Here is a 111,726-nt window from a genome sequence, read left to right as displayed (position 1 = left end):
TGAACACCAGGCCCAGCATCACGCCCCACTCCACCATGCGCCGCGTGGCGTCGCGGGTGCCCCGGACGTCCGCGGCGCCCAGGTAGCGGCCCACGATCGACTGCCCGGCGATGGCGATCGCGTCCATGGCGAACACCAGCAGGGCCCAGATGTTGTAGCTCACCTGGTGCGCGGCGATCGAGGCGTCGCCGAGCCGGGCCGCCACCGCCGTGGTCACCAGCGCCACCACGCGCATTGACACGCTGCGCAGGAACAGCGCGAACCCCGCCGAGGCCGAGGCGCGCAACCCCGCCGCGGTGGGCGCGAGGGACACGCCCTCACGGCGGGCGGCGCGGACGACCATCGCCGCGTACCAGAACGCGCCCGCGCCCTGGGCGATCACCGTCGACCAGGCCGAACCCGCGATGCCCCAGTCCAGGACCAGCACGAACACCGCGCACAGCGCCGCGTTGCCGACGTAGGAGGCGACCGCCACCAGCAGCGGCGTACGCGCGTCCTGCAGTCCGCGCAGCACGCCGGTGCCCGCCATGACGACGAGGAGGAACGGCGTGCTGAGCAGGCTGATCCGCAGGTAGGTCAGGGCGTGTGGAGCCACGTCCGCGGAGGCGCCCAGCGCGTCCACCAGCAGCGGGCCCAGCGGCCAGCCGATCGCGACGGCGGCGGCGCCCAGCAAGGCCGCGAGCCACATGCCGTCCACGCCGTCGCGGACCCCGCCGGGGATGTCACCCGCGCCGAACTTGCGGGCGACCGCCGCGGTGGTGCCGTAGGCGAGGAAGACGCAGACGGCCACCAGCGTGAGAAGGACCTGTCCGGCCACACCGAGGCCGCCCAGAGCCTGGGTGCCCAGGGTGCCGACGATCGCGGAGTCGGTGAGCAGGAACAGGGGTTCGCTGATGAGGGCGAAGAACGTCGGGATCGCCAGGGCGAAGATCTCGCGGTCGTGGCGGTGCCGGAAGGGGACGGCCGAAAGGAGTTGTGGCATGGCACAGTCACAGTATCGGACACGCGTTCTACGCGGATGTGGAGTTTTCCACACCCCCGCCGAAGCCTGTGGATAACTTGTGGAAACACGTCCTGTGAGGCATCTTGCACACCCTGCCCACGTGCCATGTTTCCCCAGGTCAGTGGCCTTATGTGAGGGTCGCGGCAAAGTTATCCACAGGTGATGTGCACAACCTATGTTCGCAATGCCCTGCGAGGCACCGGACATGGTGGTAAGGGACGTGTCCACAACCTCCGGGGAAGGCGTCCCCGACGTCGGGCATGGGGCATCCTGGAGGGGTCGGCCCGTGCCCGGGCCCGTCCGAACACCGTCCTGGGGAGAGCGTTCGTGAGTGTCGCTGAGCAGCCACCTGAAGAAGGCGGGTACGGCGGATACGATCGCACCCCACCCCACGACATCCAGGCCGAGCAGAGCGTGCTCGGCGGCATGCTCCTGTCCAAGGACGCCATCACCCAGGTCGTGGAGATCATCCGATCGGCGGACTTCTACCGGCCCGCGCACCAGATCATCTACGACAGCATCGTCGACCTCTTCTCCCGCGGCGAGCCCGTGGACGCCATCTCGGTCAACGCCGAGCTGACCAAGCGCGGCGAGGCCGCGCGGGCGGGCGGCGCCCTCTACCTGCACACCCTCACCGAGGCCATCCCGACCGCCGCCAACGCGGGCTACTACGCCAAGATCGTCTCCGACCGCGCGATCCTGCGCCGCCTGGTCGAGGTGGGCACCCGCATCGCGCAGATCGGCTACGCCGGCGACGGCGAGGTGGACGACCTGGTCGACCACGCCCAGGCCGAGATCTACAAGGTCGCGGAGAAGCGCACCGGTGAGGACTACCTCGCGCTGGCCGACATCATGCCCGGCGCCCTGGACGAGATCGAGGCGATCGGCGCCCACGACGGCACCCTGACCGGCGTGCCCACCGGCTTCGCCGACTTCGACGCCCTCACCAACGGCCTCCACCCCGGTCAGATGGTCATCATCGCCGCCCGTCCCGCGGTGGGCAAAAGTACGCTGGCCCTGGACTTCGCGCGTGCGGCGTCCATCAAGAACGACATGACCTCGGTCTTCTTCAGCCTGGAGATGGGGCGCAACGAGATCGTCATGCGCCTGCTCTCGGCGGAGGCGCGCGTGCCCCTGCACACCATGCGCTCGGGCCTCATGACCGACGAGGACTGGACACGCCTGGCCAGACGCATGGGCGAGGTGGCCAACGCACCCCTGTTCATCGACGACTCCCCGAACATGTCGATGATGGAGATCCGGGCCAAGTGCCGAAGGCTCAAGCAGCAGCACGACCTCAAGCTGGTCATCGTCGACTACCTCCAGCTGATGAGCTCACCCGGCCGGGTGGAGAGCCGCCAGCAGGAGGTCTCGGAGATGTCCCGTTCCCTCAAGCTCCTGGCCAAGGAGCTGGAGGTCCCCGTGGTGGCGCTCTCCCAGCTCAACCGCGGTCCCGAGCAGCGCACCGACAAACGCCCGCAGGTGTCCGACCTCCGTGAGAGCGGTTCGATCGAGCAGGACGCGGACATGGTCATCCTGCTCTACCGCGAGGACGTGCACGACAAGGAGTCGCCGCGCGCCGGCGAGGCCGACATCATCGTGGCCAAGCACCGCAACGGCCCCACGGCGGACGTGACCGTGGCCTTCCAGGGCCACTACAGCCGCTTCGTCGACATGGCGCCCGGGTAGGCGGTCCGCGCGGCGGGGCCCGCCGTGGCGAACACGACGGGCCCCAATATCGGTCAGGGGATTTTGCTGTTTATGGTCAAGCCGATTTGTCGACAAATCGCTATGGACACGTCACGCCGAGTCGCCGACGACGGTCCCCTCCCGTAGCTCCAGGCGGCGCCCGGTGAAGCGCTCGCGCGTCCTGCGGTCGTGGCTGACGATCACCAGGGCCCCCTCGTAGCGCGCCAACGCCTCCTCCAACTCCTCCACCAGGCCGGGGGAGAGGTGGTTGGTCGGCTCGTCGAGCAGTAACAGGTCGTACACGCCCGAGGCCAGCCGGGCGACCTCGATCCTGCGGCGCTGGCCGACCGAGAGCGACTCCACCGGCTGGTCCAGCTCACGGAGCCGGAACAGGCCGAGCGAGGCCAGTTCGCCGCGGTGGTCCTCCGCGGCGCCGGGGCGTCCCGACGCGTAGGCCTGGAGCACGGTCCGGCCGGGGGCGACGGGAGCCTCCTCCTGGCGCAGGCAGCCGACCCGGCCGGATACGGACACCCGTCCCGCGTCGGGGACCGTGTCCCCGGACAGCACCCGGAGCAGGGTGGTCTTACCGGCTCCGTTCGGGCCGGTGACCAGTACGCGCGCGCCCCGTGCCAGCTCCAGGGAGGGGACGTCGAGCCGGCGGCCGACCCGGACCCCCTCCAGCGAGGCGACCGGGCCGGTCTCCTCGCCGGGTGAGCCGGTGAACTCCGCGCTCATCCGCAGCGGCACCGGCGGCGGTGGCACCGGGTTCGCCGTCAGCCGCGCCACCCTCTCCTTGGCCTGGCGGATACGGCTCATGGAGCCGTGCGCGGCTCCCCGCATCCTGAACGCCCCGTGGCCGAACGCGGCCTTCTCCATCCTGCGCGGGATGGCCTGCAGGGCCGCGACGGTGTTCTCGGCCAGCCGCCGCTGTCTGGCCAGGTCGTTCCTCCACTCCTCGTACTCGCGGATCCACCGGGCCCGCGCCGCGGCCCTCGCGGCCAGGAACCCGTCGTATCCGTTGCCGTACCGGTGGATCCGGTGCAGGTCGTGGTCGACCTCCAGGACGGTGTCGGTCACGTTGGCCAGGAAGGCCCGGTCGTGGGTGACGGCGACGACCGTGCCCCGGTGGCGGCGGAGCCGGTGCTCCAGCCAGGCGACCGCGCGGTCGTCGAGGTCGTTGGTGGGCTCGTCGAGCAGGAGCAGCTCGGGCGAGGCCGCCAGCACCGCGGCCAGGGCCAGACGTGAGCGCTCCCCTCCGGAGAGGGTGCTCAGCGGGCGGGCGCGGTCCAGCCCGGGAAGGCCCAGCCCGTGCAGCCCGGCGTCGACGCGCGCGTCGGCGTCGTAGCCGCCGCGGGCCTCGAACTCGGCGAGCAGGTCGCCGTAGGCGTCCAGCTCCTTCGGCGAGGCCGAGGCGAGCGCGGACTCCGCCTCGCGCAGGCGCGCCTCCATGCCGCGCAGCACCGCCAGGGCGGAGTCGATCGCGTCGCCGACGGTGCCGGTACCGACCCCGGCCTCCTCGAGGGTCTGGGGCAGGTAGCCGACGCCGCCCGGTGCCCGGACGGTGAGTTCCCCGTTGGAGGGTTCCTCCTCACCGGCGAGCATGCGCAGCAGCGTGCTCTTGCCCGAGCCGTTGTCGCCGATGACCCCGACGCGCTCGCCGGGACTGATGGTGAGGGTGACGCCGTCGAGAACGGTGTGGTCGTCGTAGCGTTTGGTGATCTCGTTGAGGGTGAGCTGGGAGTGTGCTCGTACCCGGGCGGTGAGCATGCGCGCCTCCGGTCTGCGGTGTGGTCGGGCAGGGACCGCGAATCGACGGTGGGGCGCATGCGTCACGGGTTTCGGACAGGAGCGCATCGGTGGCGCCGACCTGGGAAACGGGACGGTGAGGCCGTGTCGACCGCGGTGAGGGGACACGCGGAGCGGTGCCGTGCGGCGCGAAGGCGCCGCCGGCGGCTCGAACGCGGTGTCCGGCGCGGGTCTACAGGAAGAAGTACAGCCTCATGTGCAAGACGGTACGTATCGTCTCGGGAAAACGCAAGTGGATTCCCCGTGAGACGGACATCACGTTCCCGCGGGCGTGAGGTGCTCAGTAAAGGATGGCCATATTGCTCTTTATGTCCAAGCCGATTTGTCGACAAAGCGAGGAGGAGAGATGTCGGCGCGTCCGGGCCGCGGAGAGGGCGAAGCCTTCGGGAGGGCGGGCCCCCAGGGTCGGAGCCACCGGGACCGGAGTCGCCGGGACCGGAGTCGCCGGACTCGGAGTCGCCTGGGCGCGGTGCCGCCGGTGTGAGGAGGAGGGCGCGTCGCTCGCGGGCCGACGCGGGGACGCCCGTACGGCCGGACGCCCTCCGCCACGGGTGGCGAAGGGCGTCCGGGGGCCGCCTGGCTAGAGCCAGCGGGCCTGGGGGCAGTTCCGACCGTTCTCGTCGGTGACCATCACCCAGTGCATGATCGGGTGTCCTGAAGTAACGGTGTCGGCGTCCTCACGCGGTCGGGGGACGTGCACAGGCTCGGCCGCGAGGCCGGCGAGGCGGCGGGTCCCGGCTGAGGAGCGGGTACGCCGACGGGGCGTGATGGAGCGAGCGGGCTGTGGTGCACGATCCGTTCTACGCGCCATGGGACCCTCCTCGTTTCCGTGTCAGATGAACCAAGTTAACCTTACGTTCACCTTGAAGTCAATTCGCTTGTCTCGCGGCACGGTTCCACCGGGTGCCCGGGTCCCATCGCGCACTCGGTGCGGATTCCCGCGGGTCAGGTGTTCCCACGTCCTTCTGTTCCGATGCCCTTCGTGAGGGAGGGCAAACGGATTGTGGGAAAGGGGAGTGTCACTCCGCAGCAAGGTGAACGGAAGGTGAACGATATGCGAACCGGTGTCCGCGCGGAGGGAGGGTGCGCCGCCGCGGCCCCGGGCCGCGTGCGGGAGGGGCCCGGGGAAACGAGAGGGCACCCGCCGTCCCGACGGGTGCCCGGATGTCCTGTGCCGGATGCCTTGCGCGGTCACTCCTTGAAGATGAGCCCCACGACCTCCAGGTAGAGCTGCTCCGGGTACGGAATGAACATGATCTTGCTCAGCGCCTGGTCCTGACCGGCGGACTCCATCACGAAGGTCCCGTAACCGAGGAAGCGGCCCAGCAGGCTCCGCTCGAACCTCATGTCGGTGACCTTGCCCAGCGGCATCATGTTCACCTGCCGCGTGATCAGGCCCTGGGTCAGCAACAACCGCGCCGACGTGATGACGAAGTAGTCCACCGACCACTCCGCGACCTGCCAGACGAACCACACCAGCACCAGCAGCCACAGCCACCAGATGATCGCCAGCGCGGCCGCGGTGTCCGCGATCGAGGTGTTGCTCAGGATCCCGGCGATGATCAGCGCACCGAGGACCGCTCCGACCGGTCCGATCAGCACCGCGGGGTGCCGACGGATGGTCACCACGTCCTGCTCGTGTGGCAGGAGGTAGCGGTTGACCGACGCTGGAGCGCTGTTACTCGACGCTACGAGCCGCATGGCACCCGACCATCCCCACTACGGCAGCAGTGCGTTGACGAAGCGGGACATCGACTCCGCGCCACCCATCAGACCGCCCAGTGCGCTCTGGATCACCCCTGCGGCGCTTTCCGGTTGCGTGAGCAGATAGAACGCTACGAAACCGATGAGCGCGTATCCGCCCCATTTCTTCAACTTCGCCACGACTGACTCCCCTTGGAATCCACCTGACCCACCAACCCAGCAGCGATTGTCGCACTCACCATCATGCCCGTAAAGCCTGGGGCGCACCCTCGGCGTGGCGGTATGTCGGACCTTCCGCGCTTGCGGGCTGTGTCCGGTTCCGGTGGGGTCGGTAACCCAGTGATTGGTGGTCCGGAATGTGATTCAGCTTTGCTGCAGGTCAGGGCATTTAGGACATAGGCAGGTATAAGCGGAGAATTCGCTGACCAGAACTCTGCCGCTGGAGTCGGCCAGCCGAAAACTCCGCTCGGTGCCGCCTGTATCCGCTACCTCTGCTCCGCGAAGGCCAGCGCGAGCACCTGGAGGTGCTGGCGGGCGATCCGCTCCACGAGCTCGGGTGTGGCCCTGCCGGTGACGTCCTCCGCGCCGTGCCGCGCGGCGTCGACGCACCGGGTGACGGTGGAGGTGTGGTGTACGCCGGAGAACTCCTCGGCCAGCCGGTACATGACCGGGCCGAAGCGGGAGTCACGGGTGGTCGAGGGGGAGGGCGTCTCGGGCATCTCACTCCTTGGGGGCTACGGCGGTTGCATGGGGTGTTCGTTCAGGGTCTTTCAGTAGCCGCTGGAGGGTGCGGGAGCGTCACGTCGGAAAGGGGCGGACGTGCGTTGTCAGCGGGCTGAACCCCAGGGGGGCGGTTTCGGTCCGACAGGTCTTCCCGGTTACGGGTGGTCAGGAACCATCATCACTTCTATCTGTTACGTTCTCGTCTCAAAATGAATTCGGCTGGCGCAAAGCCGTGTCCTGGTTCACATCGGGCTCTGACGCCACCTGGGCTGACGCGGGGACCGCGAGGGGTATGCCCGATTTTCGGTCGTTCATTCACTCTGTGCCCGAAAGAGCCGAAAAAAGCGCCCGACCGGTGCTCCGGCGGGCGCTGGGGGCGATACGGGGCTCAGGAGCAGCCGTACAGGCGGTCGCCCGCGTCGCCCAGGCCCGGAAGGATGAAGCCGTGCTCGTTCAGCCGCTCGTCCTCCGCGGCCGTCACCACGCGCAGGGTGGCCCCGTGGTCGGGGTCCAGGGTCTGGGTCAGCTTCTGCTCGACGGCGGCCAGGCCCTCGGGCGCGGCGAGCAGGCAGATCGCGGTGATGTGGTCGGCGCCCCGATCCACCAGGAGCTTGAGCGCGGCGGCCAGGGTGCCGCCGGTGGCCAGCATCGGGTCGAGCACGTAGCACTGGCGGCCGGACAGGTCCTGCGGCAGCCGGTCGGCGTAGGTGGCGGGCTGGAGCGTGGTCTCGTCACGGGCCATGCCCAGGAAGCCGACCTCGGCCGTGGGCAGGAGGCGGGTCATCCCGTCGAGCATGCCCAGCCCCGCACGCAGGATCGGTACGACGAGGGGGGTCGGACGCGTCAGCTGCGTTCCGGTGGTCTCCACGAGCGGGGTCTCGATGGTGACGTCTGTCACTCGGACGTCCCTGGTCGCCTCGTAGGCGAGCAGGGTCACCAACTCGTCGGTCAGGCGCCGGAAGGTCGGGGAGTCGGTCCGCACGTCGCGCAGGGTGGTCAGCTTGTGCGCGACCAGGGGATGGTCGACGACCAGGGTTTCCAAAGCGTTCTCCGGGTGAGCTGGGATAACGGGACGGTGGCTGGGGAGGTGGCCAGCCCGAGTCTAACCGCGCCCGCCAACCGGACCCGGGCCTGCGCCGGTGCCGTCCGCCCTGTTCCGGACCCGCGGCGCGGGCCGGGCCGCGCCCTCCGCGGTGCCGCGGGATTACAGGAGGGGAGGCGGGGAAGCGGTTCTCGTGAGAGCGTGGTCCGGACTGACGCGGACCAAGGGCCACGGTGGTACCGGAGTGATCGTTACCATGGCACTCGCACGGACGATCCGGGGTACCTTCGTCCGCACCGATACACCGGCCGGGTTGGGGTGACGATGACAGTGCTCGATCATGGTGACGACGACTCGGGCGACTTCGCGGCTGTCGCGTACAGGGAAGAGGAGTACTGGGACGTCGACCTGCTCCCCGCGAAGCTGACGCACGATCTCAAGGGCCTGGTCCACGCACTGCGCCAGCAGCCGAGCATCAGCGGCTCCCTCGGGCTGGTCTCGGTCGGCGACGACTTCTTCATCATCGTGCGGGTCTACGGCGAGGAGGTCTCCCTGTTCCTCTCTGACGTGACCGCCTCGGTGGACTGGCAGGTGGCCCGCGACGTCCTGGACTACCTGGACATCGACCTGCCGGACGACGACGACCTCGACCAGGTGCTGCCCGCGGGCGACCTGTCCATCGTGGCCGACCTCGGCCTGGACGAGATGGAGCTGGGCGCCCTGGCGGGGGACCTGGACCTGTATCCGGACGAGGTGCTGGCCAGCGTGTCCGAACGGCTGGGATTCGCCCAGTCCTTTCAGCGTGTCCTGGACGGTATGGGGTAAGGACTGCTGGAGTACAGAGCATCCCGGTGAACAGGAGAGCACGCGGTGTCGATCTTCGCAGCTGTCTTCGCTCCCAACGGGAAGACGTGGCGGGGAACCGAGGTCGACCTCGGGGACGTGGACGTCATCGACGACGTCACCGACCTGATGCTCGACTTCGCGGCCGAGCGGGGGGGCGACCTCGCGCTCCTGCTGCTGGAGGCCGATGACGAGTGGTTCGCGCTCGTGCGCGCCGATGACGACGGCACAGAGCCGCGCGTGTACCTCTCCGACGCGAGGGTGGTGCACGACCACCCGCTCGCCTCCGTGCTGTCCGAGGCCGGAGGACTGGGCGCGCCACCGCCCTCCGAGAGCGCCGGGGCCCGGCCCAACCCCGTGCCCGACGGAGACGACGACCTGCTCACCGACCTGGGGGTGACCGAGGACGAGCTGCGCTCGCTGTCGGTCGGCGGGGGCGTCCTGCCCGGCGACGTCCTCGCGGTGGTGGCCGAACGCGCGGGATTCGGCGAGATCCTCGACGGCATGAGGCTGTGACCGACCGGGAGGTCCTCGACGCCGCCCTGCGTACGGCGATCGCCGAGGGCGAACGCGCCCTGGATACGGGTGACGTACCGGTGGGCGCGGTGGTGGTGGACGCCGACGGCGCCGTCCTGGGAACGGGGCGCAACGAGCGCGAGGCGGCCGGCGACCCCACCGCCCACGCCGAGGTGCTGGCGCTGCGGGCCGCCGCCCGCACGCGCGGCGAGTGGCGGCTGGGCGGCTGCACGCTGGTGGTGACCCTCGAACCCTGCACGATGTGCGCGGGCGCGACGGTGCTCTCCCGCGTGGACCGGCTGGTCTACGGTGCCCGGGACGCCAAGGCGGGAGCGGTCGGGTCGGTGTGGGACGCGGTCCGCGACCCCCGGCTCAACCACCGTCCGGAGGTCCTTCCGCCCGACCTCGTGGACGGGGATCTCGCCGACCGGTGCGCCGATCTCCTCATCCGGTTTTTCGCACAGCGTCGTATCCGGTAGAGTTCCTCTCGGTGGAGTCGCCTAGTGGCCGATGGCGCCCGCCTCGAAAGCGGGTAAGGGGCAACCCTTCGAGGGTTCAAATCCCTCCTCCACCGCGCAGGGCCGGTGCTCACCCAGATGGGCACGGGGCCGTAGAGGTAGCGAGGGCCGGTTGACCCGGGCCGGTGCACACAGTGCACACGGTTCGGGGAGACCGGCCCTTTCGCGTGTTCGGGGTCTGGTCCCGTGGACCCGGTCGCGCGGCGGTGCGGCGAGGACCGGGAGGCCGGTTCGTCCACCGCCCCATCCCGGGTGGAAGGCTCCCGGCTTGTCGATATGTCGACATATACCCCTGGAACCTCCTTCCGTCCGGGCTCCGTGCACGGGCCGGGTGGCGCGGTTCCAGCGTGGACCCGGGCGGGGACGTCGGCGGTCCGTGTTTGACCGGTGGCTGTGTCGGTACCCCTGAGGGAGGACGGCCGTACGCACACCCCCTCGTCGATGGCGATCCGTTCGGCGATCCCGTGCCGGGGTCGGGCCGGTTGCTCGGCCCGGGCGCTTCCGCCCGCGGGAGCCGGCAGCGGATCCTCCTCCGACAGCGACCCCCGGAAGGCCAGGTGAGAACCATCGCGGACCAGCCACAGGCCCAGGTGCGCTGGCAGACGTTGATCGGCGCGACCTTCCTCATGGTGGGCATGCTCCTCACCGGAACCGCCGCCTACATGGGTGAGAACCACGGTCTTCTCGCCGCGGCCGCGGTGCTCTTCCTGGTCGCTGTCGGCCTCCAGGCGGCATGGGCGGTGATGCGGTACCGGCAACGGCGCCATGGTCGCGCTCGACCGCCCGAAGAACCATAGGTCCACGGCGCCACGCGGAGCACCCGAACGGCCGACTGGCGGGCCGGGGGCGCGGTCCGTTCGGCCCGGGTGCTCCCGCCTGCGGGAGCCGGCGGTGGATCCTCCCCGACAGCGACGAAAGGGCGAGCCGATGAAGCGGTTCCGGGTGTGGGGCAACGTGGTCGCGGGCGCGATCCGTGGTCCGTCTCGTGTCCGGCACCGAACCGGTGCGGGTCTCCTGGTTCACCCTCGTACCCGCGCTGCTTTTCGCCGGTACGGGTACCGGTTACTACCGCCGGTTCAAGAACCACCATCGGCATGCCGCGTCCCGGGATGAGGACACGGGCGAGTCCGACCCGTAGCCGTCGGCCATGGCGGGAAGGGCGGGGTGACCGTACGCCTCGGCTCCGCGTCCGTGTGCCTCTCCACCGCCGCCGACCGCCTTCGGGTGCTCCCCGGATGGCCTCCCGTGTGCGCCGACATGTCGGTTCCGCGCCCTGTCGACATACCGACAGGGCGCGGAACCGATACGGCTACCTTCCGACGGACGCCGGGCCCGTGCTGCCTCGCTGCACCAGGTGCGCCGTGGGCGCCCACCGCTCCGCCACGGGCATGCCCGCGACGCACTCCAGCACCGACTCGGCCACCGAGACCCCGTACTGGTACACGTCCACGCTCATGGTGGTCAGCGCCGGCGTGGCCAGGCGGCACAGGGTCGAGTCGTCCCAGGCCACCATGCTCAGCCGGTCCGGCACCGGGACGCCGAGGGCGCGGGCGGCCTCCAGCCCGGCCACCGCCATCACGTCGTTGTCGTACAGGATCGCCGTCGGCGGATCCACCCGCCCGAGCAGCTCACCGGTGAGCCGGGAGCCCGCCTCGGAGGAGTAGTCGCCCTCGACGAGCACCGGGTCGGCCAGCCCGGCCGCCCGGCACCCGTCGAGGAGGGCCCGCGTGCGTGCACGGGTGTGCACCAGCTCCTCCGGCCCCGTCACCCTGGCGATGTCCCGGTGTCCCAGGTCCAGCAGGCGGGCCAGCGCCTCCCGGACCGGGGACGCCTGGTCGGCGCGCACGGTGGGCGCGCCGGGATCCGGATCGGGGGTCCCCGCGACCACGGCGGGCAGGCCGAGCCCGCGCAGCGCCGCGGGACGCTCGTCGTCCGCGGCCGGGTTGACGACCACGACCGCGTCCACCAGGCGCCGCTCCGCCCACCTGCGGTAGGCGGCCAGTTCGGCCTCCCGTCCGGTCACCAGGTGCAGCAGGACCGACATGTCGTCCTCGGCCAGGCGCTCCTCGATCCCGGCGATGAACTCCATGAAGAAGGGCTCGGCGCCCAGCAGGCGGCGCTGCCTGGCCAGGACCAGCCCGACCGCGCCCGCGGCCCCGCGTCCTTCCATCACGCCCGCCGCGCGTGCAGTGAGTTGGCCGAGCGCAGGACGGGCGCCTCCGTCAGCGCGGCCGGGTCCACCTCCGCCTTGGTCCGCACCGTGAAGCTGTGCGACTCCCCGGCCAGCAGGTCCACGAGCATGTCGTCCACCTCGGCGTCGGGGGCCAGGCGGTCGGCCAGCAGGGAGACGTCCCTGGCGAAGGAGGTGGCGCGCACCTCCACCCGGTAGCCGCCCTCCACGGGCTCGGCGACGGCGGTCAGGGCGGCCGGGTCGTAGGACAGGCGGACGTCCTCGCGGAAGGGCCGCACGGCGCGGACGTCCCCGGCCGTGGCCACGAGCACCTCCTCCTTCGCGTTCCGGGCCGCGAACAGCTCCCGTGCCAGGTCGAGCTCCGCGGTGGACCGGGGCGGCACGTCCAGCCCGAACTCCTCTGTGTGGAGCACCTCGCCCCCGAAGGTCTGCCGCTCGGCCCTCACCGGAGCGGACCAGGCCTCGTCGGTGTCGTTGACGGCGACCAGGACCAGGCGGCCGTCCCTGGGCTGGACGGTCAGCAGGCGCGGCGCGTAGGCGCGGCGGATCCCGTACCAGAGCGGCTTGGGCCGCTCGTCGCCGTCCACGGCCGCCCAGGAGGTGACCGGCCAGCAGTCGTTGATCTGCCAGACCAGGGATCCGGCGGTACGCGGCCACCAGGACCGGAAGTGCTCGACCCCGAAGGCGATCGCGCGGGCCTGGTTGAGCTGGGTGGCCCAGTGCCAGTCCTCGAAGGTCCGGGGTGTGGGCAGGTGGGCGGACAGGCCCCGGTCGAGCTTGCCGTTGCCGTCCTCGGCCTTCTGGTGCAGCAGGAACGCCTCGCCGGTGGGGGTGAGCGGCTCGTCGTGCACCCAGTCGGTGAGCGTGGCCCACGTCGGCGGGCCCTGGAAGCCGAACTCGGAGCAGAACCGGGGCACCTGGTCCTGGTAGGCCCTGTAGTCGGTCTGGTTCCACACGGTCCACTCGTGGCGGGTGCCGTGGCTCTCGTCGTTGGGGTGGACCTCGTCCAGGGCGAACCGCGGGGTGTAGGGGCTCCCGTCGGCGTAGAACCGGGTGGGGTCGAGTTCGGCGACGATCCGGGGGAAGAGGTCGGTGTAGTAGCCGTGGCCCCACGTGCGGCCCCTCAGCTCCTCCTGCCACCCCCAGTCCATGAAGCCCCAGAGGTTCTCGTTGCCGCCGTTCCACAGGGCGAGGGAGGCGTGCGAGGTGAGGCGGGCGACGTTCTCCCTGGCCTCGGCCTCGAACTCGCTCCACAGCGGCTCCTCCTCCGGGTAGGAGGCGCAGGCCAGGAGGAAGTCCTGCCACACGAGGACGCCGCGCTCGTCGCAGACGTCGTAGAAGTCCTCGCTCTCGTAGATGCCGCCGCCCCACACGCGGAGCATGTTCATGTGCGCGCCGACGGCCTGGTCCACGCGCCTGGCCAGGCGCTCGCGCGTGATCCGGGTGAGGAAGTGGTCGTCGGGGATCCAGTTGGCGCCCTTGACGAAGATCGGCTTGCCGTTGACCACGACGGTGAAGGGGGTGCCGTGCTCGTCGGGCTCGGTGTCCACGGTGATGGTCCGGAAGCCGACGCGGCGGGCCGCGGAGTCCAGCGGCCCGGAGCCCCCGTCCGCGGTCAGGGTGAGCTCCAGGTCGTAGAGGGGCTGGTCGCCGTGGCCGACCGGCCACCACAGGCGGGCGTCGGGCACCTCGACGACGACCACGCCGCTTCCGGAGCCGGGCGCCACGGTCGCGGTGGCACGCCGCCCGGCGACCTCGGCGGCCAGGACGAGGCCGGTGTCCTCCCCGGTCCCGGCCCACTCGACGTCGGCGTGTACCTCGACCCGGCCGGTGCCCCCCTCGTCGACGGTGACCAGCGGGCGCACCCGCGCCAGGCGCGCGCTCTTCCACCGCTCCAGGCGCACGGGCTTCCAGATCCCGGCGGTCTGCAGGTCCGGCCCCCAGTCCCAGCCGAAGGAGCAGGCCATCTTGCGGACCATGTTGAACGGGTGGGCGTTGACGTGCGGGCGCGCGCCGAGCTCCTCGCGGACCTCCTCGGCGTACTCCAGGGCGGACCGGAAGGAGACCGAGAGCTCGTTGGATCCGGCGCGCAGCACCTCGCGCACGTCGAAGCGGTGGCCCCGGTGCATGTTGGCGGTGGTGCCGAGCACGACGCCGTTGAGCTCCACGGTCGCCACGGTGTCCAGGCCGTCGAAGGCCAGGTCGACGCGCTCGCCGGGCCCGGGGGCCTCGGCCTCGAACGTGAGTGAGTACCGCCAGCCGACACGGTGCATCCAGGCCAGCTCGGTCTCGTTGGTGTCCAGGTAGGGCTCGGGGATCAGCCCGGCGGCCAGCAGGTCGAGGTGGGTGCTTCCCGGGACCTGGGCGGGCACGGAGCGGTCCGCGAGCTCCTCCGGGACGGGCCCGGTGGTCGCGGACAGCTGCCAGCCGTCGTGAAGGGTGTGACGGATCATCTGTGCTTCTCCGGCTCTGGGGGTCGGGGAACCGCTCGGGGGTCGGGGCGGTCCTTCGTCGGGCGCCGATCCCCTCCTGCGCGAACCGGCCACCTTGAGGATTCTTACTTTGATGAACAAAGTAAGTCAACAGTACGGGGATCCCGGTTGTGGAGGGGCGACCACGGGAGCGCGTGCCACGTCGAAGGGGAGCGTGCGCCCCCCGAACACGCCGACGGCCGCGGAGGGAAGCCGGTCCCCGATGAGGCGGGAGCGGTTTTCCGATCCGCCGCGAGCCGCGAGTACGCTGATACGCGCCTTCCGGGGGCACTGTGGCGCGGCGCCCGGCGTGCACCGCGAGGCTTCCCCGCGCCACGCCACGGAAGCGGTGGAGGTTGCATGGGCGGGCCAGCACGGGCCATTCCGCACACGACGAGCAGGGCGGCGGTCCTCGACGTCATCCGGGCGGCGGGCACGATCAGCCGTGTCGGTCTGGTCGAGGCCACCGGGTTCACCGGGGGCACGATCTCCACCATCGTCCGCGGGCTCATCGACGACGGCCTGGTCCTGGAGACCGGGCGCGCCGAGTCCACCGGCGGCAAGCCCCGCGTGCTGCTCCGGCTCAACCAGGAGTCCCGCTACGCCGTGGGCGTGCACATCGATCCCATCGGCATCACCTACGCCCTCACCGACCTCACCGGCGCCGTCGTGTCCCGGATGACCCGCGCCGGTGTGCGCGACGAGGCTCCCGCCGAGATCACCGCCCGCATGTCCCGGCAGGTGGACGCGCTCGTTGAGGGCGCCGGCGTGGAACGCGGCCGGGTGCTCGGCGTGGGCCTGGTGACCCCGACCGGAGGGCTCCACCAGCAGCCGTCGCTGCGCCACTGGGCCGAGTACTCCGTGGCCGAGGAGCTGGAGGAGGCGATCGGCCTGCCGGTGGTCCCGGGCAACGACGCGACCGCCGCCGCCCTCGGCGAGTACTGGTCCGGCGGGGTCGGCGGGTCGTCGATCTTCGCGGCCGTGTACATGGGCACCGGAGTCGGCGCCGGGGTGCTGGTCAACGGCATCCCCTACCAGGGGGCCAGCGGGAACGCCGGGGAGATCGGGCACGTGTGCCTGGACGTGGACGGACCGCCGTGCTGGTGCGGCGGGAGGGGGTGTGCCGAGGCGATCGCCGGGCCCGCCGCCGTCGTGGCGGCCGCCCGTGCCGACGAGGCGCTGGCCCGCGGCGCCGACCTGACCCGCGAGGGCGGACGGACCTGGCCGTCGGTGGCGGCGGAGTTCACCGCCGTGGTCCGGGCCGCGCGCAGGGGAGAGCCCACCGCGCGAGCCCTGCTGGACCGCTCCGCGCGCCACCTGGCCGTGGCGGTCCGCGGCCTGGCCAACCTGATGGACCTGGACCTGCTGGTGCTGACCGGCGCGAGCCTGGCCGTGGCGGGGTCGGTCTACCTGCCCGTCATCCAGGAGGAGCTGGACCGGGCGTTCTTCGCCCGCGCGGTGCACCCGGTCGAGGTGCGCCTGTCCACCTCGGCGGCGACCGCTCCGGCGATCGGCGCGGCCACCATGGTGCTCCAGTCCCAGCTGGTGCCGCTGCGCCCCGGGATGCGACTGCCGGAGAACCTGTCGGAGTCCGGGGCCGCCCAGGACTGAGGAGCGCGGCCGGAGCCCCGTCCCCGCCCGGCCCCGAAATCATTTCACCCGTGCCCGCCCCGTCCGGTACGGTCGCGGGGTTGTCTCCCCGCCGGGAGCCCACGGGGCCGCGTGTGTTCTCCCCGGCGGTTCCCAGACTGAGAGTAGGTTGCGTTCATGGCATGTCGTATCAGTGAGCTCGTGCTCGGTTGCCGCGACCCTGAGGTGCTGGCACGGTTCTGGTGCGAGGTCCTGGACTTCGTCGTGCTCGATCGCGAGGGCAACGACATGGTGGAGATCGGGCCGCGCGAGGGGTTCGGCGGTCCGCAGCCGACGATCATCCTCAGCCGCAGGGACGAGCCGGAGAAGGGGAAGTCCCGGCTGCACATCGACGTCAACGCCACCGACCGCGACCAGGACGCCGAGCTCGAACGCCTTCTCGGGCTCGGTGCGCGCCCGGCCGACATCGGTCAGACGGGGCAGGAGCAGTGGCATGTCCTGGCCGACCCCGAAGGCAACGAGTTCTGCCTGCTCAAGGCCCGCCTCAACCCGCTCTGACACCTCATCGGTCGCGCCTCGGCGCCAGGTCCGGGGCCTGGCGCGAAGTCCGGCCCGGGGCCGGACCGGACGGCCACCGAGCCCGGCGCGCGGGGACCGGTCACCCCGCGCCCTCAAGCTCCTCGATGGCGCGGGTCAGCCACGACACCCACCCGGCCTCCACGTCGATGCCGCCGAGCAGCACCAGACGCTGGACGCGCTCCTGCTCGTCGGCGGGCCCGTCCGGGTAGTCGCGCCGCTCGAAGGCGCGGTACTCCTCCAGCCGGAGCAGGTGCAGGTCGCGGTGGCGGCGCAGCTCCGGCACCAGGCCGCGCACACCCACCACCCCGGCGGCGCGCAGCCGCACGGGCAGCGGGTCCCGGCCGACCCTGGGGTCCTCGCGCACGTCCACCCAGCGTTCGAGCTCCTCCCGGCCCGCGGGCAGCACCTCGTACTCCTTCTTCCGGCCGCGGGCCGGAGCCTTCGCCGGCAGCGCCCGGATCAGCCCCTCCCGCTCCAGCTTCCCCAGCTCCCGGTAGATCTGCTGGTGGGTGGCCGACCAGAAGTACCCGATCGAGCGGTCGAAGCGCCGGGCCAGCTCCAGGCCGGAGGACGGCTTCTCCATCAGGGCGGTCAGGATGGCGTGGGGCAGGGACATGAGCGCATTCTAGGAACCCGGGCCACTACTCGGGATCGCGCAGGCGGACCATCACCCGGCCCTCCACGACCGACGCGTCCATGGTCTCCACCGCGGCGGTCGCGGGCCCGCGCGCGACGGTTCCGTCGTCCAGCCGGAACTCGCTGCCGTGCCAGGGGCAGCGCAGGCACCCGTCCACCCGCTCGCCCTCCGCCAGGGGAGCGCCCATGTGGGGGCACGTTCCCAGCACCGCGGACACGGAGTTCCCCGTGCGCGCCACCGCGACCGGGACGCCGTCCACGTCGCCCCCGCCGATCCCGCCGTCGGGGAAGCCGTCCAGCGGACCCAGGTCGTGCCATCCCTCGGGGACCAGGTCGATCAGGTAGTCCGCGCTGTTGACGCCCGCCGCGCGGTAGTAGGCGATGTGTCCGCCCAGGGATCCGCTGAACCCGACGACGCCCATACCGGCCAGGGCCAGGAACCTCCCCCAGCCACCGCGGCCGCGCGCACGGGCCAGGGAGGAGGCGCCGAACAGCAGGGTGCCCACGCCGTTGGCCGCCGCGTGCACCACACCCACGCGCTGCTGGCGCTCGTGCTGCTGCGACCAGTCCGCCAGGCCGCTCACCACCGCGGGCAGGGTGGTGAGCAGGCCGGCGTTGACCAGCGCGTGCGCGCTGCGCCGATGGTCTCCGGGCAGCATGTCCAGCAGGACCGCCGCCGTCCACGTGCCGATGGGCAGCTGCACCAGGATGGGATGGGCGGCGTGGCCGAGCTGCACGCCGTGCAGTACGTCGCGGACCCTGCCTGCCGGGATGCGCCCGGCCAGGCGCTTCAGGCGGGAGACCGCCGGGTCGAGGCGCTCGTCCCGTTCGATCGCGCGGATGTCTTCACCGAGTCTCATGCTGGGGCGGCTACCCCGTGCAGCCGGATATCACTCATGTGTCACCTGGCCGTGCGCAACCTTGAACAGGCCTTTCCCGGACCTTCCCGAAGGGGAGGCGCCGGCCGGGGGGCGGCCTCGGGCGGGAAGGGCGGTCGGTCCCATGGTCCCCCTCCTGCGGCGGTCCGGGCCGGTGCCGGGGAGCTGGTCGGGGAGAGGCCGGGAGAGGGGGAGCCGACGTTCCCGACCCTGGAGCCCGGGCCGACCGGCGAAGGCCTTCCGGTGCGGCCGGAGCGCGAGGCCCCCGCGGTCGCGGCCGCACCGGAGGGGGTCACAGGGCAGCGGCCAGACGGGTGCCCTGGTCGATCGCCCTCTTGGCGTCCAGCTCGGCGGCCTCGTCGGCACCGCCGATGAGGTGGGCGCCGCGACCCGCGGCGGACAGTTCGTCGGCCAGGTCGCGGCGCGGGTCCTGCCCGGTGCACAGCACGACCGTGTCCACGTCGAGCACGCGCTTCTCCCCGTCGACGGTCAGGTGCAGGCCCTCGTCGTCGATCCGGTCGTAGTCGGCCCCCGCGACCATCTCCACGCCGCGGTGGCGCAGTTCCAGCCGGTGGATCCACCCGGTGGTCTTGCCCAGCCCCGCGCCGACCTTGGTGCTCTTGCGCTGGAGCAGGTGCACGGTGCGCGGCACGGCCGGGCGCTCGGGCTCGCGGAGTCCTCCCGGCGAGTCGGGGCCGGTGTCCACACCCCACCTGCGGAGGAACTCCTCGGTGCCCTCCGCGCCACCGCCGTCGGTGAGGTACACGGCGACGTCGAAGCCGATGCCTCCCGCGCCGACGACGGCCACCCGCTCGCCGACCTCCGCCCTTCCGCTCAGGACGTCGACGTAGCCGACCACCTTGGGGTGGTCCACGCCCGTGATGGCGGGCACGCGCGGGGTCACGCCCGTGGCGAGGACGACCTCGTCATAGCCCTCCAGGTCGGCGGCGCCCACCCGGGTCCCCAGGCGCACGTCCACGCCGTGCTTGTCGAGCTGGACCCGGTAGTAGCGCAGGGTCTCGTCGAACTCCTGCTTGCCCGGAACGCGGCGGGCCAGGTTCAGCTGTCCGCCGATCTCTCCGGCGGCGTCGAACAGGGTGACGGCGTGCCCGCGTTCGGCGGCGGACACGGAGAAAGCGAGTCCGGCGGGTCCGGCGCCGACGACGGCCACGCTCTTGCGGACGCGGGTGGGGGAGAGCACGAGTTCGGTCTCGTGGCAGGCGCGCGGGTTCACCAGGCAGGAGGTGACCTTGAGGCTGAACGTGTGGTCCAGGCAGGCCTGGTTGCAGCCGATGCAGGTGTTGATCTCCTCGGGGGTCCCCGCGGCGGCCTTGGCGACGAAGTCCGGGTCGGCCAGGAAGGGGCGGGCCATGGAGACCATGTCCGCGTCGCCCCCGGCCAGGACCGCCTCGGCGACCTCGGGGGTGTTGATGCGGTTGACCGCCACGAGCGGAACGGACACCCTGCCCCTGAGCCTGCGGGTCACCCAGCTGTAGGCGCCGCGCGGCACGGACGTGGCGATGGTGGGGACGCGCGCCTCGTGCCAGCCGATACCGGTGTTGATGATGGTCGCCCCGGCCTCCTCGACGGCCTCGGCCAGCCGGACCACCTCGTCGAACGTGGAGCCGCCGGGCACCAGGTCGAGCATGGACAGGCGGTAGATCAGGACGAAGTCGTCGCCGACGCGCTCGCGCACGCGGCGCACGATCTCCACGGGGAAGCGCATGCGGTTCTCGAAGGAGCCGCCCCAGCGGTCCTCGCGCTTGTTGGTGGCCGAGGCGATGAACTGGTTGATCAGGTAGCCCTCGGAGCCCATGACCTCCACACCGTCGTATCCGGCGTGCCTGGCCAGTTCGGCGGCACGGGCGAAGTCCCCGATGGTCTGCTCGACCTCGTCGTCGGTGAGCGCGCGGGGGGTGAAGGCGCTGATGGGGGCCCGGACGGCGCTGGGCGCGACCGCGTTCTCGTTGAAGGCGTACCGGCCGGTGTGCAGGATCTGCATGGCGATGCGGCCGCCTTCGCGGTGCACGGCGTCGGTGACCACGCGGTGCTCCTCGGCCTCGGCCTCGGTGGTCATCTTCGCCGCGCCCTCGTACGTGGCGCCCTCGGGGCTGGGGGCGATGCCGCCGGTGACGATGAGGCCGACGCCGCCCCTGGCGCGCTCGGCGTAGAAGGCGGCCATCCGCTCGAAGCCGCCGGGCACCTCCTCCAGGCCGACGTGCATGGAGCCCATGAGCACGCGGTTGGGAAGGGTGGTGAAGCCCAGGTCCAGCGGTTCCAGCAGGTGGGGGTACTCGCCCATGTCGTCTCCTCGCGCGGTGCCTCGGGCCGGTGTCCGGCCGACCCGAGATCCATTATGCAACAAGTTGCAAAACGCCGAGGGTGGCGACGGTCACACCCGCGCGCGGGTCCGGGCGCGGACATGGAGGCGCCCTTCACCGGCCGCACCCGCGCGGGCGGGGTGCGGGGAGGCGAAAGGGCGCGGAGCGCGAGGAGGCGCGGGGGCGGGGTGCGGGGAGGCGAAAGGGCGCGGAGCGCGAGGAGGCGCGGGGGCGGGGTCCGGGGACACGAAGCGGCGGGCCGGGGTGGCGGGCCGGGGCGGTCCCCGGCGGCCGTCCTCCTCAGGCGTCGCTGGGACTCTCCTTCGCCTCCACCGGCAGGAGTGCGGGGCGCTTGGCCACGCGGCCGTCCCCCGAGGACCGCCCGCGCAGGCGCCGCAGCATCCACGGGCCGAGGAAGGCCCCCAGCCAGCGGATCTCGTCCACCACCGTGCGCAGGGCGCCGGGCCGGGGCAGCCGGGGCAGGGGGTGGCTCCACGAGTCGTCGGCGCCGGGCAGGGTGAGCGCCGACGCCAGCGCGCCCGCGATCCTCTCGTGTCCCAGCGGGGTGCAGTGCAGCCGGTCCTGCGCCCACAGGCGCCGGTCGGTGGAGATCTCGTGCGCGGCGACGTCGGCCACCACCACGCCGTGCCGGGCGGCCGCCGCGCGCACGCGCTCGTTGAAGTCCAGCACCCGCGGCAGCAGAGGCTTGGTCAGCGGCGCGACCTTCGCGATGTCGGGGAAGGTCAGGGTCGCCACGCGGGCGCCGGAGGCGGTCAGCTCGGCGAACATCGCCTCCAGGTGGCCGATCACCTCGTCGGCGTCGTACCCGGAGCGGATGACGTCGTTGACCCCGGCGAACACGGTGGCCACGTCGGGGCGCATCTCCAGAGCGGGAGCCAGTTGCTCCTCGCGTACCTGCCGGGCGAGCCGGCCCCGGACGGCGAGGTTGGCGTACTCCACCCGCGCACCCGTGGCGGCGAGGTGGACGGCCAGGCGGTCGGCCCAGCCCCGGACCCCGGTGCTGTCGTCACCGTCTCCGACACCCTCGGTGTGGCTGTCGCCCAGAGCCACGTAACGCAGGTCCCCGTCGAACCGCATGCCCTCTCCTCACCCTCGCGAACACCCGAATGGTACTCGGCGAAGTGACTATTCAACTTGGGGAGTAGGGAGGCCGAGGGCTCCGGCCGTCACCGGCGCCCGGGCCCGGACGTCGCGCCGCTCGTGGGTCAGATCCTGGCCCGGAGCGTCTCCGCCCCCGGCCCGGACAGGGAGTCCAGCGCCGCCGTGCGGCCGGTGAGGAACAGCAGCAGGTCCTGGATCGGGCCGCGTATCTCCGTGCCCTCTCCCACCTGCCAGTCGGTGTCGGTGGCCGTCAACCGGAAACCGTCCAGCCGCCGCCGTGCGTGGAAGGGAAAACCGATCGTCCAGACCTGCGTCGCGCCCGCGCGCGCGGCCTCGACGGGCATCACGCGTGGGATGCCCAGGGGGACGGCGATGTCCTGGCCGTGGACGAGGACGTCGAAGAGGGTGTTGCGGTAGTTGGTGACCGCGGGCAGCCGGCGCGAGGCCGCCAGCGCCCGCAACTCGTCCGCCAGGCGGGGGCCCAGCCGGTCGGCGTTGCGTACCGCCGAGTCCCGGTTCATCCGGTGGAAGCCGCCCCCGGCGCGTACGGCGTCCAGGAGCATCCGGCCGGGGGAGGGCGGATCGGCCACGCCGGCCAGGTGCCCGGCCACGTCGCGGACCCGCCAGCCCTCGCACAGCGAGGGGGTGTCCAACCGGGCCTCGTCCAGTTCGCCGAGGAGGTCGGCCAGTTCGAGCCGCTCCTTCTCGATAACACGCCAGCACTCCTCGGGACCCACCAGGGACCTCCTCGTAAGGCTTCGGTTTTCTTACAAAAGACCAGAGGGCCCACCCAGCGTCAAGGGAGTCGCCATGATTGAGCATGATCGCGACAGCGGCGTCCCTCCGGGGAGCGGGGGGTTGGGGGACACGGGTTCGGCCGACCGCTCGGCCCGAACACCGAGACCACCACGCGTGGAAGGCCCTTCGTCCTGGGAGTGCCGGAGCGGGCCGTCACGCGGGTCATGGGGTGGTCCTCCTCCGCGATGGCGGGGCGCTACCAGCACGTGGTGGACGAGGTCCGCACCGACGTGGCCGACCGGGTCGGCGGGCTGGTCTGGGAGGCTCCCCAGTCGGAGGAGGGCGGCCCGGAAACGGCCGACTGAGACTGAAACCGAGACCGGAGACGACGAAGGCCCCGACCGGTGTCCGGTCGGGGCCTTTCGTTTCGGCTGCTAGCCGCCGCGGAGGATAGGGGATTCGAACCCCTGAGGCGTTGCCACCAACACGCTTTCCAAGCGTGCGCCCTAGGCCACTAGGCGAATCCTCCGCGCACAACTCTACATGCCGTCACGGGGTGCTTCGAACGGTTTCCCCCGACCCGGCGATCCGCCGGGTCGGGGGCCGCTCCAGGGGCCGGATCAGGAGAGGCGGCTGGACCTCACGCCGCGGATGGCGTTGTTGCGGAAGGCGTCCACGAACAGCGAGTGGTCGACCCTCGCCTGGGCCGCGTACCGGTGTGCGAAGTCCACACACCAGCGGGTGAACTCCTCCTCACGGCCGTCGAGCACCCCGATGATCGCGTCCTCGGTCTGGCCGCTCACCACGGTGGCGTCCGCGTGCGAGTCGGAGACGCAGTGCGCCTTGGCGGTGGCGCGGCCCAGGTAGTCCAGTACGGGGGCGATCTCCGCGGGCTCGGTGAGGTCGTCCCAGTCCAGGTCGTTGGTGTAGGGGGAGACCTCGCTCACCACGAAGCCCACGCCGCCGATCTCGGTGTGGCCGAGCAGCGGGTCGGTGTGCGCCTGCAGCGCGCGCTGGGACACGGCGGTGCGGTGCCCGTGGTGCTTGAACGACTCCATGATGCCCTGGTCGGTCACCACCCGCGAGGGCGCCGCCACGTTGCCCTGCTTCACGGACAGCACGACGTCGTTGTCCCACGCCTCGGACTGGCCCTCGATGAGCAGGGTGTAGGCGGGCAGCCCGGCCGAGCCGATCCCGAAGCCGCCGCTGCCCACCACGTCCTTGACCCCGTAGCTCATCGACGCGAACCGCTGGTCCTCGGGGATGGTCTCCAGGTAGGCGTCGTAGGCGGCCAGGACGGTCTCCCGCTCCTCGTCCCCCAGGCGGCGCGCCCTGGGGCCCTCGCGGAACCGCCGGGTGTACCCGTCGCGGGCGGTCATGGACGTCAGCATCTCGGCGCGGCTGTTGAGCCGGGCCTGCTGGAGCACGTCGTGCACCGTGCCGTCGGTGTTGTCCAGCTTGAGGGAGAACTCCGAGTCGCCGCCCCTCGTCGCGAAGTCGCGCACCTGGGAGACGTAGGCGTCGACGTAGTGCGGCACGAGCATGCCGATGTCGTCGTCGGACAGGGCCTTCTGCCACCCCATGAGGGCGATGCTGGCCACGAACCTGAGGACGTCCCAGGTGAAGTGGCCGAGATAGGCCTCGTCGAAGTCGTTGACGTCGAACACCAGGCGCCCGGTGGAGTCCATGTAGGTGCCGAAGTTCTCCGCGTGCAGGTCGCCCTGGATCCACACCCGGGAGGTGCGGTCATCGGCCCAGGGGTCGTCCATGGTCGAGACGTCGGTGTAGAAGAGCGCGGCGCTGCCCCGGTAGAAGGCGAACGGGTTGGCCGCCATCTTGCGGAACTTGACGCGGAAGGCGGGCGGGTCGGCGGCCATCAGGTCGGAGAAGGCGTTCTCCAGGGTGTCCACGATGAGGTCGCGGCGGGCGGGGGAGCTGTCGGTGTGATGCAGGGGGTTGGGCATGGCTCTCATGATGTCCGCGGACGCGCCGCTCATCCAAACAGGGGCGTGTGGTCCTGGACCGGAGGGATCACGCACAGGGGCGCGGACAGGTTGCCAGAGCAGTCCGGGTGTCGGATAGACTCGGGGCAGACCCCTCGTGCGGCGTCATCCTATGAACCTCCCCAGGGCCGGAAGGCAGCAAGGATAAGTAGGCTCTGGCGGGTGCGCGGGGGGTCCTTTCTCTTTCTCCGGCCCGGTCGAACCCCTCCCGGTCTGCGCCAACCGGCGCGAGTTGTCACTGCTCGCGGGTTGAATGGACACGTGGCAGGGACCAGGGGAGTGATCACACCGTGAGCATCGCGCTGTACCGCAAGTACCGGCCCGCGACGTTCGGCGAGGTCCGCGGACAGGAACACGTGACGGACCCGCTGCGCCAGGCACTGCGCAGCGGACGGATCAACCACGCCTACCTGTTCAGCGGCCCGCGCGGCTGTGGCAAGACCACCAGCGCCCGCATCCTGGCCCGCTCCCTCAACTGCGCCGACGGTCCCACCCCGGACCCGTGCGGCACCTGCGACTCCTGCGTGGCGCTGGCCCCCGACGGCGGCGGCAGCATCGACGTCATCGAGATCGACGCCGCCTCCCACGGCGGTGTGGACGACGCCCGCGACCTGCGCGAGCGCGCCTTCTTCTCCCCGGTCAACTCGCGCTACAAGATCTACATCATCGACGAGGCGCACATGGTGACCCGGGAGGGTTTCAACGCCCTCCTCAAGCTGGTGGAGGAGCCCCCGCCGCACCTGAAGTTCGTGTTCGCGACCACCGAGCCCGAGAAGGTCATCGGCACGATCCGCTCGCGGACCCACCACTACCCCTTCCGCCTCATCCCGCCGAGCACCCTCAAGGAGCTCATGGAGGACCTGCTCAAGCAGGAGGACATCTCCTACGACCCGGCCGTGCTGCCGCTGGTCGTGCGTGCGGGCGCGGGCTCGGCGCGTGACACGCTCTCGGTGCTGGACCAGCTCATCGCCGGTTCGGACGAGGGCGGCATCACCCGCGAGGGCGCCGTCTCCCTGCTGGGCTACACCGACTCCAGCCTGCTCGGCGAGATGGTCGACGCCCTCGGCGCCCGCGACGGCGCGGCCGTGTTCGGCCTGATCGACCGCGTGGTGGAGGGCGGCCACGACCCGCGCCGCTTCACCACGGACCTGCTGGAGCGCTTCCGCGACCTGGTCGTGCTGGCCGCCGTACCCGACGCCCTGGACAAGGGCCTGATCAACGTCGCCCCGGAGGCGGTCGAGCAGATGAAGGACCAGGCCTCGCGCCTGGGCCCGGCCGAGCTCACCCGCGCCGCCGACATCCTCAACCAGGGGCTGACCGAGATGCGCGGGGCCACCGCGCCCCGGCTGCTGCTGGAACTCATGTGCTCGCGGGTGCTGCTGCCGGGCACCGACGGCGACCAGGGCGTGGCCCTGCTGGCCCGCCTGGAGCAGATGGAGCGCCGGATCGCCTCCGGTGCCGTCGCTCCCGCCGCTCCCGCGGCCCAGGTCCAGCCCGCGCCGGCGCCGACCACTCCGGCTCCGCAGCCCTCCCAGCCCTCTCCGCCCTCCCCGGCGGCCGCGCCCGAGCCCGCGCGGGCCGCCGGGACACCGGCTCCCGCGGCCCGGCCGGACCCCGCCCCGGCCCCGGCTCCCGCGGAACGGCGCTCCGAGCCCGCGGGCTGGGACGCCCCGGTCCGGCAGAGCACGCCCGGCCAGGGGCAGGCGCCCGCGCCGTCCGGCGGCCCACTGGACCTGGGACGGTTGCAGGGCGCCTGGAACCAGGTCCTGGAGGCGGTCAAGGGCCGCCGCCGGTTCACCTGGATGGTGCTGAGCGGAAGCGACGTCCGCCCGGTCGGGGTGGAGGGCGGCACCGTCCTGCTCGGCTTCTCCCGGCCCAACGAGGCCAAGGGCTTCAGCAACAGCGGCAGCGACCAGGTGGTCGCCGCCGCGATCCAGCAGGTCCTCGGAGCGGAGGTGCGCGTGGCCGCCGCGGGCAGTGCCGCGGCTCCCCCCGCCCCCGCGCGCAGGGCCGAGCCCGCACGTCCGGCCGAGCCCGCACGTCCGGCCGAGCCCGCGGGATGGGACGCGCCCGCTCCCGAACCCGCGCGCCCCGCCGCACCCTCCGCAGAACCCGCCCCCGAGCCCGCGTCCGCTCCCAGGGCCGCGTCCGGGCCCGCCGGACCGCCGCCGGACCGGATCGTCACCGGGCTCCAGGAGCCGCCGCCCGACCCCTATGAGGACGCGGCCGCGGCGCCTCCGCCGGAGTACGCCGACCCGGCGCCCTCCTCACCGGAGCCCTCGTCGGCGCCCGCGCCGAAGCAGCCCGAACCCCGGGCCCAGGACCAGGCCCCCTCCGGGGGGAAGGCCTCCCCGAGCGCTCCGATGCCCCCGGGCGCCGGAACCTCGCTCATCGAGTCCGAGCTCGGCGGCCGGGTCATCGAGGAGATCGAGCACGAGGCCCCGGACGCGTCCTTCTAGGGCGCCGGTCCGGGGCGACGGCCGGGGGAGCCCGCCGGAGCGGGCCCGCCCGCGGCGCCGTACCGACCGAGAAGGTCCGCCGGGCCGACCCTGACCGGCGACCGGCATGGAACCGCTCGCCCCACACCTGCGACATCTCCGGTCGCTAGCGCTGCCCGGGACGCAGGGCGCGCAGCACCGTGTCCACCAACTCGTCCACGTACGCGTGGGTGAGCGGCGCGGTGCGCAGCAGCCAGCGGTGGTGGACCGGCCCGTTGAGCAGTTCCGCGGCCAGTTCCAAGTCGGCCCCAGGGTCCACCTCTCCCGTGTCGACGGCGGAGCGCAGCCGGTCCTTGAGCGCTTCCGTGTTCGGACGGACCAGGCGCTCGTTGACGGCCTCGGCGAGGGCCGGGTCGCTCTGCATCTCCGCGGTGAACGCCCGGGTGGTCCGGTCCATCTCCGGTACGTGGAACTCGTCCACGGTGGCGCGGAGCACCGTCCTCAGGTCGGCGGCCAGGTCGCCGGTGTCGGGCAGCGGATCCCCGGCGCTCCCGCCGGTCAGCGCAGTGAACACGTCGAAGACCACGGCCGCCTTGGAGGGCCACCACCGGTAGATGGTCTGCTTGCCCACCCCGGCCCTGGCCGCGATGGCCTCCATGGTCAGCTTCGCGTAGCCGACCTCGCCCAGCAGTTCGGTGGCGGCGTCCAGGATGGCGCGCCGTGAGCGTTCGCTGCGGCGCCGGGGGTCGGGGCGGCGGGCCCGGGTCTCTTCCTGTGCGGTGCTCTCTGCCATATCTGCCACGGTAGCGGCTGAAAAAGGACGAGACGTATCGTCTTGGTGGGGATACTCTTCGGGGGTCGGGATCGATTCCGGCCGGACCTCGTGTGTCCGGCCTGAGGGAAAGGAGATCCGCATGGCCAGGAACAGCGACAACCTTCTCGGTATGGGCGGCCAGCGCACCACCGTCTCCCGCTCCGCGCTCCGCGGGGACAAGGGCGGCAGCAAGGGCGGGCCCAGCACCGACGCCGTGGAGCGCAGGCAGGAACTCCTGCGCAGGCTCCAGGAGAAGAACGCCTCCCGCGGTTCCGAGGGATCCGAGAAGGCGGGGGACGCCGAAGGAACGGCGTGAGCGCACGGTGACGGCCCCCTGCTCAGGGGGCCGTCGGCGTTCACAGCGGCCAGCTCCGGCCGTCCGGCGAGTCCAGCCACACCCGGTGCGCGCCGTCGGTGTCCACCGACAGCCCGAACCGGTCCGGTCCGGGCTCTCCCAGCTCCTCCCACAGCTCCAGGGCCTCCTCGAACTCGTCCCAGATGCTCCTCGGACCGCCCTGTTCGACCATCCACGAGGTGCCGTAGGGGTAGACCCGCACCCACGAGGAGCCCTCCTGGTCGCACACCCACACACCCGATCCGGTGCCGATCCACCGGCGCCGCATCCGCCAGCCCGGCACCATCACCGACAGCGCGAACGCCGACGGGAACGCCATCAGCGGCGCCACCGGATCGGTCTGGGTGAGCCGGTACTCGTCGGGCTGCTGTCCCGCGTCCCGTACCGGCCGAAGCGGGGGCTCGGGGGTGCGCAGCGGCACGAACCCCACCCCGCCGTGGAAGCTTCCCCGGGCCGACCCGTCCCCGGGGCACTCGATCCGCGCGAGCACCCCGGCCCCCTCCAGCAGCCCCCACGGGCAGACCGCCAGGCCGCCCGGGCGCAGCTGCTCCAGCCACGCGGGCGGCAGCCGACGCACGCCGCAGGTCGAGGTGAGGCGGTCGTAGGGCGCGCCGGGCGGATACCCCCCGTACCCGTCGGCCAGGTGGACGGCGGGGGAGTAGCCCTCCGCGCGAAGCGCCTCCCGGGCCGCTCTGGCCAGCCGGGGGTCGATCTCCAGTGAGGTGACGGCGCTGTCGCCCAGCCGGTGCGCCAGCAGCGCCGTGTTCCAGGCGGTCCCGGTGCCCACCTCCAGCACCCTCTGCCCGTTGGCCAGGTCGGCCAGCTCCAGCAGGCGCGCGAGGACCGTGGGCGCCGAGCTGGACGAGGTCGAGGCCTCCTCCCCGCGCCGGGGGGCCGGTTCGCGGGGCGCGGGCGCCTCCCTGCGCTCGGGGACGAAGGGGTCGTCGACCTGGGTGACGATGGCGTTGTCGGCGTAGACGGCCGCGAGCCACCGTTCGGGGTTGCTGTTGGCGTTGAGGGCGGTCCCGTGCGCGGTCAGTGCCCCCGTCCCGGGAATGAAGCGGTGGCGGGGCACCGACCGGAACGCGGCGATGAGGGAGGCGTCGGTCAGCGTGCCGTCCGCGACCATCGCCTCGACCAGCGCCGAGTGGCGCTCCCTGGCGGTCAACACGTCCTCAGTCCCCCGTGGCTTCCCGTGGCTGCCGGCGGTGCCCGAGACACCACCGGAACTTTTGTGCCCCGCGAGGCACCTTTTCAACCGAGGGTGATGTCAGCGGCACCCTTCGTTCTCTTCGCTGGTGAGAGTCCCGTCCGAGTGAGTCGTTCCCGTGTCGTGGCGCGGATAGTCCACATATCCCCCGGGGCCGGACGAATAGTGGAAGTCCTTCTCCCTGATCGGCGCCCACGGGACACCGGCGGCGATCCGCTCGACCGCGTCCGGGTTGGCGATGTAGGGGCGCCCGACCGAGACCAGGTCGGCGCGCCCGTGGGCCCTCAGGCGTGCGGCGCTCTCGGGGGTGGTCTCCTCGTGCTCGCCGGTGTTGCCCACGAGGGTCCCGCTCCAGCGCGGGCGCAGGTCGTCCAGCGCCGGGTACACCGGATCGTCCGTGAGGTGCAGGTACGCCAGTCCGAGCGGATCCAGGGCCGCCAGCAGCTCCCGGTAGACGGGGGCCGGGTCGCGCTCGACCATCCCGCCCTCGGGGTTGCCCGGAGAGATCCGCAACCCCACCCTGTGCGCGCCGACCGCGTCGGCCACCGCCTCGATCGCCTCCACGGCGAACCGGATCCGTCCGACCACGTCCCCGCCGTACCGGTCCGTGCGCAGGTTGGTGTTGTCGGCGAGGAACTGGTGCGGCAGGTAGCTGTTGGCGCCGTGGACCTCCACCCCGTCGAAGCCGGCCCGGACCGCGGCGCGCGCCGCCTCGGCGTGGTCGGTGACGGCCCGGCGCACCTCGGCGGCGGTCATCGCGCGCGGGACCACGGTGTCCACCTTGCCGTCGAGCGTGTGCAGCGGTCCGGGGGCGCGGACCGCGGAGGGCGCCAGGGGGGCGCCGCCGTCATGCCGGTTGGCCGGGTGGCCGTTGCGTCCGGCGTGCATGACCTGGGCGAAGATGCGGCCGCCCGCGCCGTGCACGGCGTCGGTGACCCGGCGCCAGGCCTGCTCCTGCTCCTCGGTGAACAGCCCCGGCTGGGTGAGGTACAGCTGTCCGGTCAGGCTCGGGGCGATGCCCTCGGAGACGATCAGCCCGGCTCCGGCGCGCTGCGCGTAGTACTCGGCCATCACCGGCCGGGGTACCGACCGGCGGTCGGCGCGCAGGCGGGTCATGGGCGCCATGACCACCCGGTTGGGCAGGGTGAGGCCGGCGAGATCGTACGCGCTGAGCAGCGGGTTCTCGGTGTTCTCGGTGGTCGCTTCGGTCGTGTGGAGGGCGGTGTCCGCCGTGCCCGTCGTGTTCATGGGAAGAGCGTAGAATCTGACATGGATGTCAGTTTCAAGCCCTTGTGCGGCACGTCACAGGAGGACCGGTGCGTATCGGTGAGCTGTCGCGGCGGACCGGGGTCAGCCCCAGGTCGCTGCGCTACTACGAGGAACAGGGGCTGCTCGCCTCCACCCGGACCCCGGGCGGGCACCGCGAGTACGGTGCGGACGCCCTCGAACGGGTCGACCGCATCCAGTGCCTGTTCGCGGCGGGCCTCAACAGCGACACCGTGCGCGAGCTCATGCCGTGCATGTACGCCCGCGAACGCGGCGAGCCCGCCCCCGACCTGCTGGACGGGCTCCGGGCCGAGCGGGCGCGGGTCGACGACGCCATCCGCCGGATGGAGAGGACCAGGGACTCGCTGGACAGGGTGATCGGTAACGCCACCGGAGCCCGCGAAGGGGCGGACACCGGGCTGGCTCCGCACGGCGCCGCCGACGACGCCCGCATGTTCGCCGATGACCGGTTACGCTCACAGCAACAGCGACATGACAGCGAGACCCAGCACTGAGAGTGCGGCGAGGAGACGGCCGTGAACCCTGGCGGAATGGACATGCAGGCCCTGCTCCAGCAGGCCCAGCAGATGCAGCAGCAGCTCGTGGAGGCCCAGGAGGCACTGGAGGAGGCTGAGGTCGAGGGCACCTCCGGCGGAGGCCTGGTCAAGGTCAAGCTGAGCGGGCGCGGACAGGTCGAGGACATCACCGTCGACGCCCAGGCGATCGACACCTCCGACGCGGAGGAGAGCGCGCAGACCGTGGCGGACCTGGTCCTGGCGGCCATCCGCGACGCCGAGGCGCAGGTGGAGCAGCTCCAGCAGGAGAAGATGGGCCCGCTCGCCCAGGGCCTGGGCGGTGGCGGGATGCCCGGCGGAATGCCCGGCCTCCCCGGCTTCTGACGGACCGGCCGGAACCGTTGCCGGTGTGATCCGGGGGCTCCCGTCGAAACCCTGCCCGACACCACCGTGGTGAACCGGTAGATCTTGTACCTGTGGCGCACCTGGGGGCCCGACCTCGCCATGAGTACAGGATCACACTGGTCACCGCGCCAGGCGGGCCCGGGCCGACGGTCGCGGAAGGTCTTCCGGGGCCGGTCCGCGTGCCTGCCCGGGCGGCCGGACCCGTCCGGTGGGCAGGTGGGGTCCGCCGTGTCCCCGGAAGGTCCTCACGGCGGATACGGTGGGAGGAGGGGAGACGGACCGCCCCGAAAGATCCGGTCCGACCTGGTGGGTAGGCGATGTACGAAGGCGCGGTACAGAATCTGATCGACGAGCTCGGGCGGCTGCCCGGCGTCGGTCCGAAAAGCGCGCAGCGCATCGCCTTCCACCTGCTGTCCGCCGAGCACGCGGACGTCAAGCGCCTCGTCAACGCGCTTGTCGAGGTCAAGGAGAAGGTGCGCTTCTGCGAGGTCTGCGGCAACGTCGCCGAAGAGGCCCAGTGCCGCATCTGCCGCGACGCCCGCCGCGACCCCGCGATCATCTGCGTGGTCGAGGAGTCCAAGGACGTCGTCGCCATCGAGCGCACCCGCGAGTTCCGGGGCCGCTACCACGTCCTGGGCGGCGCCATCAGCCCCATCGAGGGCGTGGGCCCCGACGACCTGCGCGTCAAGGAGCTCATGACCCGCCTGGCCGACGGCCAGGTGACGGAGCTGATCCTGGCCACGGATCCCAACCTGGAAGGGGAGGCCACCGCGACCTATCTGGCGCGGTTGGTCAAACCCATGGGGTTGAAGGTGACCCGTCTGGCCAGTGGCCTGCCTGTGGGCGGGGACCTGGAGTACGCCGACGAGGTCACCCTCGGACGCGCCTTCGAGGGCCGTCGCAGCCTGGAGTTCTAGCTCACACTTGACCGTAATTTCCACGAAATGTGAGTAACCTCCGCCAGACCGGGTAAGCCCGAGCGCTGGTGTGTCAAGACGCCACGCCCTCCGCCGCAGGTCGGACGGGGTCGACGAGGACGTCGCTGGCTACACTCCATTTCATTGTCTTGATCCCAACTCCTCAGGAGCATCGATCGTGGCCCTAATCGTGCAGAAGTACGGTGGGTCTTCCGTGGCCGACGCGGAAGCCATCAAGCGAGTAGCCCAAAGGATCGTGGCTCAGAAAAAGGCGGGACATGACGTCGTGGTCGTCGTCTCGGCCATGGGCGACACGACCGACGAACTGCTGGACCTCGCCGAGAAGGTCTCCCCGATGCCGCCGGCCCGCGAGCTGGACATGCTCGTGACGGCGGGTGAGCGCATGTCCATGGCACTCGTGGCGATGGCCATCGAGAACCTCGGTTACGAGGCACGCTCCTTCACCGGTTCCCAGGCCGGTGTCATCACCACGTCGTTGCACGGCAACGCCAAGATCATCGATGTCACGCCCGGTCGTATCCGGGAGGCCGTGGACGAGGGGGCGATCTGCATCGTCGCCGGTTTCCAGGGCGTCTCCCAGGACACCAAGGACATCACCTCGCTGGGCCGCGGCGGTTCCGACACGACCGCCGTCGCGCTCGCCGGCGCCCTGCAGGCCGATGTCTGCGAGATCTACAGCGACGTCGACGGTGTGTTCACCGCAGACCCGCGTGTCGTGCCCACGGCACGGCGCATCCCCCAGATCTCCTACGAGGAGATGCTGGAGATGGCGGCGTGCGGCACCAAGATCCTGCACCTGCGCTGCGTCGAGTACGCGCGGCAGTACAACATCCCGCTGCACGTCCGCTCGTCGTTCAGCCAGAAGCCCGGGACCTGGATCGTTTCGGAAGTCGAGGAAAGCGAAGGCATGGAACAGCCGATCATCTCCGGAGTCTCCCACGACCGGAGCGAAGCCAAGATCACCGTCGTCGGCGTCCCTGACAGGGTCGGGGAGGCGGCGACCCTCTTCAAGGCGCTCGCGGACGCCGAGATCAACATCGACATGATCGTGCAGAACGTGTCGGCGGTCTCCACCTCGCGCACCGACATCTCCTTCACGGTCCCCAAGGACTTCGGCAAGGAGGCGGTCGCCGCGCTGAAGAAGGTGCAGGACAAGGTCGGCTTCGAGTCCCTGCGCTATGACGACAAGATCGGCAAGGTGTCGCTGATCGGCGCGGGCATGCGCTCCTACCCGGGTGTGACCGCCCGCTTCTTCGACTCCATCGCCTCCTCCGGCACCAACGTCGAGATGATCTCCACCTCGGAGATCCGTATCTCGGTGATCGTCGAGGAGGACCAGATCGACGCGGCCGTCCGCGCCGCCCACAGTGAGTTCCAGCTCGACGCCGAACAGGTCGAGGCTGTCGTGTACGGAGGTACCGGCCGATGAGCAACCGTCTTCCCACCCTGGCCATCGTCGGCGCCACCGGCGCCGTCGGCACCGTGATGCTGGACATCCTGACCCAGCGCGAGAACGTCTGGGGCGAGATCCGCCTCGTCGCCTCCCCGCGCAGCGCGGGCAAGGTCCTGAGCGTGCGCGGCGAGGACGTCGTGGTCCAGGCCCTGGCCCCCGAGGTCTTCGACGGCGTGGACGTCGCCATGTTCGACGTTCCCGACGAGGTCTCCAAGGAGTGGGCGCCGATCGCCGCCGCCCGCGGCGCGGTCGCCGTCGACAACTCCGGCGCGTTCCGCATGGACCCCGACGTCCCGCTCGTGGTGCCCGAGGTCAACGCGGACCAGGTCCGCAACCGTCCGCGCGGCATCATCAGCAACCCCAACTGCACCACCCTGTCGATGATCGTGGCGATCGGCGCCCTGCACCGCGCCCACGGCCTCACCGACCTGGTGGTCTCCTCCTACCAGGCCGCCTCCGGCGCCGGCCAGGAGGGCATCGACGTCCTGCGCGACCAGATGGCCAAGGCCGGTGCCGACCGCAGCCTCGGCGAGAAGGCGGGCGACGTCCGCGCCGCCGTCGGCGAGCTGGGCCCGTTCCCCGCGCCGCTGGCCTACAACGTCGTGCCGTGGGCGGGTTCGCTCAAGGACGAGGGCTGGTCCTCGGAGGAGCTGAAGGTACGCAACGAGTCCCGCAAGATCCTGGGCCTGCCGGACCTGCGCGTCTCCGCCACCTGTGTCCGCGTCCCGGTGATCACCACGCACGCGCTGGTCGTGCACGCGACCTTCGCCGACGAGGTGACCGCCGACGCCGCCCGTCAGCTGCTCGGCTCCGCCGAGGGCGTCGTGGTCCAGGACGACCCGGCCAACGGTGAGTTCCCGACCCCGGCCGACGTCGTGGGCACCGACCCGACCTGGGTCGGCCGCATCCGCCAGTCGCTGGACGACCCGAAGTCGCTGGACCTGTTCCTGTGCGGGGACAACCTGCGCAAGGGCGCCGCGCTGAACACCGCGCAGATCGCCGAGGTCGTGGCCCGGGAGTTCACCCAGGCCTGACCCGGGGACGAGGAGTCCCGAGGGCGAACGACGGGGGCGGTGACCGGTGATGACCGGTCGCCGCCCCCGCGCGTGTATGGACCGTGAGTTCGGGGTCAGTGCCGCCGCGGATCGCCGGCCCGGCGGGGCCGGGCCAGCGTCAGTTTGTAGAGGAGTCGACACTGCTCGACCGATCCGATGAGGTCGGAGGTCTCCACCGGCCGGTTCCCGCTGTAGTGGGTGCGCTCCACCACCAGCGCGGGTATCCCGGGGGTCGAACCGAGCAGGGAGGCCTCGGAGTCGTGCAGGGCGCGCACCCCGACCTCCTCCACCACGTGGTCGACGGGGTGTCCCGCGGATCTGAGCCGTTCGAGAAGCCCGGAGTCGGGCGCGCTGTCGAACGGGGCGCGCAGGGTTCCCGCGGTGAGGGCCGCGGGCTCCCAGGACCGGTGCAGGGTGATGGGTGTCCGCGAGGACAGCCCTCGCGAGGTGGTGCGGTACACCGGGTCGCCCTCGCGCAGTCGCAGCCGTGTGCTCAGCGGCGGGGAGCACCGCTCCTGCTCGGTGCCGACCGCCTCGCGGCTGAGCCGCCCCAGGCCGGAGCCGGAGGAGGCGTCGGTCCTGCAGATCCGGAAGATCTCGGGGACGGTGCGTACGAAGTATCCGGATCCGGGCCGGGACTCCACCAGGCCCTCGGTGACCAGGAGCCGGAGCGCGGTGCGGGAGATCTGCTCGCTGACGCGGTAGGAGCGCGCCAGCCGTGTCCGGGAGGGGAGCCGCGTACCGGGCGGCAACTCCCCGTTCAGGATCGGTGCGCGCAGCTGTTCCGCCAGCCAGAGGTACCGGGGTTGCCTGGCCATGGTCACGGGGCCCCGGCCGTGGTGCCTCCCGCCCGTCGTCGGCCTCTGTGCTCTGGGCGGGGGGTGGTGGTGCGTGCGGACGGGTGGTCGCGGGTGCCGGTGCCGTCACCGTCGCCGGTGGGGAGGAGGGGAGTGAACCTGCCAGATCGCCGAAGCTCGCCCATGGTTCCCAGTAAAGCAGCGGGAAGGCCTGGTAGTGGGGCTTACCCGAAAGTAGGTGCCTCCGTTCTGTGCACGCCAGCGAATCGGAAGTCCGCTCGGCGGCTGATGGAAACGCCCGAAAACCCTGAAATAGGCGGGACGGGATACCCCGGCAGTTACTCTGCGTAACAACATGGGTACGCCTTGCTTGGGGGAAGTATGATCACGAGTCTTGCGGACCGTGCGGAGACGGCGGTCGCCTGGGTGGGCGGGATCACGGGGCTGGTCCTGCTGCTCGCCGCCGTGTCCCTGGTGGTGCTGGTGCTCGCGGCGGTCGTCTCGGCGCTGACCGACCGGGACACGTCCGGGGGAGGCAAGCTGCTGTGGATCGCCCTCGTCCTCTGGTTCCCGGTGCTCGGGGCGATCGCCTGGTTCGTGGTGGGCAGGAAGGGCCACCTCAACCGCTTCCTCGGCATCGACAAGGGGAGGGCGCGCCACACGGTTCCGGTCAGTGTCGGACAGCACAGCGACGTGCTGTCCCAGAGGAACGGGCTGCGCCACGCCTGAACCCGGCGGCGTCGGCCGGTGGAGGCAGAGCCCCGCAGCCGGGGAGGGGCCCGGCCGCGGGGCTCCCGCGCGCCGGGGCCCGCGCAGCCCTGTGGACGGCCGCGTCGGCGCCGGTCGGACGGGTACCAGACCCCCGAAGGAAGCTCCGACCACGTCTGGAGGGGACCGGGAGATGGCCGAGCACGCCGACACCGCCCGCGCGGTGGTGGACGAGGCGGGGACGACCCTCGCCGCCGAGGCCGGGATCAGGATGGCGGACAAGCCCGCCGCGCTGTGGCAGCTGCTGGTTCTGGTGAACCTGGTGTCCGCGCGCATCTCGGCGGGGATCGCGGTCGCCGCCGCCCGCGAGCTCAACGGGGCGGGCGGCACGACCCCCGACGGGATGGCCGCGCTGAGCTGGCAGGACCGCGTGGACGCGCTGGGCCGGGGGCACTACGTCCGCTACGACGAGAGCACCGCCACCAGGCTCGGCGAGTGCGCCGACCGGGTCCGTGACGAGTACGCGGGGGACCTGCGCCGCCTCGGGGAGCGCTCCGGGCACCGGGCCGGGCCTGTGGAGTCCGGACTGCGGGAGTTCCCCGGGATCGGGCCGACGGGCGCCGCGATGTTCTGCCGCGAGGCGCAGGCGGTGTGGCCCTGGCTGCGGCCCTACGCCGACGGGCTCGTCCTCACCGGTGCGGAGAGGGTCGGGCTGCCCAAGGACGCGGGCAGGCTCGGAGAACTGGTGGGGGGCGGGGACATGGCACCCCTCGCGGCGGGGCTCGCCCGCATCGCGCGCGACGGGCGCCTGGCCGACCGGGTCCGCGAGAGGGCCGGCTGAGCTCAGTCCCCGAAGCGCTCGGCGACCAGGCGGTCGGCCCACCGGGTCAGGGAGGGCCACACCGGGGGGTGCTCCAGCCCCGCCGCCCGGGCGAGGGCGTCGGCGGAGGCGGTGTCGTAGCGGTCCTCGCTCAGGAACGACAGGGTCTCGGGCTCGACCCCGGTCAGCGCGCGGGGCAGCCGGCGCAGCAGCCAGAGGGGCACGGTCGCGCGGGGGGCACGTACGCCGAGGTGGTCGGCCAGGCCCCGCAGGAGCGGGTGCAGGCGGGGAGTGCGGTCGTCGAGCACCCAGTGCGACCTCGGGCCACCGGTGTCGTGCTCGGGGACCGCGGCGAGGAAGCGGGCGAGGTGGTCGACCGTCACCACGGGAACGAAGGTCGCGGCGCTCCCCGGCAGCGCGGGCAGGCGGCCGCGCCACAGGTCCCTGACGCTCTCGGCCAGCCCGATGTACTGGCCGGCCTCCCCCGTGGCCGAGTCGCCGATCACCGATCCGGGGTTGACGATGCTCAGCGCGACGCCCTCCCGCTCCGCGAGGGCGCGCACGGCCGCGTTCCCCTCCCGTTTGGAGGCCTCGTAGGGGCCGTGCTCGCGGTAGGAGCGTTCGGTGCCGGATCCCCCGGCCCCCGCCGCGGCGCCGGGGATGCCGTCCACCCGGTAGCCGCTGATGTGGACCGCGCGGCGCAGGCGTTCGCGTCCCGCGGCCCAGCGGAGGGCGTTCAGCGCGCCGTCGACATTGGCGGCCCTGGCCTTCTCGCGGCTGAGTCCGAAGCGGAAGAGCGCGGCGCAGTTGTACACGTCCCGGACGTCGGCCAGCGCCTGGGCGGCGCCGGCGTCGAGGCCGAGGCCGGGAAGGGTGATGTCGGTGCGCACGGGGACGAGCCGGCCGGTGGGGACGGCGTGCCCGTGCAGCCAGTCGAGCAGTCCCCGCTCGCCGGAGCCGCTCCGGGTGCCGGCGGCGACGCTCCTGCCCGAGCCGAGCAGTTCGGCCGTGAGCCGGCGGCCGATGAATCCGTTCGCGCCGAGGACGAGGGTGTCCGGTCGGGGGTCGGGCGTGGGGGGCATGCGAACTCCTCTATAGACTGATCTACATATTTTTTGGGCGCGGGTGGGGCCCGGGCGGGCCGCTCCGCCGCTCAGGGTCCGGTCAGCAGGCGGGTGACCGCCTCGCGGGCGTGGTGCAGCGGTGCGAGGGTGCGGGTCGAGCGGGACAGCAGGAGGGCGCCCTCGACGAGGGAGAGCACGGACCAGGCGTCCGCCTCCGCGGTCGCCCGGCCCTCCGCGGCCAGCAGCCGTGCCAGGGCCCGCTGCCAGGACGTGTAGACCCTCCGGCAGCTCTCGCGCACCGTGTCGTCGGCCGCCGCGGAGTCCAGCGCCGTCGCGGCGAGCGGGCACCCCCGGGTGAAGTCCGACTCCTCCAGCCTGGCGGCGAAGGCGTCGAGCAGGCCGAGGACGGCCCCGCGCGCGTCCGGGGCTCGGTCCGCGGCCTCCTCGATCAGGGCGCCGACCTCGGCGCCCGACTCCTCGATCGCAGCCGCGACGAGCTCGTCCTTGCCCCCGGGGAAGTGGAAGTACAGGGATCCCCGGGGTGCGCCGCTCACGGCGAGGACCTGGTTGAGGCCGGTGCCGGAGTAGCCGTGCGTCTCGATCAGCTCGCGCGCTCCGATGATGAGCCGGGACCGCGTCGCCTCTCCCTTGCTTCCCATGGTCGAATAGTAGACCGATCTACATATTCCTGGCAACAGGGGGCCGGGGGAGGGCCCCGCGCCGGTCAGAGGGCCTCGAAGTCGGCGAAGTCGAAGCCCGGGGACACGAAGCAGCTGACCAGGACCTCCTCGCCGGCCAGCGGCCGCGCGGCCTGCCAGGAGCCGGCCGGGACCACCGCCTGGAGGCGTTCGCCCCGCTCGATCCCCGAGCCCAGGGTCACCTGTCCGTCGGGCTCGGGTGATCCTCCCGTTCCGCCGTACTCCAGCACCAGGGGCCCGCCCCGGTTGAACACCCACACCTCGTCCGAGCGCACCCGGTGCCAGCGCGACTCCTCGCCGGGGGTCAGCAGGAAGTGGATACCGGTGGCGGTGGGCCGCGGCCCGGGGTAGCCGTCGGGGCGGACGGTCACCCCGCTGTGCCAGGTCTGCCGGTACCAGCCGCCCTCGGGGTGCGGCAGCAGGTCCAGCGCCTCGGCCGTCGCGGAGCGCTCCTCGGCCCCGGTGTAGCGGCCCGAGGGGTCGCGGCGCAGGTAGCGCACGCCCGTCACGGACTCGCGGGGGATCGGCCCGTAGACGTGCGGGAAGAGGACGTCGTGCCCCACACCCGGCGGAGGGGCGGGGTCGGCCGCCTCCCAGCGCACCTCGCAGCCGACCGCGTCGGTGTCCACGACGAGGGCGACCAGTTGGTCCGCGGCATCGGCGTACAGCGCGTTCGCCACGGCCAGCAGCGTGGGCTCGTCCGGGGAGGCGTGCACGAACCCCTGGGTGCGCAGGGAGTCGGCCTCGACGTCGCCGCCGGAGGTCCAGCGTTCGAGTTCGGTCATGTGCAGTACGCGGGACATGCGGCCGACCGTACACCGGACCGGGGCGCCAGGGGGCGCGCTCCCCTCCGGCGGATTCGTCGCCATGTCGACTCGGAGACTCGTCGGCCTGTCCGTCTGTCCATCTGTCCGCTTGTCCACGCGGTCGGCGCCCGTCGGCGTCCCGTGCTCGTGGCGGGGCCGGGCCCCCGAGGCGCGACACAGCCCAGGACCACCGCGCAGGAGGTCTCCTGGCACGCCGACGCCGTTCTCGGTCAGTCCGCTGAGTGCGTCCGCCAGGAGGTGCCGGCTTTGGACGGGCCGGAAACGTCGCTGATGTGGAGCGAGGACCCTGACCTGCGGTGATCTTGTACCTAGAGCGAGGTTGGGCGCCCGATCTCGCTCTAGGTACAAGATCAACGGCGAACGGGGACGCCGCCACCGCACGGAGGGTCCTGAGCCCGAAACGAACACCTGCCGGCGGACGCTCTACGTGCGCCTGAGGTGCACGGCGTACACCGCCGCCAGGATCACCGCGGACACCACCACCAGAGCGGTGATCGTCGGATTGACCCAGAGCGGGACGAGCTCCAGGCCGGCGGACCCGTGCGGGGAGGAGGGGCACACGGTACTGAGCGGGAACGCGTCGTGGGAGACCGGGGCTTCCTGGATGCACGCGCGGGCGAAGCAGGTGTCCTCCGGGAAGAGGCTGGGGGCGTAGAGCACCCACGAGTGGACGTAGACGGCGAACGCGTCGAGAGCGCGACCACCGAGAGGCGGATCAGGGGTCCGATCGCCACCGCCTCCGACCAGTGCTGCCCCTCTCCCACGAGGCGCCCGGCGCGTACGAGGGAACGGAGAGCGGATACCGGGAACACCACGGACATCAGGCACAGGGCCAGGGCGGGGAGGAAGACGAAGAGAAGGGTGAACACGGGAGATCTTCGCACATCCGCCTGAAGGCCGGGCCGCCGGCGGGTGCGAGCCCTCTCTGCCGATTCGTCGCCGTGTCGACTCGGCGACCCGTCGATCCGTCCACTCGTCCACAGGCTGTGGACGGCGCCCGCCGAGACCGCCGCCGCGCAGTGGCCCCGCACAGGACGAACGCCCCGGCCGTTCCCGGCCGGGGCGTCACGTGTGCTGAGCGCGGAGCCCTCCCGTTACAGGATGATCCGCATGGGCTCCTCCAGGATCTCGGCGAGGTCCTTGAGGAACGCGGCGCCCACGGCGCCGTCCACCGCGCGGTGGTCCACAGACAGCTCCAGGGAGATCCGGTTGCGCACGGCCACCTCGCCGTCCACGACCACCGGCTCCTGGCGCATCGCGCCGACCGCGAGGATGGCCGCCTCCGGCGGGTTGATCACCGCGGAGAAGCTGTCCACGCCGAACATGCCCAGGTTGGACACGCTGAACGTGCCGCCGCTCATCTCCTGCGGCTTCAGCTTGCCGTCACGGGCCTTGCCCGCCAGCTCGCGCGTGCGCGTGGAGATCTCCGACAGGGTCGCCTTGTCCGTGTCGTGCAGCACCGGCACGACCAGTCCGGCGTCCACGGCCACGGCCACGCCGACGTTGACCCGGCCGTGCTGGAGCAGCTTGTCGTCCACCCACGAGGTGTTCACCGCCGGGTGCAGCTTCAGCGTCGTCGCGCAGGCCTTGACGATCAGGTCGTTGAAGCTGACCTTCACGCCCGTGCTGGACAGCTGCTCGTTGATCTGCGCGCGGAAGGCCTTGAGGGCCTCGGCGTCGATCGTGCGGCGCAGGTAGAAGTGCGGCACCGTCTGCTTGCTCTCGGTCAGGCGGCGCGCGATCACCTTGCGCACGTTGCTGACCTTGAGCTCCTCGGAGTCGCGGCCGTCGTCGAAGGAGGGGGCGGTCACGGCCTTCTCCGCAGCGGGCTTGGCCTCCTCCTTGGCCTCCACGGTGTGCGGGGTCTCCTGGGCGGCGCCGCCCTCACGCGCGGCCTCGATGTCGGCGCGCACGATCCGGCCCTTGGGGCCCGAACCCCTGATCTTCGTGATGTCCAGGCCGTACTCCCTGGCCAGCCTGCGGGCCAGCGGGGAGGTGCGCGGACGCGGAGCCTCGTCGTCGCCGGACGGGGCGGGCGCCCCGGCGGGCTCGGCGGGCTTCCCGGCCTCGGCCTCGGTCCCCTCGGCCGCCTCCTTCAGGTCCTCGGCCTTCTCCGCCTGCTCCTCCTTGGGAGGCGCGGCGTGCTTCTCCTCGCCGCCGTCGCCGGAGTCCTCGGGCACCGCGTCCGGGGAGTCGGCGATCACACCGATGACCGCGCCGATCGGCACAGTGTCCCCTTCGGAGACGGACTGCTTGACCAGGTAGCCGTCCTCGTAGGCCTCGTACTCCATGACGGCCTTGTCGGTCTCGATCTCGACCAGGACGTCACCGGAGGCGACCTTGTCGCCCACGTTCTTGACCCACGTGCTGATGACGCCTTCCTCCATGGTGTCGGAGAGGCGCGGCATCTGGATCTCGCTCATGCTTGGAATCTCCCTCTACCCGACCCGTTTGCCGACGGCGCTCAGGGTCTCCTTGATGGCGGTGCTGATCGATTCGACCGACGGCAGGGCCGCCGTCTCCAGCGGCTTGGCGTAGGGCATGGGGACCTCCGCCATCGCCACCCGGCGGACGGGGGCGTCGAGGTAGTCGAAGGCGCCCTCCTGGATCGAGGCGGCGATCTCCGCGCCGATCCCGTAGGTCAGCCAGTCGTCCTCGCAGATCACCGCGGCACCGGTCTTCTTGACCGAGTCCACGAAGGTCTGGCGGTCCAGCGGGCGCAGGCAGCGCAGGTCGACGACCTCGACGTCGATGTCCTCCTCGGCCAGCTTCTCGGCGACCTGGCCCGCCACCATCGCCATCCGGGAGTAGCCGATGAGGGTGATGTCGCTGCCCTCGCGCGTGACCTTGGCGCGGCCGATCGTGGCGACGGAGTCGTTGTCCGGCTCGGCGTAGTCGTCGGCGACCTCGCCCTTGGAGTTGTACAGGCCCAGGTTCTCCAGGAACAGGACCGGGTCGTCGTCGCGGATGGCCGCGCGCAGCATCTCCGAGGCCTCGGCCGGGGTGCTGGGGGCGAGCACCTTCAGTCCGGGGATGAAGGAGTAGAACAGCTCGATGTTCTGCGAGTGCGTGGCACCGAGCTGCTGGCCGCCGCCACCGGGGGTGCGGATGACCATGGGCACGCTCGACTGGCCGCCGAACATGCCGTAGATCTTGGCGGCGTGGTTGATGATCTGGTCGATGGCGATCAGGGAGAAGTTGATCGTCATCAGCTCGACGACCGGGCGCAGGCCCAGCATGGCCGCGCCGACGGCGGCGCCGACGAAGCCCTCCTCGGCGATCGGGGTGTCCTTGACCCGCCGGGGGCCGAACTCCTTGAGCAGGCCCTCGGTGATCTTGTAGGAGCCCTCGAAGACGCCGATCTCCTCGCCCATGACGAGGACGTTCTCGTCGCGGACCATCTCGGCGCGAAGGGTGTCCCGCAGAGCCTGGCGGTAAGTGATCACAGACATGTGGGTTCCTTCCCTACTCCGCGAACACCGGGTCGGCGGGCATGCGGGTGGACTCGTTGGGCACCGGGGTGGCGTAGGTGTAGTCGAAGAGCGTGGACACCTCCGGGTGCGGGCTGTTCTCGGCGAACTCCGCGGCCTCGGCGACCTCGGCCTTGACGGAGGCGGCGATCTCGTCGCGCAGCTCGTCGGTGAGGATGCCCTCCCGGGTGAGCTTCTCGCCGAACAGGGCGATCGGATCGTTCTCCTCCGAACGCGCCTCGTCCTTTTGCTCGTCGGTGCGGTACTTGGCCGGGTCGACCACGGAGTGGCCCTTCATCCGGTAGCTCCACGCCTCCAGCAGGAACGGGGTCTGCTCCTCGCGGGCGCGCTCGACCAGCCGTGCGGCGGTGTCGCGGACCGCGAGCACGTCGCGGCCGTCCACGCGCTCACCCTCGATGCGGAAGGCGGCGCCGCGCTTGTACAGGTCGGGCTCGGCGGAGGACCTCTCGACCGTGGTGCCCATGCCGGTGAAGTTGTTGACCACCACGAAGACGATCGGCAGGTCCCACAGCTTGGCGATGTTGAGGGTCTCGTGCCAGGCGCCGATGTTGGTGGTGCCGTCGCCCATCTGGCACATGACGACCTCGTCGCCGCCCCGGTAGGAGATGGCGAGTGCGGCCCCGGCGGCCAGCGGAAGCTGCCCGCCGACGATGCCGTAGCCGCCGAGCATGCGGGTCTCGGTGTCGAACATGTGCATGGAGCCGCCCCAGCCCTTGGACACGCCGTCGGTGCGCCCATAGAGCTCGGCCATGACCCGCTTGGGGTCCATGCCCTTGCCGATCGCGTACCCGTGGTCACGGTAGTTCGTGAACAGGTAGTCGCTCTCGCGCAGAGCGGTCATGAGGCCGACGACGGTGGCCTCCTCGCCGAGGTTGAGGTGGCAGTAGCCGCCGATCCTCGCCTGGGTGTAGGCCTGGGCGGTGCGCTCCTCGAACCGCCGGACGAACACCATCTGGCGGTAGTAGTCGAGGAGGGTGTCGGGTTTCTCGTCGGCGAGGCCGGGGGAGGTGTCCTTGCGGCCGCGTCGGCGGGTCCCTGAGGACCTGGCGGCGGTGCGGCCCTTCGGCTTGGCCGTGTCAGCCATGGTGTGCCTTTCTACGTGCGAGAAGGCCGGTCGGCCCGGTCTGTGGACCGGGGTACCAGGCCCGCCGCGGCCCCGCTGTCGGGCGTGGTCGCGGCGTGCGCCTCGGCCCGGCTCATGGGCGTCGGCGCTCTGTGGCTGTTGCGGGGCGCGTCCCGGGGAGCGTGGCTCGTCCTCCCCGGACACGAAGCGCTGATGGGGTCTCGTGTGCAGTTGTCCGCCGGATCCCTGACCGATTGCTTCCCGGTCTGCATCGGCCTATGCATGCGGGCCCGGCGTGGCGGTGCCGGGCACCCGGGTTCGTCCACCGGCCGGATGAACGACTCCGTGCGCCCGGGAAGGGGCTCGCGCGCGTGTGTGACGTGCGTCGCGCACACTCTACGGTCTGATCGATGATCGATCAATACAACTGTACGTGAAAGGGACCGGAAAGGGTGTGTCGGGGCAGGTCACGCGCGAAGCGGGTTCTGTCAGTGCACTCCCTGGTGGGACTGCAGCGCCGCCTCCACGTAGTTGAGCACGTGGTCGCTGAGCATCTGCCCCACCGAGGGGTCGCCCTCGCGGAAGGCCTGGGTGATCTGGGCGTGGTCGGCGGCCTTGGCGTGCAGCTCCATGTTCAGCCAGCGCACCGACAGGGCGGTCCACACCTCCACGCCCAGCGACTCCCAGGTGTGCAGCAGCACGCTGTTGTCGGCGGCGCGCACGACCTCGCGGTGGAACTCCACGCTGTGGCGGATCTGCTCGGACACGTCGCCCTGCGCGGTCGCCCGCCGAAGGGCCTCCACCTCCCGCTCCAGCGGGGAGGGGTCGGCCGCCAGCCGGGGCGCCGCCAGCTGCGCGGCGACCAGCTCCAGCCCGGCGCGGACGGGGTAGATCTCGGCCATGTCCTGGACCCCGAAGGCCCTGACCCGGGCTCCCTTGTTGGGAACCGTCTCGATCAGGCGCAGGGTCTCCAGCTCGCGCAGGGCCTCGCGGACCGGCGCCTGGCTCACCCTCAGCTCCGTGGCGACGCGGCGCTCCACGATCCGCTCCCCGGGCTGCCAGCGCCCGGACAGCAGGCCCTCGACCAGTACCTGCCGGATCTGCTCCCTCAGAGGCTCACGGGCCAGTTTCGAGGGATCATCCGGCAGCTGTGGCAGGTCGACCATCCAGGGCCCTTCCGTTCCACGGCCAGCGCACGGCCTGTGCGCGGACCGGTTCGCTCAGCGTCGTACAAGCTTCTTGAAGAGTGCCACACGAGCGCGGGTCGCCCGGACAGCAGGCCTCGAACCGCTAACGGAAGGCTCACGAACGTGTCGCATGGCGGTGAACCGCCGCCATCCAGTATCGGGGTTTCGGGCAAAGTCCGAGGTGGAGGAGAAGGCGACGTGTGCCACCACACCCCCGATTCGGGGGAGTGGCCAGGTAGGCTCATCTGTCGGCAATATTCACACAAAGCCGTACGGAGCGTGACTCACGTAACGGCGAGGAGATCGATGGGAGCGCCCTGACCTGCGCTGACCACATTCTGGAGGTGCGCAGCACGACGTAGACGTCACTGTGGGCCCCCTGTGCCTCGGACGCCGACCCCGCCGTCGGCCGGTCACGACGTAGTAGTGAACCAGCCCCAGGGCTCGGCCGTCGAACGGGAGTGGGCGGAAGGTACGCATCCTCCCCGGTCCGCTCCGGTTCGACCCTGAGGACGTCAGATCAGTTCCAGTAACCACGGCTAGCCCATCCCCCCACGCTTCACGAGTGCCGCAGGCAAGCCCACGACACGTGAGACAGCGCTGAGCACATGACGCACTCTTCGAGGACCCGACGACATCCACGGGCCAGGCAGTTGACCAAGCCATACGACAGGCAGACGCGGCCGAGCCCGGCCGCGGGACCGTACAGCGGACCCATCCCCGTGGTGCGTACCACCGAGTACGACCCCGGGCCGCCCGTCGTGCGCGCGGTCAGGTGGCCGAGTGTGAGCGAGATCGCGTGGGGCCTGGCCTCGGACCGCGTCGCCATCATGCTCGCCGTCGCGCTGATCGTCATGACGATGCTCGCCGCGGGGCCGCTGCACCCGGTGGACAACTTCCTGAACGAGCTGCCCCGGCCCCACTGGGACCTGCTCCGGGAACCGCTCATCCACTGGCTGGACACGGTCGCCTCCCGTGCGGTCGCGCTGCCGGTCCTGGGCGTCACCGCGCTCCAGCTGGCCTACTGGCACCGCAGTTGGCGCCCGATCGTACTGAGCGCGGTCGGGGTCGTGGGGATGATGTCCATGGTCTCGGTGATGAAGCTGGGCATCAACCGGGGCCACGCCAAGAACTACGACCCGGACTTCTTCGTGGGACCGGGCAACGTGGCCTTCCCCTCGGGGCACGGGGCGAACGCGATCCTCATCTACGGCCTGGTGCTGTTCCTCATCATCCGCTTCGGCGCGGCCCGGCCGCACATCATCCGGCGCCTGGCGTACTGCATCGTCGGTATCGCCGTGCTCCAGTCCACGGTCTCGATCTACCTGCACTTCCACTGGTTCACCGACCTGGTGGCGGGGATGTTCGCGGGCGGTTTCGCGCTGCGGATGACCATCCGCCTGGACCGGATGTTCCCGCACGGGCGCACCGTCGAGTGGTGGCCCTGGTACGGCAGGCGGGAGGGGCCGCTCCCCGCGAGGGAGTGAGCTCCCCGCCCGCCCGAGCAGCACAGCGCCCGCCGGAACGATCCGGCGGGCGCTGCGCGTCCTCCGGTCCCCGCCCGGCCCCGTGGAGGGGGCGGTGTCAGTGCCCGTCCTCCAGGAGCTCCCGCATCCTGGCCAGACGTGTGAGGAACATTCGGTTCATCACAAACCGCAGGACCGTCCTGTCCACAACAGGGCCGAAGCGGCTGGCGAACTCCACCCGGTCGGTGTAGGCGGTCGCGGTCCCCGCCGGTTCGACCGCATGGGTGTGCCGAAAGTACCGGAACAGGCCGCGCAGCTGTAGGTCGGTGAAGCCGACCCCGTCCTCGAAGGAGTCGATGACGCCGACCCAGCGCACGGGGAGCACGCCGGCCAGGCGCCAGCGCAGCACCATCGTCTCGCCCTCGGCGAACCCCCGTTCGGGCCAGCGCAGGACCCTCACGCCCTCGGGCATGGAGTCCTCGAAGCCCGACCTGCTCGTGCAGAACGAGAACACCCGGTCGGGCGGCGCGGCGAAGCGCGCCGTGTAGACCGCCGTGCTCGTGGAGCGGGGGCGCTCGGTGGTGTGCGGTCCGCTCAGGAACCCGCGTTCGTCGGTCCCGTGTCCGGCCATGGTCTCCTCCGCGCCGTGTCCGGAGTGGGCCTACCCCGGCGCCGCCCCGCGGGAACTCGCGACGGGGGGCCGGGCGGTGCCGGGGAATCTCCTCCACCGCGAGTGGCGGTGCCGGACCCGGGGAACACCAGTAGACCGTGAGGTCCCTCTGGTAGCGGGAGGGACGTCGCGACAGGCCACCGCCCCGATCGGATACGGCGGCGGTGGCCGCCGCTTTCCCCCTCCTCAGCGGGCCCGCGTGGAGTACCGCGCGTGCGGGCCCCGGTGCGCGTCAGCCGAAGAGGTCCTCGGCGTGCTCGACCGTGGCGGCGCGGCGGACCCACGCTCGCAGGGTCCTGAGGTCGGTGCAGGACTCGACGCGTCGGCGGACCTGGTCGGACACGGCCAGACCGCGCGCGTCGAGGAGGAGCAGGACGTTGTCCGCGGCCTCGGCCGCCCGGCCCTCCTCGCGGCCCTCCTCACGGCCCATGCCGACGTACTCGCGGGCGAAGTCGCTCTGCCATTCGTAGGTGTCCACGGACATCAAGCCCTCCAGCTCCTTCCGGGCGGCCTCGTTGAGACCGGCCAGTACGTAGTCATAGTAGAACGGACGGTTCCTCGGGGCGGTGGCGTCGAGCGCCTCCACCACGGCTTTCAGCGTGAGCGGATGGGCGTCCCCGTGGGTGTGGGCCGACAGCACCGCCAGCTCGGGCATCTCCCGCGCCCGGTCCACATCGGTGATGACGGGTGTGTTGCCCGGGCCGACCACCAGCGGGGTCAGGTCGAAGCCGGGGTGGCCGACACTGATGGGCTTGGCGCACCAGCGCGCCATCGCCTCGTCGGGGCACAGGACGACGAGCACCGCGGGGCATTCCAGGCGCACGTGCAGGTTGACCAGGTAGGCGGGCCAGCTCGCCCGCTTGCCCCGGTCAGGGCTGTTCTGGCGCTCCACGACGATGGCCAGCACGTTGCGGTCGCCGTCCCGGAGCAGGGTGGCGCCGTCGCTGTTGAGCTCCTTCGGGTCGCAGTTGGTCAGGACCGAGGTGGTCGACAGGGCCTCGGTGTGGTGGGGTACGTCCAACCCCAGGGACTCATGCAGCAGTACCGCCGCGAGCGCGGGTTGGTTCTGGATGATCCGCAGCGGGATCTCGTGTTCTCGGCTGGGCATACGGCTCCTTGACCGGGGGTGGGAGGGAAGGGGGCCGTGGGAACCGGTCCCACGGCCCGGAGCGCTCGGGCTCACGAGGTGAAGACGTACGGGCGCAGGCCCCGGGGAGACCGTTCCGGAGCCACGTCGAAGACCGCCCACACGTGGGTGCCCAGGTCCGCCCAGGGGGCCAGCCGGAAGTGGCCCCACGCGCGGGACAGGTTCTCCACGAGCAGCAGTCCGCGCTGGCCCTCGGCCCAGTCCCACTCGTCGCCGTCGCGCTCGACCGGAACGCGGGGGACGCCCCCGCCGCCCCCGCAGTCGCTCACCGAGAAGCGCAGGGTGCGCCGGTCCGGCATCGACAGCGCGCGCAGCACCTCGCCGCCCTCGCGGCCGGAGCCGGTGTACTTGACGCAGTTGGCGAACAGTTCGCTGGCGCACAGCCGTACGGTCTCCACCAGGTCGGCGTCGAACCCGGCCAGGTCCCGGGACAGGTCCTCGCGGACCCGTGACAGCAGCGCCAGGTCGCCCGGGTAGAGGCGGTGTTCCCAGAACACGAACGGGCGGGGCTCCCCGGCCGGGGTCCCGGTCAGCGGATTCACGCCGGAACCTCCTGCCGCTGCCGCTGGTCGAGCCAGGTGCGCGTGAGGGAGGTGAGTTCGTCCCACTCCGAGGGCCCGGCGGGCCTGGCGGGCTCGGCGGGCTTGACGTGCTCGGCGGGCCGGAAGACCCCGAACCGGGGCGCGGGGCCGGAGAGCAGGTCGCCCTCCGGGGCGGCCGACCACTGCCTCAGGAGGGCGGCGGCGCGTTCCTGGACACGGGCGAACTCGCGCCGCACGTCGTCGGACGCGGGGACGGAGGCGGGGGCGGAGGCGGGGGCGGGTCCGGGGTCGCGTGGCCCGGGGATCCGGGCTCGGGCCGTGCGGAGGCGCTCGTGCGCGGCGAAGTAGGGACGGACCAGGGCGATGTCCTCGGCCCGGCTGGTCTGGCTCGGCGGTGCCAGACGCGGTGCGCGGGGGAGGGGCTTCGCGGCCTCGCGGGCCGTGGGAGCCGGGGGAGGGCCGACGTAGCGGCGCACGCGCGTGGAGCGGCGGCGGCGACCGGCCACGGTGGAGTGGCGTCCGCGGGGGGAGGAGAAGAGCGCGATCAGCGGGCCGAGGGCACGGCTGAGAAGCGCAGCGCTAAACTGGAGCACGCTGGCAATCCTTGGTGTTAAAGAGTGAACGTTGCTGGCCACGGCCCCGGGCGGCACTAACCGTCGCGGGGTCATCGTGTGTATTGAGTTGTGTGGACGCTGCCAGATTAGAGCACGGATGTTCGGGCGGGGCCGTTTTCGGCGAAGCAGTCGGAAAAAGTTGGCCTGGCGGAGCGTTATGCCAGCTCAGAGGGCGTGAAAAAGGGACGGCTGTATTCGCTAGCCCTGCCCAAAGAATCCCTCATGTCGGAATTGATGGCATTTATTATTAGGGTGCTCTGGACCTCTGTTCGGCCTCGGCCATCCTGTGCCAGGGCTCCATCGCCGTCGGTGGGGGAGTGGTCGGGACGGAGGCCGTGGACGACCTGGGAGCCGCTCCGGCCGCGCTCATCGACGTGGCCGGAGCAAGGTCAGGGGGTAGCGCCTCCAGAGAAGGCGTCGCCCCGGAGCCTTCGGTTCAGCCGTGGTCCGTGGCGGAACGCAGGAGGGCCGTCCACTCGTCGGCGGCGAATGACAGGTGTCCCAGTTCCCGGTTCTGCGTGTCCCGCATGAGGACTGCGTCCGGGGTCTCGTTGACCTCCACGCAGCTCTGTTCGCCTGCGCTGTAGCTCGACTTGTGCCAGCCGTTCACAGTGCCTGCCTCATCTCTTTCAGTCTCTGGGCCGTTGCGTCCGGGGGCAACGCCCAGGCCTGGAGTTTGCTGAACCTTGTTTCCTGGTTGCGGATCTCATGCTCGTCGTCAGTGAGGTGCTCACCGATGGAGTACTCAGTGCACAGGAGAGGTCGCTCGCCTTCGATGTATATCAACCTGAACGATCCGCTGAGCCAGGCAAGGTCCTTCACCCCCAGAGGGAGCAGTTGGAGGGTGACCGTGGGTTCTGCTGCCTCCTGGATCAGTCGGTCAAGCTGTGACCGCATGAGCTCAGGTGCAATCGGCTGGGTGAGAGCCAGTTCGGTCACGATCACATTGAGGAGCAGCCCTTCGTCTGTGTTCAGGTCCTTACGCCAGGACCCACGGGCGTTGATGATGTTCTGGACACGCTTTTCCGATGCGCTGGGTACCGCATGAGTGATGATGGTCCGCGCGTACTCGGGTGTCTGGAAGAACCCCGGAACCACGAGCGGATGGAAGAAGCGGAGCTCATGGGCCCGCTTCTCGTACCCGCGCGACTGCTCGTACCAGTCGAGGGCCGACTGCGCCCGCACCACATCGTTCCAGACACGGAGTAGAGCGCCGTTCGTACGCAGCTCCCGGTCCAGGTCCCGCACCACGTCCGCATTCGGGGCTGGTTTGGCGTTCTCCAGCTTCCCCAGATAGGTCGCCGACCACTCGATTCTCGCCGCGAGTTTGTTGAGCGAAAGCCCCTGCTGGGTGCGCAGTCGCTTCAGATGCAGTCCGAACTTGGTCCACTCCGGTTTCCGGGGCTCGTCCATGCGTACAGCTTGTCACTGAGTACATACGCGCGTATACGGAATCGGCCAGTTCGCGGCCATCCCGTACAACCGCTTTTCTGGCGTTGTCGCAGGTGGAAGGGTCAAGGAAGGAAACCCGCCGCACCAGTCCGATACGTCCTTCCCGGTCCGGACGGCGAAATGTCCCGGCGGCTGTGATTCCAGCCCCGGGACATGGTCCACACCCGGCTTCTCACGACAGCAGGCGCGAACATGAACGAGATTACTTCAGGCCCCTTTGCCCCGGCAGTCCCGCACGGCCATCGGTCCGCGGCCATCGCGCCCCCGTGGCGGCTGCGGTTCTCCGATCCCGACCGGTGCGGCATCGTCCTCGGGGCCGATCCCGGCCACGTCCGCCTCGCCCGCGACTGGGCCCGCCGCAAGGCCCGCGCCACCCATCGCCAGGCCTGCGACCTCATCCTGGCCGTGAGCATCCTGACCACCAACGCCCTCCAGCACACCCGCTCCGGAGACCCCGGCGGCACCGTCCAGGTGGTGCTCCACCGCCGCCCGGCCACCTACACCCTCTCGGTCACCGACAACGGCCCCAGGTCGGGACCGACCATCCCCTTCCCCCGCGTGGAGGCGGCCACCAACCCCCTGAGCCCCACCGGCAACGGGCTGCGTCTGCTCGACGCCCTCTGCGCCTACTGGGACTGGACCGGTACCGCCGGAGAACCCCTGACCGTGCGCGCCGTCCTCGACCGCGCCGCGGCCCCCGTTCCACCCGGCACCGCCACGGGTCTGCGCGCCTGAGGGCCGCCGTGGTCGGTGGGGAGGGAGCGGAGAGGTGGCGCTGCGAGGTTCGGCGGCCGCAGCGCCCGCCCCCGTGACCGGTGGCGAAGCCGTGGAGGAACGGGCCCCGGGCCTGCACCAGGTCAGGAAGGTTTCACGTGAAACCTTCCTGACCTGGGAGGACACGGGGGCCTTCCGGTGGGAATCGACTCCGGTACCGATCCCCGCAGGACGGACGGGCAAACCGGGGCGGGTGCACGCGTTAGTCCACCACATCGGCCAGGCCGCGCGGAGGTCGGGCCGAAGGGCGGCGCCGGGTCCCCGGTTCGGGGGAACGCCCCCCCGGAGACGCGCTCCCGCGACACGCGCACGACCTGACCGGGAACCGGACCTCCGCCGTCCGTTCCCCCCGGTGGTCAGCGGCCCACCCGCGCGTGGTCGCTGTCCGCCTTCGCCCGCGGCTCGCGACGCCCCGCGTGTGGTGCCGCCCTCGACGACCGCCGCCACGTCCGGCAGGTACTCGCCCCGCCGCGCTCAGCGTCCCGACCGGGTGCCACGAGAATGTCGGAGGCCGGAGTGATAATCCCGGTGTCCGCCCACAACCACAGGGGCGGGGCGAGGGCCCGCCCCCGAGGAGCGTCCGATGACACCACCAGCCCCCTGCCCGTGCCGTGGAACCCCTCGATGAGCGGCCGCGCGGACCTGTGGCCGCTCATCCACCAGGAGCGGGAGGCGTTGGCCGACGACCTGTCCGGGATGACCGAGGAGCAGTGGGCGACACCGTCGCTGTGCGAGGGCCTGACCGTGCGCGAGGTACTCGCGCACCTGACCTCGGCGGCGACCCTCAACGGCCTTCGGTGGATGGCCGGGGTCATCCGCTGCCGGTTCGACTTCGACGCCCAGGTCGCGATGCGCCTGGCGGAGCAGATGGGCGACTCCGGCGCCGAGACCCTCGCACGCTTCCGAGGGGTCACGAGGAGCACGACGTCACCGCCCCTGCCCAAGCCCGCCATCCTGGGGGAGGCGGTCGTGCACGGAGAGGACATCAGGCGGCCCTTGGGCATCGCAGGCGCCCGCCCGGTCGCCGTGCTGACCCGCGTGGCGGACTACTACCAGGGCTCGGACCAGGTCGTCGTCGCCAAGAGCCGGGTCCAGGGGTTGAGGCTCCAGGCCACCGACGGTCCGTTCGCCTCCGGCGCCGGACCGCTCGTCTCCGGGAGCACACTCGCTCTGATCATGGCGATGACCGGCCGCTCCGCGCACCTGGACGATCTCACCGGCGACGGTGTCGAGATCCTGCGCGAACGCGTGGACGGCTGACCCGGCACCGGCCATGGAGCGGGGGACGGCGGCCGGAGCGCCGGGCCAGGCCGTGTTCTCCGCATCATCGCGGGCTCGCGCCCACCAGCCGGCGCCAGGGCCCACCGCGCTGTCGCTCAGCACCGGGCGCGCTCCAGGGTGCACGGTGACGGACGGTCCAGGCACGCGCCCATCGCCCGGTGCCACCGGTTGCCCCGCAGCCGGGGCTCCAGCGCGGCCACCGTCGCCCCGTACTTGGTGAACCGGACCTCCCGGATCCCGAGCCCGTGCAGCCCGCGCTCGGTCGGCGTGAGCCCGCCCCGGGTCTTGACCTCCAGCAGCACCACGTCCGGGCGCATCCGCACCGACCACCCGCCCCGGTACCCGACCAGGCCGGTGTCCACCGTCACCCGCTCCCCGCCGTCGAGGGCCACGACGGTCGTGCGCCGGTAGTCGGTCACCGCGCTGGCCTCCAGCACGTCCGGCGGCTCCACGCCGTAGGCGGTCAGGGCGTCGTCCAGGAACCGCCGGGTGGCGGGGACCAGCCGGTCCGGCGGCCCCGCGTACTCCGTCCGCGTCTTGTCGGTGACCCCGCGCGCGCCCTTGAGCTTGACCTCGAACACGCGCGTCCCCGTGTCCACGTACGTGCGCGTGCGGACCTTGAAGCGCACCCGCCGTCCCCGGCGGTGGTCGTGGAAGCTCCGCAGGCCGGGGGTGTCCAGGTAGGTGGACGAGTACCGGAAGCTTCTCCGGCCGTCGATCGTCAGTACCCCGAACCGGTCCCCGGCCCCGGCGAACAGGGGCTCCAGCAGCTCCGCGGGCACCAGGTACTTGCGGCAGGTCCGGGTGACCAGGGCGGCGCGCTCGTTGGTCTCGGCGAGCGACACCGGGCGCAGCGCCGCCAGGGGCGGGGCGTCCTGGTACGGGGGAGGGTCCGTGTCCACGGGGGAGGTCGTCTCCACGGGTGCGAGGGTGTCGGGGCTCAACGTCCGCTCATCCACTCCGTCAGGGGGGCGAGGCCGAGGCCCCGCTGGTACCCGCGCCCGTCGGCCGGCGCGGACACGGGCCCGGGCACCCGGAACCGCACGTCCACGACCATCAGGTCGCGCACGTAGTCGACCTCGGTGACCTCGACCCTCCTCACCCGGGCGCGCAGCCGCGCCTCCAGGTCCTGGCGCAGCGCCACGGGGTCCTCGTGCACCACGTCCAGGGTGAGGACGCGGCGCCCGTGCCGCGCGAGCAGGCGCGGATGGTCGGCCGCGTACATGCAGGTGAGCAGCAGCGCGTCCAGACCCAGCAGCACCCACGGCATCGGCGCGGCCACGGCGTTGACCAGGCCCAGGGCGATCGCGGTGAAGTAGTAGCCGATCTCCCCCTGGCTGATGAGGTCCGACCGCAGCCGCAGGATCGACAGCACGCCGAACAGGCCGAAGCCGACGGCCAGGCCCACCTCCTGGCTGGTCAGCATGGACACCACGGCGAAGATGCCGGTGTTGAGCGCCACGTAGGCCAGCAGCAGGTCGCGCCGGCCGTGGCGGCGGAAGTAGAGGACGTACGACAGGACCGTGATCGCGATCGTGTTGACCGCCAGGGCGAACCAGAACATGGTGACCATCCTCCGGACGCCCCGTGAGGGGCCGATGAGGGCCGGATGAGGGAACCCTCATCCTCGTCATGCGAAGGTCACGGGTCCCTGACACGACGGGGGCGGGGGCGTCACCGACACCCCGCCCCGTCGTCACCGGAACGCTTCCCGCCCCGCCCGGAGCCGCTCCCGCCCCGCTCCGGGACGACGCCTCCCGTGCCCTTTCGGGCCCGCCCTCACCCGGTCAGCCGGTAGCCCATCCCCCGCACGGTCACGATCCGGTCCGCGCCCACCTTGCGGCGCAGTGCCCGCACGAACACGTCCACCACGTTCGACCCGGGATCGTGGTCGTAGCCCCACACGTGCGACAGCATCTGCTGCCGGGTGAGCACCTGCCCCGGGTGCCGCATCAGCAGCTCCAGCAGCGAGAACTCGCGCGCGGTCAGGTCCACGGAGATCCCCTCCACCGCCACACGCCGTGTGCGCAGGTCCAGGGCGAGGCCGCCCGCGCGCAGCACCGTCAGGTCGGCGGGCCGCTCCGCGCGCATCCGCAGCCGCACACGGGCCAGCAGCTCCTCGAAACGGAAGGGCTTGGTCACGTAGTCGTCGGCCCCGGTCTCCAGCCCGGTCACCGTGTCCCGCACGCCGTCGCGCGCGGTCAGGATGATCACGGGGACGTCCACGCCCAGCGAGCGCACGCGCCGCAGCACGTCGAACCCGTCGGTGTCCGGCAGGCCCAGGTCCAGCAGCACCAGGTCGAAGCCGCCGGTCACCGCGTAGTCCACGGCCTCCGCCCCCGTGCCCACCACGGTGGTGGTGAACCCGCTGGCGTCCAGGCCCTTGCGGACGAACGAGGCGATCCGCTCCTCGTCCTCGACGATGAGGATGCGACTCACACGTGCCCCTTTCCGGTCGGGATGACGAGGGTGAACGTGGAACCGGCGCCCGGCGCGGAGCGCAGGTCCACACGTCCGTGGTGGGCCTCGGCGATGGCGCGGACGATGGCCAGGCCCAGACCGGCGCCCCGGTCCCCCCGGGACGCGCCCCCGCCCCGGGAGAAGCGCTCGAAGATCCGGCCGTGCTCCTCGACCGGGATGCCCGGCCCCTGGTCGGCGACCCAGAACAGCACGTCCCCGCCGCTGAGGGCGGAGCCCACACGCAGCCGGGAACCCGGCCCGGTGTGCCGCACCGCGTTGGCGGCCAGCTGCACCACGGCCTGGGTGACGCGCTGCGGGTCCAGTCGGCAGGCCCCCTCGGCCATCGACTCCAGCCGCCAGTCCCGGTCGCCGAGCCTGCGCACCTTGGCGTCGATGTCGCTGGTCAGCTCGGCCAGGGACACCTCCTCCTCGCGGAGGAAGTCGGGCTGCTGGGCCTTGGCCAGCAGTAGGAGGTCCTCCACGATCCGGCCCATCCGGTCCAGTTCGTCGGTGACCAGGCGCACGACCTCGCGCCGCTCCCCGGGGTCGTCGCCCATCAGCTCCAGATGTCCGCGCACGATGGTGATGGGCGTGCGCAACTCGTGCCCGGCGTCGTCGACGAACCGGCGCTGGGCCGTGAAGGCGCCCTCCAACCGGTCCAGCATGCTGTTGAACTGCTCGGCGAGGGCGGCGATGTCGTCGCGCCCGGACACGTCGATGCGCCGGGTGAGGTCCTCCTCGGTGATGTGGGCGGCGGTCTGCCGGACCAGGCGCACGGGTGCGAGGATGCGCCCCGCCACCCACCAGGCGGCCGTGCTCGCGACGAGCAGGCCGACCAGGCTGACCAGCGCGATCGTCTGCATGGTGGACACCACCGTGTCCTCGTCGGCCTCGGTGAAGTAGCCGATGACGAACCAGCCCGAGGCGCCTCCCCCCGGCGGCCGCGCGCGGATCTTCTCCCACCGCATGGGGCCGGCGGGGGTGTCCAGGGTTCCCCGGGCGTCGGGCGACTCCAGGACGGAGGCGACCATGCCGGGGTCGGCGGACACGTCGAAGGGCGGCTCCTGGCCCTGGCGGATGCGCACGGCCTCGGAGGCGGTCCCGGGGGCGCTGCCCGCGCCCCCGCCGGGAGCGGCCGGCTCCTCCACCCAGCCGAACAGGATCTCGGCCCGGTCGGGGTACTGGTGCCTCAGGTGCACCTGGATGAGGGTGGAGACGTCGGTGAAGCTCTCGCCCGTTTCGGGGTCCGCGCCCTCGGCGGTGAACTCCCGGAACTCCCTGGTCTCCTGGGACAGCGCGCGGTCGACGCGCTCGTCGTTCTTGCTGGTGAGCGCGCTCCAGGTGACGATGTTCACCAGGGCGAGGACGGCGGCCATGAGCAGGACGACCCAGCCCATGATGAGGAGCCGGGCGGGAACGCGGCGCCGCTGGGGGACCTCGGGCTGGGGACCCTCCAGGACCATCGTGGGATGGACGGCCGTGTGCCCGGACCCGCTCCGGGCTCCCCCTCCGGGCAGGCCGCCGAGGTCCACCGTCGGAGACTCCCCGTCGAAGCGGTCAGTCGTCATCGTCGTCCCCGTCGTCGTCTTCGCCGCAGTCGTCATCATCATCGCCGTCGTCGTCCCCGCAGGAGACGGTGGGGGGATGACCAGGGGTTTCGGAGGGGGGTACCGATGGGGTCTCCGAGGGTCCGGTGTGGTCGGGGTCGTCCTCGTCCGGGGTTCCGTCGCCGTCGTGGTCGGTGACCGGCGGCGGGGGAGCGACGATCCCCGCGTCGGAGGGAGGGAGGGGGCCGGCGGCGGGGGACTCCCCGACCACGACCTCGCCCGGGGGGTCGTGGTCGGAGGGCCGGCCGGTCACCGCCCACAGCAGGACCGAGCCCGCGACCAGGACGGCCGCCGCGGCACCGGCCAGCAGCAACAGCAGTGGTGATCTCATATCCGCCGAGCATCCCGGGCCGGGGGGAACCCGAGATGAAACGGGCATGAGGATTTCCTCATCCGCGCCAGCCGGCGGCCCGGTGCCGTCGGGGGCGCCCTCCCCGGCGGCACCGGGCCGTATGCCCGGGGAGGGCTCGCTCACAGGCCGACCGGAACCGTCGCGGGTGCGCGGCAGGAGGTCAGGCGGCAGACCGACGAGGCTTATCAGCCTGCCGCTTGGCATAGAGGCGTCAATACCGGAGGGCACCGCCTCGGCCGGCCTCCGCGGTCACCGCACTACGCGGCCCCGGCGCGCGTGCGCCCGCGCCGGGCGCCCACGGCGGCGTCCACCAGGAGGAACACCAGCAGGGAGGCGCCGAACAGCGGCAGGAACAGGCCCACACCCACCGCCGCGGCGGCGACGAGGGCCAGGCACCACCACGGCAGGCCGCGCCAGGTCCTGCGCGGGACGAGCGGGCGTCCCACGGAGAGCGCCGCGTCCTTCGTCGGGCGGCGCAGCCACCACATCCGGTAGCCCCAGAAGACGAGGGCGAGCACGGACAGGCCGACCAGGGTCAGCAGGACCTGGTTCGTCACACCGAACAGCAGCCCCATGTGGAAGGCGATCCCCCACGAGGCCATCTTGGCCATGAACGGATGGTCGGCGAACCTCAGCACCTCGACCACCTCGCCGCTCGACGCGTCGACGGCCATCGCGTCCTGGTTGACGGGCCAGGTGCGCGAGACCCCCTCCACCGTGAACGGCGCGCCCTCCTCCGCGGGCACGGCGACCTCCACCGGGCCGTCCAGCCCCGCCGCGCGCGCCGACTCCAGGACCAGGTCCAGGTCCGCGCCCTGGCCGGCCGCGCCGTGGTCGCCGTGCGCGCCGTCTCCGCCGTGGCCCTCGTGACCCGACGAGGCGGAGGCCGACAGCGCGGGAGTCGTCCAGCCGAGGGCCGTGCGCACCTGGCCGATGTTCTCACCGGCGAACTGGGACCAGGTCAGCCCCGTGGCGGAGAGCGTCAGCAGGCCCAGCAGCGCCCAGATCCCGAGCGACCCGTGCCAGGACAGGGTCCGGTTCCGGCCGGTCGCGGAGCTCTCGGGGAGCAGGGTGCGGCGCAGGCGGCGGCTCCTGCGCCTGCGGCCGATCCACAGCACGGCCCCGCCGAGGCCGACCACCCACAGCCAGCTCGCGGCGAGTTCGCTGTAGACGCGGCCGAGGTCCCCCAGGTGCAGGTGGCGGTGGAGCTCGGACAGCCACGACCGCGCGGGCAGGGCGCCGCTGCTGCCGTAGCTGGTCATGTCGCCGAGGAGTTCGCCGGTGTAGGGGTCGACGAAGACGGCCAGCCGGTGGCTCTCGGAGAGCCCCTCCACGTCCAGCAGGACGCGGGTGCTCTCGTCGGGTTCCGTGGCCGGGCGCACGGCGTTCAGCGTTCCCTCGGGGTGGGCGTCGACCGCGGTGTCCACCTGCTCCTGGAGGGGCAGTGCGCTGTCGCCGGGGGTGACGTGGAGCTGGTCGGAGTAGAGGGCCTGTTCGATCTGGGGCGTGTAGACGTACAGCAGCCCGGTCACGGCGGCGACGACGATGAACGGCGCCACGAGGAGCCCGGCGTAGAAGTGCAGGCGGAGCAGGAGCTGGCGCAGCGCCGCCCACGTGGAGGGGGAACGCCGCGGATCGGGAGGGGGAGCCGGTTCGGGGGAGTCGACGCGGTCGGGGACGTGCGATGTCATGGGGGCGACCTTCCTGGTCTGGTTGCGGAGCAGCCCACGGGGGGTTTCGGGCATGCGAAGCACCGACGTGTCGGTGCGGGCCGGACACGGGGGACCGGCGGGGCGGCCTCAGGCAGGGAAGGTCGCGGGCGGGCCGCGCAGGACCCGTACGTGGCGCAGGAACAGCAGCCGGGCGGACTGCCGGAGGGGCGTTCTCGTGGGGCTTCCCGCGGGGGCGGGGCGGGGGACGGGGGCGGGCTCGGCGCCGAGGAGCAGCAGGCGGTGCAGCAGGGAGCGCACGAGGCCCACGAGGGCGAGGGCCGCCCGTTCCCCCTGGCGCAGCCACCACGCGCACACCACCCCGGCCACGGCGTGGGCGAGGAGCATGCCGGGCCCGACACCGGATCCGGCCAGCGCCTCGTATCCGGCCGCGTGGGGGGCGGCCCCGCCCGGCGACGCGACGGCGAAGAGCAGGTGCAGCGCGACCTGGCACCACAGCGTCGTGCAGACGAGGGGGCCGAGGCGCTGCTCGGAGCGGAAGAGCCCGTGGGCGACGGCGAGGACGAGCGCGAAGCCCGCGGCGAGGCCGAGCGGTGGTACCGCGTGCCCCGCCGCCAGGACGTGGCCGGCTGAGGACACGCCCGTGCACACGGTGGCGAACACCGTGGCACGCGGCAAACGGAGCGGGACCGTTTCAGCCATAGCGGACAGTGTGGCGCATGTCCGCGCAGGTGCCCATATCCGTTCTGGGAGCGTTCCCGTCACGTTGTGCGCACGTTCGGATGCGGCCCTTCCGGACGGAGTCCGGTACGCGTCCGCGCGCGGAACGCGCCCGGCCACCCCTCCGTCCCGGTGCCCGGCGGGTACGCGCACACCGGTGCCGACGCCGCGTGCCCACCGCCCCCGTCCGGTGGAGCGGGAGGGTACCCCGACCACCCGCTCCCGAGCGCGTTGCCGGGTGACGAAACGACGCAACGAAAGCGGGAAAGCCGCCATCCCGGGTTTCGTCACCGCCGATGTGGTCTGGCAGGTGCCGCCGGAGTCAGGGTCGGCAAACGAAAGACCCGGTCCGCGCGGCACGGGAACCGGTGGCGCGGTCGCGGGACCGACGTGCTCCGAGCCGTGCCCCTCACGGCGCGCGGCCACGTCGTCCCTCCCCCCGAAGGCCCCGCTCCCCGGGAAAAATCAGCGGAAAATAACCGCAAAACCTCCTCTTTCTAGCGTGTGTCACGTACCGCTTCAAAAGAGGCGATTCGAAAGACAGACCTAGTGAGAGGCATGTACATGGGCCGCAACGTGAAGCTCTTCTCCCTTTTCGCCGTCATGTTCGTCGCCGTTCTGGGGCTCTCCCTCGCCGGGTTCGGCGACCCCGGGGTTTCGGTACACGTCTCCGGCGAGATCCCGCCGCCTTCCTCCCCGTATCCGGGCGAGCCCTGGAAGTAGCGAAGTCGGGACCGGAGCAACCCTTCCGAGGCGCTGCCGCCTTCGCCCCTCCGGTGCCCGGGAGACGAACCGTGTCGATCGTTCAGGGAGACGGTGGCCATGCCCAGTTCAGAGAACGTCCTTCACCAGATATCCGTACCCGGTCGGGGCGCCCCGACCGCGACGACCAGGGGCGAGGCGCTCATGCGGGCGGCCCTGTCCACCCTCCGGCGCTCCGACCAGAGGGGGTGGGCCCGTCTCTACCTCGACGGCCTGCTGGACCTTCGGGAGCGGCGGACGATCAGTCGGATCGCCCACCGGGCCGGAGCCGGCCAGGTGGGGCAGAGCCTGCACCACTTCATCAGCAAGTCCCCCTGGGACTGGGAACGTATGCGCGCGGAGTTGGCGCGTTTCCTGCACGGTGAACTCGCTCCTCCGGCATGGGTGGTGGACTCCGTGGTCATCCCCAAGGCCGGAGAACACTCCGTGGGTGTGGACGTCTCCTTCGTGCCCGAACTCGGACGGCGGATCAGCCACCAGAGGGCCGTCGGGCTCTGGTTCGCCTCCGAGCACGGGAGCGTGCCCGTCCACTGGCGGCTCATGCTCCCCGAGCGGTGGACCGACGACGCCGCCCTGCGGTACAAGACGGGGGTACCGGAGACCGCCGAACCGGATCTGCTGGAGGCCGGGCTCGGTCTGGTCCACGACGTCGGCTCCGAGTGGGGGATCCCACCGCGCCCGGTGGTGCTCGACGGCCGCGGGTACGCCGCGGAGCGCCTGCTCCACCGGCTCGCCAGGACGGGAACGCCCTACGTGGCCCGGATCGCCGGTGACGCCCGGTTCGGGGCACTCCACCCGGCAGCGGTCCGGTACGGCAACGGCGCCGCGTCCGCGCGACGCCTCGTCGACCTGGTCAAGGGACTACGCACCCCGACCGGATGGCGGGCCGGTGACGGTACCGTACGGACGTCCCTGGCCCTGGGAACACCGGTGGCCCCCCTGTACGGGAACGACGGGTCCACCGCCCGGCCGCTCACACTGGTGGGGGAGTGGCGGTCCGAGGACGACCGCGACCCGGCCCTGTGGGTGTCGAACCTGCCCGGAATCCCGGCTCGTTCCGTCCTGCGGATGGGACATCTCCTCGACACCGTGCGGCCGCCGGCACCGGACTCCCTCGGTGCGTCCGCCCTCCATGACTTCGAGGGCCGATCCTTCCCCGGTTGGCACCACCACGCGACCCTGGTGTCGGTGGCCTGCGCGGTCCGGGCGCTGTCCGCCGGTACGGGGCCGGACTCCCACGGCGCGCGGAGCTCCCCCGCCCGCTCGGCGGAGGCCGGTGGTACCGCGTGGTTCAGACCAGGCCCGGCTCGATGCTGAGCGAGCCCGTGTCCAGCCGTGCGGAATGCTCCGACGCCTGCCTCTGATAGGCGTCGGCCCACTCGTCGCTGCCCTGTACCCGGTGGATCCGTGCCATCATCCGGCTGGCGATGGCCACGCAGTAGGAGTTACGTAGTCGCCGGGCCAGGTCCAGCGAGGACGCGGCCAGCTCGTGGGCGGTGTGGTCGTCACCGTCCGCCAACCTGACGTGCGCCAGATCGAGGAGTAGGTGGGCCTGTCCGAGCAGGTCGGAGCCGGATCGGGCCAGCTCGAGCGCCTCGGTGAAGGCGCTGATCGCCCCTGGGTGATCGCCGTCCGCCTGCCGGAGCTCCCCCCAGCGCCGCAGGGTGTGCGCGCGGACCGGCCAGTGGGGGTCGCCGTCGAGTGCCTCCTGCACGGCGAGGAGATCGCTCCGTGCCCCTTCCAGATCGCCGTGCTGGATGCGTACCCGGGACAGGGCGAGCAGGACCCATGTCCGGCCGACGGTGTCGTCCGTGCGCTCGATCGCCTCGCGCGCACGTAAGCACTGGTCGAGGGCACGGGTCAGGTCTCCGGAGGACCTCGACTCGGCGGACAGCCTGAGCAGGACCAGGCCCCTGCCCCGGTCGTCGCCGACCTCGGTGAAGATCTCCAGTGCTTTCCGGTAGTGCGCGTCGGTACCCTCTCCGGACTCGGCCCGGGCGTTGCCGAGGCTGAACAGGAGAGCGGCCTCACCCCTGCGGTTCCCCTTGGCGCGGACGGAGCGCAGCGCGTGCTGGTGCGTGTGGTGCCAGTCCTCGATCTGGCCCTCGTAGAGGAACCGGGGCATGGCGGAGACCGCCAGTTCCCAGGCGAACTCGTCCAGCCCGGTGTCGGCCGCGTGCTCGACGGCCCTGGAGAGGGAGTGGCGTTCGGTGTGGCGCCAGACGGCCGGTGAGGACATGCACTTCTCCACCTCCACCGGGTCGGGGCACCACATGGGCGATGCGCCCCTGAGCTCGATGTCGATGCCGCCGCTGCCGTGACGGTCGGCCTCTCGCAGGAGGTGGAGCCATCCACCCAGGAAGCGCTCGACGGCGGCGCGGCGTTCCTCGTCCGTGTCGACGAACTTCGCGCATTCGCGGGCGTAGAGCCGCAGGAGGTCGTACACGCGGTAGCGGGGTTGTCCGACGCGGTCCTCGCCGACGAGTTCGATCAGATGGCTGTCGAGCAGCTCTTCGAGGGCGTTGAGGGCGTCCTCGGCGGAGGTGGTACCCAAGAACGCCGCCATGGCCCACTCGGGGACCTCGGACGAGTGGACCAGGCCGAGGCAGCGGAAGAGCCGTGCCGCGTCGGGACTCAGGGTGCGGTAGCTGAGGGCGAAGGTGGCGGTGAGCTTGACCTCGCCCCGGCTGAGCTCGGCCAGGCGTCGCTGCTCACTGGCGAGCCTGCGCACCAGGCTGTTCAGCGTCTGGCCGCGCGCCGCGGTCAGACGCGCGGCGGTGATCCGCAGGGCGAGTGGCAGGCCGTCGCACAGGCGTGCGAGTTCGAGGAGCGCGTCCTGGTCGTCCGGAGGGCGGTGCAGGACCGCGCGCAGCACCTCCACGGAGCGGGCGTCGTCGAGCGGGGCCAGGTGAACGTGGCCGACACCGTGGGTCACGGCCAGGCTCTCCAGGGCGTTGCGGCTGGTGACCAGCGTGGTGCAGCCCGCATGGCCGGTCAACAGCGGACGGATCTGCGCCGAGTCCTGGACGTTGTCCAGGATGATGAGGAGGCGTTTGCCCGCGGTCCGGGAACGCAGCGCGGACGCGCGTTCCGCGGGCGCGGACGGGATCTCCTCGCGGGGGGTTCCGAGTGCGTACAGGAAGTCGTAGAGCACCTCCTCCGCCGTGAGGGAGCTGGCACCCTCGGTGAAACCGGACATGTCCACGTAGAGTCGGCCGTCGGGGAAGCGGTCGGTTCTCCGATAGGCCCAGTGCAGGGCGAAAGCGGTCTTTCCGACACCACCCATCCCGGTGACGGCGATACTGACGGGCGCTTCCAGGGTGCTGCGAACGTTGTACTCGGCTTCGAGCACATCGAGTTCCTCGTCCCGTCCCCGGAACCCCACCGGAGCCGGGGGAAGCTGGTCGGGTACCGGTGCGCGCCGCTCCTCCGGCGCGTCCGTGCCCGTGGCGCCGTCCGCAGGGCCCTCCCGCACGGGTGGCGCCTGCGGGGACAGGGCCGGGGAGGTGACCGTCTCGCTGTCGAGGATCAGCTGGTATGTCCGCTGGAGTTCCGCGCCCGGGCTCACCCCGAGCTCCTCGACCAGCAGTTCGCGTGCCTCCAGGTAGGTGTTGAGGGCCTCGCTCTGACGTCCGACCCTGTAGAGGGCGAGCATCAGCAGCGCGCGGGGGCGCTCGCGGAAGGGCTCGTCGGAGACGAGTCTGGTGAGGTCCCCGAGCGCCTCCTCGTGCCGGCCCAGCCGGACCTCCAGTTCCAGGCGCTCCTCCTGGAGCGAGGTGCGCCACTGCTCGATCCAGCGGGCCTCGTCACGGACGCGGTCGCTCATGACGTCGGCCAGGGTCTCGCCGCGCCACAGCCCGACGGTTTCGCGCAGCAGGCGTGCCGCCTCGGGCAGGTCACCGTCGGTCCGGGCCGCACGGGCCTTGTGGGAGAGTTCGCGGGCCAGGGCGAGGTCGGTGGCGGCGAACGTGCCCGAGAGCGCGTACCCCGGGGGGATCGTGGCGATGGCGGTGTCCTTGGGGGCCGAGAGCGCCTTGCGCAGGGAGGAGACGCAGATGGCCAACTGGTTGCGCACCGTCTTGGGCGGGGCCTCGCCCCAGACGGCGTCGATGATCTCCTCGGTGGCGACCGTGTGGCCGTGGTTGAGCCCGAGCACGGCCATGACGGTGCGCTCGCGTTCCGAACGCAGGCGGACCGGAGCACCTTGCACGAGGAGCTCCAGAGGGCCCAGGAGCCTGACCGAGAGCGCGTTCCCCATAGCCACTTTCTGAAAAGCGAGGAGTTTATGCAACACCGATAGCTTAAGTGGAAAAGGCGCGGATTCGGTTTGGGGGCCGACCCTAGGGCCACATGTGGCCGCTCAAGGTGATGTTGGTCACGTGCGACTTCCGGCCGTCCGGAAAGCTATTCGTGTCAGAGGTTGAATGCAAAACAAACGCTGTTAGGTTTTGGAGGACGGACCCCCCGCCGCGGCGAGTATCGTGTCCGCGCGGCGGGCGGGTCCCTCGTCCCGCGCCATCCTTGTGGGGCCGCGCGGGATTCACTTACGGTGAAACGTGCCCGGTTCGCGGACCGTTTCGCTCGGGGGCCGTTTCCGCGTCCCCGTGATCACATACTCCCGTTTTCCCGGAGCCGCCACATCACGTGACCACGTGAATTGTTCACGCGCTCAGAAAACGACGTTGTCGGCCGCGGGCACCAGTGCGACCACCGGGACGGACCGGTCGGTGCGCCGCCGGAAGTCCGCGAAGTTCGGGTCCTGGGCCGTCTGGCGCTCCCACAGGTCCTCCTGGTCGGCCTCGTCCACCAGGACCGGCCGGACCGTGTAGGTGTCCTGACCGACCTCGACCGAGCCCGCCCCGGACGCCATGAGGTTGCGGAACCAGTTCGGGTCGGTGGCCGCGCCCCCGTTCGCGGCGAAGACGACCAGTTGGGAGCCGTTCTCCAGGTAGACCAGCGGTGTGGTGCGCATCAGCCCGCTACGCGCCCCCCTGGTCGTCAGCAGAAGGAGGGGCTTGCCCTCGAAGCCCTCGACCCGGCCTCCCCCCGCCCGGAACCGCTCGATCACCTGAAGGTTGAAGGGGTTGCTGTTGACGGTGCTCTCCGCCGCGTCCCCCGTCCTCGTCGTCTCCACCGCTTCTTGCCCCTCTCGTGTGTTCGCTGTGTCCCGTCCGTCACCGGTCCGCGTCATCCGGCGTTCCGCCAGGGGGTGTCGGGGGTGTACACGCGGGCCGGGGTGTCCGCCTCATAGGGCATCCCCGGCGGCATGTTGATGAGTTCCATGTGCAGGCCCCACGGGGTCGTGAAGTACACCCAGCGGTCACCGGCGATCGGACCTTCCTCGATCGTCTCGGGCTCACCCAGGACGGTCACCCCGGCCGTGCCCCGCAGGTACTCGGTGGCCTTGTCCACGTCCTCGACGTGGATCGCCAGGTGGTGCCCGCCCCAGTCACTGTTCCGGGGAGGGCGGCGGTCCTGGTCGGGCGCGGAGTACTCGAACAGCTCCAGGTTGGTCGCCGGCCCGAGCCTGAGCATGGCGATCCATGCCGAGGCGTCCCGGTGGACGCCGAGCTTCCGGACCATCCAGTCCCCCTCGCGGTCCTCCACCGGCCCCAGGCGGTAGACGAGTTCCGCACCGATCACTCCCGTGAAGAATCCGACCGCCTCATCGAGGTCGGGAACGGTGTACGCGACGTGGTGCACCGCGTGTGCCCCGGGAATCGCCGACATTGTCTCCTCCTTCGCGCGAACGGTGTATCCGCTGCGCAGCGTGGAGCAGGCCGCCGGACCGGGGCAATCGTGAGCACGACTCTTTTTGAGGTCCGCCCCCCTTTCCGGGGTTAAGTGACAAAGTGGCGCCCCGCTCGTTGATGCACGGTCACCGGGGCCGCTGTTATGTGTCCGTGCCTCGGTGCGTGAACAGACCGCACCAACGGAAGACAAGCAGAGGCTGATTCTTCTCGTTCGAATCGACTGGTAGGTGGGCTATGGCCGTGATCAATCGGCGTGGATTTCTCGTTACGGGTTCCGCGGCGGCAGCCGGTGCGGGGCTGACGGGTTCTGCCGCGTCCGTCGACGCGGCACCCGCCTCCGCGGCCGAGGACGAGGCGTTCGTCCAGGTCGGGCCCGAGGACCCCCGCTACCTCGACTACATCTCCGGTATCAACCAGCGGTGGGTCGCCGAACCGGAGCGCGTGGTCCTGCCGCGCACCACCGAAGCCGTGGTCGAGGCCGTCCAGGACGCCGTCGACCGGGGCAAACGCATCACCGTGTGCAGCGGCGGCCACTGCTTCGAGGACTTCGTCTTCAACTCCGAGACCGAGGTCATCATCCACATGGCGCTGATGGACCAGGTCTCCTTCGACGAGAAGAGGGACGCGTTCGAAGTGGGCGCGGGGGCCTCGTTACTCCAGGTCTACGAGGACCTCTTCGCCGGCTGGGGAGTCACCGTCCCCGGCGGTATCTGCTACTCGGTCGGTGCCGGCGGACACATCGCCGGAGGCGGGTACGGCATGCTCTCCCGCCAGTACGGCCTCACCGTGGACCACCTGCACGCCGTGGAGGTGGTCGTCGTGGACAGGAGCTCCAGGGCCGAGAGCATCATCGTCGGACGCGACTCGACCGGTAGCGAACTCGACCTCTTCTGGGCCCACACCGGCGGGGGAGGAGGCAGTTTCGGGATCGTCACCCGCTACTGGTTCCGTACCCCGGGAGCGAAAGGCGACCCGTCGGACCTGCTTCCCCGGCCACCGTCGGAGATCTTCATCTCCACCGTCTCCTGGCCCTGGGAGGAGGTCACCAGGGATGGCTTCGCCTCCCTCGTGGACTTCTACGGCACGTGGCTGCGCGACAACAACGAGGCCGGCAGCACCGGAGGCTCGCTCTTCAGCTGGCTCATGCTCAACCACAGGAGCAGCGGCAGCATCGACGTCATCGTCCAGCTCGACGCGGGGCTGCCCCGGGCGCGCGCGGTGCTCTCGGACTACCTGGCGGGACTGAACGACGCCATCGGCCTCGGAGGGGGCGAAGTACGGCGGTCCGGTGTGACCGACTCACGCTACTCGACGACCCAGCGCCTGCCGTGGATGCGCGGGACCCGGTACATCGGCACGGTCTCGCCCACCCAGACCGACCCCAACATGCGGGGCAAGCACAAGTCGGCGCACATGCGCGCCCCCATGCCCGCGGACCAGATCGCCACGATCTACCGCCACCTCACCGAGAAGGAGCACAGCAGCCGCTTCGCCGGGGCGATCTTCGCCTCCGCCGGCGGCGCGATCTCCTCGGTCGGGCCCGAGGAGACCGCCGTCGCCCAGCGCGACTCGATCATGAAGCTGAACTACGAGTCGTACTGGCAGGACCCGTCCGACGACGAGGCCAACCTCGCCTGGGTCCGCGGTATCTACGGTGACGTCTACGCCGGGACCGGCGGGGTCCCGGTGCCCGGCTCCGTCACCGACGGGTGCTACGTCAACTACCCGGACGCCGACCTCGGTGACGCGAACCACAACACCTCGTCCACGCCCTGGTACGAGCTGTACTTCAAGGGCAACTACGACCGCCTCCTGAGAACCAAACGCGAATGGGATCCGCAGGACGTGTTCCGACACGGGCAGTCCATCGGTTCCTGAACCCGGACGGACCGCTCCCCGTGAAGCAGAAGGGGCGGAGAGCACAGTGACACCGCAACAGTGAGGAAGACACGAATGCGCACGACGACAATGGGCGGGAACGGACCGGAGGTCGGCCGCGTCGGACTCGGCACGATGGGCATGTCCTTCGGGTACGACCCGCACGGACGGGACGACGACCGCTCCCTGGGCGTCATCCGCCGGGCGCTCGACCTGGGCGTCAACCTCATCGACACCGCCGACGCCTACGGGCCCTTCACCAACGAGGAGCTGGTGGGCAAGGCCATCGCCGGGCGCCGCGACGACGTCGTCCTGGCGACCAAGGGCGGCCTGGTCGTGGACGAGAACGGACTCGGCCTCAACGGCACCCCGGAGCACCTGCGCGCGGCGGTCGACGGGAGCCTCTCCCGTCTGGGAGTCGACCACATCGATCTCTACTTCCTGCACCGGGTCGACCCCGAGGTGCCGCTGGAGGAGAGCTGGGGGGCGCTGGCCGAGGCCGTCGCCGCGGGCAAGGTCCGCTCCCTGGGACTGTCCGCGGTCGCCCTCGACCAGATCCGCCGGGCACAGGAGGTGCACCCCGTCTCCGCGGTGGAGTCGGAGGCGTCGCTCTTCACCCGGGACGCCTTCGAGGACGTCCTGCCCCACTGCAGGGAGAACGGCATCGCGTTCCTGCCCTTCTCCCCGCTCGGGCGCGGCCTGCTGACCGGCGCGTTCAGCAAGCCCTCCGACCTTCCCCAGGACGACTGGCGCGCCACACAGCCGCGCTTCACCGAGGAGGCCCTGGCCCACAACCGCGGCCTGGTGGAGACCGTCGGCCGTGTCGCGGAGCGCCACGGGGCCACCACCGGCCAGGTGGCCCTGGCCTGGCTGATCGCCCAGGGCGACCACGTGATCCCCATCCCCGGGACCAAGAAGCACGAGCGCCTGGAGGAGAACGCGGGCGGTGCCGACCTGGTCCTCACCAAGGAGGACATGGCCGAACTCGACGCCCTGCCCGCGCCCATGGGCGCCCCGGAGGACTGAACCGCCACCGCCCGGGACCGGTACCCGACGCCGACGGCGTACGAGACCCGTACCGGTCCCGGGCCGGCCCCGCGCCCTTCCCCAGACCCCGGCCGCCCCGCCGGACCCCGGCCCCCGCGGCCCTCCCCGTACCCGGGGGACGCCGGCCGCCCCTCGGGGCCGACACCACCGCATGACGGAGCCTGTGATCCACCGGCCGTGCCCACCAACGGCACCGTGCCGACGCGCGGACGCGGCCACACCCCGCGCGCGTCCGCGTCCTCACACCAGTCCCCGACCGGGACCAGAGCGAAGGACACTCCCCATGACCGCAGAGACCCTGAGCCCCGACATCCTGAAACCCGTATGGACCGACCTTCCCCGGCTCCCCGGCCTCAACTGGCGGGTGCACGCCTGGCAGCGGGTCGGATACGAGGTCAGCGTGGTCCGAGGACTGCTCTCACCGGACGACCCGACCCTCGCCCACGCCTGCGGCGCCGACGGCACCGCGGTCAAACGCTGCTTCGTCGTGGTCGACGAAACCGTCGACTCCCTGTACGGCGAGGCACTGCACGACTACTTCACCGCGTGGCGGATCGAACCCGAGTGGCACTCCGTGCCCGGAGGGGAGGACTCCAAGGAGCTGGACCACGTCGTCGAGATGACCGACGCCATGATGCGGATGGGCATCCTGCGCCGTTCGGAGAGGGTCGTGGCCGTCGGGGGCGGTGCCTGCCTGGACCTGGCCGGGATGACGGCGAGCCTGTACCGGCGGGGCGTTCCCTACGTTCGCGTGCCCACCACCCTGCTCGGCCAGGTGGACGCCGGTGTCGGTGTCAAGACTGGTATCAACCACGGCAACCACAAGAACCGACTCGGTACCTACTACGCGCCCGAGACGACCCTCATCGACCCCGAGTTCCTGCGTACCGTCGAACCGCGCCACATCACCAACGGTCTCGCCGAGATCATCAAGATGGCGCTGGTCGTCGACCCCGCCCTCTTCTCCCTGCTGGAGCGGTCCGTCCCCGGGCTGGACGCCGATGCGTTCGCCGACGGCGGCCCCCTCCCGGTCGAGGTCATCTCCCGAGCCATCGCCGGAATGCTGGACGAGCTGGAGCCCAACCTGTGGGAGACCGTGCTGGAGAGGGCCGTCGACTACGGCCACACCTTCAGCCCCTCGTTGGAGCTGCTGGCGGACCCGCCGCTGCTGCACGGTGAGGCCGTGGCGATCGACATGGCGGTCTGCGTGGCCCTGGCCCACGGCCGAGGCATGCTCTCCCTCCACGACACCGAGCGCGCCCTCGGCCTGATCCGCGCGGCCGGACTCCCGCTGACCGACCCCGTCTTCACGGCCGACCTGCTCACGGGTGCCCTGGCCGACGCCGTCAAGCACCGTGACGGACTCCAGCGCGTCCCCCTGACCAGCGGTATCGGCCGTGCCGATTTCGTCAACGACATCACACCGCGGGAGATCACCCGGGCCCTGGAGTTCGTCGCCTCCTACGCTGAGGGCGCCCACGGTGTGCGAGTGCCCGAGAGCGAAGGCGCGGCCTCGTGACCGCCGCCGGGGCTCCCGCCGCGCGGCACGGCACGGCCGGAGGCGTCACGGTCTTCGACGTCGGCGGTACCCACATGCGCCGTGCCGAGTGGTCACGCGAACACGGGCTGGGCGACGTGACCGTGGAACCCGCTCCCAGCATGCTCCTCAACCCCGGCGAACCGGTGGACGCGCTCAGGAAGAGGTTGCTGGACGCGCTCGGTGACGCCGTGCCCGCGCGGTCGGAGCCGCGGGTCGCGGGTGTCTCCCTGGGCGCGGCCCTGGACCACCGCACGGGCACCGTCTACGGGTCGGCCCCGCTGTGGGGGGACGAGACCGAGCCCTTCGACCTGCTGGGAGAACTGAGGCGCAGGCGGCCGGACGTCTCCTGGCACGTGGTCAACGACGTCACCGCCGCGCTGTTGCACCTGGCCGGATCGCCGCGGTGCGCCGGCCTGCGCAAAGTGGCGCTGATGACCGTCAGTTCCGGAATCGCGTGCCGTGTCCTCGACCGGGTCCGCGACGTCGTCCCCACCGACGCCTGCGGGCTCCAGGGGGAGGTGGGCCACCTGCCCGCCACCGCCCGCCTGCGTGGACGCCCCGTGGAGCTGGACTGCGACTGCGGCGGCCCCGGACACGTGGCCGCGTACGCGTCCGGACCCGGGATCCGGCGTATGGCCGAAGTCCTGCGCGAGCGTACGGGCGAGGAGTGGGCGCGTTCCCGGCTGGGGACAGCCATGGCCGGCGGCCGGGGGTTCGAGGAGGCCTTCCACACGGCTCTGGAAGAGGGTGACGCCATCGCGGGCGAACTGCTCACCGCCGTCACCGCCCCGGTCGCCGACGTACTGAGGACCGCCCTGGCACTCGACCCCGAACTCGACCTGGTCGCGTTCACCGGAGGGGTGGCCGTCCACCTGGCCGACCACTACCGCGACGCCCTCCTCGACCACCTCTCCCGGGACGGGCTCTACCTCACGAGCGACCGAGAGCCGAGCTGGGTCCTCGACCGCGTCGTGGTCTGCCGACCCGGGGAGGCCAACGGCCTGGAGGGTGCCGGCCACGCCGCGCTCTCAGCGAGGGCGGCGGGACCGCTCCGTGAGCACCGGGCGGTGGTGCGTGAGGCCGCGGGACCGATCGTGCGAACGCGCACCACACCGGAACCCGGCCCGGGAGAGCTCCTTCTGGAGCCGTTGACGGTCGGGGTCTGCGGAACCGACATCCAGATGCTGCGAGGCCTGCGGGACGACCCGGCTCCCGTCATCGGACACGAGGGGGTCGCCCGCGTGGTCGCCGCGGGGCCGGGAACGGACTCCCGGCTTCGCCCGGGAACCACCGTCACCGTCAACCCCACCCACCCTGACGATCCCGGTTTCCTGCTCGGCCACAACGTCGACGGGCTGCTCTCCGAGCGCGTCCTCGTCCCGGGCACCGCGGTCCGCGCCGGCCTCGTGGTGCCGCTGGCCGAAGGCCCCGAGGACGAGCTCGCCGCGCTGGTCGAACCGCTGGCGGTGGTCGGCTACTCCCTCGGGGCCCTGGCCCGGTACCGACCGCGAACCCTGGTCGTGTTCGGTGACGGGACGGTGGGTCACCTGGCCGTCCGGGCGGCCGGCCACCTGCTCGGGACCGGGGTGCGGACCGTCCACGTCCACCACACCGGGACCGGGCTGGAGTGGAGTGAGTCGGCCCCCCACCGGGCCGACGTCCGTCTGCGGGCGTACGGGACCGGCACCGCGCCGTCCGACGTCGCACGTCCCGCCGGAACGGTCGCCGCCGTGGTGGCCACCCCCCGGGACGCCACGGCCTCCTGCCTGGAGACGGCCCTGTCCTGGGTGGGGGACGGTGGAGTGGTCGACGTCGTCGGCGGCCTGCCCGCCGACACGCGGATCCCCTCACTGCCCGACACGGACCTGGCGGGCCTGCGCGCCGCGAACCGCGCGGGAGTCCCGCGACCTCCCCGTGTGGCCTCCCTGACGACGGTGTCCGGTGACCGGGTGCGCGTCTTCGGCCACCGCGGTGTCTCCAACGACCACCTCGTCGAGGCCGCGGCCGAACTGCGCCGGCGTCCCGAGCGGTACCGAGACCTCGTGACCCACAGCACCGACCTCGACGGTGCCGTCGGGATCATGTCCGAGCTGGCGCGCGGATCCCGGTACGTGGACGGCGGGCGCGTGGTCAAACTCGCCGTCCGCGTCTCGGACCGCGCCGAAAGGAGGGACCCGTGAACGGGGTCCGGGTCGGGGTGGCCGACTGGCGCCTGCACCTTCGGGGCTGGCACGCCGTCGACCTCGCGGCGCGGGTCGGCGCGGACGGGGTCCACCTCGACCTCGGCGGCCCGGGGCGCGGCCCCCGGATCGACCGCCGGGGCGCCCTCGCCCACCTGCGGCGCCGCTCCGAGGAGACCGGTGTCGCCGTGCTCGCCCTGACCGCCAACGTCCTCAACGACATCGGCCTGACCGCCGAACCGGGCGGCACCGACGCCCTCCGGGTGCGCAGGATCCTCATCCGACTGATGGACGCCGGCCACGCGCTGGGCGCGCCGCTGGTGTTCGTCCCCAGCTTCCGGCGCAGCGCCATCGGGGGCCCCTCGGACCTGCGCCGCACCATCGACGTCCTCCGCTGGGCGGCCCCCGAGGCGGCTGCCCGCGGACTGCTCCTCGCCAGCGAGAACGTCCTTGCGCCCGACCAGGCCGGGGAACTCGTCGAGGGCGTGGGGTCGCCGGTCTTCCGGTTGCTCCTGGACACCTGGAACCCCCGGGCGGCGGGCGTCGACCCGCTGCCGCTCGTCCGCGACGCCGCACCGCACTGGGCGGACCAGGTGCACCTGAAGGAGGCCGACGGCGGCACCGTCGGCCGGGCGCCCCTGGGCCGCGGGCACCCGCCCGCGGCGGACGTGCTGAGGGCCCTCACCGACCACGGCGTGCGCATCGGCGCACTGGTCCTGGAGAACGACTACCGGGACGGCGACACGGCCAGGCTCGCACACGACACGGCCACGGCCCGCCGCTACGCCGACGCCCTCCCGGGGCCGCGGCCGACAGAACCCCTTCCGGAGGAGGCGCGATGACCACGATCCTGCGCGCACAGGCGCTGCTGTTCGACATGGACGGCACGCTCGTCGACTCGACCGCCGCGGTGCGGCGGACCTGGTGGCGCTTCGCGTCCCGGCACGGCCTGGACGGGGACGAGATCCTGGCGGCCGCACAGGGACGGCGCACCATCGAGACGGTCGCCATGTTCGCGCCTTCGGGAACCGACGTCGATGCCGAGACCGCCTGGCTGGTCAGTCAGGACGAGACCGACACCGACGGCGTCACGGCGGTTCCCGGGGCCCGGGAACTGCTCGCGGCGCTGCCCTCCCACCGATGGGCGCTGGTGACCTCGGCCGGCCGCGCGCTCGCCGCCGGCCGTATGGCGGCGGCCGGCCTGCCGCTTCCCCCGGTCGTCGTCTCAGCCGACGACGTCGAACACGGCAAACCCCACCCGGAGGGATACCGCGCCGCCGCACACGCCCTCGCCGTCTCCACCAGGTCGTCGGTGGTCTTCGAGGACACCGAAGCGGGGCTGCGCGCCGCGCACGCGGCGGGCGCGCTCCCCGTGGCCGTCGGCGACCACGACGCTCCCACGGTCCACGGGCCGCACCGGATACCCGACCTGTCCCTGGTCGGGGTCGAGGACCTCGGGGAGGACGGACTGCGGCTCCGGCTGCCCGCCTCCTCCGCGCACTCCACAGCACCACCGGCGATGCCGGTCCCCACGGAAGGAACCTCCTGATGACCGCCACCGATGACCGCACCCGGACCGTCCACGGCTTCACCGCACCCGGCTTCGAGGAGGTGCGCGAGGAGTTCGAACGCAACATGACCGAGCGGGACGACCAGGGGGCGGCCCTGGCCGTCACCCAGCACGGGGTCACCGTGGTCGACCTGTGGGGCGGCCTGGCCGACTCCACCACAGGCCGCCCATGGCAGCGGGACACCATGCAGATGATCTTCTCCGGCAGCAAGGGCGTGCTCGTCACGGCGCTGCTGGTGCTGGTCGACCGCGGGATCCTCGACCTCGGCGCTCCCGTGGCACGCTACTGGCCCGAGTTCGCCGCCAACGGGAAGGCGGACATCACCCTCCGGGAGGTGGTCACCTTCACCGCGCGCGTGCCGGCGGTCGCCGCACCGCTGAGGCAGGAGGACATCAGCGACGCCGAGGGGATGGCCCGCCTGCTCGCACGGCAGGCGCCGGAGTCCGACGAGCGTGCGGAGGGCATCCTGTACGGCCCCTACGCCGCGGGTTGGATCGTCGCCGAGGTGGTGCGCCGGTCCACGGGACGCGGACTCGACCGGTTCTTCGCCGAGGAGGTCGCCGGACCGCTCGGCCTGGACATCCACTTCGGGATCACGCCCGACCTGGACCACCGCATGGCCCGCACCGAGTACGGGACCGGTTTCCTTCCGCAGTTCGACGGCTTCTTCACCAGCGATGACCCGCTCACCCAACGGATCTGGCAGAACCCGCGTCCCTTCCCCGCGGACGAGGAGACCTGGAACCGTCCCGACCGCAGGTTCCGGATGATCCCCGCGGCCAACGTGATCGGCACGGCCAGGTCGTTCGCCAGGATGTACGGGCTGCTGGCCATGGACGCGGCGAGGGACCCGCAGGAGCGGCCCGCGCTGCTTTCCCGGACCCTGCTCGACGAGGCCAGGGCGGTACACGTCGTCAAGACCGACCAGCTGATCGGCGTCCCCATGGTCTACGGAGGCGGCGGCTACCGTCTGCGGACCAAGGAAAGGCCCGGCCCCGACGGCAACTCCTTCGGTCACGACGGCGCCGGCGGCTCGGCCAACCAGGCGTGGCCGCGGGCCGGGGTGGGGGTGTCCTACGTCATGAACCGGATGATCGCTCTGGGGCCGGACGACAAGCGGGCGGGATCACTCCTGAAGGCGGTGTCGGCGGCGATCGGCCGCCGGGCGGACGCCTGACCTCATCCCCGGAGCGCGCGCGATCCCTCCTTCGAGAGGAACAGCCGTGTCAGCTCCACCCGCGAGGAGACGCTCAGCTTCTGGTAGGTGTGGCGCAGGTGCGTGTCCACCGTGTGGTGGGATATGCGCAGCTGGCGGCCGATCTCCCGGTTGGTTCTGCCCTCGACCGCCAGACGGGCCACCCGGGCCTCCGAAGCGGTCAGCGAGTCGATGCCGCGTCGGGTCCGCGCGGACGGGGTGGATCCGGTGAAGTCCATGTGCGTCTCCTCGTGTGGTCGTCCCTGCGTTCTCCCGTGCGCTCCGGGCGCACGGCACCGTTCGGTGCGTTCGCCGGAGGACGCGAGCGACCGAACACAGGTGACTCTCCTCCGGCCGCGGCGCGCGGACAACGACGATCCTGTGACTTCGTCAGGTGGGGCGCCGGGGCTCCCCGGTGCCCCATCCGGCGAAGGTCGGAAAGTAGGGCCGACGGCCGTGTACGGGCGCTCCGGAACCGGGAGGATGCGGGAACCGGGAACCCGCATCCAGGCAAAGGACGGACATGGCGGACCTTGAGGGCACCGCGGGGGTGGACCCCGTCCCGCTCAGCAGCATCCGCCTCCCCCTGGCCCGTCTTGGCGTCGTGTTCGAGGACGCCGACGTCGCCCACCGGGCGGACCGGGCACAGCAGACCTGGACCGGACGAACGAAGAGCGGCCGGCACGTCGTCGTCCAGCGCTTCCTCGGCCGCCCCGACGCCGCGGCGCGGAAACTGGACGCGCTGTCGGTCTTCGCGCGGGTCCACCAGCGGATACCGCCCGGGTCCTTGCGCGCGCCCCGGCTGCTGGCCGTGTCGTCCGCGGACCGTATCGCCGTACTCGAACACATACCCGTCATGCGGTCCGCCTTCGACGTCACCCCGGGGCGGGCCGTGGACACCGCGGTCCCCCGCGAAGGGGGCAGGGCCGTCGCCCTGCTGCACCGTACGGCTCCGGAGGGGGACACGGTTCCCGGCGAGGTGGTCACGGCGGAGTTCGAGGCGCGTGTTCGGGCGGCGCGCAGGGACGAGGCCCTGTTCCAGGCGATCGGGCGCCTGGCGAGGACCACCGGGCGGTCCGGTGTGACGCCCTCCCACCGGGGACTGCGGGCGGAACGGGTTCTCGTGGGGAGCGGCGGAGAGGTCGTGTTCGAGGGCTGGGAGGGGTTCGGATCCGCCGACCCCGCCCTCGACGTCGGCATGTTCGTGGGGGAGTGGCTGTGCGCGGGCGTACTCGTCGGGCCGGACGGGGCGGGATGGGGACGGCCGTGCCCGGACGACGCCGTGGAACGGGGGCTTCGGCGTTTCCGAGGGGTGCGCCCGGCGGTGGACGCCTTCTGGTCCGCCTACCGTGAGACCAGGCCGGTCGCGGGTCCCGCGCTCGCGGCACGCGCCACCGCTTTCGCGGGTCTGCACCTGATCGACCGGGTCACCGGGTGCGACGCCGCCGGCGGACACCCCGGCATGGAGGTCGGCCTCGACGTGGGACGGGCACTGGTCGTGGCCCCGCACGCCTTCACGGACGCCTTGGCTCTGTCGGCTGACTGAACCGTTCCGCGGAACTCGGGCACGACGGCGGGTGAGGGGGAGCGCGGCGGCGGGACCGGTGTTCGCTTCGCCGGCATGGGCCCGGGCCCTTCCGTGTCACGGCACGGGACCGAGACCCGACCGCCACCGGTCCTCGTCCCGGGGGACGGTGAGCAGCCGGATCCCGTACGCCGCCAGCAGGGCGCACACCACCGCGGCCACGCCGCCGACCCACCCGCCGACGTAGGACTCGTCCATGAACGCCACACCCACCACGGCCGCGGAGACCGGGTTGGTGAAGGTGGTGATCCCCAGCGGGGCGCCCAGCTCCATGCCCTGGTAGGCCGCCTGCGCCAGGAACAGGCCCAGCACCGCGATCACGGGCGTGGCCAGTGAGGACGCGTGTAGGAGCCCGGACGCCCCGGCCTCGCCGACGGCCGCCACCGCGGTCTTGACCGTGGCCGAGGAGACCCCGAAGGCCACCCCCGCCGCTCCCGCCAGCAGGTAGCTGCGCCAGGCGGCGGACCGGGCCCTTCCCGCCAGCCACGCGGTCGCCCACAGCAGCGCCGCCGTACCCGCGCCGACCACCGCCGAGTCCGTGTCGCCGAGCACGCCGCCCCGGCCGTCGGTCACCGTCACCGCCAGCAGCACGCCCAGGGCCACCGCGGTGAACGCCGCGCCGCGCCACTCCGCGCGGGTGACCCGGCGCCCGCCCAGACGGGCCGACCACGGGACGCCGAACACCAGCACCAGCACGCCGAACGGCTGCACCACGGTCAACGGCGCGTGGCTCACCGCCGCCACCTGGAAACCGGCCCGGGCCCCGTTGAACAGCAGGGACACCCACCACAGAGGGTGCCGCAGCAGGGCGGCCAGCTGCCTCCCTCCGGTGAGCGGCCTCGCCACCCGCACCGCGAGCCTGCGCTGGGCCACCGCCGCGACCGTGTAGGCCGCACACGAGAGCACCGCGAACACGATCCCCCACACCACGCCCGAGTCCATGACAGCGATGATTCCGCCTCTTCGAGTCCGCCCTCCGGCGGGTGCGGGAAGCACACGTCGGCCAAGGTCGGCGAGGGGGCGGGCGCTCCCGGCGGGGCATCCGGTTCGCACCGGGCGTGGACGCCGCCCCGGGACGGCGCGGCGGCCACCCGTACCGGAGGACGGGAGGGGAGGGAGGCCGTGGTGTGATGGAGGGGTGAGCCGTGCCGTGGAAGAGACCAACCGCCGTATGCTCCGGGCGCGGGACGCGATGGACCGGGCCTACGCGCAGCCGCTGGACGTACCGGCCCTGGCCCGGATCGCCCACGTGTCGGAGTCGCACTTCACGCGCACCTTCCGGGCCACGTTCGGCGAGACGCCCCACCGCTACCTCCAGTGCCGACGTGTCGAGCGCGCGATGTTCCTGCTGCGGGAGACCGGCCGCAGCGTGACCGACATCTGCTTCGAGGTCGGCTTCGGCAGCACGGGGACCTTCAGCCGCACGTTCCGCGACATCGTCGGCCGGTCGCCGAGGGAGTACCGCAGGGAGGCGGAGGCCGCGAACGTGCCGACGTGCTTCACGATGGCGTGGACGCGGCCGCACGCCTGACGGTGCCGCGTGTTCCGTACCGACCGTCGACCCGGCGGCGGACCGAGTGGTTTCGGATAAGTTTTCCTCCGGCCCGCTCAGTAGCGTGATGCACATGTTCAACGCGATCACGCACTCACAGATCTACGTCCTCGACCAGGACGAGGCCCTCGACTTCTACGTCGGCAAGCTCGGCCTGGAGGTCGGCGCCGACATCGACATGGGCTTCATGCGGTGGCTGACCGTCCAGGTCCCCGGCCACCCGGAGCGCCAGGTCCTGCTGGAGAAGCCGGGTCCTCCGGCGATGTCCGAGGAGACGGCGCGGCAGGTCCGGGAACTGGTGACCAAGGGCGCGACGGGCGGCACGCTCATCCTCTCCACGGACGACTGCCGCAAGACGTACGAGACGCTGTCGGGCCGGGGCGTGGAGTTCACCGAGGAGCCCACCGAGCGCCCGTACGGGATCGACTGCGGCCTTCGGGACCCCTTCGGCAACCACCTCCGCTTCACCCAGCCGAAGGCCTGAGGGTCCGGGGGCGGCCGCCCCGATCGTCGCACCGCCCGGGGCGGGCCCGCCGGGCCCTGTCGGACCCGCCCTCCGCACGGCTCCCGGAGGGTCCTACGCCCCGCCGCCGACCGCCGCACCCCGGTACAGCGCGGCGACCACCCCCTCGATGTCGGGCTCGCGCAGGGTCAGGTCGGCCACCTCGTGCCGCTGCGCGACCCGGGTGATCACCGCCGCCGGGTTCTCCGACAGTTCCAGCCACTGGCGCGGGCCGTCCACGCGCACGCACCGGCCGCCCTCCACCCCGATGGGCGGGGCGGGAGCGGCCAGGTCCACGACCAGCACCCGCGGAGCGGGCACGCTCGCGCGCAGCCCGTCCAGGCCGCCGTCGTAGGCCAGGCTTCCGCGGTCGATGACCACCACCCGCTCGCACAGGCGCTCCACGTCGCCCAGGTCGTGCGTGGTCAGCAGGATGGTCGTCCCCTCCTCAGCGTTGAGCCGCAGCAGGAACTCGCGGATGGTCGACTTGCTGACCACGTCCAGGCCGATGGTCGGCTCGTCCAGCACCAGCAGCCGCGGACCGTGCAGCAGGGCCGCGGTCAGGTCGCCGCGCATGCGCTGGCCCAGGCTGAGCTGGCGCACCGGAGTGGACAGGAACGGTCCCAGCTCCAACAGTTCGGTCAGTCCGGCCAGGCGGCGGGCGTGGTCGGCGGCCGGGACCCGGTACATGTGCCGGGTCAGGGCCAGGCTGTCCCGCAGCGGCAGGTCCCACCACAGGGTGGTCCGCTGCCCGAACACCACGCCGATCCTGCCGGCCAGCCTCGTACGCTGGCGCGACGGCTCCAGCCCGGTCACCCGCAGGTGCCCCCTCGTGGGGGTGAGGATGCCGGTGAGCATCTTCATCGTGCTGCTCTTGCCGGCGCCGTTGGGCCCCAGGTAGCCGACGATCTCGCCGGGCCGCACGGTGAGGGTCACGTCGCTCACCGCGCTGACGGTGCGCCGCCTGCGCCGCAGGAACGGACCCTCGGACAGGACGAAGTCGCGGCCCAGGCCGACGGCCTCGATGACGGGCTCCGCGGCGGACCCGGCGGGGTCGGTGGACTCTCGGACGGACGTCATGTCAGCTCCCGGTGGATCGGTAGTGGCGCAGCCCGGACCGCCAGCAGGCGGCGGCGATCAGGCACATGGCGACGGCGACGAGGGGGGTGGTGAAGCGCAGGGCGTCCGGCAGCCCGGTCGGGTCGGGGCGGCCGAGCAGGTACAGGGCGGGCTGCCAGGTGACGAAGGCGAGCGGCACCACGAAGGTCACCGCCCGGACCACGTCGCGGCCGTAGACGGCCAGCGGGTACTCGGTGAGGGCCTGCCCGCCGTAGGTGACCGAGTTGGCGGCCTCGCGGGCGTCGGCGACGAAGAACTGCAGGCACGCCCCGAGGACCCAGACCGAGCAGCAGATCGCGGTCCCCGACACCAGCAGCACCGGCAGCATCAGCGCCCTGCCCAAGGTCCAGTCGATGTCGCACGCCACCAGGGCGGCGGTGACGATGACCGCGCCCGGAACGATCCGCCCCAGACGGCGGGGCGCGAACCGGTCGGTCGCCATCTGCACCAGCGGCGACACCGGGCGCACCAGCATCACGTCGAGCGTTCCCGCCCGGATGTGCCGACCCAGGTTCTCGACCATTCCCAGGATCATGTCGGCGCAGGAGAAGGCGGTCGCGGCCAGGCCGGCCACGAGCAGCCCCTCCGCCAGGTCGAACCCCTCCAGCCGGCCGGCGTGGACGAACACCACGACGACGGCGCCGATCTCGGCGAACACGCCCAGCGAGGTCGCCAGGGTCATCAGCAGCAGGGACACCGGGTACTGGGCCAGCGCGCGGCACCAGGTCCACGCCAGCAGCAGGTAGGCCCGGACCGGCCAGAGCACGGACCCGCGGGCGCGGGCGAGGACGTCAGCCACCCTGGACCACCACCCTCCGCGTGGCGCGGGCGGTCGTCCAGGCGCCGAGGGCGAGCAGCGCGGCGGCCCACCCGGCCTGGAGCGCCAGACCGCCGAGCGGGGACCCGCCGGGCAGGGTGTCCTTGCCGAGGAGGATCTCGGCGGGGATCTGCACCATCGAGGCCCACGGCAGCAGGCGCAGCACCTCGGCGGCGGCCGGGGGGAACAGGGGGAGCGGGAGCAGCAGTCCGGCGGCCACCGGGCCGAGCAGCCCGGCCACCGCCCAGACGCCCCGCGAGTCCATGATCCAGAACCCGGCCAGCTCGTACAGGTAGCGCAGCGCGAACGACACCAGCACGGCCAGCGCGGCCGACAGCAGGACGGCGGCCCAGCGCGCCGGTTCGCCGGGCAGGGACAGGTCGAACAGGAGCAGGCCGACGGCGAACGTGGGCACTCCGCGAAAGACCAGGCTGAACGTGGCCCGGCCGAGGTCCTCCGACAGCCACCAGCCCAGCAGCGACACCGGGCGCAGCAGGTCGGTGCCCACGTCCCCCGAGCGCACCCGCTCGCCCAGCTCCAGGGGCGGGCCCATGATGGCGACCGCGGCGATGAGCGCCTGGCCGAGGAACACCTGGGTGACGGCGTCCCCGGCGTCGTAGCCGTTGATCTGCGGCCGCGCCGCGAACAGGGCGAGCATGACGGCCGCGTTGATCGCGCCGAAGACGGAGTTGGTGAGGACCCCGGCGGCCGTGGCCGCACGGTAGGTGGAGTAGCGGCGTAGCCCTCGGGCGTACACCGCGCAGTGGACACGCACGGGCGTGGCTCCCTGGTGGGTCGGAACGTGCAGGAGGTGAACTGCCGGTCTCGACACCGGGGGAGGAACCGCCGGGGAGACACGGGGTCCGGCACGTCCCTGACGCGCGGGAGGCTCAGGTCCGGGTCGCCGCGAGTGGCGAACATAGCACGCCGCGCGCCCTCCGGGCCGACCTGCCGCCCGTGGATACCGTGTTCGGTTCCTCACCTGGAGTAGTTTCGCTGTGCGTACGAGGAGGGATGGTCGCGCCATCTATGCACAGGGAGACCGTACTTCCGGTGAGCGTGCTCGTGGAGCGCGCGCAGGACGGGGACGACAGGGCGTTCGAGGCTCTCGTCCGCGGCCACCAGGACACCGTCCACCGGATCGCCCTGCGCGTGCTGCGCGATCCCCTGGACGCGCGGGAAGCCGCCCAGGACGCGCTCGTCACCGCATGGCGCAGGCTTCCCGAACTCACCGGGCCCCGGAGCTTCCCCGCCTGGCTGAACCGCATCGTGGCGCGGCGCGCGCTGAACATGCTGCGGGCCCGAAAGCCCGTGGACCCGGTGGAGGACGGCGAGCGGCTGGCGGCCCCCGGCGCCGGGCCCGCGGGTGAGACGGTCGCGCAGAACCTGCGGGAGGCGCTGCGCGACGCCCTGTCGGGACTGCCGCCCACGCAGAGGGCCTGCTGGATCCTGCGCGAGATGGAGGGACTGGGCTATGAGGAGATAGCGGAGATCGTCGACACGACCCCGACCCCGACCCCGACCCCGACCCCGACCGCGGTGCGCGGACGCATCCAGCGCGCACGTACACGTCTCGTGGAGGCGCTCGGAGGGGACCGTCGTGCTGGGTGCTCCCGGACCGGGTGGCACGGAGGTCGGGGAGTCGGCCGTGGCCGCCATGCTGCGGGCCTCCGTGGAGCCGGTCCCCGGGGTCGTCGTCGGCCGCTGCCGGGTCGAGCAGACGCGCGAGGGCCTCACCGTCCGGGCCACGGCCCGCGTCACCGTCGGCCTCCCCATCCCCGACGCCGCCGACGCGGCCCGGCGCGCCATGCGCTCCCTGGCGGAGCAGCGGCTGGGCCTGCCCGTCGTCCGGCTGGACATCGAGGTCGTCGACCTGGAGGACCCGGCGCGGGACCGGTGAGGGCGCATGTGGTTCCGCCGGTCCGGATCCCACCGGACCCGTCGGCCCTATCCGGTTGTCCCGGACCCGCCGGGGCCTTCACCGCTCCTCCCGGAGGCGCGCTCGGGGACCGCCCCGGTCCGGTCGGCGCTCCCACCGTCCACGCCGGACCGTGCCGGGCCGCCACCGGGACGCGTGCCCTCGCCGGACAGTGTCGTCGTCCCGTCGTCGCGTTCCGGGGCGAGGGCGACCACGACCAGCGTTAGCCCGACGGCCGCCAGCACCGCGGACGCGAGCATCGGCGCGGAGGACGCCCAGGGGCGCCGGACCCGTGGGCGTGGAACCGGGTGAGGGCCCCGCCGGACAGGGGGCGGCCCACCAGGGACCCGGTGACCTCCGCGGCGGCCAGGGCCGACACCACGGCGGTGACGGCCACGGTGGCCACCAGCGGTGCGGAGCTTCGGGCGCGCAGGGTGTGCACCGGCCTGTCGTCCCGGACACATGTCTCCTCGCGGGCTCCCGCCACCGTGCCGGCCCGCTCCCTTGCCGCGTCGCGCTCCATGTCCCTCACGTCCCCCCGTGGTTTTCCCGTGCGTGACGGGTCGACCAGCCGAAAGTGCTGATACGGGAAAGGACACGCCAAGGCCGCCCCGGCTCACGGTGGAGCTGATGTGTTCTGGGGCACATCTCCGTGCCGTGGCCGCCGTCACCCTGTGTTTTTACCGCTCCGTCACGGCGCGGAGCACGGGCGCAACGTCGGCCTGGCACCTTCGGGCACATGGACGTTTCCGAAGGTGACTACGGAACCAACGACCACCACCGCGGCTTCCTCGGCCGCGAGGCACTCGAACTGGGCACACTGCTCCTCGCCGCCGGCGCGGCGCACCTGGTGGTGCTCTCCCTCGGCCACAGCGACACCGGGGTCCGGGCCCTGATCGCCGTGGGCCTGCTCCTGCTCGCGGTCTCCGCGGCCCACCGGTGGCACCGCCACCGGGCCGCGTCCTCCTCCCGTCCCGGCGGACGCGCCGGCACGGGCGCACCGACCACCGCCCCGGGCGGCCCGCCGACCGCGCCGGGGCTCTCCCACGTCTTCGATGACCTGCTGTGGAGTGTGCGCGTCACGGTCTCCGACGTGCCCGGGGGCCTGGCCGCGCTCACCACGCGGTTCGCCGCCCTCGGGGTCGACATCAGGCTCATGCAGGTGCACCCCGCCGGGGCCGACGCCATAGACGAGTTCTTCGTCAGCGCCCCCGCGCACATGCGCGAGGACGCCCTGTACGGAGCCGTACGGGATGCGGGCGGACGCGACGCAGCCGTCCGCCGCGCCGACGTCCACGAACTCAGCGACACCACCAGCCGCACGCTCGCCCTGGTCAGTGCCCTGGTCGCCGGGGCGACCACCCTTGAGCGCTCCCTGCTGTCCCTGTCCGCGGCCCAGGACGTGGCGCACACGGCGCAGCCGCCCGGCGGCATGGCCAGGGAGGACCTGTCCGGCACGACGATGACCCTGCCCGCGCCCGACGGAGGCGTCCTCGCGGTCCGCAGGCGGGGCGTGCCCTTCACCGCGGTGGAGTTCGCCCGGTGCCGGGCGCTGGCACACGTCGCCGCGTCCCTGCACACGCGCCCGCTCCGGGGATGAGGTCCGTCCACAGGCGGAACGAATCCGGGAGAAGTCCGGGCGCGGTGGGTAAGGGGAACGTATGGCAACCCCCCGATCACTCCCCGCGTGGAACACGGTACGAACCCTCCTCCTGGCCCTGACCGCGGCCTTCGCCCTCGTCGCGGCCGTGGCCGCTCCGGCCGCGCACGCCGTACCGGCCTCGGTCGCCGAGGGCCCGGAACTGCGCCAGGGCAGCACCGGGCCCGAGGTGGCCGCCGTCCAGGAGCGACTCACCGAGCTGGGCTACTGGATCGACGGTGTGGACGGCCAGTTCGGCTTCCACACCGAGCAGGCCGTCGTGGCGCTGCAGAAGGCCGCCGGGATCGCCCGCGACGGCATCGTGGGCCCCAACACCCGCTCCGCGCTCGCCGAGGGCGTGCGCCCGGAGGCCGAGTCCTCCTCCGGCGACCTGCTGGAGATCGACCTGGACCGGCAGCTGCTGCTGGTGGTCTCCGACGGTGAGGTCGAACGCGTCCTCAACACCTCCACCGGCTCCGGACGGCCCTACGAGGCCTCGGACGGCACCGAGCGGATCGCCACCACCCCCACCGGCACCTACACCGTCTTCCGGGAGGTCGACGCCTGGGACCCCGGCCCCTACGGAGCCCTGTACAGGCCCATGTACTTCAACGGCGGCATCGCCGTGCACGGGTACCCGGTCGTCCCCTCCCAGCCCGCCTCCCACGGATGCGCCCGGGTGAGCCTGACCGCGATGGACTGGCTCTGGGAGAGCGGCCGTATCGACGTGCACACCACCGTCCTGGTGCGCTGACCCCGCGCCGGCCCGGAAGGGGCGGCCCGGCCGGTGCCGGGCCGCCCGTCACCGCTCGAAGCTGCTCCTGAAGGGGAAGTACGCGCCGAGGAACCCGTCCACGTGCCTCTCGGCCTCCTCGTCCGGTTCCGTGGTGTCGTTCACGCAGAAGGTGTCGAAGTTGCGCTGGGACAGCAGGGCCCGGGTCCGGTACCGCACCGCGTCGAGGTCGGCCAGGTTGAGGTAGGTGTAGCGCAGGCCCCCGAGCACGGCCCTGCCCGTGAACAACGCGTAGTAGTTGTGCAGGGACGACGGTACGGAGTGGTCGTCCGGGTGCCGGAACCGCGACGCCGCCGTCCGCGCGAACACCTCGGGGAACTCCTCCTCCAGCTCCCGGAGCACCGACCGGCGCTGCGGGATGGGCGTGTGCTTGAACTTGGACATGGGCACCTTGCCGAAGTGCTTCTCCAGCAGCGCGCTGTTGCGTTTGGCGGCGGCGTCCACGGGCTGGTCCTCCTCGCTGACCTCCCCCAGGCCGAAGCGGTAGGGAGAGGGGTTCAGCTTCACGATCCCGTTGGGGTGGAAGAAGAGGGAGGGGGACACGGGGCGGCCGAAGAACACGTCGTCGTTGAGGTACAGGTAGTGCTCGGCCAGGCCCTCGATGTGGTGCAGCTGCGACTCGATGGCGTGCGAGTTGAACACCGGGAGGACCGACGGGTCCTTGAAGATCTCCTTGTGGTCCACCACCCGCACCCTCGGATGGTCGGTGTTCAGCCACGGCGGCGTCTGGCCGTCGGTGACGATGTAGACGTTGCGCACGAAGGGGGCGAACATCTCCAGCGAGCGCAGGGAGTAGAGGAGTTCATCCCGGCTGGTGTAGCGGGAGTCGGACGCGGAGTGCGGGTTGGCCGGAGCGCTCTCACCGAGATAGGAGTCGCGCTTGGCGCGCCAGGCCTCGTCGTCCCCGTCGACCCAGGTGTAGACGGCGTCGACGGGAAAGGCGAGGTCGGTGGCGAGTTCCCAGGTGAAGGCGTCCAGGGTGGGATGGGTCCGATCGCCGACCCTGACCTCGGCGGCCTCCCGGGCCCTTCCGGGGATCACCTCGCTCACCGGGTTGGGCTGGGGCGCGATGAGCGACTCCCGCAGGATGTGCTCGGGCGCCACGACCTTGAGCCGGTCGAGCCTCTCCTCGTGGTCGGGGGACTCCAGGAACCGCTCGCCCTCCTGCCAGAACTCCACGGTGAAGCCGTGGGCGGGGCCGGCGACAGCGGGGCCCCGGTCGCCGATCACGTGTTCTCCGAGCCGGATCACCGGAGCACGGCGGAGCCGGCGCAGCCGGAGCGGGGACAGGGGGCGGTACCCGTTGGGGGTCCTCACGTACGTGCCGCGGAGGCTGTAACGGGAGGCGAGGACCGAGATGACCTCGGGCCTGTCCTCCTCGGACACGGCGACCGAATGGTGGTACGTGCCGTTGGACCGGGAGATGAAGTAGTCGATTCCCCGGTCACGCAGGAGATCGGTGAAACGGTTCGTCTGCCGGGCGGTGAGGTCCTCGATGTCGAAGGGGCCGGACCAGCGCCGTGCGAGGACGGGTTCGCGCTGGTAGGTCGACATGCTGAGCTCCGGATCCCTCCTCCTGTGCCTCCACGAGACAGGGAGGAAGAGGGCTTTCCTGACCGGAACAGGGGTCATTCTCCTGAGGATTCTTCTGGCTCTCCGAAAGTAGTAGGGGAGGTTTCGCATCGGTGTCCATCCCTGTGTCGACTTCTTTTCGCAAGGGGGATGTCGGGTCTTCCTCTTCTCTCTCAGTGCGTGCGCTGTCGCCCTCGGTGCGGGGTCGGGGGGTCTTCCCTCCGCATCCTTGCCGGAGTGGAACCGCACCATATACGTAACGTCCAGAAAAATACCCAATCGTTCACTCCCACTACGGCGGGCCATTCCATGGGGGCAAGGCCGATGGGGTAGGTACGGTGCGGCCGCCGTGGCCCCGCACCGGCTCCGCGGTGTCCATGACCAGGTGTGCCGTCCGTGAACGGGAGATCCGCGAATGCCCTTCCGCGTCGCCACGGAGCCGGGCGACCCCGGCCGCCCCAACGAGGACTTCGCCGCCGCGACCGCCACCAGCGCGGTACTCCTGGACGGGGCGAGCGCGCCGCCGGGCGTGGACACCGGGTGCGCCCACGGAGTGGCCTGGTACACCCGGCGGCTCGGCGGGCTGCTGCTGGCCGGGGCCGACGCGGGTCTTCCCCTGCGCGAGGCGCTCGCGGAGGCGGTCACGACGGCCTCCGCCCTGCACGCCCACACCTGCGACCTGAGCAACCAGGAGAGCCCGTCGGCCACGGTCGTGGCGGTGCGCGTGGGCACCGGAGGGCTGGAGTACCTGGTGCTGTCCGACTCCGTGCTGCTGGTGGAGGGCCCGGACGGGGTGCGGGTGCTCACCGACACGCGACTCGACGTCCTCAGGAGCGAGCTGGCCCGCCAGGGGCGGCCGGGAGACGCCGTCCGCGCCCACCGCAACGTGGCCGGCGGTTTCTGGACGGCGGGCGCCGATCCCCGGGCGGCGGAGGAGGCGCTGACCGGAACCCTGCCCGCGGGACGCTTCACCGCCATGACCGACGGGGCGGGCCGGGTGGTCGACGTGTTCGGCGACCTGGACTGGGGCGAGGCGTTCGCCCTGGTTTCGGACAGGGGGCCGCGTGCCCTTCTGGACCGGGTGCGTGCGCTGGAAGCCGCTGATCCGGAGCGGCGGAACCATCCGCGGGCCAAGGGGAGCGACGACGCCACGGTGCTGGCGTGGACACCTGAGGGTTAGTTACGGTCAGGCCTAAAATTGATATTCGGATCCGATCATTCGCGAAATCCCGCGCTTGCTTTCAAGCTTGCCCAGGTGGTGCCGTTTCATGCTTTTCCGTCATGGCTGACGTTTCAGTCGTGACTTCAGATGACCTTTGATGCGATTTGTCGAAGAAGTTCACAGCGGCCCCGACGAGGGAGGGGACGTCACACACGGAGGAGACCGACGCCTCCCGGGAACCGGGGTGTCGGGCGCTTTCGCGTGTCGTGTTCATCCGGTAGATTTCCCGGTAACCGAACAGTCGGGGTTGCCGACACAACAGCCGCTCTCCCGCCTTCGGTGCTCTCTCTCCCCCTTGTGCTCATGCGCGCCGTACAGGCGTATCCCATCGAGGGAATCCGCGAACCGATCAGTGAAAGGAGAAGGTTGACCACCACGGGCGTTCTCGAACCCACCGGTCCCAACAGAGCCCTCGGCCGCACCAGTTGGCTGGACCGGGTCCTCGCGACCCCCAGCGACGCCGTCGTCGAGCGCCACCTGCCCGTCCGCGCCCTGGACGGCTACGATCGGCGTCCCAACCCCCTGGACGCCAAGACCCCCGCGGAGTTCCTGCTGACCATGCGCCGCTACCTCGTCTGGGCGGGTGACTGGTCCTACCTGGAACTGGAGCACCTGTGCGGGGGAGCGGTGAAGAGGTCCACCTTCCAGCAGGTCCTGGAGGGCACCGAACTGCCCGGGTACGTGTTCCTCATGGCCTTCGTGACCGCCTGCGCGGGCGAGGACGCGGGCGAGCGCCAGCGCTGGATGACCGCCTGGCGCAGGCTCCGCTAGGCACGGGCGCACCCCTTTCGCGTGGCAGGCCCTCCCCGGGACCCGCGGCCGCCGGGCACGGGGAAGCCGACCGGGGCCGGCCCCTCCCGCGAGCGGTGGCGTACCGGTGAGGCCACCGGTCGGCGGACGCGGAGCCTGACCGGCGCCTGCGTGCGAAGGGGCGCCGCCCGCCCCCCGTGCTCAGCCGCCCGAGCCGATCGCGGCCACCGCCTCGTCGATGCGCTCGGCCATCTCGATGTCCCTGGTGGTCACGGCGCCGATCGACGCGGTCCGGACGGTGAACGCGACCCCCGAGTCGGTGAACTCGTGCTCGTAGGAGTGGTCGATCCCGTGCGCGGCACGGTCGATCCGGTTCAGCAGCGGTGTGACACGGACCCTCGGCAGGTCAACCGACCTGGTCAGCCCCGTGGTGTCGCCCTCCCAGTCCGGGAGCCGGCCCAGGGCGTGTTCGAGGGTGGCCTGGTCCAGGCGGCTCGGAGCGCCCGTCTGCCCGGTGTCGGAGCGTCCCATGGCCCCGTCCGGGTCCCGGGCCCACTGGGCGAACTCCTCGGGCAGCCGGGAGGCGAGCGCGTCGGCGAGCTCGGGCTCACCGAGGTGGATGCCCGAGAGCACCATCCGGGTCAGGTGCGTCGCCCTCTCCGGCGGGCAGCCGATCTGCTCGCCGACCTCCTGGGCCAGCCGACCGGAGGTGCTCGGCCCGGACTCCTGGCGCGGGGCCGGGACGTGCCTGCCAAGCCCCGCGGGAAGCTGCTCCACGAGCCGGTCGCGCGTCTCGGTGTCGACGTGCCGCGCCAGCTCGCCGGTCACGGCCTCAAGCGCCCGACGTGCCTCGTCGTCGGACACGTTCGCGTTCCGGGTGACGTGGTCCATGAGTCCCTGGTACGTGATCATCGTCCCTCCAGAGCACTCTTCGTGTCTCGATCCACCTGTATCCCCCTCTCCTGACCTGCCACCACCTGCTCAAACGCCCCACAGGCCCCGGACCGGACACCGACGTATCCGCACGGAGCCCGGTCGCCCGCCCGGGCGAACCGGCGGGACGAACCGGCGCGGCGGTACCCGGCTCCGCCGCTCCGCGCCCGGTGCCTTCACCCGGGCGTCACCGTCCGTTCGGCCCGGCCTCGTCCGCCCCTGGTTGGCTTCGGCGCGGGCGTGACCGCGCCCCTCCCCCGAAGCCACCAGGAAGCACCCCGACCACGGCGGTCGCGGTGTCCCTCGCCGTCGCCCTCACCGGGACATCGGTCCCCGTCCACGCGGAGCAGCGGGCACCCCGCGAAGGAGGGCGCGACGGCATCGCGCTGTCCGCCCTCGGCAGCCACCGCACCGGCTCCTTCGACGAGGCGGCGGCGGAGACCGTCGCCCACGACCCGCGCACCCAGCGCCTGTACGTGGTCAACGCCGAGGCCGCCACCGTGGAGGTGCTCGACATCTCCGACCCCGCGGCGCCCGTCAAGCTGTTCGACCTGCGCACACCCGGGGTCGTGGCGGCCGACGGCTCGGTGGTGGAGGAGGGCGCGGTCGCCAACTCCGTGGCGGTCCACGGCGGCGTCGTGGCCGTGGCCGTGGAGGCCGCGGACCGCACCGACGACGGCTGGTTGGTCTTCTACGGCACCGACGGCACCGCGCTCAACGCGGTCCGGGGCGGCGCCCTGCCGGACATGGCCGCCTTCACCCCCGAGGGGCGGACGCTGCTGGTGGCCAACGAGGGAGAGCCGAGCGACGACTACGCGGTCGACCCCGAGGGCTCGGTGAGCGTCATCCGGGTGGACCGCAGGCCCGCCTCGATCACCCAGGACGACGTCCGCACCGCCGGCTTCGGCGCCTGGGACGGGGAGCGGGAGCTGCCCGGGGGCGTGCGGGTGTTCGGCCCGCACACCTCCACCGGGGAGCCGGGAACCCCCGGGCGCGTGGCGCGCGCACTGGAGCCGGAGTACATCTCCGCGGACACCGCGTACAGCGCCCACGTGGTGCTCCAGGAGGCCAACGCCTTCGCCGTGCTGGACCTGCGCACCGCCGAGTTCACCGACATCGTGCCCTTCGGCGTGAAGGACCACATGGAGCCCGGGAACGAACTGGACGTGTCGAACCGCGACGGGGAGGTCCGCCTCGCCAACTGGCCGGTGTACGGCATGTACCAGCCCGACGGGTTCGACACCTACCGCTGGCGCGGACGGACCCTGCTGGTCACCGCGAACGAGGGCGACACCCGTGACTGGGACGGCTACTCCGAGGAGACCCGGTTCCGCGACCTGGTGGAGCGCGCCCCGCTGTGCGAGGACTCCCCGCGCTTCGCGGACTTCCTGGCCGGCAACGACCTGGGCATCGACACCCTGGACGGGCTGCGAGGCGACGCCGAACTGGGCAGGCTGACGGTCTCCGCGGCCGAGGGCCTGCGTGAGGGCGAGGACTGCTACGAGGACGTGTACGCGTTCGGCGGGCGCTCCTTCTCGATCTTCACGTCCGAGGGAGAGCTGCTCTTCGACTCGGGGGCGGACTTCGAGCGGATCACCGCCGAGACCGAACCGGACTTCTTCAACTCCAACCACACCGAGAACAGCTTCGAGAGCCGTAGCGACGACAAGGGCCCGGAGCCCGAGGGCGTCGTGCTCGGAAAGGTCGCGGGCCGCACCTACGCGTTCGTCGGCCTGGAGCGGGTGAGCGGCGTGATGGTCTACGACGTCACGGACCCCCGGGAGCCGTTCTTCGTGCAGTACCTCAACAACCGCGACTTCTCCGCCGAGCCCGGCACCCCGGAGGCGGGCGATCTCGGCGCGGAGGGGCTGGCCTTCATCAGGGCCGCGGACTCCCCGGTCGAAGGGGTGCCCCTGCTGGCCGTGGCCAACGAGGTGTCCGGCTCGACCACCCTGTACCGGATCGACCGGACCTGAGGCTCCCCCTTCCGCCCGCCGGGTGCGCTCCGCGGCCGTCACACGGTCATGCGGGAGGGGCGCCCCGGCGGGACCGCCGCAGGTACCACTCGGCGACGAGGAGGTTGGGCACCCAGCACAGCCACGCGATGCCCTGGTAGACCCCCCGGAAGACCGCCTCCCCGTCGCCGCCGTGCGCCGGACCGACCAGCGGTGTGAGCGCGGGTACCAGCAGCACCACCAGCAAGCGCAGCATCACCCCGGCCATCGTCAGGGCGAACAGGCGCAGCATCCACTCCCGGTGGTCGGCGTGACGGCCCCGCCGGACCGCGCGGTACCCGGCCACGCCGACGGAGAACCACAGCACCGCCAGCAGCGAGAAGCCCGCCTGCGCGGCGAAGCCGTAGGTGCTCATCACGCCCACGACCAGCCCGGAGAGCGCACGGGGGAACACTCCGGCGAACAGGTGGATCCGGCCGATCACGCGGTGCGCCCGGCCGCGCCGCAGGGCGGGGAACAGCTGGAGGGGGGCGGTGACGAGCGCGAGGATCGACGCGGCCACGTGGACCAGCAGGAACGGGTAGTGGAACGGCCGGTCCGGCCGCAGGTCCACCTGGGACGTGCCGGGATCCAGCCCCACGTAGGCGGAGGCGGCGAACACGGCGAGCAGCGCGCACAGCACCGTGACCGCGACGAGCACGGCCGTGGCGCGGCGCCGGGGCGCCGGGACCGGACGGGTTCCGGCCGTGCCGGGGGTCGGGGGGAGGCGGGGGCTGAGGAGGCCATCGGTCTTCCTTCGGAGGAACCGGACGGGGACACCCTCAGACTGGTCCCCGCGTGCGGTGCTCGGTATCGGGCTCCTCCCGGAAGGTTCGGCCTCCTCGGCCGCGGCCGCGGCCGAGGAGGCCGCCCCCGACACCCCTAGGGGAGGCCGGGCCCTCCCGGTTCCCGGCGGCGTCCTCGGGCCCCGCCCTCCGGTGAGCGGCAGGTGGTCGACGGTCAGGGTGTCCGCGGCCCGGGGCACGAGCCGCACCCGTCGGCCTCGGTACGGCGGCAGGGCGGGGCCGCGTCGCAGCCCGGCCGCGGAGGCGGTCCCACCTGCGTGAACGGAGAGCGAACAGCAAGGTCGGCCCGTGTCGCGCACCGGCCGCGCGTGGTCGAGAGCAGAGGATGGCTCCACCGCCGATGCGAAATGGAGACGTCCGTGACAGCCAAGGCCCTGCTCGCCTCCGCACTCTCTTCCGCGGTGCTGTTGACCGTGCTGGGCGCCGCGCCCGCGGCCGCCGACACCGTCCCCTCGCTCACGTACCGGTACAACACCTTCGAGCGCCCGGCCGCGGGCAGCACCTACACCCTGGCGGAGTGGGAGAAGGACGGGTGGTACGCCCCCTACGGGCTGGGGATGGACGAGCGCACCCTCATCGACGACTCGGTCCCCGCCCACGGGGGTGAGAAGTCCCTGCGCGTGTTCTACCCCGAGGGGGAGATCGGTCCGCGCGACTCCGGCGCGCTGGCGCCGTTCCGGCTCACCCCGGCGCGCGAGTACTACCTGTCCTACTGGGCGCGCCTCAGCGAGGACTTCAGCTGGGGGAGCACCTCGTTCGGCGGAAAGCTCGGACTGGGCCTGGCCGGGGGCGCGGCGTGCTCGGGAGGGCGGACCTGCGACGGCGAGAACGGCTTCACCTCGCGCATGATCTGGCGCCGCGACGGCCGGGCGGCCGTGTACTACTACCACATGGACAAGGAGGGGAAGTACGGCGACGAAGCGGTCCTGCGCGTGGACGGAGCCGACGTCCACTATCCCCGGAACGAGTGGGTCAACATCGTCCAGCGGCTCAGGACCAACACCGTGACCGACGGCCGGGCCAACCCCGACGGCGAGATCGAGGTCTTCTACAACGGTGAGTCCGCCGCCCTGGTCACCGGCCTGCGGCTGGTGTCCAACGACGACCTGGTGGACAAGGCCTACTTCTCGACCTTCTTCGGCGGCTCCACCGAGAAGTTCGCGCCGGCCAACGACAGCTACGTCTGGTACGACGACCTGGAGGCGTCCACCTCGCGCGCCGACGTCTGCGGCCTCCTGGGCTGCCTCTGACCGGTCCGGGGCCCGGGGCGGGCGCCCCGGGCCCCGCCGTCACACGCGGGGGAAGAGGTCGTCGACGAAGGCGTTGCGGAACTTCCCGGCCGGGTCGAGGCTGAGCATCAGGCGTTCGAAGTCCCCGGCGCGCTCGTACCTGCCGGCGATGTCCGGCGGGGCCATCGTGGTGAGCTTGCCCCAGTGCGGACGGGCGCCCAGCGGCAGGAGGCGCTCCTCCACGGCGGCCAGGGCCGGAGCCACGGCCTCGGGGTCCTTGAGCCAGGTGAAGTGGAAGGTGACGCAGTCCCGGCCGTGGGCGGGGCTCAGCCACAGGTCGTCCGCGCGGACCGTGCGCACCTCCGCGACGTGCAGCGCCGGGGCCACCAGGTGCCCGATCCCGCGGAGGGCGGTGAAGGCCGCCCCGGCGAGGTCACGGGACACGTAGAACTCGGACTGCAACTCCTCGCCCGCGCTCGGTTCCAGGTCGGGCCGAAAGTGGGGGAGGCGCTCGTGCCAGGGACCGACGGCTCCCATCTGCTCGGTGCTGGACCCCGTGTGCATCCCGGGGACGGGGTGCACCGGCCCCGGCGCCGGCCGGCCACCGCTCCAACGGCCCACCGGCTGGTCGGTGCGGTGCTTGAGCCACACGGCGCCCTCGTCGCGCCAGTCGGTGAACAGGCTGACGCTGTAGGCCGCGCCGAACACCTCGTCGACGCGGTCGGCCACCTCCTCCAGGGGCACCCCGACACGGACCCGCTGGGACATCTCGAACGCCGGCTCGATCTCCAGCGTGAGCCGGGTGACGATGCCGAGCGCGCCGAGCGCGACCACCGCGCCGGGAAAGACCTCCGGATCCGCGTCACGGCCCAGCCAGAACAGGTCGCCGTCGGGGCCGACGAGCTGGACTGCGCGGACGGCGGCGGACAGGCAGCGCCGGCCGTCCCCGGAGCCGTGGGTGCCGGTGGCGCAGGAGCCCGCGACCGAGATGTGCGGCAGCGAGGCCAGGTTGGCCAGGGCGAAGCCCCGCTCGTGCAGCGCGGTGACCAGCTCGGCGTAGCGCATACCGGCGGCGACGGTGACGGTCGGGCCCTCCGCGTCGATCTCGGTCTGCGCGGGAAGACCGTCCAGCCGCACCAGGTCGTGGTCGGAGTCGGCGACGAGGTTGAAGGAGTGGCCGCTGCCGAGGGCGCGGATCCGTGCGCTGTCCCGGACGGTCCGGCGCAGATCGTCGAGGGTCCGGGGCCGGTGGACCCGGGGGCTGCCGAAGGTGACGTTGCCCGCCCAGTTGGCGACCTGCGTGTGCGGCGTGGACATGGGCCCTCCGTTGGTGGGGTGAGCGGCGTACGGTCCCGGTTGACCGGGCGCCGCCACGGCGGGCGGCACCCCGGAGGATAGCCGCAGGGCCCGAGGCGGGGTTCGGGCAGGGCCACGGGACCTTCGGCTTCTACCGCTGATCCCCGTCCCCGCTCCCGGGGGGACTCCTACCGGGTCTCCACGCTCGGGGCGGGGCGGGGGCGTGCGGGCCCGGCCGGGCGCCTGCGGATGATCCACTCGGCCACGGCGACGTTGACCGCCCAGCCGGCGCCCATGAGCATCGCCCTGCTGAACTCGCCGGGAGCGCCGATGAGCAGTGTCCAGGGCAGGTGGGTCAGCACCTGGGTTCCCGCGCCCAGCCCGATCGCGTAGCCGCGGATCATCCAGGCGCTGTGCCGGGCGATGTCCCGCCGCCGAACCGCGGCGAAGCCGAGGACGATCGACAGGGCCATGGCCGTGCCGAAGACGAGCCGTATGACGGTGAGCAGGCCGGTGTCACCCTCGGGAAGGGCATAGAACAGGGTCATCCACAGTCCCGAGAGCGCCGCTGCGAGCCCGAGTGGAACCAGGAGCCGTCCGGACACGCGGTGCCACCCGATCCGCCGTCGGCGGAGGCCGGGGACGAACTGGAAGGCGCCCAGAACGGAGTACAGGTCGGCACTGACGATGTGCAGCACCACGGGTACGGGTGAGGAGAAGAACCTGGCGTTGTCCGGCGTGATCTCGGCGCCGCCGGCCAGTTCGCCGACACGGAGGGTGCCGGCGGCCAGGGGTACCGCGCTGAGCAGGATCAGCAGGGTGGGTATGAGCCACTCGCGTCGGCTGGAGGAGGTCACGACGAGTCCCTTCGTGGTCGTGGCGACCCCGACACGGTGTCTTTCGTCGCCATGACTCGATCGTGGCGGCTCAGGGGGTGCCGGCTCATCGGAACATGGGCCTGAACCGGGTCGGCCGATGGTACGAGGACGGGGCCGTACTTCGGTCCCGGACGGCCGCGCGTCTTCCCGGGTGCGGTCGGCGCGCGGGCCGGGTCACCGCCGGGGAGCGCCGCCGCGTCCGGACCCGTTCCGGGTGCGGCCGGTCTCGTAGGCCCACATGGCGGCCTCGACGCGGTTGCGGGCGCCGATCTTGGCCATCAGGGCGGCGATGTGGGTCTTGACGGTGCTGAGCGTGATGTGGAACTCGGCGCAGATCTCGCTGTTGGTCCGCCCGCGCGCCACGGCGACCAGGATCTGCTCCTCCCGGTCCGTGAGCGGATCGGTGGGTTGCACCGGAGGTCCGGCGGGCCCGGCGTCGGCGAACGCCTGGAGCAGCCGCGCGGTGACGTTCGGCGCGATGAGCGCGTCCCCGGCCGCCGCCGCACGGACGGCCTGGGCGAGCAGCTCGGGGCCCGCGTCCTTGAGCAGGAAGCCCCGGGCGCCCGCCTTGAGCGCGGCGTGGACGTAGTCGTCCATGTCGAAGACGGTGATGACGACGACGGCGATCGGGTCGGCGACGCCCGGACCGGCGAGGGCGCGGGTGGCCTCGATGCCGTCGAGTCCGGGCATCCGGACGTCGAACAGGCACACCTCGGGCCGCAGCCGCCGGGCGAGCTCGACCGCATCCCGCCCGTCGGCGGCCCCGCCGACGACGTCGATGCCCGGCTGGGCGTCGAGGATCATCGTCAGGCCGGTGCGGACGATCTCCTGGTCGTCGGCGACCACCACCCGGATGCTCATGCCGCCCCGTTCCGGGGCAGCACGGCGGTCACGGTCCATCCCCTGCCGGGGCCGGGCGCGGCCTCACAGGTGCCGCCCAGCAGGTGGGCTCGCTCGACCATGCCGACGATCCCGTGTCCGGGCATCGCGCCCGGGCGCAGCGGACCGGTGTCGCCGTCGTCGCTCACCCGCAGGCGCACCGACGTGCCGTCGGCGGTGACACGGACCTCGACGCGGGTGGCGTTGCGGGCGTGCCGCCGGGCGTTGGTGACCGACTCCTGGGCCAGGCGGTAGACCGCCGTGCCCACGGGAGGAGGAAGGTCGTCGAGGGGACCGTCGAGGCGCACGTCGACGGCCGGGCCCGGCCCGTCCCGGCCCGCGAGCCCTTCGAGGTCGCCCACACCCGGACTGGGCGCCGTCTCGGCCGGTTCGCCGCCGCGCAGGGCACGGACCATGGTGCGCATCTCGGTGAGGGTGCGCGACGCCTCGGCCTCGATCACCCGGAGGGCGTCGACCGCGCTGTCCGGCCGCGACGCCGTGGCCAGTCCCGCCTGGGCGCGGATCGCCATCGCCGAGACGTGGTGGGCGACGGTGTCGTGCAGGTCGCGGGCCAGCCGCTCGCGTTCGAGCAGCCGGACCTGGTCGAACGCGCGGGCCCTGGCCCCGGCCCGGTACCGCAGTGCCGTGCCCAGGGCGCCGACGGAGAACAGGACGGCGAATCCGCCGATCGCGTCGGTCGGGCCGAGGTCGTCGAAGGCGGCCTGGAGGAGGAACTTGGCGAGCACGACCGCCGAGCCCACCACGATCTCGCGCCCGGAACCCCACCGGAACAGCGTGTACGGCAGGAGCAGCAGATACGCCGTCGTGTACATCTGCGCGGAGGAGTCCTCCAGCACCAGCGGGAGCAGCCCCGAGACGCCGAAGGCGATCGCGAGCATCAGCAGCGGCCGGGTGCGGCGCCACAGCAGCGTGGGCACCAACCCGGCGACGACCGCCACCGACAGGACGCGCAGCGGGAGGTCCGGCCTCAGGAGCCCTTCGAGCACCGCGAGTACCACGAGCACCCCTGCGAGAGCCCAGTCCCACCAGGCTCTTGGTGGCAGGGGAGAGGGGCGGGGTTCGTCCCACACGGAACGGAGGAGACCGTGCACGGGACCATGCTACGGGGCCGGTCCGGGCCGCGGATCGGCCCAAAGTACGAGAAGCCGAGTGCTGCCCACGGTCAGCTTTGCCAGCCGGTCTCCCCGCCGGGGCCTACCAGGACGGGATCGAACCCCGAGCCGGTGAGGCTCCACGACTCGTGGTCGGGATCCGGGTTGACGATGAGCCGGGTGTCGTCGTCGAAGCCGAGGAACAGGGTGCCGTTCCCTGTGACCTCGGCTCTGGTGACGGTCCTGGTGAACAGCCCGAGGACCGGTGCCAGAGAGGTCCCGGTCCCCGGCGTCAGGACGGTCCGGTCACCGAGGGCGTTCGTGATGGACAACGCGGTTTCGATGACGAGTTCGCCATCGAGGCGGATACGGCCGTCGGGCCCGTGACCGGTGAAGAGGATCCGGACCTGATGGTCGAAGACGGTACGTGTGACCTGGGCGCCGACCAGTTCTGCGGGGATCCTCACCATGCCTCCAGCCGTATGGGGGCGGCTTCGACCACCGGAGTGCGGACGCGGAACGCGAAAGAGCATACTCACCACCGTTCTATCCGGTCCTCGCTCGAGGCGCACACGGCGGGCGACCGGTTCTCCGGGTGGCGACGGTCCCCGGAATCCGCGAGCGCCGACGACCTCGCGGCCCGCGGCTCGTCCGGCCACCTCTCCTTCGCCTCGCGCGTCGTGAACGGGAGCATGAGGCGCGAGGGGTGGGCGGCGTCACGGTGGATCCTGGGCGTGACGGGGCGGCCCACCGGCAGGTGGACGGGTCGGGCCGTGGACCGGGCCCGGTCTACCAGTGCGCGGGCCGGGTGAGTGTCCGCGGCACCCTGGTCGCTCCGTCGCCCCTGGCCGCGTTGACCTGGGGCTGGGTGAGGAAGAGGCTGTCGGAAAGGTCGGTGCCGCGGATGTCGGCGTCGCGCAGGTCCGCCCCGGTCAGGTCGGCGGTCCGCAGGTCGGCCCCGCGCAGGTCGGCCGCGATGAGGAGGGCGCCGCGCAGGTTCGCCCCGCGCAGCCCGGCTCCCCGGAGGCGCGCCCCCATGAGGTCGGCGCCCCGGTGGTTCCTCCCGCGCCCGGGGACCTTGCTCCGCACCAGTTCGCTGGCCTGTCGCAGCAGGGGGTTCACCTCACCGCGGACGCGGTCCACGTCCACGCCTAGGAGCGTCTCGGCGCTGCCGAGGGTGAGGTGTTCGACCTTCTCCCTCGCGCGCCGCAGGTCGGTGCGGACGGGGCCCGACTCCGGCATCCGCAGGGCCTCGGCCAGGTACCAGAGCAGTTCGTGGAGCCGGTGCATGACCGGGAAGACCTCGAACATCGTGTCGGCCGTCTCGGGGGCCTCCCTCCAGCTCCTCCCGGAGAAGGTGGCCTGGGAGACCTTCTGGCCCGCGCCGAAGCACTCGAAGACGGTGCAGCCGGAAAAGCCCCGCTCCCGGAGCTGGGAGTGGACGCCGCAGCGGAAGTCCCGTGTCAGGTTCCCGCACGGCTCGCCCGCCTCCTTGCTGACGGCGAAGTCCGTGGAGGCCGCGAAGGGGAGGGCGACGCAGCACAGGCCGAAGCAGCTCGCGCAGTCCGCTCGCAGAGCGGGCCGTGGAGCGTCCGGAGCGGAGGGCTCGTGGTCCGGTGACAAGGCGTGCTTCCTTTCCACACCGAGAGAGTCCGGGGCGGCGCCGTCGCCGCTCCAGGCGGTGCCCCTTCCCCCGCGATGGTGGGAAGGGCCGCGTACGCGGGCCGGCGCCGCCTCGGACCCTACGTCACCGGGCCCCGTGCGGGAGCGGAAGCCGCTCCGCGATGCACCGCCCCGCACCGCCGACGGGGCTGCTCGGCGATCCGACGGCGGGCGGTGCGTACGTCATGGGGCTGGGCGTTCTCCTGACACCGACGGTCCAGGTGCCCGGAGCACGGTCACCGGCGTCACAGGCCCTCGCCGTGCACGGGGCCGGGGGTGCCGTTTCCGTCGGTCAGCTGCGGCTCACCGGTGGCGCTCTCGGCCAGCCACTCGTCGAAACCCAGCTGGAAGTAGCTCCAGCCGTTGTGCCACTCGACCTGGCGGTCGGTGCCGGTGGTCTCCAGGACATCGCCCATCAGCGTGTTCTCGTAGAACCACAGGGCGTCCTCCATGCGCAGGTTGGTGCAGCCGTTGGAGGTGTTGGCAGTGCCGATATGGGGGTTGTAGGACGCCTCGTGAACGTACTCGCCGCTGCTGGTGGTGCGTACCGCGTAGGAGACCACGGTGTTGTAGCTGGGAAGGCTGTCGGGGATGGCGGTGCTGCTGGAGTCCATCTCCTCGCGCTCGTGGTGCTCCATGAGGACGTGGACGCCGCTGGTGGTGGTGTTGAAGTGGGTGGTCGCGGCGCCGTTGCTCACCGGGATGGTGCGCTGCTGCTCTCCGTCGACGGTGATGACCATCTCGTGGTCGGGCACGTGCATGGTGGCGATCAGCTCGTGGCCGATCTCGAACTCCAGCCGGTAGTCGCGCAGCCCGTAGACACCCTCGGACGCCTCCACGCCGGCCAGGTGCATGTCGACGGTGACGGTCTGGTACGGCTCCCAGTACTCCTCGGGCCGGAAGACCGCCCTGGTGTCGCTCAGCCACCGCCACGAGCCCCGGACCGGGTGCTCGGAGGTGACCTCCATGGAGTTCTCGACCTGGACCCTGTTGGTCACCGGCAGGTTGAAGTCGACGATGACGGGCATGCCCACTCCCACGGTCTCGCCGCTGGTGGGGGAGTTGGTGGCCAGGTCCAGGCCCTGGCCGGGCGCGGCGGCCAGGGTGGTGAACTCAGCGACGGCCTCGGTCTCGGTGCCGTCCGAGCCCTCGGCGACCGCGGTGACCGTGACCTCCGCGCCGGGGCGCAGGTTCCAGTCACTGACCCATGCGGTGCCGTCCTCGCTGAGGGTGCCGGTCATCTCGTACAGCGAGGGGTCGTCGCTCCCGGTCTCCTCGGCGACGGTCTGGTCCACGTGCACGTCGGTGATGGTGCCGCCCTCGGCCGCCACCCGCACCGGGGTGTTGGGCGCGACCTCGGAGGTGTCCGTCTCGGGTGTGATGCTGATGGAGGCGTCGTCGCCCCCGGTCGCGGCCTGCGGCTCGGTTTCGGTGGGACTGCAGGCCGCGGTCGCCAGCGCGAGCACCGCTATCCCGATGCCGTACCGCCGGATCGCCGCCCCGGGGGACCTGACCATCGCGTCGAACCTCCTGCTGCCGTGTACGCACTCCACACGTAGTAGGACTTGTGGCAGCCGGAAAAGTTTGCCTTTCCCGTGAAGTTTTCTTGGGTTTTCGGTAGTTTCGTCCGTCGGACTCCCGCCACCGTCCATCGCTTCGCCCGCGGCCGAAGCGGTCGGGGCGGCGCCCATGGCAGGACGAGCGCATCACGGCCAGACCGTCCGGACGTCGTACTCCAGTGCACGAAAGAAGCGGTCCGGCCCGGGAAACCGGGCCGGACCGCTTCTTTCGCTGCCTCAAGGCGTTGCACTCGAAAGGACCCGGACCCCTGGCCTCCTGGTCCGTACTGCCTCGTTCGGCTGTCGACCGGTGCGTGTGTCCGGGCCGGAGCCCGGACACACCGCGGTCAGGAGGCGGCCGGGGCCGGCGGCTTGATCTCGATGACGCCCAGCTGCACCAGCAGGTCGAGGTCCTGGCGGCACCCCCAGTGCTCGGTGACCTTGCCGTCCACGAGCTTGTAGATGTGCATCTGCTCGATGGACACCTCGCGGTTGGTGGGAGCGAACCCGAGGAAGTCACCGACGTGCTTGCCCGTGAAGCGCACCCGGATGACCGCGCGGTCGTCCTGGTAGAAGCTGTCCAGGTGCTCCCAGTGCGCGCCCTCGAAGACCGAGTTCATCCACCGGGCCGTACCCAGGTAGCCCTCGGGGCCTCCGGGCGTTCCCGGAGGGGCCTCGTAGTCCACGAAGTCCTCGTGGAGGTACTTGTGAGCCACCTCGGCGTTCAGGTCGTTGAAGATCTCCCCCATCTTCTGGGAGATCTCCAGAACACTCTCGGACATAGTGAAATCCAATCTGTTCGTAGGTTTTCCCGGATTCAGTTTCCGAGCATTCCGCCGCCGGACACGGGAAGGTTCGCGCCCGTGATGTATCCGGCGGACTCACTGGCGAGGTAGTGGACGGCGCCGGCGACCTCCTCGGGTGTTCCGGCCCTCCGGAGCGCCGTCTCTCCGATGAGCTGGTCCCGGCGGTCCCCGGTCACTCCCTGGGCCATGTCCGTGTCGATGAGCCCGGGGGAGACCACGTTGACCGTGATGCCCCGAGGTCCCATCTCCTTGGCCAGCGACCGGGCGAAGCCGAGGAGTCCCGCCTTCGCGGCCGTGTAGTTGGTCTGTCCCGGGGCGCCGGCGAGGCCGGACACCGAGGAGACGAAGACGATGCGGCCGCGGCGGGCCTTCGCCATGTCCGTGAGGACCTCCCGCGCGGTACGCACGGCCCCCAGGAGGTTGGTGGTGACGACCTCCACGAAATCCGCGTCGCTCATGCCCAGCAGCAGGCCGTCGCGGGTGATGCCGGCGTTGGCGACCAGGACCTCGATGGGTCCGTGCAGGCCGCGGGCCTCCTGTACGGCGTTCGCGATCGACGCGGGATCGGTGATCTCGCAGAACACCCCGGACGTTCCCTCCGGCGGGGAACCGGACCGGTGGGTGACCACGACCTTGTCGCCGCCGTCGGCGAACTTGCGGGCGACGGCGAGGCCGATACCCCGGTTGCCGCCGGTCACGAGTACGGAACGGCTCATGGATTGCTCCCGATGGCTGCGGGACGGCCGGTGAGGGCCGCCAGTTCTTCGATGGCGTCGGCGGTGGAGGTGAAGTGGACCGCGTTCCAGCCCGCGGCCCTGGCCCCCGCACAGTTGGCCTCGATGTCGTCGACCAGCACGCACTCGTGCGCCGGGACCCCGGCCTGTTCCTGGGCCAGGCGGAACATCCCGGGCTCGGGTTTGCGGTGACCGACCACGAAGGACAGGACGACGGCGTCGAAGTGGGACTCCGGATCGAGCATGCGACGCCAGTGGTCGTCCCAGGTCGGAACCATGTTCGACAGCATGCCGACGTGAACCCCGGCCTCGCGCTGTTCGGCCAGGGCATGGAGCCAGGCGGTGTTCACCTCACGCCCGTCGAACCAGGCGTCGGCGATCGTCTCCAGCTCCACAGGGGGATGGCCCTCGCCCACCAGGGCCTCACTGATCCGCCTGATCCACTCCCGTTCGCTCACCAGGGGAGTGTCCACCGGCTCCATGACGTCGTCGGTGCCGAATTCCCTGGCGACCTTGAGCGTCGCCCTCTGCAGGGCCCTCGGGTCCATCCCGTGACGCGAGCAGAAGGTCTGCATCGTGTCGGCGATGGGAGGCGTGAGCACACCGCCGAAGTCCGTCCAGACCGCGGTCACCGTCCCCGTGTCCCGTCCGCTCATCAGTGCCCCTCCACACGGCGCAGTGCCACGGAGATCCGGGCGACCTCACGGCCGGGCTGCTCGAAGACCGCCGTGGTGCGCGGCCCGGACGCGTCGCCCTCGGGGCGTTCCGCCCTCACGGTCAGGGGGGCGTCCAGTTCCGCGTAGTTGAGGAAGCCGGCCGCGAACGCCACAGGGTGGTACTCCGAGGGCTCGGACATCCCGAGAAGAGCCAACTGCCGTGCGGCCTCCACCAGCGTCATCGCCGGATAGTGGTCGTAGTCGTGGTCGAAGAGCGCCCTGTTGCCCAGCCAGGGTGTGACGGTCGCGCGGACCGTACCGGATTCGGTGAGGGGCTGGGACAGCACCACGTTGGCGGGGTTGGACCGCCCCACCAGCATCGGCGCCAGAGGCGGGGGAGCCCCCTCCTGGAACTGCGAGGTCGATGGAGCAGGGGTGCCCCTCTGAGAGAGCCGGAGCGCTGCGGCCTGACTGCTCTTGAGAAAGGAGATCCTCATGGTGTGCAGCCCGACCCGCGAGTCGTCCACGTACAGCTGCTGATCGACTCTTCCCCTACGCAGCCGACCCGTACGGGCGCTTGTCTCCTTGAAGAAGACGGTGTCAATGCGCAGCTCGCCCGGCCGGCGGCCGACCACTGTTCCGGGAATCCAGTCGGACTCGTACTCGAAGCCGTCCACGATCATGGTCGTCCCGTCGGGGATCTCCATGTGGGAATGGGAACCCGCGATGGCGGCCTGGCGACAGCACTCGACCATGAGCACCGGATCGAACAGGCGCGTGCGCTGAAGGTGGTCGTTGTAATAGCTGTGTGTCAGGGGCAGTTGGGCCGCGCACCACACCCGGTCCTCCCCGACCGGGAGGATGTCAGTGATGAAGACCTCGGACACGGCCGAGCGGTGCACCAGCCTGCGGTCGATGTTCCGTGAGAAGTCGAGTTCGCGTGGAGGGAAACGCACCTCCTCGCCGACATGAATAGACACCTGCGCTCCTTCACCAACCGATTTCCAGTCAATACGAGACTTGCACATCCACATAAAAGCAGCATGGAGAGTCCGTTGGCGCTTACAAAAACCCATGTTGATCAACTCAGCGCAGCCGATTCACTTCTTTCAGTTCTACCCTGTGCCACTTTGGTGACACTGGCGTTCTCAAGCCCGGGATTTGTGCTTAGCGTTGGCCACGCCCTCGAATCAGAGGCGCTCCCGAACGAAAGGAAGAGGATTTCCCATGGCTACCGAAATGACGAACATCAACCCCGCGAAGGCCAAGGAGCACATCGAGGAGATCGTCAATCAGGAACTCGAACTGGAGGAGGACGAGCTCACCGACGAGGCCGACTTCGTCGAGGAATTCGAGGCCGACTCCCTGTCCCTGATCACGGTGGTCGCACGCATCGAGAAGGAGATGGGCGTCAAGGTTCCCTCCGAGGAGCTCCCCGAGCTCACCAACCTGCGCCTGCTCCACGCCGCCGTCGTCAGGCACGCGGGGGGCTCCGATGCCTGAGAGCAGACGTGTCGCCATCACCGGGCTCGGAGCTGTCAGCAGCATCGGCATCGGTGTCCAGGCGTTCTCCTCCGCCATCTGGGAGGGGCGCGTCGGCGCGTCCACCGTGTCCGCCTTCGACGTGAGCGGCTTTCCCTACCAGAGGACCAGCGAGGTCACCGACTTCGACCCGGACTCCCTTCTGGAGGTACTGAGGCCCGAGGACTGGGGGCGCAGCGGCCTTCTGGCGGCTGCCGCCGCCCGCCAGGCCGCCCAGGACGCCGGGCTCGGGGCGGACGCTCTGTCGGACTCCCGCACCGGATCCGCCATGGGCACCACCAGCGGCGAGTCGACGATCATGCAGAGCTTGTGCGAGCAGTGGGTGGCCGACGGCCTCAAGGGACTGGACCCCTCCCACGTCCGGCAAGCTCCCGCAAGCCAGATCGCGAACGCCGTCAACACCGAACTCGCCCTGACCGGCGAGGCACTCACGATCCCCACCGCATGCTCAGCCAGCAACTACGCCCTGGGCTACGCCTTCGACATGGTCCGGACGGGAGAGGCGGACGGCATGTTCGCCGGCGGCGCGGACGCGGTCAACAGGCACACACACGCCGGTTTCCACCGCCTGGGGGCGCTGGCGGAGGACGTGTGCCGTCCGTTCGACGCCAACCGGAGCGGGATCCTCACCGGAGAGGGCGGCGTAGCCCTCTACCTGGAGCCGCTGGAGCGGGCCCGGGAGCGGGGCGCCCACGTCTACGCGGAGGTGCTCGGCTACGGAGTCAACTGCGACGCCGAACACATGGTCCACCCTGACCCGGTGAGCATCGCCCGGTGCGTCCGGGAGGCCCACGCATCGGCGGGGATCACTCCCGACCAGGTCGACTACATATGTGCCCACGGCACCGGGACGCCCACGAACGACGCGACCGAGATCGAAGCGGTGCGCGACGTCTTCACGGAGTCGCTGCCTCCGATCAGCTCGATCAAGTCGATGATCGGCCACACCATGGGGGCGGCGAGCGGATTCGGTGCCGTGATCTGCTGCATGGCGATCCAGGAGGGGCTGCTCCCGCCCACCGCCAATGTCAGCGAGGTCGATCCCCAGCTCGGCCCCGACCTGGACTGCGTCCCGGGGAGGGCTCGTCCGGCCAAGGTCGACATCGTCCAGAACCACGGGTTCGCCTTCGGCGGCAACAACGTCATCACCATCCTGGGGAGGGCCTTATGACAGCCACCGTGGAGTCCCCCACGGGCCTCACCACGGTCGAACCGATCCCCGTCAGGGCGGTGGGAGTCGTGAGCACGGCCGGCATCGGCCTGGCGCCGCTGGCCGGACTGCTCGTCGACGGCGCCTCCGCCCACACCGAGCCCGAAACCGACGACCTGGGCGACTACCCGCCGGTCCCGGTCCGGCCTGTCGGCGGCTTCCGGCTCGCCGACCACATCGGCCGCAAGGGCACGCGCCATCTGGACCGGCTCACCGGGTTCGGCCTGGTCGCCTGCGGCCTGGCCCTCCAGGCGGCCGAGGCGGCCGGGGCGCCCCAGGCGGCCAAGGACCGGACCGGCATCGTCATAGGTACGAGTACCGGGAGCGTCCAGAGCCTGAGCGAACTCGCCAGGGACACCCTCCTTCAGGAGCGCCCGTACCTCATCAACCCCTCCCGGTTCCCGAACACCGTGATGAACAGCTGTGCGGGGCGCATCGCCATCCGTCACGGGTTCCGAGGTATGAACGCGACCCTGGCCGCAGGGCGGCTCTCCAGCCTGACGGCGTTCCGGCATGCCCGGATCGCGCTGTCCCAAGGCCGAGCCGACCGGCTCCTGGTCGGCGGAGTCGAGGAGCTGACCGCGCCCACGGCCTGGGCCTGGTACCGCAGCGGCGGCCTGGCGGAGGGCACTCCGGTAGGGGAGGGGGGCGCCGTCTTCGACCTGGGCCGGGGAGGCGGTGACGGCGCGGTTCCGGAAGGCGCCGACCCGGCCGTGGCCGAGCTCCTGGGCTGCGAGGTCTCCTTCGCCGCCAGGCGCGGGCTCGGTGCGGCGCTCACACGCGACATCCGTGTGGCACTGACGCGGAGCTCCGTCACTCCCGACCAGATCGACCTGGTCGTGCCGGGGGCGAACGGACACGTCGGCACCGGCCGTGCCGAGGCGCGTGCGCTCTCGGCCGTGGTCGGCGACCGGCCCGCGGTTCCGTTCGTCCAGTCGCTGGGCGAGACCTACAGCGCGAGCGGGGCGCTCCAACTCGCCGCGGTCCTGGCCCTGTGGAGGGTCCGCCCCTCGTCCCGGCGCCGTCACGCGCTCATCACCAACGTGGGTGCGGACGGCAACACCGGTGCCCTGGTGGTACGTGAGAGCGAAGGTGCGCCAGGCGATGCCGCACCCTGATCCGAGCGCCACGGCTGCCCCCCTTGCTCCCGGCGGGCAGCCGCCCCTCCACCTCTTCCTCTTCCACCACGCCGGCGGATCCGCGAGCCACTACCGCCGCTGGCTGCCGAAGTTCCCGCCGGCGTGGCGGGTGCGTCCACTGTCCCTGCCGGAAAGCGATCCGGACTGGGCCACGGCGGTCGACCACCTCGCCTCCGCCATCGGCGACCACACCCGTGGGCCGTACGCGCTCTTCGGCCACAGCATGGGCGGACTCCTGGCCTTCGACGTCACCGCCCGCCTCGAAGCACGGGGAGAACGCCCGCCGGTGTGGCTGGGGGTGTCCGCCTACCCCCAGCCCGCACCGAACGAGCCCGGCCGCCACCTGATGCCCTCCGAGCGTCTGCGCGAGCTGGCGGCACGCCTGGGCGGCCTCCCCCGGATCGTCCTGGAGAGCGACCACCTGTGGCCGGAAGTCGAGGCGCGGCTACGCCGGGACCTCGCACTGCTGGAGTCCCGAACGGCGGGAACGCCGCGCGTCCGCACCCCCTTGTCCCTGTACTGCGGTCAGCAGGATCCCGTGAGCGGCCCCAGCGGGATGCCGGGGTGGCAGGGGCTGGCCTCCCGCATGCTCGGAGTCCGCGTCTATCCGGGCGGCCACTTCTACTTCCAGAACCGCGTCTCCGACGTCGTCCACGACATCGTCCACGACATCCGTCACTGTCTCCCCGACGAAAGGGGCGAACCTTGCGTGCCCTGACGCGTCACGGCCCCACGGCCATGGCGTCCGTGTGTGCGGCCGTGGCCCTGTTCTCCCTGGCTGCCTACCTGACACTGGACCCGGAGTCCTCCCGGGTGGACATCCGCCAGGACACCCCGTCGCACTACCCGCTTCTCCTCGTCCATATCGCCACGTCAGTCCTGGCTCTCTGCCTGGGCACCCTCCAGTTCGTACCGGCGCTCAGGCGGGGACAGGTGCACAGGACCATCGGACGGATCTACCTCTTCGCCGGGGTGTTTCCCGGAGCGGTCAGCGGGTTCTGCGTCGCGGTGCTCACCACCTACGGCCCCACGGCGCAGTTCGGGTTCGGCATGCTGTCCGTGCTGTGGTTCGTCACGGCGGTACAGGGCCTGCGGGCGGTGCGGGCCGGACGTGTGGCCGAGCACCGGGAGTGGATGATCCGCCAGTACGCCCTGCTGCTCGCGGCGGTCACCCTCCGAGTGCTCCTCCCGTTCCTGATCGTCCTGTACTCGCCGCAGCTCGACACCGTCTACGGCGGGGACCAGGAGACCTTCTTCCGCGAGGTCTACCAGGTCGTCCCGTGGCTGTGCTGGGTGCCCAACCTCGTCATCGCCGAGTGGTTCCTGCGACGCCGCGAGGCCACCAAGCGCGGACCAGACCACGCCCCCCTGGAGAAGATTCGTTGACCACCACAGATCCACGTCCGGCCCCGGCCCCGACCGGTCGGCCGGCTTCCGACACGGCCGCGCGGCTGACCATCCGGGAACGCCTCGCCGAACTCGACCTCGTCCGGGCCGAAGCGCTGGCCCCGGGAGGCGACCGTGCGGTCAGGGCCCAACACGACCGAGGAAAACTCACCGCGAGGGAACGCATCGAGATCCTTCTCGACCCGGAGTCCTTCCAGGAGGTCGAGGCTCTGCGGCGCCACCGCGCCACCGAGTTCGGCCTGAAGGACAAGAAGCCCTACACCGACGGAGTCGTCACCGGCTGGGGCACCGTCCACGGACGCCGTGTGTTCGTCTACGCCCACGACTTCAGGATCTTCGGCGGTGCTCTGGGTGAGGCGCACGCCGAGAAGATCCACAAGGTCATGGACCTGGCGGAGGCGGCGGGGGCGCCGCTGATCGGACTCTGCGACGGCGCCGGGGCCCGCATCCAGGAAGGCGTGACGGCCCTGGCCGGCTACGGCGGGATCTTCCGCCGCATCGTCCGCAACTCCGGCGTCATACCCCAGATCAGCGTGATCATGGGTCCGTGCGCCGGAGGTGCGGCCTACGCGCCCGCCCTCACCGACTTCGTCTTCATGGTGCGGGACACCTCGCAGATGTTCATCACCGGACCGGATGTGGTCACCGCGGTCACCGGCGACACCATGACCATGGACGAACTGGGTGGCGCCCGGGTCCACGAGACCTCGTCTGGGGTGGCGACCCTGGCCTATGACGACGAACGCACCTGTCTGGAGGACGTCCGCGACTTCCTCACCTTCCTGCCCTCCAACAACCGCGAACTCCCTCCTCCGGAACCGTCGGACGACCCGGTCGACCGCTCCAACGACGCCTTGCTGGACGCGGTGCCCGACAGCCCCAACCAGTCCTATGACGTCCTGCGAGTCATCGAGGAGATCGTTGACGACGGGGAGTTCTTCGAAGTGCATCCCGCGTGGGCCGGGAACATCGTCTGCGGGCTGGCCCGTCTGGGCGGGCAGACCGTGGGTGTGGTCGCGGACCAGCCCGCGGTCCTCGCCGGGGCACTGGACATCTCCGCCTCGGAGAAGGCGGCCCGCTTCGTCCAGTTCTGCGATGCCTTCAACATCCCACTCGTCACGTTGGTGGACGTTCCCGGATTCCTTCCGGGAGTGGAGCAGGAGCACCAGGGCATCATCAGGCACGGCGCGAAGCTGCTGTACGCCTACTGCGACGCGACCGTGCCCCGCATACAGGTCATCCTGCGCAAAGCCTACGGCGGCGCCTACATCGTGATGGACTCCCGGTCCATCGGCGCCGACCTGTCCTATGCCTGGCCTGGAAACGAGATCGCCGTCATGGGGGCGGAGGCCGCCGCCAACGTCGTCTTCCGCAAGGAGATCGCCGCCGCGCCGGACGCGGAGGGCAGGCGCGCCGAGAAGATCGCCGAGTACCGGCGTGAACTGATGCACCCCTACTACGCGGCCGAGCGCGGGCTGGTCGACGACATCATCAGTCCCGCCGACACACGCAGGACACTGATCCGCTCCTTGGACGTACTCCGTGACAAGCACCGGGACCTGCCGTCCCGCAAGCACGGAAACCAGCCGACGTAGCGGGCCCGAAGGCCGACCGTCGAGAGAGGGAGGAAGCATGCAGACGAGTCCTGGGCGCTCCCACGGCTTCGGAGTACTCACCCACGGAATGACCGAGGAGGAGGTGGCCGCGGTGATCACCGCCGTGTACGGGTTGTCCCGGATGAAGGGGGCGGACGCGGAGGGCTCTGGTCCAGGGCGTGCCAACTGGTTCCGACGGAGCGAGAGACCAGCGGTACGACCGTCATGGCGCGGTCGGCCCGGACACGGCATGGAGAGGGAGCAGTACCACCGTGCGTAAAGTACTGATCGCCAATCGCGGTGAGATCGCCGTGCGTATCGCCCGTGCCTGCCGCGACGCGGGGCTGGCCAGCGTCGCGGTCTACGCCGAGCCCGACCTGGACGCCCTGCACGTCAAGATCGCCGACCAGGCCCACACCCTGGGCGGGTCCACCCCCGCCGACTCCTACCTGGACATCGACAAGCTCCTGGACGTGGCCCACCGCACGGGCGCCGACGCCGTCCACCCCGGGTACGGGTTCCTGGCCGAGAACGCCGACTTCGCCCAGGCCGTGATCGATGCCGGGCTGACCTGGATCGGCCCCCCGCCCGCGGCGATCACCGCCCTGGGCGACAAGGTCCAGGCCCGCCACATCGCGCAAAGGGTCGGCGCCCCGCTGGTG

General features: G+C 71.7%; 110 protein-coding genes, 2 tRNA genes, 1 other RNA gene and 1 pseudogene (1 of these 114 only partly in view). 50 read left to right on the top strand and 64 right to left on the bottom strand.

All coding sequences use genetic code 11. The features are described 5' to 3' along the window. Window positions 1–982, bottom strand: partial view of an MATE family efflux transporter gene (locus tag A6A08_RS05245; RefSeq protein ID WP_073701379.1) — the 5' portion only. The gene continues 368 nt to the left of window position 1, outside the view; the window shows 982 of its 1,350 coding nt (coding positions 1–982); the start codon lies at window positions 980–982; its stop codon lies beyond the left edge, outside the window. 348 nt (window positions 983–1,330) lie between these two features. Here A6A08_RS05245 and dnaB point away from each other — a divergent pair, with 348 nt between their 5' ends. Continuing rightward, window positions 1,331–2,692, top strand: coding sequence for a replicative DNA helicase (gene dnaB, locus A6A08_RS05240; protein ID WP_073701378.1), 1,362 nt, complete (start codon window positions 1,331–1,333; stop codon window positions 2,690–2,692). A 111-nt stretch (window positions 2,693–2,803) separates the two neighbouring features. Here the strand turns inward: dnaB and A6A08_RS05235 are convergent, their stop codons facing one another. The 6 genes from A6A08_RS05235 to upp form a co-directional block, all read right to left on the bottom strand. Then, the gene (locus A6A08_RS05235; RefSeq protein ID WP_073701377.1) at window positions 2,804–4,459 is read right to left on the bottom strand and encodes a TlrC/CarA/OleB/SrmB family ABC-F type ribosomal protection protein; all 1,656 of its coding nucleotides are present in this window, start codon (window positions 4,457–4,459) and stop codon (window positions 2,804–2,806) included. Window positions 4,460–5,078: 619 nt separating this feature from the next. Beyond that, a complete protein-coding gene (locus A6A08_RS05230; protein ID WP_073701376.1) occupies window positions 5,079–5,309 on the bottom strand; it encodes a hypothetical protein in 231 nt (76 codons plus the stop codon). Between the two features lie 380 nt (window positions 5,310–5,689). Next, window positions 5,690–6,199 (bottom strand): PH domain-containing protein, encoded by a 510-nt coding sequence (locus tag A6A08_RS05225; protein ID WP_073701375.1) that lies wholly within the window; start codon window positions 6,197–6,199, stop codon window positions 5,690–5,692. Between the two features lie 18 nt (window positions 6,200–6,217). Continuing rightward, a complete protein-coding gene (locus A6A08_RS28135) occupies window positions 6,218–6,382 on the bottom strand; it encodes a hypothetical protein (protein WP_170293704.1) in 165 nt (54 codons plus the stop codon). 305 nt (window positions 6,383–6,687) lie between these two features. After that, window positions 6,688–6,921 (bottom strand): hypothetical protein, encoded by a 234-nt coding sequence (locus tag A6A08_RS05220; RefSeq protein ID WP_073701374.1) that lies wholly within the window; start codon window positions 6,919–6,921, stop codon window positions 6,688–6,690. A 392-nt stretch (window positions 6,922–7,313) separates the two neighbouring features. Next, complete coding sequence (upp, locus tag A6A08_RS05215) at window positions 7,314–7,967, bottom strand: uracil phosphoribosyltransferase (RefSeq protein WP_073701373.1); 654 nt, start codon at window positions 7,965–7,967, stop codon at window positions 7,314–7,316. Between the two features lie 324 nt (window positions 7,968–8,291). Between upp and A6A08_RS05210 the strand changes: the two genes are divergently transcribed. From A6A08_RS05210 to A6A08_RS27905, 6 genes are all read left to right on the top strand, one after another. Then, window positions 8,292–8,792, top strand: coding sequence for a tRNA adenosine deaminase-associated protein (locus A6A08_RS05210; RefSeq protein ID WP_073701372.1), 501 nt, complete (start codon window positions 8,292–8,294; stop codon window positions 8,790–8,792). Between the two features lie 45 nt (window positions 8,793–8,837). Then, window positions 8,838–9,326, top strand: a complete 489-nt coding sequence (locus A6A08_RS05205; RefSeq protein WP_073701371.1) for a tRNA adenosine deaminase-associated protein — start codon at window positions 8,838–8,840, stop codon at window positions 9,324–9,326. Further along, complete coding sequence (locus A6A08_RS05200; protein WP_073701370.1) at window positions 9,323–9,805, top strand: nucleoside deaminase; 483 nt, start codon at window positions 9,323–9,325, stop codon at window positions 9,803–9,805. Before A6A08_RS05205 ends, A6A08_RS05200 begins: the two co-directional genes overlap by 4 nt. A 10-nt stretch (window positions 9,806–9,815) precedes the next feature. Next, window positions 9,816–9,900: transfer RNA gene (locus A6A08_RS05195), tRNA-Ser, on the top strand. Window positions 9,901–10,401: 501 nt separating this feature from the next. Next, entirely contained in the window at window positions 10,402–10,641 is a 240-nt protein-coding gene (locus tag A6A08_RS05190) for a hypothetical protein (RefSeq protein WP_073701369.1), read from the top strand. A 188-nt stretch (window positions 10,642–10,829) separates the two neighbouring features. Continuing rightward, on the top strand, window positions 10,830–10,982 hold the full coding sequence (locus A6A08_RS27905) for a hypothetical protein (RefSeq protein WP_158069261.1): 153 nt from the start codon (window positions 10,830–10,832) through the stop codon (window positions 10,980–10,982). A 171-nt stretch (window positions 10,983–11,153) separates the two neighbouring features. On the opposite strand, the gene A6A08_RS05185 is transcribed toward A6A08_RS27905, so the two are convergent. Both A6A08_RS05185 and A6A08_RS05180 read right to left on the bottom strand, forming a co-directional pair. Then, entirely contained in the window at window positions 11,154–12,014 is an 861-nt protein-coding gene (locus tag A6A08_RS05185; protein WP_073701368.1) for a LacI family DNA-binding transcriptional regulator, read from the bottom strand. Continuing rightward, window positions 12,014–14,488: a glycoside hydrolase family 2 protein gene (locus A6A08_RS05180; protein WP_073701367.1), complete on the bottom strand. Its 2,475-nt coding sequence runs from the start codon at window positions 14,486–14,488 to the stop codon at window positions 12,014–12,016. The genes A6A08_RS05185 and A6A08_RS05180 overlap by 1 nt, the downstream gene beginning before the upstream one ends. A 378-nt stretch (window positions 14,489–14,866) precedes the next feature. Here A6A08_RS05180 and A6A08_RS05175 point away from each other — a divergent pair, with 378 nt between their 5' ends. Then, window positions 14,867–16,117, top strand: a complete 1,251-nt coding sequence (locus A6A08_RS05175; RefSeq protein ID WP_073701366.1) for an ROK family transcriptional regulator — start codon at window positions 14,867–14,869, stop codon at window positions 16,115–16,117. Between the two features lie 156 nt (window positions 16,118–16,273). After that, window positions 16,274–16,654 (top strand): VOC family protein, encoded by a 381-nt coding sequence (locus tag A6A08_RS05170; protein ID WP_073701365.1) that lies wholly within the window; start codon window positions 16,274–16,276, stop codon window positions 16,652–16,654. Between the two features lie 100 nt (window positions 16,655–16,754). Here the strand turns inward: A6A08_RS05170 and A6A08_RS05165 are convergent, their stop codons facing one another. The 5 genes from A6A08_RS05165 to A6A08_RS05145 form a co-directional block, all read right to left on the bottom strand. Next, window positions 16,755–17,291, bottom strand: a complete 537-nt coding sequence (locus A6A08_RS05165; protein ID WP_073701364.1) for a PadR family transcriptional regulator — start codon at window positions 17,289–17,291, stop codon at window positions 16,755–16,757. Window positions 17,292–17,316: 25 nt separating this feature from the next. Next, on the bottom strand, window positions 17,317–18,171 hold the full coding sequence (locus A6A08_RS05160; RefSeq protein ID WP_073701363.1) for a Rieske (2Fe-2S) protein: 855 nt from the start codon (window positions 18,169–18,171) through the stop codon (window positions 17,317–17,319). A 310-nt stretch (window positions 18,172–18,481) separates the two neighbouring features. After that, window positions 18,482–20,491, bottom strand: coding sequence for an FAD-dependent oxidoreductase (locus A6A08_RS05155; RefSeq protein WP_073701362.1), 2,010 nt, complete (start codon window positions 20,489–20,491; stop codon window positions 18,482–18,484). A gap of 319 nt (window positions 20,492–20,810) precedes the next feature. Continuing rightward, complete coding sequence (locus A6A08_RS05150) at window positions 20,811–21,608, bottom strand: SGNH/GDSL hydrolase family protein (protein ID WP_073701361.1); 798 nt, start codon at window positions 21,606–21,608, stop codon at window positions 20,811–20,813. A 128-nt stretch (window positions 21,609–21,736) separates the two neighbouring features. After that, entirely contained in the window at window positions 21,737–22,369 is a 633-nt protein-coding gene (locus tag A6A08_RS05145; protein WP_073701360.1) for a maleylpyruvate isomerase family mycothiol-dependent enzyme, read from the bottom strand. Window positions 22,370–22,567: 198 nt separating this feature from the next. Here A6A08_RS05145 and A6A08_RS27410 point away from each other — a divergent pair, with 198 nt between their 5' ends. Next, window positions 22,568–22,735 carry a hypothetical protein gene (locus tag A6A08_RS27410; protein WP_199866847.1) on the top strand — a complete coding sequence of 56 codons (168 nt, stop codon included), beginning with the start codon at window positions 22,568–22,570 and terminating at the stop codon, window positions 22,733–22,735. 79 nt (window positions 22,736–22,814) lie between these two features. On the opposite strand, the gene A6A08_RS05140 is transcribed toward A6A08_RS27410, so the two are convergent. Together A6A08_RS05140 and A6A08_RS05135 are read right to left on the bottom strand one after the other, a co-directional pair. Continuing rightward, window positions 22,815–22,899: transfer RNA gene (locus A6A08_RS05140), tRNA-Ser, on the bottom strand. Window positions 22,900–22,990: 91 nt separating this feature from the next. Continuing rightward, on the bottom strand, window positions 22,991–24,343 hold the full coding sequence (locus A6A08_RS05135; protein ID WP_073701465.1) for a DUF2252 domain-containing protein: 1,353 nt from the start codon (window positions 24,341–24,343) through the stop codon (window positions 22,991–22,993). A gap of 116 nt (window positions 24,344–24,459) precedes the next feature. On the opposite strand from A6A08_RS05135, the gene ffs reads away from it, so the two are divergent. Together ffs and A6A08_RS05125 are read left to right on the top strand one after the other, a co-directional pair. Further along, an RNA gene (ffs, locus tag A6A08_RS05130) (signal recognition particle sRNA small type) lies at window positions 24,460–24,555 on the top strand. Between the two features lie 108 nt (window positions 24,556–24,663). After that, complete coding sequence (locus A6A08_RS05125) at window positions 24,664–26,832, top strand: DNA polymerase III subunit gamma and tau (RefSeq protein WP_073701359.1); 2,169 nt, start codon at window positions 24,664–24,666, stop codon at window positions 26,830–26,832. Window positions 26,833–26,977: 145 nt separating this feature from the next. On the opposite strand, the gene A6A08_RS05120 is transcribed toward A6A08_RS05125, so the two are convergent. Next, window positions 26,978–27,604, bottom strand: coding sequence for a TetR/AcrR family transcriptional regulator (locus A6A08_RS05120; protein WP_073701358.1), 627 nt, complete (start codon window positions 27,602–27,604; stop codon window positions 26,978–26,980). Between the two features lie 121 nt (window positions 27,605–27,725). Between A6A08_RS05120 and A6A08_RS05115 the strand changes: the two genes are divergently transcribed. Further along, window positions 27,726–27,941 carry a DUF6243 family protein gene (locus A6A08_RS05115; RefSeq protein WP_073701357.1) on the top strand — a complete coding sequence of 72 codons (216 nt, stop codon included), beginning with the start codon at window positions 27,726–27,728 and terminating at the stop codon, window positions 27,939–27,941. Window positions 27,942–27,981: 40 nt separating this feature from the next. Here the strand turns inward: A6A08_RS05115 and A6A08_RS05110 are convergent, their stop codons facing one another. Together A6A08_RS05110 and A6A08_RS05105 are read right to left on the bottom strand one after the other, a co-directional pair. After that, window positions 27,982–29,148: an rRNA adenine N-6-methyltransferase family protein gene (locus A6A08_RS05110; RefSeq protein ID WP_073701356.1), complete on the bottom strand. Its 1,167-nt coding sequence runs from the start codon at window positions 29,146–29,148 to the stop codon at window positions 27,982–27,984. Between the two features lie 102 nt (window positions 29,149–29,250). Beyond that, the gene (locus A6A08_RS05105) at window positions 29,251–30,438 is read right to left on the bottom strand and encodes an alkene reductase (RefSeq protein ID WP_073701355.1); all 1,188 of its coding nucleotides are present in this window, start codon (window positions 30,436–30,438) and stop codon (window positions 29,251–29,253) included. 68 nt (window positions 30,439–30,506) lie between these two features. Here A6A08_RS05105 and A6A08_RS05100 point away from each other — a divergent pair, with 68 nt between their 5' ends. The 5 genes from A6A08_RS05100 (at window position 30,507) to A6A08_RS05080 (ending at window position 34,801) form a co-directional block, all read left to right on the top strand. After that, entirely contained in the window at window positions 30,507–30,971 is a 465-nt protein-coding gene (locus tag A6A08_RS05100) for a MerR family transcriptional regulator (RefSeq protein ID WP_073701354.1), read from the top strand. Between the two features lie 36 nt (window positions 30,972–31,007). Further along, on the top strand, window positions 31,008–31,355 hold the full coding sequence (locus tag A6A08_RS05095; protein WP_073701353.1) for a YbaB/EbfC family nucleoid-associated protein: 348 nt from the start codon (window positions 31,008–31,010) through the stop codon (window positions 31,353–31,355). A 338-nt stretch (window positions 31,356–31,693) separates the two neighbouring features. After that, entirely contained in the window at window positions 31,694–32,293 is a 600-nt protein-coding gene (recR, locus tag A6A08_RS05090) for a recombination mediator RecR (protein WP_073701352.1), read from the top strand. A 178-nt stretch (window positions 32,294–32,471) separates the two neighbouring features. Beyond that, window positions 32,472–33,743 (top strand): aspartate kinase, encoded by a 1,272-nt coding sequence (locus A6A08_RS05085; RefSeq protein WP_073701351.1) that lies wholly within the window; start codon window positions 32,472–32,474, stop codon window positions 33,741–33,743. Beyond that, on the top strand, window positions 33,740–34,801 hold the full coding sequence (locus A6A08_RS05080) for an aspartate-semialdehyde dehydrogenase (RefSeq protein WP_073701350.1): 1,062 nt from the start codon (window positions 33,740–33,742) through the stop codon (window positions 34,799–34,801). Before A6A08_RS05085 ends, A6A08_RS05080 begins: the two co-directional genes overlap by 4 nt. 95 nt (window positions 34,802–34,896) lie before the next feature. Here A6A08_RS05080 and A6A08_RS05075 read toward each other — a convergent pair whose 3' ends face one another. Further along, window positions 34,897–35,640: a GntR family transcriptional regulator gene (locus tag A6A08_RS05075; RefSeq protein ID WP_073701464.1), complete on the bottom strand. Its 744-nt coding sequence runs from the start codon at window positions 35,638–35,640 to the stop codon at window positions 34,897–34,899. 360 nt (window positions 35,641–36,000) lie between these two features. On the opposite strand from A6A08_RS05075, the gene A6A08_RS05070 reads away from it, so the two are divergent. Together A6A08_RS05070 and A6A08_RS05065 are read left to right on the top strand one after the other, a co-directional pair. Next, window positions 36,001–36,348 (top strand): PLD nuclease N-terminal domain-containing protein, encoded by a 348-nt coding sequence (locus A6A08_RS05070; RefSeq protein WP_073701349.1) that lies wholly within the window; start codon window positions 36,001–36,003, stop codon window positions 36,346–36,348. Between the two features lie 172 nt (window positions 36,349–36,520). Next, entirely contained in the window at window positions 36,521–37,168 is a 648-nt protein-coding gene (locus tag A6A08_RS05065; protein WP_073701348.1) for an endonuclease, read from the top strand. A 2-nt stretch (window positions 37,169–37,170) separates the two neighbouring features. On the opposite strand, the gene A6A08_RS05060 is transcribed toward A6A08_RS05065, so the two are convergent. The 8 genes from A6A08_RS05060 to A6A08_RS05020 all read right to left on the bottom strand — a co-directional run bounded on the left by A6A08_RS05060 (window position 37,171) and on the right by A6A08_RS05020 (window position 45,456). Continuing rightward, the gene (locus A6A08_RS05060) at window positions 37,171–38,229 is read right to left on the bottom strand and encodes an SDR family oxidoreductase (protein ID WP_073701347.1); all 1,059 of its coding nucleotides are present in this window, start codon (window positions 38,227–38,229) and stop codon (window positions 37,171–37,173) included. A 71-nt stretch (window positions 38,230–38,300) separates the two neighbouring features. Further along, a complete protein-coding gene (locus A6A08_RS05055; RefSeq protein WP_073701346.1) occupies window positions 38,301–38,870 on the bottom strand; it encodes a TetR/AcrR family transcriptional regulator in 570 nt (189 codons plus the stop codon). Window positions 38,871–38,935: 65 nt separating this feature from the next. Continuing rightward, the gene (locus tag A6A08_RS05050; RefSeq protein WP_073701345.1) at window positions 38,936–39,712 is read right to left on the bottom strand and encodes a cupin domain-containing protein; all 777 of its coding nucleotides are present in this window, start codon (window positions 39,710–39,712) and stop codon (window positions 38,936–38,938) included. Between the two features lie 447 nt (window positions 39,713–40,159). Then, window positions 40,160–40,396 (bottom strand): hypothetical protein, encoded by a 237-nt coding sequence (locus tag A6A08_RS05040; RefSeq protein WP_073701343.1) that lies wholly within the window; start codon window positions 40,394–40,396, stop codon window positions 40,160–40,162. 434 nt (window positions 40,397–40,830) lie between these two features. Further along, a complete protein-coding gene (locus A6A08_RS05035; protein WP_073701342.1) occupies window positions 40,831–42,159 on the bottom strand; it encodes a dihydrolipoamide acetyltransferase family protein in 1,329 nt (442 codons plus the stop codon). A 15-nt stretch (window positions 42,160–42,174) separates the two neighbouring features. Beyond that, entirely contained in the window at window positions 42,175–43,188 is a 1,014-nt protein-coding gene (locus tag A6A08_RS05030) for an alpha-ketoacid dehydrogenase subunit beta (RefSeq protein ID WP_073701341.1), read from the bottom strand. 13 nt (window positions 43,189–43,201) lie between these two features. Next, a complete protein-coding gene (pdhA, locus tag A6A08_RS05025) occupies window positions 43,202–44,311 on the bottom strand; it encodes a pyruvate dehydrogenase (acetyl-transferring) E1 component subunit alpha (RefSeq protein WP_073701340.1) in 1,110 nt (369 codons plus the stop codon). Window positions 44,312–44,778: 467 nt separating this feature from the next. Next, entirely contained in the window at window positions 44,779–45,456 is a 678-nt protein-coding gene (locus A6A08_RS05020; protein ID WP_073701339.1) for a GntR family transcriptional regulator, read from the bottom strand. 743 nt (window positions 45,457–46,199) lie between these two features. Between A6A08_RS05020 and A6A08_RS05015 the strand changes: the two genes are divergently transcribed. Continuing rightward, complete coding sequence (locus tag A6A08_RS05015) at window positions 46,200–46,964, top strand: phosphatase PAP2 family protein (protein WP_073701338.1); 765 nt, start codon at window positions 46,200–46,202, stop codon at window positions 46,962–46,964. 97 nt (window positions 46,965–47,061) lie between these two features. On the opposite strand, the gene A6A08_RS05010 is transcribed toward A6A08_RS05015, so the two are convergent. From A6A08_RS05010 to A6A08_RS04985, 6 genes are all read right to left on the bottom strand, one after another. After that, on the bottom strand, window positions 47,062–47,574 hold the full coding sequence (locus A6A08_RS05010; protein WP_073701337.1) for an SRPBCC family protein: 513 nt from the start codon (window positions 47,572–47,574) through the stop codon (window positions 47,062–47,064). Between the two features lie 271 nt (window positions 47,575–47,845). Beyond that, the gene (locus tag A6A08_RS05005; RefSeq protein WP_073701336.1) at window positions 47,846–48,721 is read right to left on the bottom strand and encodes a hypothetical protein; all 876 of its coding nucleotides are present in this window, start codon (window positions 48,719–48,721) and stop codon (window positions 47,846–47,848) included. Window positions 48,722–48,792: 71 nt separating this feature from the next. After that, on the bottom strand, window positions 48,793–49,302 hold the full coding sequence (locus tag A6A08_RS05000; protein WP_242422122.1) for an ATP-binding protein: 510 nt from the start codon (window positions 49,300–49,302) through the stop codon (window positions 48,793–48,795). Beyond that, window positions 49,299–49,895 carry a hypothetical protein gene (locus A6A08_RS04995; protein ID WP_073701335.1) on the bottom strand — a complete coding sequence of 199 codons (597 nt, stop codon included), beginning with the start codon at window positions 49,893–49,895 and terminating at the stop codon, window positions 49,299–49,301. The genes A6A08_RS05000 and A6A08_RS04995 overlap by 4 nt, the downstream gene beginning before the upstream one ends. 457 nt (window positions 49,896–50,352) lie before the next feature. Then, window positions 50,353–50,526, bottom strand: a complete 174-nt coding sequence (locus A6A08_RS04990) for a DUF397 domain-containing protein (protein WP_073701334.1) — start codon at window positions 50,524–50,526, stop codon at window positions 50,353–50,355. After that, window positions 50,523–51,329, bottom strand: a complete 807-nt coding sequence (locus tag A6A08_RS04985) for a helix-turn-helix transcriptional regulator (RefSeq protein ID WP_073701333.1) — start codon at window positions 51,327–51,329, stop codon at window positions 50,523–50,525. Before A6A08_RS04985 ends, A6A08_RS04990 begins: the two co-directional genes overlap by 4 nt. Window positions 51,330–51,560: 231 nt before the next feature. Here A6A08_RS04985 and A6A08_RS04980 point away from each other — a divergent pair, with 231 nt between their 5' ends. Together A6A08_RS04980 and A6A08_RS04975 are read left to right on the top strand one after the other, a co-directional pair. Next, window positions 51,561–52,103, top strand: a complete 543-nt coding sequence (locus tag A6A08_RS04980) for an ATP-binding protein (RefSeq protein WP_143181675.1) — start codon at window positions 51,561–51,563, stop codon at window positions 52,101–52,103. Between the two features lie 663 nt (window positions 52,104–52,766). Continuing rightward, on the top strand, window positions 52,767–53,402 hold the full coding sequence (locus A6A08_RS04975) for a maleylpyruvate isomerase family mycothiol-dependent enzyme (protein ID WP_073701332.1): 636 nt from the start codon (window positions 52,767–52,769) through the stop codon (window positions 53,400–53,402). A 116-nt stretch (window positions 53,403–53,518) separates the two neighbouring features. On the opposite strand, the gene A6A08_RS04970 is transcribed toward A6A08_RS04975, so the two are convergent. The 7 genes from A6A08_RS04970 to A6A08_RS04940 form a co-directional block, all read right to left on the bottom strand. Beyond that, complete coding sequence (locus tag A6A08_RS04970; RefSeq protein ID WP_073701331.1) at window positions 53,519–54,367, bottom strand: polyphosphate polymerase domain-containing protein; 849 nt, start codon at window positions 54,365–54,367, stop codon at window positions 53,519–53,521. Beyond that, window positions 54,364–54,987: a DUF4956 domain-containing protein gene (locus A6A08_RS04965; protein WP_073701461.1), complete on the bottom strand. Its 624-nt coding sequence runs from the start codon at window positions 54,985–54,987 to the stop codon at window positions 54,364–54,366. The genes A6A08_RS04970 and A6A08_RS04965 overlap by 4 nt, the downstream gene beginning before the upstream one ends. Window positions 54,988–55,202: 215 nt before the next feature. Continuing rightward, the gene (locus tag A6A08_RS04960) at window positions 55,203–55,862 is read right to left on the bottom strand and encodes a response regulator transcription factor (RefSeq protein ID WP_073701330.1); all 660 of its coding nucleotides are present in this window, start codon (window positions 55,860–55,862) and stop codon (window positions 55,203–55,205) included. Further along, window positions 55,859–57,451 carry a cell wall metabolism sensor histidine kinase WalK gene (locus tag A6A08_RS04955; protein ID WP_073701329.1) on the bottom strand — a complete coding sequence of 531 codons (1,593 nt, stop codon included), beginning with the start codon at window positions 57,449–57,451 and terminating at the stop codon, window positions 55,859–55,861. The genes A6A08_RS04960 and A6A08_RS04955 overlap by 4 nt, the downstream gene beginning before the upstream one ends. After that, window positions 57,441–57,821: a hypothetical protein gene (locus tag A6A08_RS04950; RefSeq protein WP_073701328.1), complete on the bottom strand. Its 381-nt coding sequence runs from the start codon at window positions 57,819–57,821 to the stop codon at window positions 57,441–57,443. Before A6A08_RS04950 ends, A6A08_RS04955 begins: the two co-directional genes overlap by 11 nt. Before the next feature lie 278 nt (window positions 57,822–58,099). After that, a complete protein-coding gene (locus A6A08_RS04945; protein WP_242422121.1) occupies window positions 58,100–59,587 on the bottom strand; it encodes a PepSY domain-containing protein in 1,488 nt (495 codons plus the stop codon). A 54-nt stretch (window positions 59,588–59,641) separates the two neighbouring features. Beyond that, on the bottom strand, window positions 59,642–60,214 hold the full coding sequence (locus A6A08_RS04940) for a hypothetical protein (RefSeq protein ID WP_073701326.1): 573 nt from the start codon (window positions 60,212–60,214) through the stop codon (window positions 59,642–59,644). A gap of 582 nt (window positions 60,215–60,796) precedes the next feature. Between A6A08_RS04940 and A6A08_RS27900 the strand changes: the two genes are divergently transcribed. Together A6A08_RS27900 and A6A08_RS04935 are read left to right on the top strand one after the other, a co-directional pair. Beyond that, the gene (locus A6A08_RS27900) at window positions 60,797–60,955 is read left to right on the top strand and encodes a hypothetical protein (protein WP_158069260.1); all 159 of its coding nucleotides are present in this window, start codon (window positions 60,797–60,799) and stop codon (window positions 60,953–60,955) included. A 99-nt stretch (window positions 60,956–61,054) separates the two neighbouring features. Beyond that, window positions 61,055–62,311 (top strand): transposase, encoded by a 1,257-nt coding sequence (locus A6A08_RS04935; protein WP_083608869.1) that lies wholly within the window; start codon window positions 61,055–61,057, stop codon window positions 62,309–62,311. On the opposite strand, the gene A6A08_RS04930 is transcribed toward A6A08_RS04935, so the two are convergent. The 3 genes from A6A08_RS04930 to A6A08_RS04920 all read right to left on the bottom strand — a co-directional run bounded on the left by A6A08_RS04930 (window position 62,286) and on the right by A6A08_RS04920 (window position 66,724). Next, the gene (locus A6A08_RS04930) at window positions 62,286–65,252 is read right to left on the bottom strand and encodes a BTAD domain-containing putative transcriptional regulator (RefSeq protein WP_073701324.1); all 2,967 of its coding nucleotides are present in this window, start codon (window positions 65,250–65,252) and stop codon (window positions 62,286–62,288) included. The genes A6A08_RS04935 and A6A08_RS04930 overlap by 26 nt on opposite strands. A gap of 411 nt (window positions 65,253–65,663) precedes the next feature. Then, window positions 65,664–66,128 carry a nitroreductase/quinone reductase family protein gene (locus A6A08_RS04925; protein ID WP_073701323.1) on the bottom strand — a complete coding sequence of 155 codons (465 nt, stop codon included), beginning with the start codon at window positions 66,126–66,128 and terminating at the stop codon, window positions 65,664–65,666. Window positions 66,129–66,181: 53 nt separating this feature from the next. After that, window positions 66,182–66,724, bottom strand: a complete 543-nt coding sequence (locus tag A6A08_RS04920) for a VOC family protein (protein ID WP_073701322.1) — start codon at window positions 66,722–66,724, stop codon at window positions 66,182–66,184. A 257-nt stretch (window positions 66,725–66,981) separates the two neighbouring features. Between A6A08_RS04920 and A6A08_RS04915 the strand changes: the two genes are divergently transcribed. The 7 genes from A6A08_RS04915 to A6A08_RS04880 all read left to right on the top strand — a co-directional run bounded on the left by A6A08_RS04915 (window position 66,982) and on the right by A6A08_RS04880 (window position 76,140). Next, entirely contained in the window at window positions 66,982–68,625 is a 1,644-nt protein-coding gene (locus A6A08_RS04915; RefSeq protein WP_073701321.1) for an FAD-binding oxidoreductase, read from the top strand. 75 nt (window positions 68,626–68,700) lie between these two features. Then, entirely contained in the window at window positions 68,701–69,651 is a 951-nt protein-coding gene (locus A6A08_RS04910) for an aldo/keto reductase (RefSeq protein WP_073701320.1), read from the top strand. Between the two features lie 304 nt (window positions 69,652–69,955). Further along, window positions 69,956–71,191, top strand: coding sequence for a sedoheptulose 7-phosphate cyclase (locus tag A6A08_RS04905; protein WP_073701319.1), 1,236 nt, complete (start codon window positions 69,956–69,958; stop codon window positions 71,189–71,191). Then, window positions 71,188–73,392 (top strand): ROK family protein, encoded by a 2,205-nt coding sequence (locus A6A08_RS29080; protein WP_083608866.1) that lies wholly within the window; start codon window positions 71,188–71,190, stop codon window positions 73,390–73,392. The genes A6A08_RS04905 and A6A08_RS29080 overlap by 4 nt, the downstream gene beginning before the upstream one ends. Further along, window positions 73,389–74,234 (top strand): sugar phosphate isomerase/epimerase, encoded by an 846-nt coding sequence (locus tag A6A08_RS04890; RefSeq protein WP_073701318.1) that lies wholly within the window; start codon window positions 73,389–73,391, stop codon window positions 74,232–74,234. Before A6A08_RS29080 ends, A6A08_RS04890 begins: the two co-directional genes overlap by 4 nt. Beyond that, a complete protein-coding gene (locus A6A08_RS04885; RefSeq protein ID WP_073701317.1) occupies window positions 74,231–74,941 on the top strand; it encodes an HAD-IA family hydrolase in 711 nt (236 codons plus the stop codon). Before A6A08_RS04890 ends, A6A08_RS04885 begins: the two co-directional genes overlap by 4 nt. Then, window positions 74,941–76,140: a serine hydrolase domain-containing protein gene (locus A6A08_RS04880; RefSeq protein WP_073701316.1), complete on the top strand. Its 1,200-nt coding sequence runs from the start codon at window positions 74,941–74,943 to the stop codon at window positions 76,138–76,140. The genes A6A08_RS04885 and A6A08_RS04880 overlap by 1 nt, the downstream gene beginning before the upstream one ends. 2 nt (window positions 76,141–76,142) lie before the next feature. On the opposite strand, the gene A6A08_RS28130 is transcribed toward A6A08_RS04880, so the two are convergent. Beyond that, window positions 76,143–76,397 (bottom strand): response regulator transcription factor, encoded by a 255-nt coding sequence (locus tag A6A08_RS28130; protein WP_073701315.1) that lies wholly within the window; start codon window positions 76,395–76,397, stop codon window positions 76,143–76,145. A gap of 284 nt (window positions 76,398–76,681) precedes the next feature. Between A6A08_RS28130 and A6A08_RS04870 the strand changes: the two genes are divergently transcribed. After that, entirely contained in the window at window positions 76,682–77,704 is a 1,023-nt protein-coding gene (locus tag A6A08_RS04870) for a hypothetical protein (protein WP_073701314.1), read from the top strand. A 96-nt stretch (window positions 77,705–77,800) separates the two neighbouring features. On the opposite strand, the gene A6A08_RS04865 is transcribed toward A6A08_RS04870, so the two are convergent. Next, window positions 77,801–78,685 (bottom strand): DMT family transporter, encoded by an 885-nt coding sequence (locus tag A6A08_RS04865; RefSeq protein WP_073701313.1) that lies wholly within the window; start codon window positions 78,683–78,685, stop codon window positions 77,801–77,803. Window positions 78,686–78,893: 208 nt separating this feature from the next. Here A6A08_RS04865 and A6A08_RS04860 point away from each other — a divergent pair, with 208 nt between their 5' ends. Beyond that, the gene (locus tag A6A08_RS04860; protein WP_199866844.1) at window positions 78,894–79,274 is read left to right on the top strand and encodes a helix-turn-helix domain-containing protein; all 381 of its coding nucleotides are present in this window, start codon (window positions 78,894–78,896) and stop codon (window positions 79,272–79,274) included. Window positions 79,275–79,368: 94 nt separating this feature from the next. Further along, window positions 79,369–79,779 (top strand): VOC family protein, encoded by a 411-nt coding sequence (locus A6A08_RS04855; RefSeq protein WP_073701458.1) that lies wholly within the window; start codon window positions 79,369–79,371, stop codon window positions 79,777–79,779. Window positions 79,780–79,872: 93 nt separating this feature from the next. On the opposite strand, the gene A6A08_RS04850 is transcribed toward A6A08_RS04855, so the two are convergent. Genes A6A08_RS04850 through A6A08_RS04840 form a run of 3 tightly spaced genes read right to left on the bottom strand, consistent with a single transcriptional unit; the run spans window position 79,873 to window position 82,508 of the window. Further along, window positions 79,873–80,877, bottom strand: a complete 1,005-nt coding sequence (locus A6A08_RS04850; protein WP_073701312.1) for an ATP-binding cassette domain-containing protein — start codon at window positions 80,875–80,877, stop codon at window positions 79,873–79,875. A gap of 1 nt (window position 80,878) precedes the next feature. Beyond that, on the bottom strand, window positions 80,879–81,715 hold the full coding sequence (locus A6A08_RS04845) for an ABC transporter permease (RefSeq protein WP_073701311.1): 837 nt from the start codon (window positions 81,713–81,715) through the stop codon (window positions 80,879–80,881). After that, on the bottom strand, window positions 81,708–82,508 hold the full coding sequence (locus A6A08_RS04840) for an ABC-2 family transporter protein (protein WP_073701310.1): 801 nt from the start codon (window positions 82,506–82,508) through the stop codon (window positions 81,708–81,710). The genes A6A08_RS04845 and A6A08_RS04840 overlap by 8 nt, the downstream gene beginning before the upstream one ends. A gap of 254 nt (window positions 82,509–82,762) precedes the next feature. On the opposite strand from A6A08_RS04840, the pseudogene A6A08_RS04835 reads away from it, so the two are divergent. Then, window positions 82,763–83,320: pseudogene (locus A6A08_RS04835) on the top strand (RNA polymerase sigma factor); the annotation flags it as partial. A 13-nt stretch (window positions 83,321–83,333) separates the two neighbouring features. Next, complete coding sequence (locus A6A08_RS04830; RefSeq protein WP_242422130.1) at window positions 83,334–83,633, top strand: hypothetical protein; 300 nt, start codon at window positions 83,334–83,336, stop codon at window positions 83,631–83,633. A gap of 241 nt (window positions 83,634–83,874) precedes the next feature. Here the strand turns inward: A6A08_RS04830 and A6A08_RS04825 are convergent, their stop codons facing one another. Then, window positions 83,875–84,174, bottom strand: a complete 300-nt coding sequence (locus A6A08_RS04825; RefSeq protein ID WP_073701309.1) for a hypothetical protein — start codon at window positions 84,172–84,174, stop codon at window positions 83,875–83,877. A gap of 216 nt (window positions 84,175–84,390) precedes the next feature. Here A6A08_RS04825 and A6A08_RS04820 point away from each other — a divergent pair, with 216 nt between their 5' ends. Together A6A08_RS04820 and A6A08_RS04815 are read left to right on the top strand one after the other, a co-directional pair. Beyond that, window positions 84,391–85,251, top strand: a complete 861-nt coding sequence (locus A6A08_RS04820) for an ACT domain-containing protein (protein ID WP_073701308.1) — start codon at window positions 84,391–84,393, stop codon at window positions 85,249–85,251. Between the two features lie 61 nt (window positions 85,252–85,312). Then, window positions 85,313–86,044, top strand: a complete 732-nt coding sequence (locus A6A08_RS04815; protein WP_073701307.1) for a L,D-transpeptidase family protein — start codon at window positions 85,313–85,315, stop codon at window positions 86,042–86,044. A 48-nt stretch (window positions 86,045–86,092) separates the two neighbouring features. Here A6A08_RS04815 and A6A08_RS04810 read toward each other — a convergent pair whose 3' ends face one another. Continuing rightward, window positions 86,093–87,637 (bottom strand): stealth family protein, encoded by a 1,545-nt coding sequence (locus tag A6A08_RS04810; RefSeq protein WP_073701306.1) that lies wholly within the window; start codon window positions 87,635–87,637, stop codon window positions 86,093–86,095. A gap of 433 nt (window positions 87,638–88,070) precedes the next feature. Between A6A08_RS04810 and A6A08_RS04805 the strand changes: the two genes are divergently transcribed. Together A6A08_RS04805 and A6A08_RS04800 are read left to right on the top strand one after the other, a co-directional pair. Beyond that, a complete protein-coding gene (locus A6A08_RS04805) occupies window positions 88,071–88,835 on the top strand; it encodes a protein phosphatase 2C domain-containing protein (RefSeq protein ID WP_073701305.1) in 765 nt (254 codons plus the stop codon). A gap of 408 nt (window positions 88,836–89,243) precedes the next feature. Next, window positions 89,244–89,648, top strand: a complete 405-nt coding sequence (locus A6A08_RS04800) for a hypothetical protein (protein ID WP_073701304.1) — start codon at window positions 89,244–89,246, stop codon at window positions 89,646–89,648. Between the two features lie 180 nt (window positions 89,649–89,828). Here the strand turns inward: A6A08_RS04800 and A6A08_RS04795 are convergent, their stop codons facing one another. Next, complete coding sequence (locus A6A08_RS04795; protein ID WP_073701303.1) at window positions 89,829–90,539, bottom strand: DUF2267 domain-containing protein; 711 nt, start codon at window positions 90,537–90,539, stop codon at window positions 89,829–89,831. Between the two features lie 317 nt (window positions 90,540–90,856). Between A6A08_RS04795 and A6A08_RS04790 the strand changes: the two genes are divergently transcribed. Further along, window positions 90,857–92,536: a choice-of-anchor I family protein gene (locus tag A6A08_RS04790; RefSeq protein WP_073701302.1), complete on the top strand. Its 1,680-nt coding sequence runs from the start codon at window positions 90,857–90,859 to the stop codon at window positions 92,534–92,536. A 46-nt stretch (window positions 92,537–92,582) separates the two neighbouring features. On the opposite strand, the gene A6A08_RS27895 is transcribed toward A6A08_RS04790, so the two are convergent. Further along, window positions 92,583–93,215, bottom strand: coding sequence for a DUF2306 domain-containing protein (locus A6A08_RS27895; protein ID WP_158069259.1), 633 nt, complete (start codon window positions 93,213–93,215; stop codon window positions 92,583–92,585). Window positions 93,216–93,719: 504 nt separating this feature from the next. On the opposite strand from A6A08_RS27895, the gene A6A08_RS04780 reads away from it, so the two are divergent. After that, the gene (locus tag A6A08_RS04780; RefSeq protein ID WP_143181672.1) at window positions 93,720–94,610 is read left to right on the top strand and encodes a polysaccharide lyase; all 891 of its coding nucleotides are present in this window, start codon (window positions 93,720–93,722) and stop codon (window positions 94,608–94,610) included. A gap of 39 nt (window positions 94,611–94,649) precedes the next feature. Here the strand turns inward: A6A08_RS04780 and A6A08_RS04775 are convergent, their stop codons facing one another. The 11 genes from A6A08_RS04775 to A6A08_RS04720 form a co-directional block, all read right to left on the bottom strand. Further along, on the bottom strand, window positions 94,650–95,906 hold the full coding sequence (locus A6A08_RS04775; RefSeq protein WP_073701300.1) for an FAD-binding protein: 1,257 nt from the start codon (window positions 95,904–95,906) through the stop codon (window positions 94,650–94,652). A gap of 167 nt (window positions 95,907–96,073) precedes the next feature. Next, entirely contained in the window at window positions 96,074–96,742 is a 669-nt protein-coding gene (locus tag A6A08_RS04770; RefSeq protein ID WP_073701299.1) for a DUF2306 domain-containing protein, read from the bottom strand. A 195-nt stretch (window positions 96,743–96,937) separates the two neighbouring features. Next, a complete protein-coding gene (locus A6A08_RS04765) occupies window positions 96,938–97,624 on the bottom strand; it encodes a response regulator transcription factor (RefSeq protein WP_073701298.1) in 687 nt (228 codons plus the stop codon). Then, window positions 97,621–98,754, bottom strand: a complete 1,134-nt coding sequence (locus tag A6A08_RS04760; RefSeq protein ID WP_073701297.1) for a sensor histidine kinase — start codon at window positions 98,752–98,754, stop codon at window positions 97,621–97,623. Before A6A08_RS04760 ends, A6A08_RS04765 begins: the two co-directional genes overlap by 4 nt. Window positions 98,755–98,825: 71 nt before the next feature. Beyond that, a complete protein-coding gene (locus tag A6A08_RS04755; RefSeq protein WP_242422120.1) occupies window positions 98,826–99,224 on the bottom strand; it encodes a DUF6188 family protein in 399 nt (132 codons plus the stop codon). A gap of 319 nt (window positions 99,225–99,543) precedes the next feature. Continuing rightward, window positions 99,544–100,377 (bottom strand): pentapeptide repeat-containing protein, encoded by an 834-nt coding sequence (locus tag A6A08_RS04745; RefSeq protein WP_073701296.1) that lies wholly within the window; start codon window positions 100,375–100,377, stop codon window positions 99,544–99,546. Between the two features lie 284 nt (window positions 100,378–100,661). Next, window positions 100,662–101,933 carry an Ig-like domain-containing protein gene (locus A6A08_RS04740; protein ID WP_073701295.1) on the bottom strand — a complete coding sequence of 424 codons (1,272 nt, stop codon included), beginning with the start codon at window positions 101,931–101,933 and terminating at the stop codon, window positions 100,662–100,664. A gap of 389 nt (window positions 101,934–102,322) precedes the next feature. Further along, window positions 102,323–102,757, bottom strand: coding sequence for an ester cyclase (locus A6A08_RS04735; RefSeq protein ID WP_242422119.1), 435 nt, complete (start codon window positions 102,755–102,757; stop codon window positions 102,323–102,325). Window positions 102,758–102,792: 35 nt separating this feature from the next. Next, complete coding sequence (locus A6A08_RS04730; protein WP_073701294.1) at window positions 102,793–103,497, bottom strand: SDR family oxidoreductase; 705 nt, start codon at window positions 103,495–103,497, stop codon at window positions 102,793–102,795. After that, complete coding sequence (locus A6A08_RS04725) at window positions 103,494–104,171, bottom strand: HAD family phosphatase (protein ID WP_073701293.1); 678 nt, start codon at window positions 104,169–104,171, stop codon at window positions 103,494–103,496. The genes A6A08_RS04730 and A6A08_RS04725 overlap by 4 nt, the downstream gene beginning before the upstream one ends. Continuing rightward, window positions 104,171–105,151 (bottom strand): AfsA-related hotdog domain-containing protein, encoded by a 981-nt coding sequence (locus A6A08_RS04720; protein WP_073701292.1) that lies wholly within the window; start codon window positions 105,149–105,151, stop codon window positions 104,171–104,173. The genes A6A08_RS04725 and A6A08_RS04720 overlap by 1 nt, the downstream gene beginning before the upstream one ends. Before the next feature lie 247 nt (window positions 105,152–105,398). Here A6A08_RS04720 and A6A08_RS04715 point away from each other — a divergent pair, with 247 nt between their 5' ends. The 7 genes from A6A08_RS04715 to A6A08_RS04685 all read left to right on the top strand — a co-directional run. Then, entirely contained in the window at window positions 105,399–105,674 is a 276-nt protein-coding gene (locus tag A6A08_RS04715) for an acyl carrier protein (protein ID WP_199866843.1), read from the top strand. Then, window positions 105,667–106,884, top strand: a complete 1,218-nt coding sequence (locus A6A08_RS04710) for a beta-ketoacyl synthase (protein ID WP_073701290.1) — start codon at window positions 105,667–105,669, stop codon at window positions 106,882–106,884. Before A6A08_RS04715 ends, A6A08_RS04710 begins: the two co-directional genes overlap by 8 nt. Further along, a complete protein-coding gene (locus A6A08_RS04705; RefSeq protein ID WP_073701289.1) occupies window positions 106,881–108,041 on the top strand; it encodes a beta-ketoacyl synthase N-terminal-like domain-containing protein in 1,161 nt (386 codons plus the stop codon). The genes A6A08_RS04710 and A6A08_RS04705 overlap by 4 nt, the downstream gene beginning before the upstream one ends. Beyond that, complete coding sequence (locus A6A08_RS04700) at window positions 108,028–108,780, top strand: thioesterase II family protein (RefSeq protein ID WP_073701453.1); 753 nt, start codon at window positions 108,028–108,030, stop codon at window positions 108,778–108,780. The genes A6A08_RS04705 and A6A08_RS04700 overlap by 14 nt, the downstream gene beginning before the upstream one ends. Continuing rightward, window positions 108,768–109,448, top strand: a complete 681-nt coding sequence (locus A6A08_RS04695; protein WP_083608855.1) for a DUF2306 domain-containing protein — start codon at window positions 108,768–108,770, stop codon at window positions 109,446–109,448. Before A6A08_RS04700 ends, A6A08_RS04695 begins: the two co-directional genes overlap by 13 nt. Next, the gene (locus A6A08_RS04690; protein WP_073701288.1) at window positions 109,445–111,064 is read left to right on the top strand and encodes an acyl-CoA carboxylase subunit beta; all 1,620 of its coding nucleotides are present in this window, start codon (window positions 109,445–109,447) and stop codon (window positions 111,062–111,064) included. The genes A6A08_RS04695 and A6A08_RS04690 overlap by 4 nt, the downstream gene beginning before the upstream one ends. A gap of 272 nt (window positions 111,065–111,336) precedes the next feature. Further along, window positions 111,337–111,726: biotin carboxylase N-terminal domain-containing protein (locus A6A08_RS04685; protein WP_274534004.1), on the top strand; the 390-nt coding region annotated here is incomplete at its 3' end.

This window comes from Nocardiopsis sp. TSRI0078 (assembly GCF_001905145.1).
Taxonomy (GTDB): domain Bacteria; phylum Actinomycetota; class Actinomycetes; order Streptosporangiales; family Streptosporangiaceae; genus Nocardiopsis.
Note: the sequence above shows the minus strand (reverse complement) of the source record. Positions and strands in the feature narration are given on the sequence as shown.

Coding starts and splice junctions, on each gene's coding strand:
- A6A08_RS05150 (WP_073701361.1), bottom strand. CDS start 21,608: ATGCGGTTCGACGGGGACCTGCGTTACGTGGCTCTGGGCGACAGCCAC.
- A6A08_RS05225 (WP_073701375.1), bottom strand. CDS start 6,199: ATGCGGCTCGTAGCGTCGAGTAACAGCGCTCCAGCGTCGGTCAACCGC.
- A6A08_RS05035 (WP_073701342.1), bottom strand. CDS start 42,159: ATGAGCGAGATCCAGATGCCGCGCCTCTCCGACACCATGGAGGAAGGC.
- A6A08_RS05155 (WP_073701362.1), bottom strand. CDS start 20,491: ATGGGCGAGTACCCCCACCTGCTGGAACCGCTGGACCTGGGCTTCACC.
- A6A08_RS04915 (WP_073701321.1), top strand. CDS start 66,982: ATGGCCGTGATCAATCGGCGTGGATTTCTCGTTACGGGTTCCGCGGCG.
- A6A08_RS05005 (WP_073701336.1), bottom strand. CDS start 48,721: ATGCCCAGCCGAGAACACGAGATCCCGCTGCGGATCATCCAGAACCAA.
- A6A08_RS04795 (WP_073701303.1), bottom strand. CDS start 90,539: ATGATCACGTACCAGGGACTCATGGACCACGTCACCCGGAACGCGAAC.
- A6A08_RS05095 (WP_073701353.1), top strand. CDS start 31,008: ATGGACATGCAGGCCCTGCTCCAGCAGGCCCAGCAGATGCAGCAGCAG.
- A6A08_RS04775 (WP_073701300.1), bottom strand. CDS start 95,906: ATGTCCACGCCGCACACGCAGGTCGCCAACTGGGCGGGCAACGTCACC.
- A6A08_RS05160 (WP_073701363.1), bottom strand. CDS start 18,171: ATGAGACTCGGTGAAGACATCCGCGCGATCGAACGGGACGAGCGCCTC.
- A6A08_RS04735 (WP_242422119.1), bottom strand. CDS start 102,757: ATGTCCGAGAGTGTTCTGGAGATCTCCCAGAAGATGGGGGAGATCTTC.
- A6A08_RS04945 (WP_242422121.1), bottom strand. CDS start 59,587: ATGCCCGAAACCCCCCGTGGGCTGCTCCGCAACCAGACCAGGAAGGTC.
- A6A08_RS04910 (WP_073701320.1), top strand. CDS start 68,701: ATGCGCACGACGACAATGGGCGGGAACGGACCGGAGGTCGGCCGCGTC.
- A6A08_RS05050 (WP_073701345.1), bottom strand. CDS start 39,712: ATGTCCCGCGTACTGCACATGACCGAACTCGAACGCTGGACCTCCGGC.
- A6A08_RS05020 (WP_073701339.1), bottom strand. CDS start 45,456: ATGGTCGACCTGCCACAGCTGCCGGATGATCCCTCGAAACTGGCCCGT.
- recR (WP_073701352.1), top strand. CDS start 31,694: ATGTACGAAGGCGCGGTACAGAATCTGATCGACGAGCTCGGGCGGCTG.
- A6A08_RS04975 (WP_073701332.1), top strand. CDS start 52,767: ATGAGCGGCCGCGCGGACCTGTGGCCGCTCATCCACCAGGAGCGGGAG.
- A6A08_RS05120 (WP_073701358.1), bottom strand. CDS start 27,604: ATGGCAGAGAGCACCGCACAGGAAGAGACCCGGGCCCGCCGCCCCGAC.
- A6A08_RS05135 (WP_073701465.1), bottom strand. CDS start 24,343: ATGAGAGCCATGCCCAACCCCCTGCATCACACCGACAGCTCCCCCGCC.
- A6A08_RS04725 (WP_073701293.1), bottom strand. CDS start 104,171: ATGAGCGGACGGGACACGGGGACGGTGACCGCGGTCTGGACGGACTTC.
- A6A08_RS05235 (WP_073701377.1), bottom strand. CDS start 4,459: ATGCTCACCGCCCGGGTACGAGCACACTCCCAGCTCACCCTCAACGAG.
- A6A08_RS27900 (WP_158069260.1), top strand. CDS start 60,797: ATGGGCCGCAACGTGAAGCTCTTCTCCCTTTTCGCCGTCATGTTCGTC.
- A6A08_RS05105 (WP_073701355.1), bottom strand. CDS start 30,438: ATGAACACGACGGGCACGGCGGACACCGCCCTCCACACGACCGAAGCG.
- A6A08_RS04870 (WP_073701314.1), top strand. CDS start 76,682: ATGGCGGACCTTGAGGGCACCGCGGGGGTGGACCCCGTCCCGCTCAGC.
- A6A08_RS05030 (WP_073701341.1), bottom strand. CDS start 43,188: ATGTCTGTGATCACTTACCGCCAGGCTCTGCGGGACACCCTTCGCGCC.
- A6A08_RS05175 (WP_073701366.1), top strand. CDS start 14,867: ATGGGCGGGCCAGCACGGGCCATTCCGCACACGACGAGCAGGGCGGCG.
- A6A08_RS04935 (WP_083608869.1), top strand. CDS start 61,055: ATGCCCAGTTCAGAGAACGTCCTTCACCAGATATCCGTACCCGGTCGG.
- A6A08_RS04940 (WP_073701326.1), bottom strand. CDS start 60,214: ATGGCTGAAACGGTCCCGCTCCGTTTGCCGCGTGCCACGGTGTTCGCC.
- A6A08_RS04815 (WP_073701307.1), top strand. CDS start 85,313: ATGGCAACCCCCCGATCACTCCCCGCGTGGAACACGGTACGAACCCTC.
- A6A08_RS05210 (WP_073701372.1), top strand. CDS start 8,292: ATGACAGTGCTCGATCATGGTGACGACGACTCGGGCGACTTCGCGGCT.
- A6A08_RS04930 (WP_073701324.1), bottom strand. CDS start 65,252: ATGGGGAACGCGCTCTCGGTCAGGCTCCTGGGCCCTCTGGAGCTCCTC.
- A6A08_RS05010 (WP_073701337.1), bottom strand. CDS start 47,574: ATGGCCGGACACGGGACCGACGAACGCGGGTTCCTGAGCGGACCGCAC.
- A6A08_RS04715 (WP_199866843.1), top strand. CDS start 105,399: ATGGCTACCGAAATGACGAACATCAACCCCGCGAAGGCCAAGGAGCAC.
- A6A08_RS04710 (WP_073701290.1), top strand. CDS start 105,667: ATGCCTGAGAGCAGACGTGTCGCCATCACCGGGCTCGGAGCTGTCAGC.
- A6A08_RS05170 (WP_073701365.1), top strand. CDS start 16,274: ATGGCATGTCGTATCAGTGAGCTCGTGCTCGGTTGCCGCGACCCTGAG.
- A6A08_RS04865 (WP_073701313.1), bottom strand. CDS start 78,685: ATGGACTCGGGCGTGGTGTGGGGGATCGTGTTCGCGGTGCTCTCGTGT.
- A6A08_RS05070 (WP_073701349.1), top strand. CDS start 36,001: ATGATCACGAGTCTTGCGGACCGTGCGGAGACGGCGGTCGCCTGGGTG.
- A6A08_RS04730 (WP_073701294.1), bottom strand. CDS start 103,497: ATGAGCCGTTCCGTACTCGTGACCGGCGGCAACCGGGGTATCGGCCTC.
- A6A08_RS04740 (WP_073701295.1), bottom strand. CDS start 101,933: ATGGTCAGGTCCCCCGGGGCGGCGATCCGGCGGTACGGCATCGGGATA.
- A6A08_RS04885 (WP_073701317.1), top strand. CDS start 74,231: ATGACCACGATCCTGCGCGCACAGGCGCTGCTGTTCGACATGGACGGC.
- A6A08_RS04705 (WP_073701289.1), top strand. CDS start 106,881: ATGACAGCCACCGTGGAGTCCCCCACGGGCCTCACCACGGTCGAACCG.
- A6A08_RS05055 (WP_073701346.1), bottom strand. CDS start 38,870: ATGGGAAGCAAGGGAGAGGCGACGCGGTCCCGGCTCATCATCGGAGCG.
- A6A08_RS04955 (WP_073701329.1), bottom strand. CDS start 57,451: ATGACGACTGACCGCTTCGACGGGGAGTCTCCGACGGTGGACCTCGGC.
- A6A08_RS04980 (WP_143181675.1), top strand. CDS start 51,561: ATGAACGAGATTACTTCAGGCCCCTTTGCCCCGGCAGTCCCGCACGGC.
- A6A08_RS04850 (WP_073701312.1), bottom strand. CDS start 80,877: ATGACGTCCGTCCGAGAGTCCACCGACCCCGCCGGGTCCGCCGCGGAG.
- A6A08_RS04755 (WP_242422120.1), bottom strand. CDS start 99,224: ATGGTGAGGATCCCCGCAGAACTGGTCGGCGCCCAGGTCACACGTACC.
- A6A08_RS04765 (WP_073701298.1), bottom strand. CDS start 97,624: ATGAGCATCCGGGTGGTGGTCGCCGACGACCAGGAGATCGTCCGCACC.
- A6A08_RS04950 (WP_073701328.1), bottom strand. CDS start 57,821: ATGAGATCACCACTGCTGTTGCTGCTGGCCGGTGCCGCGGCGGCCGTC.
- A6A08_RS05220 (WP_073701374.1), bottom strand. CDS start 6,921: ATGCCCGAGACGCCCTCCCCCTCGACCACCCGTGACTCCCGCTTCGGC.
- A6A08_RS05075 (WP_073701464.1), bottom strand. CDS start 35,640: ATGGCCAGGCAACCCCGGTACCTCTGGCTGGCGGAACAGCTGCGCGCA.
- A6A08_RS05080 (WP_073701350.1), top strand. CDS start 33,740: ATGAGCAACCGTCTTCCCACCCTGGCCATCGTCGGCGCCACCGGCGCC.
- A6A08_RS04920 (WP_073701322.1), bottom strand. CDS start 66,724: ATGTCGGCGATTCCCGGGGCACACGCGGTGCACCACGTCGCGTACACC.
- A6A08_RS05230 (WP_073701376.1), bottom strand. CDS start 5,309: ATGGCGCGTAGAACGGATCGTGCACCACAGCCCGCTCGCTCCATCACG.
- A6A08_RS04880 (WP_073701316.1), top strand. CDS start 74,941: ATGACCGCCACCGATGACCGCACCCGGACCGTCCACGGCTTCACCGCA.
- A6A08_RS04810 (WP_073701306.1), bottom strand. CDS start 87,637: ATGTCGACCTACCAGCGCGAACCCGTCCTCGCACGGCGCTGGTCCGGC.
- A6A08_RS05180 (WP_073701367.1), bottom strand. CDS start 14,488: ATGATCCGTCACACCCTTCACGACGGCTGGCAGCTGTCCGCGACCACC.
- A6A08_RS05060 (WP_073701347.1), bottom strand. CDS start 38,229: ATGCCCCCCACGCCCGACCCCCGACCGGACACCCTCGTCCTCGGCGCG.
- A6A08_RS04965 (WP_073701461.1), bottom strand. CDS start 54,987: ATGTTCTGGTTCGCCCTGGCGGTCAACACGATCGCGATCACGGTCCTG.
- A6A08_RS04805 (WP_073701305.1), top strand. CDS start 88,071: ATGCCCTTCCGCGTCGCCACGGAGCCGGGCGACCCCGGCCGCCCCAAC.
- A6A08_RS28130 (WP_073701315.1), bottom strand. CDS start 76,397: ATGGACTTCACCGGATCCACCCCGTCCGCGCGGACCCGACGCGGCATC.
- A6A08_RS04820 (WP_073701308.1), top strand. CDS start 84,391: ATGGACGTTTCCGAAGGTGACTACGGAACCAACGACCACCACCGCGGC.
- A6A08_RS04700 (WP_073701453.1), top strand. CDS start 108,028: ATGCCGCACCCTGATCCGAGCGCCACGGCTGCCCCCCTTGCTCCCGGC.
- A6A08_RS04905 (WP_073701319.1), top strand. CDS start 69,956: ATGACCGCAGAGACCCTGAGCCCCGACATCCTGAAACCCGTATGGACC.
- pdhA (WP_073701340.1), bottom strand. CDS start 44,311: ATGGCTGACACGGCCAAGCCGAAGGGCCGCACCGCCGCCAGGTCCTCA.
- A6A08_RS05065 (WP_073701348.1), top strand. CDS start 36,521: ATGGCCGAGCACGCCGACACCGCCCGCGCGGTGGTGGACGAGGCGGGG.
- A6A08_RS05185 (WP_073701368.1), bottom strand. CDS start 12,014: ATGGAAGGACGCGGGGCCGCGGGCGCGGTCGGGCTGGTCCTGGCCAGG.
- A6A08_RS04855 (WP_073701458.1), top strand. CDS start 79,369: ATGTTCAACGCGATCACGCACTCACAGATCTACGTCCTCGACCAGGAC.
- A6A08_RS04825 (WP_073701309.1), bottom strand. CDS start 84,174: ATGGAGCGCGACGCGGCAAGGGAGCGGGCCGGCACGGTGGCGGGAGCC.
- A6A08_RS05115 (WP_073701357.1), top strand. CDS start 27,726: ATGGCCAGGAACAGCGACAACCTTCTCGGTATGGGCGGCCAGCGCACC.
- A6A08_RS05165 (WP_073701364.1), bottom strand. CDS start 17,291: ATGTCCCTGCCCCACGCCATCCTGACCGCCCTGATGGAGAAGCCGTCC.
- A6A08_RS04985 (WP_073701333.1), bottom strand. CDS start 51,329: ATGGACGAGCCCCGGAAACCGGAGTGGACCAAGTTCGGACTGCATCTG.